Below are 114,317 nucleotides of genomic sequence, written 5' to 3' on the forward strand. Positions count from 1 at the left end.
CCAACGTATGGAGTGCGCTGTTTCCTGTCTATCGCGAAACCGGCCAGATGCCCAAGGCCGTGGCGGCGCTGGAACGTTTGATGGAGATTGAAGGGCGTATCCCTCCGTTGCTCGCACAGTTAGCACAAATTCGCTTCTTTATGGCCGAGCGTGAACTTACCGATGAGGTGCAGGCGCTGGTTGATGAAACCTTGGAGCAGGATCCTCGCCAGCCCACGGTACTGGGTTTGTTAGGCATTCACGCCTTTGATGACGGCGATTACGAGCAGGCGATTGACCACTGGCGTCGGGCAATCGCCAACATTGAAGATCCCAACACCGTGTCTTCGCTGCGTGATGGTATTCAAGTGGCTCAACAGCGCATGGGTATTGAACCTGAAGAGACCGTCGCCGAAGGCAACGGTGTTCGGGTGCGTGTCTCGTTGGATGAAGCGCTGGCCGATCGTGTAGACGATGATGCCAGCGTCTTTATCACCGCGCGTGATACTGAAGGCGAACTGCCGCCCCTGGCGGTCGTTCGGGCCCAGGTGTCCGAGCTGCCCATGACCGTGGTACTGGATGACAGCGCAGCGATGTCGCCCCAGGCACAAATTTCCCAGGTGCAGGAAGCGCGTTTAGTGGTTCGCGTTTCGCCCACCGGTGAAGCCATGCCTCAGCCGGGCGATCTATTTGGCGACCTGGAAAGCGTCAGCGTGGGGCCAATCTCAGACGATGAAGCCGCCGAGGTGGTGATTAACCGTGTCTTTGAGTAGCCGCGTTTTGAACCGCCCTGTTTTGATGCCGCGAAGCGTGACGCCGATATGCGTTTAACCTCGATACGCTTGGTCGGGTTCAAGTCATTTGTCGACCCTGTGACGGTGCCTTTCGATGGCAATATGACCGCCATCGTGGGCCCGAACGGGTGCGGTAAATCCAATATTATTGACGCCGTGCGTTGGGTGATGGGGGAGTCCTCCGCTAAAACCCTGCGCGGCGAATCCATGGCCGACGTTATTTTTAACGGTTCCACCGGCCGGAAACCTATCAGCCAAGCCTCCATCGAGCTCAAGTTCGATAACCGCGACGGTGGAATGGGCGGTGTTTACGCGCAATATGCCGAAATAGCCGTGAGGCGTTTAGTCACTCGCGACGGGCAATCCAACTACTTCTTCAACGGCCAGAAGTGCCGCCGGCGGGATATCGCCGACCTATTTATGGGTACCGGGCTAGGCCCGCGCTCCTACGCCATTATCGGCCAGGGCATGATTTCGCGGCTGATCGAAGCCCGCCCTGACGATCTGCGTTCGACCTTGGAAGAGGCGGCGGGTATCTCCAAATACAAAGAGCGCCGCCGGGAAACCGAAAATCGCATGCGGCGCACCCAGGAGAACCTGGAGCGCCTGGACGATATTCGCGAAGAGTTGGATAAACAGCTAGAGCGTCTCAAGCGTCAGGCCGAAGCCGCCAAGCGCTACCAAGAGCTGAAAGAGCAAGAGTACCGGCTCAAGGGCGAGCTGGCGCTGCTGCGGGGCCGGACCCTGCGCGCAGAGCAATCGCACCAGGAGAGCCGCGTTCGCGAGTTGGAAATAGCGGTAGAAAAAGATGTCTTCGGGGTGCGTCAGTGCGAAACCCGCTTGGAACAAGCCCGCGAGCAGCACGACGAACTTTCGGAAGTGTTGGATCGCCACCAGCAGCAGTTCTTTGAAACGACCACGCGCATTGCCCGCTTAGAGCAGGATCAAGCTCACCGCCGTAGCCGTGAAACGCAGTTGGCCAGCGACATTGCCACCACCCGGCGCGACCTGGACGAGCAGCGCCGGGTGAGCGAAGGCGATCAGGCGCGTTTAGCCGCCATTGATGAGCGCTTTGATGACCTGCTCCCTGAACACGAAGCGTTAGAGGAGCAGCTCGAAAGCCTGGAGCAGGCGCTTGCTGATGCCTCTCCCGCGCTGGAAGCCGCCGAACAGCAGTGGAACGATGCCGAAACCCGCTGGCGGGACGCCAGCCGCGATGCGGACCGCTCCCAGGATCAACTGCGTGACCTGGAACAGCGTATCCAGCGCCTGCAGGCTGAAAATCAGCGCCGTCGCCAGCAACGCAGTGAGGTCGCCGATCTCACTGGGCTACGCGAAGAGCATGGCGTGTGTGAAGAGCAGTTAGCCGCTGCCCAGCAGCAGGCGGAAAGCTTTCAAACCCAGCGCGACCAGTGGCAGCAGCGCTATAGCGACGCCAAAGCGGCCTACCAGCAGGCTACCCAGTCCCGCGATCAGCAGCGCGCTGAACTCAGCCAGCGTCAAGGGGAGTTGGCCTCGCTGCAAGCGCTAATCGACGCTGCGTTGGCAGACCACGACCCAGCGCTCGGCACGACACTTGAAGCGCATGGCCTGACAGAGGCACCGCAGCTAGGCGAAGTACTACAGGTTGAACCCGGTTGGGAAGCGCTTACTTCCTGGCTACTCGCCCCCTGGCTCAATGCGCGGCTTGTCACCTCCCAACAGTTGGCAGTCTTGCCTGAGGCCTTAGCCACCGACTGGCGCTTGATTGATAAAACGCCACCCGCCGCCTCGGCGTCTGGGCAGCGGCTGGCTAGTCTCGTCAAAGGCGCCGGTGCGCTAGGCGAGTGGTTAGCAAGCATTCACTACACACAAACGACAGCAGAGGCAGAGGCTCAGGTCGCCCACCTCGCCCCCGGCGAAAGTGTGGTGAGCCAGGAAGGCGTATGGCTGGGGCGCGGCTGGCTACAGCAGCAGGCCAACGGTGAGGGCATCGACGGGCTGCTGCTGACACGCCGCCGTTACGCCGAGCTGACTGCACAGCGCGAGCGTGAAGAAGAAGCCTTGGCGCTGGCCGAGGAGCAGTGCGACGTTGCTAGCGAAGCCATCGAAACCCTGGAGCAGGAGCGCGAACAGCAGGCCGAACAAGAGCGCGCACACGCTGCCAGCCTGCAGCAGTTAGCGGTTAAAGAGCGCAGCCTGGCGCAACGGTTGGAGCACTTGGAAAGCCGCGCCACGGAGTTGGATGAAGAACTCGCCCAGTTACAAGAAGATGAAGCAGAGTTAGCGCTTACTCTTGATGAGCAGCGTGCCCGCTGGCATTTGGCCATGGAGCAACTGGAGAGCGCGGCGCAAGCGCGGGAAACCAATGCCGAGCAGCGTAACCGACAGCGTGAGGCGCGTGACCAGTTGACGCAACAGCACGCCCCACTCAAAGCTCAGCAGCAGGCGTTGGCATTAGAACGCGAACGCTTAAGTGCCGAGCGCGATAGCCTCCGTTCCCAGCAGGCGCGCTCCAGTGACGTTGAGGAGCGCCTCTCGCTGCGCATTGCTGAACTGGAAGAAGCGCGGGAAATGCTGGTCGAGCCCGACGAGCTGGCGGGGGAAGAACTCGAAGAATTGCTTCATCAGCGTGAGCAGCAGGAAGGGCGCCTGAATGCGACGCGTCAGCAGGCCCAGGCACTGGCAGAGCAGTTGCGTAACGATGAACTGGCTCGCCAGCAACACGAGCGCAATCTTGAACAGAGTCGCGAGCAGCTCCAGCAGCGGCGCATGGAGGTGCAGGCGCTTGCCCTTAAAGCAGCCACCCAGGATGAGCAGTTAGCCGAGCTTGGCCATAACGTCGAGACCCTCGCCGAACAGTTGCCGCAGGAAGCGACGGAAACCCGTTGGCAGGAGCGCCTGGAAAGCACCACCGACAAGATTCGCCGCTTGGGGGCGATCAACCTCGCTGCCATTGAGGAGTACGACCAACAGGCCGAGCGGCGCAATTACCTGGAAGCACAGCACGCTGAACTCACTGAGGCGCTGGAAACCCTTGAACGGGCGATTAAGCGTATCGACCAGGAAACTCGGGTGCGCTTCCGTGAGACCTTTGATCAGGTCAATGCCGGGCTGCAAGCACTGTTTCCCCGTGTGTTCGGCGGCGGCGCGGCATGGCTAACGTTGACCGGGGATGACCTGCTGGAAACCGGCGTGGCGATTATGGCCCGCCCGCCGGGCAAGAAGAACAGCACCATTCATCTGCTTTCGGGCGGTGAGAAAGCGCTTACCGCGCTGTCGCTGGTATTCGCTATTTTTCAGCTCAACCCCGCACCGTTCTGTATGTTGGACGAAGTAGACGCCCCGCTAGATGACGCCAACGTAGGCCGTTACGCCAAGCTGGTGAAAGAGATGTCCGAGAACGTTCAGTTCATCTATATCACCCACAACAAGATCGCCATGGAAGCCGCCGAGCGCCTGATGGGGGTCACCATGCAAGAGCCCGGCGTTTCGCGGTTAGTCTCGGTGGGTATTGAAGAAGCGGCGGCGCTGGTCGATTAAGCGCCTTCGCTCTTTATCTATACCCTTAACACTTAATCTTCACCCTTAACTTTCACCAAGCGCGCGCATGACGGCATAAAGTTTAGACTTGGCTTCAAAACCCACGCCGGGAATATCTGGCAAGCCTACGTAGCCATTCTCTACCTGAATGCCATCCGCAAAGCCGCCAAACGGCTGGAAAACGTCCGGGTAGGATTCGTTGCCGCCTAGCTGTAAGCCTGCGGCAATATTCAGCGACATCTGGTGGCCGCCATGGGGAACCACACGGCGCGAAGACCAGCCAAGCTCATCCATGACCTGCAGGGTACGCATATACTCCACCAAGCCATAGGAGAGTGCGCAGTCAAACTGCACATAGTCGCGGTCGGGCCGCATACCGCCATGGCGAAGCAAGTTGCGTGCATCCTGATGCGAGAACAGGTTTTCGCCGGTCGCCATGGGTAGCTCATAGTGGTTGGCAAGCTCCGCCTGCAGGGCATAGTCGAGCGGGTCGCCAGCCTCTTCGTACCAGAACAGGTTATAAGGCTTGAGCGCTTCGGCGTAGGCGATAGCGGTGGCTTGGTCAAACCGGCCATTGGCATCCACGGCTAACCGGCTGCCATCACCGACTATCTTGATAACGGCTTCGATGCGGCGTAAGTCCTCTTCTAGCGGCGCGGCGCCAATCTTCATTTTGACCACGTTATAGCCGCGATCCAGATAGCTGCGCATTTCATCCTGCAGTTTGCTGTGATCCTTGCCTGGGTAGTAATAGCCACCCGCTGCGTAGACCCAAACCTTATCGTCTGCCTGCCCGTTACGGTAACGATCAGCCAGCAGCCGATAAAGCGGCTTGCCCTCAATTTTGGCCACTGCATCCCACACGGCCATGTCGATTGTGCCTACCGCCACGGAGCGCTCACCGTGGCCGCCGGGCTTTTCGTTGGCCATTAAGGTTTTCCAGATAGCAAAGGGGTCCAGGTTGTCATTGGCCTGATCAATCAGGCTTTCCGGGTCGGCCTCGCTGATACGGTCAAGAAAACGGTCGCGCATCAAAGCGCCCTGACCATAGCGGCCATTGGAGTTAAACCCGTAACCAATCACAGGTTTACCGTCGCGTATAACGTCGGTGATGACTGCCACCACCGAACAGGTCATCTTGGAAAAGTCGATATAAGCGTTGGCAATGGGTGAGGCGATGGAAACGGTTTTTTCGCGGATTTCAACGATGCGCATGCTGTGCTCCTTAAAGGGTGATAGCACCACATTAAGCGTGACAATTCAGCGCTACCAATGCTATTACTGCGCCACCCCATGCTGAAACGGCATTGCCCATGGAACTGGTTTGGCTCGAAGATTTTATCGCCTTGGCAGAACACGGCAGCTTTGTGCGCGCCGCCGAAGCACGCCATATTACCCAGCCTGCGTTTAGTCGGCGCATTCGCTCGCTTGAGCAGTGGATGGGCGTCAGCCTGTTTGTGCGCACGCCCCAAGGCACCACGCTCACCGAAGCCGGCGCCCATATCCACACGCGTGCATTCGAAGCGACCAGCCGTCTTTATCGGCTGCGCGCCGAAGCCCAGGAAGTGGCAGGTAAAGCAGCGAAAACCCTGCAGTTCGCCGCCACCCACTCGCTCTCCTTTACTTTTTTTCCACGCTGGATCCGTCAGGTAGAGAGCGGAGCGCCAATTGAAGCCATTCAACTCCACTCAGACAGCATGCTTGGCTGCGAGCAGCTGCTGGTGCACGGAGAGGTTCCCTTTTTGCTCTGCCATCGCCATCCCGACGTACCATCGCCACTGGCCAAGGAGCATTTTGACAGTCAGCAAGTCGGTAATGACACCCTCATCGCATTGATGGGAAGCTCGGTAGAGGGTAATAACGCAACTAGTCAACTACCCTATTTAGCCTATACCGAAGCGTCGGGGTTGGGGCGGATAGTCGCTCATCGTTTATACGGTAATAGCGAGGTGTTAGCGCTTAAACCGCAGTTTAGTAGCCACTTGGCCGCCGTGCTGATGTCGATGGCCCTGGAAGGGAAAGGCGTTGCCTGGCTGCCGAAAAGCCTTGCAGAGCAGGAGCTTAGCGATGGGCGGCTGGTGCGGGCATTGGATGAGCAATGGGATATTGCAGTGCAAATCCATCTTGTACGGCCAATAGCCCCGTTAAGCGTTGCCGCCGAAAGCTTTTGGATGCGAGTGTCGGATCAACGTCCAAGTGGTTAATAAAGAGAGATTAACAGTAGGCTGAAAGCGTAAAAAATACCCTAAAGTTTACAACTTAACTATATTACCCCTTATTGTGCGCATGAGATGGCTAAGCATTTTATAAGCAGGTTATGGTTTGGAGGTGGAGTCATTTGTCAAAACAACTTCTCTTTCGACTAGGATTCCTTTATAAATTTGTTTATAAATGTTAAACAAAATGCTTGCGGCACTTTTTATTGAATTAAGGTCGATTTTTTTTGCCTTAAGCGGTGGCAACACTTTGCGGCGACGTGAAAATTGCGTTAAATACAGCAAAAATTGGCCATTTTCATAGCAATCGCGCTATGCTTGGTAATAAGTACTTTTAAATAGCAGTTACCCAAATTCAGGCATGGTGCCTTAGCAACCGGCAAGATGACCATGGAATGTTCGACATGGAATTAAGAGAGTGGCTAATCATTTTAGGGTTGGCGTTGGTATCGCTTATCGTTATTGACGGTGCGCGTAGGCTTCAACGTCAGCGTCGTGTACCCCGTCTAGACCAAGTGGATAAAGATCTTTCAGGCAAGCCGCTGGAAAGCTCTGAAGATCCCGAAGAGGCGGCTAAAGCTGCAGAGATTAATTGGGAACTTCCCAACGGTGGAGCTCGCGTTATTAAGCCCGCTGACTATAGTGGCTTAGGCAATAAGCCGAAGTTAGAACGTCAAGAGCATCCTGGCCCCTCCAGGGTGCTCTCTGAGTTTAGGCGTTCGGCATCAGCCAAAGCAGCTAAACGTAAAGCGGATAAAGCGGATAGAGTAGAAAAAGCAGCATCAGTTGCAAAACCTCAGCCGTCTAATGCGATAAAAACGCCGCAGTCGGTTGCTACTGCTACGACTACCTCAACTCCTACTACCTCTATGCCGACTGAGCATGAGCGCCGGGAACCCAGTATTTCTATGTCCAACACGCCGCCCAACGCAAGCGCTGATATAGCGCAGCCCCGGGCAGCTACTGCTCAGCAAAATGTCGAGCCGTCAGATTATCCTGCCGCAGCGCCTAACCCCTCGGTTACTGAATCAGGCGTACAAGCAAATGAGCCGGCGACGCCTGATGCGCTTTCCTTCGCTGCCAGTGATAAAGAGCTTGGTAAAGCGGAGTTGTCTCAACAGGAGCAAGGACCAGAGCCTGTGCTGCGTGCCGAGCCTGAAGATGCCGTCTTTGCCAAACATGCCAATGAGCATTCACCTAAACGGCGCCAATTGCGTTCCGATACGGTAGGTGAATACGATGAATTGGATGATGATGAAATCGATGAATATCGCTTAGTTGATTTTGAAGGAATGGGGCGCTCACTTAAGCGCCGTTTGATTGAGCGCCGCAAAGAAAAACAGCGTAAAAAGGCTGAGAAAGCGGTGCGAGATAAGGAATTGGCTAAACAGAAAGCTGAGCGTAAAGCGCTAGAAGCTGAACAGCGCCGCGAAGCAAAAGAAGCTGCTGAGGCAGAGCGTGTCCGCCTTGCTCAAGAACAGGCACAAGCCCGTGAAGAAGCCGCGGCCAGTGCAGCTGCCGCCGATAGGTTGGCGGCTCAGCAGCGCGCCGCTGAGGAAGAAGCGCGTCGCTACGAAAGTAATGCGTATGCAGCCCATGAAGATGGTTTTGAAGATAGCGTTGCAGAACGCTTTGAAGCTGACGATTATAACAGCGAAGTTGCCGATGAGCGTGAGGTTGATGAGCGAGCCCGCGTACATCCGACCATAGAAAAAGCCTTGCGCCACGATGTGAACGGTGAACACGCCAAAGAAACATTGAGCAATGCCGAAGAAGTCGTCGTGATTAGCGTTCTCTCCCGAGACCCCGAAGGTTTCGATGGCACCAAGTTACTTGATCTAATGATGGTGTGCGGGTTGCGTTATAGTAGCGCGATGGGTGTTTTCCACCGTTTTGAAACTGAGAGCGATGATAGCGAGCTGCAGTTCTCGATGTTGAACGTGGTTAAGCCTGGTACTTTCCCCATTGAAAAGATGGGTGAGTTTATGACGCCAGGCATCACCCTGTTAATGCCGCTGCCTGGGGCAATTGATAGCTCCGTTGCTTTTGAAGCCATGGTAGAAACCGCCATGGTGGTAGTACGTCATATGGGCGGCGAGCTGAAAGATGAAAACCGCAGTGTCATGACCGCGCAAACGATTGAATTTGCCCGCCAACGTGTCCGTGAGTTTGAACGTCGTCATCGTTTACAGCGACACATGCAAGCGCGCTAATTATCGAACGCTAAGGAATACCTGCCGTTAAACACCCGCCTTCTTGCCAGAAGGCGGGTGTTTCTGTTCAATATGCCAACGTTTTGTAATTCGCTCCTTTTCATATTTCCCAGGTTTTGCGTTTTCGCTGCCGTGTACTGGAACCTAGTCTAATGAGTCAGCCTGATTCTCAACCTCTGGAAGAGATTACCCAACTGCGGGCCGCCCTGGATGAAGCAAACTACCGTTACTATGTACTGGATGACCCCACGCTGACGGATGCCGACTACGATCGTAAGCTGCAGCGCTTACAGCAGTTGGAAACGCAACACCCTGAGTTGGTCACGAGTGATTCGCCGACGCAACGTGTGGGCGCCGCCCCAGCGGATGGCTTTCCACCCGCGGTACATGCTATCCCTATGTTGTCGTTGGATAATGCCTTTAGCCGTGAAGACATTCATGCCTTTGCCGAGCGAGTGGCCGAGCGCTTGGAAGGCAGCGCGGACGAGATTGAATTTACCTGCGAGCCTAAGTTAGACGGTGCCGCCGTATCGTTGGTGTACGAACAGGGAATTCTCGTGAGCGGGGCGACGCGCGGAGATGGGCGCACCGGTGAAGGCATTACTTCAAATCTGCGCACGCTGCGTTCAGTGCCGTTAAAACTAATGGGCAAAAACGTACCTGAACTGTTGGAAGTACGTGGCGAGGTCATAATGCGCCATGCAGGCTTTGAAGCGCTGAACGAGCGCGCTCGGGAAGACGGTAGCAAGGTATTTGCCAACCCACGCAATGCGGCGGCTGGTAGTCTGCGCCAGCTCGACCCGCGCATCACCGCGAAGCGTCCATTGGAGTTCCACAGCTACCAAGTTGCACGTTTGCAACCTGAGCTTGGCGATACCACCCATAGCGAGCTAATGGCGCGATTATCGACGCTGGGGTTTCGTGCCAGCGCTGAGTTGAAGGTCGTCAAAGGCCCTGAGGCGGTTGCTGATTACTGCGAGCAGTTGGGCGCCAAGCGTGATGCGCTGGGCTTTGATATCGACGGCGTGGTGGTTAAGGTCAATGACCTACGTTACCAGCGTGAACTAGGCTTTGTTGCCCGTGCGCCGCGTTGGGCGGTGGCCTTTAAGTATCCTGCTCAGGAAGAGGTCACTACCCTTAACGATGTCGAGTTCCAGGTCGGCCGTACCGGCGCGATTACCCCTGTGGCGCGCCTTGAGCCGGTCACTGTGGCAGGTGTCACTGTGTCCAATGCTACGCTACACAATGCCGATGAAATCACCCGCTTAGACGTGATGATTGGTGATACGGTATCGATCCGTCGGGCCGGCGATGTTATCCCCCAGGTCGTTAGGGTGCACGTGGAGCAGCGGCCAGCGGATGCCAGGGCCATTGTTTTTCCCGAACACTGCCCGGTATGCGGTTCGGATATTGAGCGCATCGACGGCGAAGCGGTGGCGCGCTGCTCCGGCGGTCTTTACTGTGCGGCACAGCGTAAAGAGGCGCTAAAACACTTCGCTAGCCGCAAGGCGCTGGATATTGACGGGCTAGGGGTAAAACTGATTTTTCAGTTGGTCGATTTAGACTGGGTGAAAACCCCGGCTGATTTGTTTCACTTGAGCGTAGAGCAGCTACAAAGCCTGCCGCGCATGGGCGAGAAATCTGCCACGAATTTGGTCAATGCACTACAAAAAGCCAAATCAACAACCCTGGCGCGGTTTATTTATGCGCTGGGTATCCGTGAAGTGGGTGAAGCGACTGCCGCCAATCTGGCCAGTCACTTCGGCACCCTGGAAGCCATTCAAACCGCTGAGCTGATGGCGCTAGAAGCCGTCAACGATGTCGGGCCGATTGTCGCTGTCCATGTGCATACCTTCTTCCGTCAGCCGCACAACCAGGAAACCATAGCTGCCCTGCTAGAAGCGGGTATTACCTGGCAGGAGGCGGCAGTCACCCAAGGCCCCACGCCGCTGGAAGGCCAAACCTGGGTGCTCACCGGTTCGCTTGAGAGCATGACGCGGGATGAGGGTAAGGCACGCCTGCAGGCGTTAGGGGCCAAGGTGGCAGGCAGCGTATCGAAAAAAACCACGTGTCTAGTCGCTGGTGAAGCGGCCGGCAGCAAGCTGACCAAAGCCGAACAGATGGGCGTGGAAGTTGTCGGCGAGGCCACTTTTATTGAACGTTTGGCAGAGTGGGAGCAGCGTGGATGAGCCGTTTTATTGAAGTGCCTGCAAGAATGCTACCCCCGGAAACCCTCAATGCCTTGTTGGAAGCGTTTGTTACCCGTCAGGGCTACGACACCACTGATACCACGGGCGAAGGCATGCACGGCTGGGTAGCCGAGCTCAAAAAGCAGCTAGAGCGCAATGAACTAATCATCGCCCACGACCTCGAGCTAGAGATGACTGAGGTCATGACCATAGCGCAGTGGCGTTCTTTTGGCCGTGATATCGCCGATGACGAGGAAGAAGGCGATTTTTAGATTCATCTTGCGAAAAGCCTCCCGATATGTCATTGCGAGGAGCGCAGCGACGCGGCAATCTCAAGCTTGTCTATTAAGCATTCTCGCCCCGAATAATCGCGCTAATAATGCGCCGCCCTGGGTGAAGGTGATCGACCAGCGGTGCTTCCAGTGGCATTGGTTCATCACACATGCGTGATGCAATCACCTCGGCACACAGCGGTGTGCTCGCCAACCCCCGCGAGCCATGGGCCGTCGATATCCATAGGCCTGAGTGGTGCTCGCCACGCTTATTCGGGACGCGGGTGGCATCTTTACTCAGTAATAAATAGTCGGCTCGCCAGGCTTCAGCGACAGGCACTGGCCCCGCATAAGGAGTCTTGTCGGGGCTTGCTGCGCGCACCGCCGCGCGGCCTCCAAGGTTGTCAGGGCTAAGTGGGTTGCCCGCCAGTTCTAACGCTTCGACCAACGCGGGCAGCGTTAGGCGCAGCTCATCAATATTGCGCTGGTGGTCGTCGTCCGTCACATCGGTGCTCGCATTATTGGGCACAAAGCTAGCTCCAAAGGTCAATACGCCATCCAGTGCAGGGGCGACATAGCCACCGGCACATACGACGCGGTGAGGTCCCGTTACCTTATCGGGTAACGTTACCTCGCTAATCTGGCCGCGCACCGACTGCAGAGGCAGCTCCACCGTTTGTGCAAAACGATTGGCCTGATGGGCGCTGGCGATTACAACTTGATCCGCGTCGAGCGCACTGCCATCGGCCAACTGAAGCCGCCAACCGGCCCCTTTGCGGGTAAGGGAGGTAACATCGCCCTGGTGCAAAGTAATGCCTGGCTGATTAAGTAAATGCTCGCACAGTGCCTTAGGCCTCACCCACCCCGCATGCGGGTAAAACAACCCATGAGGGGCGTTAATCGAGATAGCTGCCGTATCGGTTAACGCAGATTTTTCCACTGCAGACACTACTTCGCGGGGCAGTGGGTGCTGTTCTATAAAGCGCTGCTGACGCCGCGCCTCTTTATCGCTACTTGCTAGCTGAACCACGCCGCAGGGCTGCCACAAGGGGATAGTGGATGAGGGCGCTGTGGAGGGGTGCTGCTGTGAAAGCCAGCGCTGGCTATACAGCAATCCGGCAAGATAAACACGGCTCTGGTGGTTGGTTTCAGCGGCGAGCTTTACATACAGCGCCCCTTGACGGTTACCCGAGCCACCCGCGCCAGGGGCTTCGCGCTCTACCACCGTTACTTGAATGCCGCGCCGCGCCAGCGCTGCCGCAACCGTACTGCCCGCAAGCCCTGCGCCGATAACTGCAACGTGCTTAGCAGGCGCGGCAGGCGGCGGTGTATACCAGGGAGTGGGCTGGCGGCGTTGGTCCGCTGGTGGCGTTTCGATGCTACCGGCGAGCATTTCACGCTTACGGCCGTATCCCGGTACCTTTTTCCAGCTAAAGCCCGCTGCTTTCAGGCCCCGTTTGACAACGCCTGCACAGGTAAACGTGGCGAAGGTGGCGCCGGGGCGAGAACGCGCGGCCATGGCGTTAAACAGTTCCGGTTGCCACATATCGGGGTTTTTGGAAGGCGCAAAACCGTCTAAAAACCAGGCGTCCACTTGGCCATCCAGTAGCATCAAACGTTCCGTGGTATCACCGAAATGAAGGTCCAGCGTCACGCGCTCGGTTAGGTGTAGGCGATGAATGCCGTTAACGGCAGCGGGCCACTGAGCACATAGCACCTGGGCATAATCCGCTAACGAAGGCCAGGCGCTCAACGCCTGTTCAAGTGCTTCACGCGCAAGGGGAAATTTCTCTGTGGATAACAGGTGCAGGCGTGCATTGGCAGGCGCATGTTGCTCAAAACAAACCCAGGCGCAGAGCATATTAAGACCCGTGCCAAAGCCGGTTTCACCAATCACAAAAGGCCGCGCGGCTTCCCAGGCGGCGAAGCGTTCGGGGAGATGATTGGCGTCCAGAAATACATGCTCGGTCTCTGCGCGCCCATCGCCACGGGTGAAATAGACGTCATCAAACGCTGTTGCGTGGGGGGCTCCCTCGTTCCAGGTCAAGGTTGGCGTAGTTAATGCTGCCAGCGGTGGCAAAGCATTTGGACGTTGGGTCACGCAGTTATCCATTAAAATAAAAAGTGGTTAAAAATTGATCAACTTGATGCCGCTGGCGCTAGCTCTGGCTTAGCGCAAAGCGTCCGCCGGGTTTGCACAGAGTTTTCCACAGGCTCTGTGAAAAAGCGGACGGACCCTCCACACTCGCCTATTGGGGTCAAGGCAAAACTTTTTTGAACGGCTTAACAATTACCTTGGCATAGACCCCTGCAATCATGTAAGGGTCGGCATCGGCCCACGCGTTGGCTTCTTCCAGACTGTCGAATTCCGCTACCACCAGACTGCCAGAGAAGCCAGCATCGCCGGGGTTGTCAGCGTCGATAGCAGGGTGAGGCCCCGCTAATACCACACGGCCTTCATCACGTAGCGCTTCCAAACGGGCTAAGTGATCGGGACGAGCCGCTAAGCGACGCTCTAAACTATTGGGCACATCTTCACTGATAATGGCATACAGCATTGACGTATAACTCCTTGATAAAACGAGGATGAAAACGGGCCGTTAATTGACCGCACGGGTAGATACGCGCACCATATCTTAACTGTCGTGAACGATTTATTCACAACAGAAAAGCAGCTTATTCTGACAAACGGGCCACACGGCGTCACCTATGCTTCGACTTCCCTATACTTTTGATGCCGATCAGCGCTACCCCGTTGATTTGCACATGCACTCCACCGCTTCCGATGGCGCGCTAACGCCCACGGAACTGGTAACGCTGTGCGCCGAGCGCGGGCTGACACATATGTCGCTCACCGACCACGATACCATGGACGGCATTGAAGAAGCGGGCCGTGCCGCTGAGCAAGCAGGGCTATGTCTTATCCCTGGTTGTGAGTTATCCACACGCTGGCAGGGTGTGAATATTCATGTGGTTGCGTTGATGCCAGGCGGCTTGCAAGGACCGATGGTGGAAGGCCTGATTCAGCAGCGTGAGGCGCGTATTCAGCGCGCTGCGGTCATTGCCGAGCGGCTGGAAAAAGTAGGTTTATCCAACGCGCTGGAAAAAGCGCGCTTTCATGCAGGCAGCGACCGCCCGTTGGGACGCCCGGATTTTGCCCGTGCGCTAGTGGCTGAAGGCGTGGTACCCGACTGGGCAAGCGCCTTTAAGCGCTATCTGGGCAGCGGAAAGAAAGGCGATGTCAAAGCCCACTGGCCTGAAATCAGCGAAGTTGTGGGCTGGATAGTGGAATCGGGCGGTGTTGCCGTGATTGCCCACCCATTGCGCTACGGCTTAACCCGGCGCAAGCGTGGCCTGTTGATGGATACTTTTCAAACGGCGGGTGGGCAAGCGGTTGAGCTGGTCAGCGGCCAGCAGAACCCGGATAGCACGCGTGATTTGGCGCGACAGCTAGTAGAGCGCGATTTGTATGCGTCCATGGGCAGTGACTTTCACTTCCCTGGCAGTCATGCGGCGCCTGGCAGCATGAGCTTGATACCCCGTACGGCGGCGCCACCCATATGGCAGCATCCGCGGCTAGTGCATCTGCGCGAAGCAGCGCCCGGCCTGTTAGCGGTCGGCTAAGTTAATACCCGCTTAAGTTATCACCCGCTTAAGTTATCCCCAGCTGAGGTCAGCTATGCTGTAGGGACAGCTAAGACAGCGTGCTATGAAAGGAGCAGTTTTATGAGCCAGTATTTCCAGATTCACCCGGAAAACCCGCAAAAGCGTCTGATCGATCAGGCCATTATGATTATCCGTAAAGGCGGTGTAGTGGCATATCCCACCGACTCAGGGTATGCCCTGGGGTGTCATTTAGGCGAGAAGAAAGCCATTGAGAAGATTAAATGGCTACGCTCATTGGACGACAAGCATAATTTTACCCTGGTATGTTCCGACCTCTCGGAAATCGGCACCTACGCCAAGGTGGATAACGATGTTTTCCGGTTGTTGAAAGCGCACACCCCAGGGCCCTATACCTATATTCTGGACGCCACGTCTGAGGTGCCGCGGCTATTGTTGCACCCCAAGCGTCGCTCCATTGGCGTGCGCGTGCCCGATCACCGTATTACGCATGCGCTATTGGCGGCGTTAGGCGAGCCCCTGATGAGCGTGACGCTAATCCCCGTGGGTGATGATCTGCCCATGAACGACCCGGAAGAGATCCGTGAACGTTTTGGCGCCCACCTAGATGCCATTATTGACGGTGGCGCTTGTCATTTAGACCCGACCAGTGTCATCGACTTGCGGGAACTGCCGCCTAAAATTATCCGCGAAGGGCGTGGGGATATTACTCCCTTCCAAGTTTAATCTATTCAGAAGCCGGCTCGTTGTTGGCTTTGCGCGGATCTTCGCTATCTTCGTCTAGCCAGGTGCCGCAGCGCAGACAGTAACGGGCACGCTTTTCATGACGGTCGTACCCGCAACCGGGACAGGCTTCTTCTGAATAACGCTCCTCACGAATCGAGCGGATCACCTGCGCTGAGAATACCCCGGTAGGCACGGCAATAATCGAGTAGCCGAGCAGCATCAATACCACGGTAATCGATTTGCCCAGCGATGTGGCGGGCACGATGTCACCGTAGCCAACGGTGGTCATGCTCACGATGGCCCAGTACATCGACATGGGGATGCTGGTGAAGCCCGCCTCGGGGGATTCAATGGTATACATCAACGCTGCGAACAACGTTATTACCATTAAAATGGCGCTAAAAAACAGCAGAATCTGGCGCAAACTGCGTTTGAGCGCGTCCATCAACAATCGAGCTTCGCCAACAAACTCCATCAAGCGCAGAATACGAAAAATGCGTAGTACCCGCAGCAAGCGAACAATCACTAACCCATGAGCGCCCGGCACGAGTAATACCAGCCAGATGGGCAAAATGGCAATTAAGTCGACAATGCCGTAAAAGCTCTTTAAATAGAGCGTAGGTCGTTCCAAGCAGTAGATTCGCAAGGCTAGTTCGATGGTAAACAGCAGCGTAAAAGCCCACTCGAGATAGAAAAATATATGCCCGTAGCGTTCAGCGTATATTTCGATACTGCTCAGCATGATGACGGCGACGCTCATCAAAATCGCCACAATCAAGGCGATATCAAACGCTTTTGCGCCCGGCGTGTCTGATTCAAAAATAATATGAAACAGTCGGACGCGTAGGTCTTCTTTGCCAGGGGTTAAGTGTAAATTCATTGCATCATCCCGAAGTGAGCCTTAATACGGTCCTGAAAGAATAGTCTTGAAAAGAACACTAAACTTAAACTGTTAGCGTAGCGTGGTTTGGTACGCCAAGCGATGGGCGAGTGCCAACGCAGCTTTTCCATATACTGTGCTGGGCTGGCCAGCCCCATTTAGGCCACTGGTCAGCGCTTGGGCATGAGCGCGCGCCGTTATATCTAGCGCTGGATGCTCGGCTAGCCGCGCTAGTGCCTCTTGGGCATGGGTAAGAAAGGCCGCTTGTTGGCTGTCGTGATAGGCATCCAGGGCCAGCGTGGCACGGTGCAGCCATTCCGCTGGGGAGTGTGCTTCCGGCAGCGGCCAGTGTTGATTGCTGAGCGCATTGCCTCGGGATGCTTTGCTGCTATCAGAAGGGCGTAGCGGCACCTGCTCCGCTAGCTTCAGGGCCAGCGTCCATAGCGCTTCCGGCTCGCCGCTCTTTAATTCGAGTTCCATCTCGCGAATTGACGTGCGGTAGTCACCGCTGATAATAGCGCCCTCATCCAGCACCAGTTCAATATGATTACCCTGGCCTGCGGAACCTGGGGTTACTAAACAATCGGTTAGCTGCCAACTGCGTCGTGAGAAATCGGTACGCAGTTGAGGGGCTAGCGAGTCCAGTACACCGCCAAGGGCGCCTTGAAAGGGGGGCAGTGCGGCCAGCCCGGCCAGATCCAGCTGTGAGCCAGAAACTTGCCACTCCCACTCTTCTCGTTGAGAGAGCCCGCCGCCGCCCTGACCAGCGGTTTTCACCGTTTGCAGTACTTGACCATCTACCTGACGCAGGCGTAACGCAATTCGCGCGTTGGTCAAATCGCCTTCAGGCGTATCAAAGTAGGTATTGACCAAGGTTTGTTGAAGTGCGGGTTCTGACGCGAGGAACGGGTGCTTGACCAGCGCAGCTGGGCCTTCCGGGGCGAGGGCGAGTTTAAGTTCTACTTCCATTGGGCTAGAGTTTTTCATGATGCTCGCTACCTCGTTATCGTGACATTTAAATGAATATTTGGTTACTTTTGTGAACTTTTCATGACGCCGGCGGATGCACTCTTTATACTGGCGCCGCCATTTCCAGGCTCCCCGAAAATAGGCTAAAAGGCATTATGGTTACCTCCAATCCTTTTTCTTCGATGTTTGGCCGCTCGCCATTCCAGCCGCTGTTGGCCCATATCGTCAAGGCTAATGAATGTGCCGATCAACTGTTGCCGTTTTTTGAAGCAACGCTGGTTGATGATTGGGACAAAGCAGCTGAATTGCGCGAAAACGTCACCCGCTTAGAGCACGACGCCGATACGCTGAAAACAGAGCTGCGGTTGAACCTGCCCAACACCATGTTTTTACCGGTGTCGCGCTCTGATTTGCTCGATTTGATCAGCGTGCAAGACAAAATCGCCAACAAGGTGCGCGACATTACCGGCATTATGCTGGGGCGTAAAATGCGCGTGCCGGATGAATTGGCCGACCCGATGCGTGACTACATTCGTACCAGTATTGCTTGTGTCGCCCAAGCCCGTCAGGCATTGGAAGAGCTCAAGGACCTGCTTGAATCCGGCTTTGGCAAAAACGTCTCCGATGTGATGCAGAAAATGATCCGCGAGCTGCACACCCTCGAACATCAAGCCGACGATCAACAGGTGACGATCCGTCGCCAACTGTTCTCGCTTGAGAGCCAGCTACCGCCAGTGGATGTGATCTTTCTCTACAAGATCATTGAATGGGTTGGCGAACTATCTGATCGCGCTGAGCGTGTGGGTAGCCGTCTGCAGATACTGACTGCCCGCTAAGGGGACCTTTCATGCTGATTATTGCCCAGCACGGTGAAATCTTCATTATTTTGGCCTGTTTGTTTGGCTTCTTTATGGCCTGGGGCGTTGGTGCAAATGATGTCGCCAATGCAATGGGAACCTCGGTGGGGTCGAAAGCGATCACCATCAAACAAGCGATCTTAATTGCTGTTGTTTTTGAATTCCTGGGTGCTTGGTTAGCCGGCGGTGAGGTAACCAATACGATCCGCAAAGGCATTATCGACCCTGAGCTATTGCAGGATGACCCGCAGCTGTTGGTATATGGCATGCTGGCAGCGTTGCTAGCCGCGGGTACATGGCTGCTGGTAGCGTCTATGAGGGGGTGGCCAGTTTCTACCACCCATTCGATCGTCGGCGCGATTGTTGGCTTTGCGGTCGCAGGGCTTGGCCCCGCCATGGTGGATTGGGGGGCAGTGGGCACGATTGCCGCGAGCTGGGTAGTGTCCCCTTTGCTGGCGGGTACGATCGGCTTTGTGTTGTTTAAATCGGTGCACTATCTAATCTTTGAAGATGACAACCCGTTTGCTGCTGCGAAACGCTATGTACCTGGCTATGTGTTTCTCGTCGGCTTTATCGTTTCGATGGTGACGCTGACCAAGGGGTTATCCCATGTTGGTCTTGAGTTGACCTTTAATCAAAGCCTGCTGCTATCGATTCTACTGGGCGGCGTGATTATGGGAATTGGCTGGCTGATGCAGCGTCGTATCAAGTTCGAGCACAATGCGAAGGACCACTTTGGCTACGCCAACGTTGAACGTGTATTTGGCGTGCTGATGATCTTCACTGCCTGTGCCATGGCCTTTGCCCATGGTTCTAACGATGTGGCGAATGCGGTTGGCCCGCTGGCCGCAGTGATTAGCGTGGTGCAAACCGGCGGTGAAATCGGTGGCTCCGCGCTGGTGCCATGGTGGGTATTGGTACTCGGCGGCGGTGGCATTGTGGTGGGCTTGGTCACCTACGGCCATAAAGTGATTGCGACCGTGGGTACCGGCATTACCGAACTTACCCCCAGTCGCGGCTTTGCCGCCACGCTGGCGGCGGCCACGACGGTGGTACTGGCGTCAGGCACTGGCCTGCCGATTTCAACGACCCATACGCTGGTAGGTGCAATTTTAGGTGTCGGTCTGGCACGCGGTATGGCGGCCCTCAACTTGCGCGTTATTGGCACGATTGCGATGTCATGGCTGATCACATTGCCAGCCGGCGCAGGTCTCGCCATTCTGTTCTTCTTTATGTTCAAAGGCATGTTCGGCTAAACATGTTCGATTAAACGCAGGCTCGAACGCGTTTAGAAGCAACTGAGCGGTAACATCACAGCGGCATCTTCATGTTTATCTGCATTAGATCGAGCAGATTTGCATTAGAAGGTGCCGCTGTTTTTTGTGCTCTGGTAAAGTAACCCATTGGACGTAATAAACGTCGCATGTTTCTTTCACCTGCTGCCGGAGAGCGGCCCTTGGATACGCGCTTCCCTTTTGTTGATTGGTTTCGTAACGCTTCCCCTTACATCAATGCTCACCGGGGACGAACCTTTGTCATCTTAATTGAAGGCGAAGCCATGGCGTCTGGCCGAGGGGAGCAACTGATTCAAGATTTAGCCCTGCTGCATACCCTGGGCGTGCGCTTGGTGGTGGTATTTGGTATTCGCCCCCAGGTACACGAAGCGTTAAGCGCCGCCGGCGTAGAGCCAACGCGCGTTGATGGCCGCTGGGTGGCAGACCGCGCTGTGATGGCGCACGTAGAGCAGGTCGCTGCCCATCAGCGGCTATGGCTGGAAGCGCGGCTGTCGCTGGGCCTGCCCAGCACGCCGCTACATGGCGTAGAGCTGAGTGTCATCTCTGGCAACCTGGTGACCGCCAAGCCGCTGGGCGTACGCGAAGGAGTCGATTTCGACCACAGCGGTGAAGTGCGCCGCGTGCGCGCCAGCGCCATTCAAGGTCTGCTGGAAAAAGGTTCGCTAGTGCTATTGCCGCCGCTGGGTTTCTCAAGCACCGGTGAGGTGTTTGATCTGGATGCTTCTGAAGTAGCCCATCACGCCGCTATAGCGTTAAAGGCCGATAAGCTGATTTTGCTGGGCGAGTCAGAAGGGCTAGAAGATGATCACGGCGCGCTGCTTCGCCAGCTCTCGCCAGCGGAGGCCGAGCCACGATTAACGAACGCCGTACCGGGTAGCGAGCTAGCCCGCCATTTACAGGCCGCCTGCACCGCCGCACGGGAAGGTGTAGCTCGCACGCATTTGCTCTCCTGGCGCAACCACGATGCCTTGTTGGGTGAGCTATTCACCCGTGACGGCGTGGGCACCATGATTACCCAGCACCGTTACGAACAGCTGCGTCCGGCTACGCTCAACGATGTGGCGGGTTTATTAGAACTCCTCGAGCCCCTAGAGCGGCGGGGCATGCTGGTCGCCCGTTCTCGTGAGCGGTTGGAGCACGAGATTGACGACTACATGGTGATCGAGCGCGACGGCATGGTGATCGGATGCGCCGCGCTGCATGTATTCCCGGATACCAGCATTGCTGAACTCGCCTGCGTAGCGGTACACGACAGCTACCGCGGCGGCGAGCGGGGCGAGCGCCTAGTGGAAGCCATGGAGCGTCGTGCCCGGCAGCGCGGTTTAAATGTCATGTTCGTGCTCACCACTCACACGGCGCATTGGTTTGTGGAGCATGGCTTTCATACGGCCAGCTTAGAAGACTTACCGCCACTTAAGCGCGAGACTTACAATCACGCCCGCAAATCGAAGGTATTAGTAAAAATCCTGGCGGGGTAGAACGGGGATAGTATTGAAACGTGGGAATTAAAGCGTGGGAATTAAAGCGTGAGCGTTCAAGCGTGCATATAAGGGGGTAAGTAGAAAGTGAGAAGTCGATTAATATAAAGAAATGATAGTGGGCGGTAAAGAGTGAAGTAAGACACCCATAAAAGGGGCGGCGAAACCGCCCTTTTTGTTTTGCTAGTCACGTGTTTAGCTAGTCACGTTAGATGCTTATTAAGTGTTTAAAATAACACCGCCATTTAAGTGCATGGTTTGACCGGACATATAGGACGACTCTTCGCTGGCTAAATAAACATAGGCGGGGCCCATTTCACTGGGCTGGCCAGCACGGTTCATAGGTACCTGACCGCCGAATGACGCCACCTTCTCGTCATCAAAACTGGCCGGAATTAACGGGGTCCAGACTGGCCCTGGCGCCACTGCGTTAACGCGAATGCCACGGTCCATCAGTGACATTGCTAGCGAGCGCACCAATCCCTGAATAGCGCCCTTGGTAGCGGTGTAATCGATCAGCGAATTATTGCCCTTAAAGGCGTTGATGGATGACGTAGAAATGATGGTGTCACCCTCGCTAAGATGCGGTAGGGCAGATTTCGTCAGATAGAAATGGCTAAAGATATTGGTCTGGAAGGTACGTAGCAGTTGATCATCGGGGATCTCGGTAATGTCGTCCCAATCGTACTGCTCAGCGGCGTTGTTGATCACAATATTAATTTTACCGAAGTGATCAAGGGTACGCTTAACGATATCGCGGCAAAATTCTGGTTCCGCTACATCGCCTTTTAACACCAAGCAATGGCGGCCTTCCGCTTCCACTAATCGCTTAGTCTCTTCAGCATCTTTATCTTCGTCTAAATAGGCAATCGCACAGTCGGCGCCTTCCCGGGCGTAGTGAACGGCCACTGCGCGGCCAATGCCGCTGTCGCCACCGGTAATAATGGCCACTTTATCCAGCAGCTTATCGGTGCCGCGGTAGCTCTCACGGATATACTCGGGTTCGGGGCGCATCGCGTATTCATCGCCCGGCTGCTTATCTTGATGCTGGGGAGGTTGCTTTTGATCACTCATGTGCGGTCACTCCATTGTTGGCACAGGTACGTGTCGTTCAATATTTACCTTTCAAAATCACTGGGTAATAACTAGCACAAACAGCGACAATCCGATCCTCGGATTCACTGCGATGCTCTACACCGTTCTAAGGTGGCACATTTCTAAGGGACTCGGTTCTAAGAGACGTTCTAAGAGACAGAGCTCTAAGAGACAGAGCTCTAAGAGACCCCGCTTTATGGGCGTAAATCTAAGCTCAATACAGACCTAAACTCAGTCCTAAGCTTACTCCTGCGCTCAGTCCTAAGCTCAGTCCCAAATGCAGCCCTAAACACAGTTCTTACCATAGACCATCGACGTAAAAGGAGGCAAATGAGCAGAAATGGCACACTTCTCTTATTTCCGCTTTTTTATATTATCTCTACCAACAATAGTTAATTTAATTTAAATAAATCACGCGTTTTATTAACTTAGGTTAATGAGGTGGCTGGATGATGAAATGGATTGGCACATAAATTGACAATAATAAAATCAGCACTATGTTTTGAAAGTGGGCTATCTATTAAGGAAGTTAAGTTGACTACGTATAAGTGCTGGTCTTCTTTTAGTGCATAAATGCATTAGTTAATTGAACTAAATAGATTTGCAGTGTCGCTGATTGTGTTTCACCACGGATGCTGACAAGTGAAACGACAAGGAGGAAGTATCAGATGAATGATCAAGGAAAGCAGCCTAATCCAGGCGCAACAGCCCAGACGAACCAATCAAAGGAATCGCTCAAGCAGCGAGGTCGAGATACCGCGCATGATGTAAGCGAGGCGGCCCAACACCAAGCAGAAAGCTACTTTACCAAGCAGCGCGATAATGCGGCGGAACAGTCCCAAAAATTCACAAGCGTGCTGCAGAAAATGGCTGACGAGTTTGATCAACAGCAACAGCCGTATTTCTCTAAGCAAGCGAGAAGATTCGCTGATACCACTGAGCGTATGTCGCAAAAATTACGCGATAAAGATTTACGCAGCGTATGCGATGAAGCGAAAAGCTTTAGCCGCCGTGAACCCGCTCTGTTTGTAGGGGGTGTTATTGCGGCTGGCTTTTTAGCATCGCGCTTTCTGCGAAGCTCCAATAAGCACACGCATGGCAACGACGGATACTCCAATCCGACAGATGAGCGTTCAATGGGCCGCCCAATGGAAGAAAGTGTGCCTCCTAAGCCTTCGGCAACCTCGCCGGGTTCGGCTCCCCAGACTTCCGCGTATAGCCAATCATCCAGTCTTTCAGGCAGCCCCTCTCAAAACGATGGGGTTTGAAAACAAGGGGTTTAAAAACAAGGGGTTTAGTTGGGTCGAGGAAATGAATCGCCCTAATCAAAGGGCCAGGGAGGCTAAGAATGGATTCGGAGAATAAAACCACGTCACAAGGCTCATCAATTGGGTCGTTGTTATCGACGTTAACGAAAGAAATGACGTCGCTGGTGCGCAACGAAGCAGAGCTTGCCAAAACGGAGATGTCTGAAAAGACCCATCAGGCGATGGGTGGTATCGCAGAGATTGCTATTGCCGGTGCAGTTCTGCTCGGCGGCTTTTTAACGCTGTTAGCAGCGATAGTGTTCCTGCTAAATGAGGTGCTTCCGCCCGACACCACACCTTGGCTATCTGCATTGATTGTCGGCGGCGTTGTGACGGTTATCGGTATAGTGATGCTCAAAGCGGGCCAGAAAAAGCTACAGGCTCGCAACCTGATGCCGAATCGTACGATGCATAGTTTGCAAAGTGACAAAGCGACTGCGAAAGAGCATCAGCACAACGTCAAGGAGGAGTTGAAATGACGGATAAGGATAACCAGCGCAAACCTGAAGATATTGAAAAGGATATCCATCAGTCGCGCGAGCGCCTCGATTCTACGCTGCATGAAATCGAAGAGCGCTTCTCTCCTCAGCAACTGTTGAATACGTCTTACGAATATATTCGTCAGGGTGGCGCTAACGAATTTGTTACCAACCTGGGCACGACGATTAAGCAAAACCCACTGCCGTTTCTGCTCACCAGCGCGGGTATTGGCTGGTTAATGCTGGCCCAACGTAACCCGAATCAAGGGCAACACCAGCATGATGGGTACGCCTCTGAGACTGACGAGCACTTTTACATGGGTGATGAGTATTCATCGACTACTCGCGGTCCTCAAAGCCCGCAGGGTATCCCCGTTCATGAAGGCACGCACCCTAACGGTGGAGCGCCTGCCTATAGTAATGCGCCTTCTGGTGTAGCCGGTGCTTCAGATAATCACAGTGGTTCAGAAGCGCACGTTAGCTCAGAAAGCCATGGCGATGGTAAAGGCCGCATGAGCCGCGTGAAAGAAAGTGCCAGCAGCATGAAAGGCGGTGCCAAAGGCAAAGCCCAAACCTTAGGCCAAAAAGCAAAGCAAACGGCGCAGCAGTGGGGAGATAAAGCCCACCATATGGGAGATAACATGAGAGATTCCACATCCCGTCTTCATCACAATACTCATGACCACATGCATAATATGGGTCAACGTGCTCGCCATTCTGAGGGGCAAGCCTCTGACTTTATTCAAGAACATCCGCTGGTGGTAGGCGCGCTAGGGTTTGCACTAGGTGCCGCCTTGGGTGCTGTTTTCCCTGCCACCAAAAAAGAGGATGAATACATGGGCGAGTATCGTGATCGCGCTCTTCATAAGGCCGCTGAAAGCGGGCAAGAGCAAATGAATAAAGCCCAGCATACTATTCATGAAAAAGCGGATAAAGCTCAGCAAACTGTTCACGAAAAAGCCGAGGAAGCTAAAGAAAAATCACACCAGGACCAAGGTTCTAATGTGAACGCGAACCAGGATAAGCGGCTTGAAGACAGCGACTCATCGACTGAGAGACATAGCTCAGGCTTAGCGGGGTCGAGTACGCCTTCTGGCAACACGCAAGGCTCGGGTACTAACCATACGCCTTGATACTGTTAGTTCCGCCAGGAAATAATCAGTGGCCGCTTAGTGCGGCCACTTTTTTTGGTACCCATGACGCTATTCAACGAGCCCAGCTGGTCGGACAGCCAGAGCAATGAATAAACTCAGTACTTCAACAAAAGGAAGAAGCGATGACTCAAGCCTCAGAGCACGACAAAAAAGCGCCTAAAGACCGCGAAGATCACCACGATGATGCTAACCCGATGCCGGATACGCATCATGTGAACCCCGGTTCTGGTCACAACCCATCTGACGAACATGCACCTGAAAAAAATAGCAGCCAGGATAAGCAGTAAGTACGTTAGGTTTAAGTAAAGCTATGTTTGAGCTTAAAGACGCGGCGCTATTTCGGTAGCGCCGTTTGCATTTCTTACTCCCGCCGAGGCAGCGTATTCGAGTAGGTTTTAAGCTGTAAGTGGTGGTCATCGGCGTTTTGCAGGGCGTCTAGTGCGGTAGGGCGATTGCGTTCGGCCAGTAGCGTGCAGAGCACTTCCGAAATGGCTAAGGCGGGGGTCAGTGTATGGAAGAAGCTCTTGCTCTCGGTAGGGCAATAAATTGCCTGCTCGGAAATACCTGCCAGCGGAGAGACTTCGCTATCGGTGATCGAAAGAACCGCCAAGCCCTTACTTTTTGCCAATTGCGCCATTGCTAATGAATCCACGGTATATGGCTTGATGGAGACGATTAGCATTACCTCATCAGGTTTCGCGCGCATTAGTGCGTCACCCCCCGTTCCGGCAGGACCATCAAGGTGGACAGTACGCTCGCCTAGCAACGACATAACGTAATGAAAATGCCAGGCCACCACGTGGCTGGAGCGTAAGCCCAGCACATAGATTTTTTTGGCCGCCGCTAACCTATCCGCCATGGCGGATAAGCGTGCCAGTGTTTCAGGCGCACACAGCGATACTATCTGAGCGCTTAACCCCTGCAGCATTTGTTGGGCGGCATCACTTTCCGTGGCGCCAGTGGCTGCAGGGGACTGTTGGCGAACCTTGTCAGCGAAACCGTCGCCTCTTCTGCGCAGCGTTTGCGCATAATGCGTGCGGATATCGTTGTAGCCTTGAAAGCCCAGCACCTTGGCCAGCCGCGTCATGGTCGCCGGCTGCACCGCCGCATGCCTCGCCACTTCACGCATGGATACCAATGCCACCTCTTCAGGGTGCTCAAGTAGATAACGCGCTGCCTGTTGGAGCTGTGCTGACAGGGTATCGAACTGCGCAATGATCTGTTCTTTTAGCTGATCGCTCGGTGGCATAGGACTTTTTGACTTAGGGCTTTGTGACATAGAGCGTTGCCTCTCAGCGCTGTGGGCCTGGGTAAGCTGAATCATAACAATGATCCATTTGTTTTAATATAAATATATATGATTTGTTTGTTGCATTGCCTTGTCAGGTCGTGCCACTCTTATCCCAAGATCAACGTATGTCGAGATGATTGGGTTCTAGGCATTTTAAAAGGAAGGCTCCATGACGCGACTTCTTCATCGCAGTATTGGTCAGGCGTTGCCGCACGCAGCCTCTGCGCAGGGCGTTTATATCACTGATACCGAAGGGCGCCAGTACCTGGATGGCTCGGGTGGGGCGGCGGTGACGAGCGTGGGGCACGCTCACCCGGAAGTGTTAGCGGCCATGCGTGCCCAAATCGACAATCTCTGCTACGCGCACACCGGTTTTTTCACTACGGATGCCGCAGAAGAACTCGCCGAGAAGCTCGTGAATTTAGCGCCTGAGCCGTTAAACCACGTTTACCTGGTATCGGGGGGCTCAGAAGCCGTTGAGGCCGCTTTAAAAATGGCGCGCCAGTATTTCGTGGAAGTGGGGCAGCCTCAGCGCCGCCACATTATTGCCAGACGCCAGAGCTATCACGGCAACACAATTGGCGCGTTAGCCACGGGCGGTAATGCCATGCGGCGCCAGCAGTTTCAGCCGCTGCTGCCCGAGACCCATCACGTCTCGCCCTGCTACGCCTACCGCGATAAGGGCAACGACGAAACTCCCGAGGCGTATGCCGCTCGATTGGCAGACGAGCTTGAGGCTAAAATTCTCGAACTGGGTGCTGACAATGTGATGGCGTTTGTCGCCGAGCCAGTGGTCGGCGCTACCTTGGGCGCAGTGGCCGCTGAAGCGGATTACTTCAAACGTATTCGCAAGCTTTGCGACCACTATGGCGTACTGCTGATTCTCGACGAAGTGATGTGTGGCATGGGGCGGACAGGCACGATGTTTGCCTGCGAGCAGGAGGGCATAACGCCCGATATTCTCACCATCGCCAAAGGCCTGGGCGGCGGCTATCAGCCAATTGGCGCCGTAATGTTGTCGTCGGCTATTTATGAGAGCTTCGCAAAGGGTTCCGGCCTTTTTCAACATGGGCATACGTATTTGGGTCACCCGGTCGCGGCGGCCGCTGCCAATAAAGTGGTGGAGATTATTGCCCGGCCAGAAACGCTGACCAATGTGAACGCCATGGGCAAACGACTACAAAGCGGCCTTGAAGCAGCGCTGGGTGCGTCTCCCTATGTGGGCGACATTCGAGGCCGAGGGCTGTTCCGCGGCATTGAACTGGTCGCCGATCGAGAGCACAAGACGCCGTTTGATCCCGCCCGGAAAATCCACGCCAAGGTCAAGCGCCAAGCAATGGCAAGGGGGCTGATCAGCTACCCAATGGGAGGCACCATTGACGGCATATATGGTGACCATATATTGCTGGCTCCGCCGTATACCATTGAACCTGCAGAAATTGACCTGTTGATCGAGCGCATTACCCAGGCCATTGACGCCGCGATAGCTGAATAAGCTGATAAGGAAACTCTCCGATGAAACCATCCCCCTGCCCGCCGATTGCTGACGCCGACTGGCCCGATAACATCGCGGAGCTGCGTGAGGGATTTGCCGGTGCCCTTAACGTTTATCGCACCATGGCGCATCACCCCGCGCTGCTGACCGCGTGGGCGCCGTTGCGCCAGCACGTGGTGAAGGAGAACGCGCTAGGCCCGGCGCTTACCGAAGTGGTGATACTGCGCGCCGGGTTTCGTCTGGGCTCCGCCTACGAGTGGGCACACCACGTTAGCCGCGCGCTGGCGCTGGGGTTTTCTGACGCGCGGATTAACGCTATTCGCGGCGTGCCGCAAAGAAGCATGGGGTTGGACGGTTTGATCATAGAGGCGGTGGATGCGCTATTAGACGAGCATAGGTTGAGCAAGGCGCAGGAGGCGGCGCTGGCGGAAGCGATTGGACGCACCGCCGTGATCGATCTGATCGCGATGGTGGGGTTCTATTCCGTGTTGGGCTACTTGCTGAAAACCTACGACACGCCGATTGATGACGCTATTCAGCAAGAGGCGCAGGAAAACCCAGCGCTATTTTCAATAACGCTGACAGCGAAGTAACTCGAACGCCTTGAGCCGCACTACTTAAAGCGCCGTTTCACCTCTACGCTGAGCCTACCTTCACCCAGCCGCAGTTTGAGCTTCTGTCCGGGCTGGGTATCTTCCGCCCGCCTGATGACCTGACCCTGCTCATCCTGGGCAATGGCATAACCCCGCCCCAACACCGCCAGCGGGCTAACCGCATTCAGTTCCCGCGCGGCGGCTTTCAACCGCGCTTGCTGGCTCTCTAGCTGGCGCTGCATGGCGCTACTTAGGCGGCGATTCAACTGGTTTACCCGTTCACTTTCCGCACGATGCAAGCGCGCCATGTCCTGGCTGGCCAGCCGCCTGCTTAACTGCGTCATCTGCGCTTTTTGCTGGCTGAGCGTTTGCTGCATGGCGCGCTCAAGGCGTTGACTGAGGGTGGTAACGTGCTGGCGCTGACGATTGAGCTGTTCGCCGGGGTGGCGCAGTTTGGCGCGCAGGGTATCCAGGCGCTGGCTGTCGCGCTCTAATCGTGCCTGCATGGCCCGCTGCAAACGGCTGTGTTGATGCTCAAGCTGGCGCTTAAGGGCAGTTTGATCCGGCACTAATCGTTCGGCAGCCGCCGATGGGGTAGGGGCACGCATATCCGCGGCAAAATCAGCAAGCGTTACGTCCACCTCGTGGCCCACCGCCGACATCACCGGCAGGCGCGAATGAAAAATTGCCCGCGCCAAATGCTCGTTATTAAACGCCCACAAGTCTTCCAGGCTGCCGCCGCCGCGGGTAATCAGGATGACATCGCGCTCGGGGTCCAGGCGTGCCTGGCGGTTGAGTAATGCCAGCGCCGATATCATGGCAGGTGCTGCTTCCGCGCCCTGTACCAGCACCGGAATCAGCGTTACATCCGCCAGTGGCCAGCGGGCTTCCAGTACCGCCAGCACATCACGAATCGCCGCCCCGGTGGCGGAGCTTAAAATCAGCAGCTTGCGAGGTGGAAAGGGCAGTGGCCGTGCGTTGGCAAACACGCCTTCGGCGTCCAGCTGGGCTTTTAAGCGCTCAAAGGCCGCCAGCAGCTCGCCCAGGCCCGCGGCTTGAACGGCCTCGGCAATAAGCTGGTAGTCGCCGCGGGGCTCGAACAACGACACTCGTCCGCGCAGCTTGACCTGATCACCATCGCGCATCGGCGCCGACACAAACCGCGCCCGCTGACGAAACAGCGCACAGCGGATCTGCGCACGGTCATCTTTGAGCGTGAAATAGACATGCCCGGACGCCGGGCGGGAAACGTTGGAAAGCTCGCCTTCCACCCACACCTCGCCCACATCTCGTTCTAGCACCTTGCGCGCCTTGAGATTGAGTTCGCTGACTGAGAGGATAGTACTGTTTGAGGCGGTCATGGAGGCAGTTTACATCCAACGCTTGCGGTGCGGTAATCATTGTTAAGGTGCGGTTATTAGACAATGCGCTAACCTGTATCAGCAATGATATTTGTCAAGAGGTTAGTTTTGCGGCCGCGGCGCGAATGTTAATTTTTTTGTGTTCGTCATGGAATTGTCACATAAGCTTGTTACGTTGCTCGCCGACACAAAACTGTCATTAAATCGTCATACATAGATTGTCCACCAACACGGCAGACCACTTATGTCGAATCTCGGCCCTTCAACCGATCGTCCTGCTTTTGCCCGCGATGTGCCTCGTGAGGTGCCCGCTTGGTTGCGCGGTATTTACGCCGGCTTGTGCCTGTACCTGTTCCTGGCAGCGCTTAATGTGCTGGGCGCTGGCCTGGGTGCCTTTGGCAGCGACAGCGACTTGCTAACCCGCGCCTTCGCTCTTGGCGCAAACCCCTTTATCGCTTTGATGGCCGGGCTACTGGTCACCATGGTGGTGCAGAGTTCGTCATTTACTTCGGCGCTAATCGTTACGCTGGTGGCAAGCGGTGAGATGACCCTGGGCACCGCCGTTTTCGCTATCATGGGTGCCAATATTGGCACCGCCGTGACCGGTGTAATCGTCGCCCTGGCCAACGTGCGCATAAAGCGCAACTTCCGACGCTCGTTTACCGCCGCGTTGATGCACGACTTATTCAATATTCTCACGGTCTTGTTGGTGTTCCCTGTGGAGTGGTTGACGGGAATGTTCCATGCGGAAGGCTACGGCATCTTTACTCGCCTGGCCGGTTGGGTGGCTGATTTGATCGGCCTGGAGGAAGTCTCCAAACCTAGTAGCCCCATCAAGGTAATTACTGCCCCCATTGTCGATGTTGCCAGCTGGCTGGGGTCTACCCTAATGCCCAGTGTAGCCGCTGCCGGACTCTTCGTGGCGGGGCTAGGTATGCTGCTGATGTTCACGGCGCTGGTCTTTATGGTGAAGAACTTGCGAGGTGCTCTGCTGCGCCATATGGATGGTCTCTTCCGTACCTATTTCTTCCGTACCGATGCTCGGGCCTACGGCATAGGGTTGGTCTCCACCGTGCTGGTGCAATCGAGCTCAATCACCAGCAGCCTGATGGTGCCATTGGCGGGGGCTGGCGTAGTGCGCCTGCGCCGAGTGCTACCCTTTATGATGGGGGCTAACCTGGGTACCACGATCACCAGTGTTCTGGCGGCCACTGCCAACCCTATCGCCGCAGCGATGACGGTGGCGCTGTTTCACGTTATCTTCAACGTGACCGGTACCCTTATTTGGTGGCCGCTACGGGTGATTCCGCTGCGCATTGCCACTTGGTATGGCCGTTTGGCTGGGCAGAAAATCAGCTATGCCTTCTTGTTCCTGATCGGCGTATTCCTGGTAGTGCCGGTGGTCGGCATTACACTGACCGAATTATTCATGCGCCTGCGCTAAGCGCGGCCAATCGAGGGGTTTCCCATGTTCAAACAGCTTTATAGTGCGCTTACCTCGGAAACCAGCATCGATCAGGCCTACGCGGACCTGACCGAGATGCTAGAGCATGGTGCCTGGATGTTCGCACGTGCCAACGAGGTGCTTTACAGCACAGTGCCCGCCGAAGAAGTACGGCAGCCGCTTTACCAGCGTGATGTTGCGGTCAACGAGCTTGAGCGCTCCATCCGTCGCAAGGTATTACGCCATTTGACCGTCAATCCCGGCCACGATGTGGCCATCTGCCTGGCGCTAATGAGTGTAGCGAAAGACGCCGAACGTATTGGCGATTACTGTAAAAACGTCTTTGAAGTCGGCGCTTTCTATAGTGAAGGCTTTCGTGTGGATCGCTATCAGAAACCTTTGGATAAGATCTCCGAGCGTCTATCGGGACTTTTTAAAGAGTTAATCGAGGCGACGCGTGATTCAAACGAAGCTCAGGCCCATCGTATTATCACTGCCGCCCGAGAAATAGGCGGAACCTGCGATGGCCTCATCGAAGCGCTGTTAGGTGAAGAAGAGGCGGTTGAGTTTCACGAAGCAGTGGCGTACTCGCTGCTGGCTCGCCACTACAAGCGTGTCTCCTCGCATTTGGCCAACATTGCCACTGCGGTAACCGGACGTTTGGAAGATCTGGACTTTCCCAGTGAGGTCGACGACCGCGCGCTAGACTAAGTTTGATAGCCTCAAACAAAAGAGCAGCGTGGCGAATAGGCCGCGGTAAGTTACCTAACCGCTGCCGCGCTACGTTTAACGGACAAGCAGCAACCCCCAGTGGTGCTGCTTGTCTTGTGATATGCAGTCATCACATTGCTGGGATGCCCCTCAAAACGCTATAATAGGAGATTAACCTTTCACGCCCCACTTCCTCTCAATCAGGGTGTTGCCGCTATGCTACGTATGGCCCAAGAAGCACTTACGTTCGATGACGTACTCCTCGTTCCCGGCTTCTCCGACATTCTCCCCAAGGATGTCAGCCTCAAAACCCGCCTGACCCGCAATCTCTCGCTCAATATTCCATTGCTTTCTGCCGCGATGGATACCGTCACCGAAGCGCGACTGGCGATTGCGATGGCCCAGGAAGGGGGCATTGGCATCATTCACAAGAACATGACCATGACCCAGCAGGCCGCTGAGGTGCGTAAGGTCAAAAAGCACGAAAGTGTGATTGTGAAAGACCCGGTGACGGTTAGCCCTAAAGCCAAGCTCGAAGACCTGCTTGCCATGGCGCGTGAAAATGGCTTCTCCGGCTTCCCGGTGGTTGAAGGCGAAACTCTGGTCGGCATTGTGACCGAGCGTGATATGCGCTTCCAGCCCAACCACGGCGACAGCGTTGCGGACATCATGACCCCCCGCGAGCGGTTGATTACTGTCAAAGAAGGTACCGATCTCGAAACCAGCAAAGCCAAGATGCGCGAACACCGCATCGAGAAAATGCTGATCGTCGATGACGAATTCCACCTGCGCGGCCTGGTGACCTTCCAGGATATCGAAAAAGCCCGCACTTACCCGATGGCCGCCAAAGACAGCGACGGTCGTTTGCTGGTGGGCGCAGCGGTCGGCACCGGCCCGGAAACGCCTGACCGCGTAGCGGCACTGGCCGAAGCCGGCGTCGATGTGATTATCGTCGATACCGCCCACGGTCACTCTCAAGGCGTTATCGACCGCGTCCGCTGGATCAAACAGAACTTCCCGGCCATTCAGGTGATTGGCGGCAATATTGCCACCGGTGCCGCTGCCAAAGCGTTGGCCGAAGCGGGTGCGGATGCCGTGAAAGTCGGCATTGGCCCTGGCTCCATCTGCACCACGCGTATTGTGGCGGGTGTGGGCGTACCGCAAATTACCGCGGTTTCCAACGTAGCCGAAGCACTCAAAGAATTCGACATTCCGCTAATTGCCGATGGCGGCATTCGCTTCTCCGGCGATTTGGCCAAAGCGATTGCCGCTGGCGCGAGCGCCGTGATGGTCGGTGGCCTGCTGGCCGGTACCGAAGAAGCGCCGGGTGAAGTCGAGCTTTACCAGGGCCGTACCTACAAAGCCTACCGTGGTATGGGCTCCATGGGCGCCATGTCCCAGAACCAGGGCAGCGCCGACCGCTACTTCCAGGATAAGAGCGAAGGCGCCGAGAAGCTGGTGCCGGAAGGCATTGAAGGCCGCGTACCCTATAAAGGCATGATGGGCGCTATCGTTCACCAACTGATGGGTGGGCTACGTGCCTCCATGGGCTACACCGGCTGCCGCGATGTTCAGGAAATGCGCACCAAGCCGGAGTTTGTACAAATTACCGGCGCTGGCTTTAACGAATCCCACGTTCACGACGTGCAGATCACCAAGGAAGCTCCCAACTACCGGGTGAGCTAACCAGCGTTTTTAGTTAAAACGGCGGCGGGCACAACAGCTCGCCGCTTGCTTTTTGGCCTTACCAGCGGCACCTACACCGCTTAACCGAGACCCCGCCATGAGTGACATTCACGCCCATAAGATTTTGATTCTCGACTTCGGCTCGCAGTACACCCAACTGATCGCCCGCCGCGTTCGTGAGATCGGCGTTTATTCCGAAGTCCGCGCGTTTGATATCACCGAAGAAGAGATCCGCGAGTACAACCCCAACGGCATTATCATGGCCGGTGGGCCGGAATCCGTGACGGAGCTGGACTCCCCGCGTGCGCCGCAGTGCGTGTTTGAAATGGGCCTGCCGGTGTTTGGTATCTGCTACGGCATGCAAACCATGGCCGAGCAGCTGGGCGGTAAGGTAGAAGGCTCCAACCAGCGTGAATTCGGCTACGCGCAGATTCAGATCGACGAAGATAACGCGCTGTTCAAAGACATCAAGGACCACGTAGACGCTAAAAGCGGCAAAACCCTGCTGGACGTATGGATGAGCCACGGCGACAAGGTCGCCGAAGCGCCCGCCGAGTTCACCGTGACCGCTTCCACGCCGAGCTGCCCGATTGCCGCCATGGCCTGGGAAGAGAAGCAGTTTTACGGTGTTCAGTTCCACCCGGAAGTGACCCATACCCTGCAGGGCCAGCGCATTCTTGAGCACTTCGTGCTGGATATCTGTAAAGCCGAAAAGCTGTGGACGCCCGCACAAATCATCGAAGACCAGGTTCAGCGCGTGCGTGAGCAAGTGGGCGACCGCCATGTACTGCTTGGCCTTTCCGGCGGTGTGGATTCTTCTGTGGTTGCCGCGCTGCTGCACAAAGCGATTGGCACCCAACTGACCTGCGTATTCGTGGATAACGGCCTGCTGCGTAAAGCGGAAGGCGATCAGGTAATGGAAACCTTTGCCAAGCACATGGGCGTGAAGGTGATCCGTGTAGACGCCGAAGACCTGTTCCTCGGCAAGCTGAAGGGCGAGAAAGACCCCGAAGCCAAGCGCAAGATCATCGGCAACACCTTCATCGACGTGTTCGATGAAGAGGCCAGCAAAATTGAAGGTGTGGAGTTCCTGGCCCAGGGCACCATCTACCCGGACGTGATCGAATCCGCCGCCTCTAAAACTGGCAAAGCGCACGTGATCAAATCCCACCACAACGTCGGTGGCCTGCCGGAAACCATGAAGCTCAAGCTGGTCGAGCCGCTGCGCGAACTGTTCAAAGACGAAGTGCGCAAACTCGGCCTGGAACTCGGCCTGCCCTACGATATGGTCTACCGCCACCCATTCCCCGGCCCCGGCCTGGGCGTGCGTATTCTGGGCGAAGTGAAGAAGGACTACGCCGACATCCTCCGTGATGCCGACGCCATCTTCATCGAAGAGCTGCGCGCCTCTGGATGGTACGAAAAAACCAGCCAAGCCTTCGCCGTGTTCCTGCCGGTGAAATCAGTAGGCGTCGTCGGCGACGGCCGCCGCTACGAATGGGTCATCGCGCTACGCGCGGTCGAAACCATCGACTTCATGACCGCTCGCTGGGCGCACCTGCCTTATGAGCTGCTAGAGAAGGTTTCCAACCGGATTATCAATGAGCTGGAAGGGGTTTCACGGGTGACTTATGACGTGAGTAGTAAGCCGCCTGCTACGATTGAGTGGGAGTGATTTCTCACTAGAGCTTTGTTCGTTAAAAACCCGCCAATTGGCGGGTTTATTGTAGCTGCATTGACTCGTGTAATCTGAAATTGTGAGAGAGTTTGGAAGAGCCTATTTGGTGCTTTTTTATTTTCCACTTCACCCGCCTCAGCATCTATTGATTAGAATTATAAGGCTGCAATTTCGTGATCTAAAGAGCTGGTTAGGAGTTCTAGGTATGTCAATAATCGAGTTGCAAAAAGAAGATCTAGCAAGACTAACCGACACGCAACTCGAAGAACTTATTGCTCGACTTTGTGAAGCAGAACTCGCTGCTTATGGCGGAAAGCTAAGGGATGTCTTCTGGTCTGGCTCGATAACTGCGCCAGACGGTGGTGTAGATATCAGAGTTACCGCTTCAAACGGCAATTTTGATGGAGATTTTATTCTCCGTTCAGATACAGTTTTTCAAGCTAAAGCTAAGCCCATGCGGCGTGCAGAAGTTCTAAATGAAATGCGAAATGGCGAAGAATTGTCGGCTATTGTGAAGGAGTTGGCTGAAGTGGATGGGGCATACATAATAGCCTCAACCGAGGACTGCTCACCACCGACTTATAAAAAGCGCATAAAAGCTATGCGTGAGGCTATAACATCGGATCCACATACAACGTCGCTAGCTATTAATTACTATGACCGATCATGTCTTCACCGTTGGCTGCGTCAGTATCCATCTGTTCAGTTATGGCTTAGAGATGTTCTTGGACGCCCCTTATCCGGATGGCGTCCCTTCGGCAGATGGAGTTCAACACCTATAGATATCGGCGATAGTCTAATTCTAGAAGAAGGTATCACGGTTAATATTCCTTCGTCAGGCCATAAAGAACTCTCGCTTGAAGAAGCTATCCTAGCAGTCCGCAGGCTTATTTTGTCTTCTAAAAAGACAATTAGGATTACGGGGCTGTCAGGAGTAGGAAAGTCTCGCTTCGTTCAAGCATTGTTTGAAGAAGACGTTGGTGAAGAGGTGTTGGATCGGACAGCAGTTATTTATGCGGACATTGGAAACCAGCCTGATCCATCTGCACATACAATGATAGAGACTTTGCTTGCTCAACAAGCGTCTATAATAGTTGTTTTAGATAATTGCCAATCTGAGTTGCACAGTACGCTTTCAGAACGTCTTCGATCTCACAACAATTCGCTTAAGCTAATCACCGTCGAGTACGATATTCGAGAGGACAAGCCTCAAACAACTGAGGTTGTGCAAATCGAAGCAAATGGCCCCAAAGTTGCAGAAAAATTACTCATTAGGCGTCATCCTGAGTTAGGGCAACTGAATGCGGCAAAAATTGCCGAGTTTTCTGAAGGTAATGCCAGGCTTGCTTTAGCAATCGCCGAGTCAGCCCCAATCGACGGTACATTGTCTAGGCTTACCGATGAACAACTGTTCAATCGCCTGTTTTATCAGCGTCATAAACACGACTCAGGCCTTAAGGAGCAGGCCGAGGTGTTATCTCTGGTGTACTCGTTTTCGATTGGGAGGGAAGAGGGTGGAGTAGACGAGCTTAGTCTTCTTGGCGAGCTCTGCGAATACAGCAAGCGGAGCATGCACAGAGCGATTCAAACTTTAGTTGAGCGTCAAGTCGCACAACAACGAGCCCGGTGGCGGGCGATCTTACCGCATGTGATTGCAAATCGACTTGCCACCGATGCGCTCAATAAGATTCCAGCTGACATGCTTGCTGAAATTTTCGAGCGACGTGCCAGTCCACGGCTTCTGAAATCTTTTGGGCGACGTTTGGGGTTTCTTCATAAACACCCAGTTGCAATCAAAATCGTGAGCCTTTGGATGTCTGATGGAGGTTTTTTATCAGATCCTACTCAATTCAATGAGCATGAACGACAGCTCTTCCGGTACATCGCGCCAGTTGCACCAGAAAGAACACTTGATTTGATTGAGAGAACTCTGACAACAAAGGATCTTCTTGTTAACCTTAGGCCTAGTGACCCATTTCGATTAGTTTCTCTTAATCTACTTGTAGGTCTGGCTTATTATCCAGAATACTTCGAACGTGCTGTAGAAGTACTCCTTCAGGTTGCTGAGCACGAAGATACTGAAAACAATTACGATAGCGTACGTGGGAAATTGAAGGGATTGTTTCAATTATATTTATCTGGCACGCATGCTAATCTGGAGCAGCGTGCCAGCGTTGTTCGAGTTTGCTTATGTTCAAACGTACCGACCAGGCAAGAAATAGGTCTTAAATTACTTAGTTCTGCGTTAGAGTCTGATCGATGGTCTGGTCATAGCATGATGGAGTTTGGGGCTAGACCTAGAGATTACGGACATAACCCAAATTTCGATGAACGTCTTCAATGGTTGAGACGCTTTATTAAAATTTCCGTCGAAGTGTCGAACTTTGGGGAATCAACTTTAGCGAGTTCAGCAAGGCAATTAGTTGCTAGTCGCTTTCGTTTCCTTTGGCGCTATCCAGACTTACGTCCTGACCTGTATTCTATAGCTTTAGATTTAAACGATAAAGCCCCTTGGCTTGAGGGGTGGCGTGCCGTTTGCTCGGCTCTTTACTACGACTATAGAAAGTCTTTAAGTAGTTCAGAATTGGAGTCGGTTAAATCTCAGTTACTCATGTTAAAAGATGAGCTCTCTCCTAAAGACCTAGTTTCAAAAATTGAGGCTCTCGTGATCAATCCTGGTCAACAAAGCTGGCTACTTGATGACGAGTTTGACGAACAAAATCCAAAAAAATATGAAGATGCGAGAGTACGCCTCGAAAATAGAGCATTTGGATATGGCGAGCAGGTGGGTAAGATGCCTGCAATGTTGCAATTACTTGCTATGAAATTGTTTGATAGTAATCATGCGCCAAACAGGATGGCCTTTGGCCGAGGACTTATGAGCAGTTCAGCAAAACCTCGCTGGACGTGGGATATCCTTATTGAAGCTTTGCATTCACTTGAAAGTAAGTTATTTAACTACAGCGTTCTATCGGGTGCTTTAGAAGAGCTATCAAATTTGGATAAACAGCTCACATTCGAATTGCTCAACGAAGCTGCGGACGACGAACTTCTTAAGCCAATAATTGTTGGCCTACATCCGTATAGTAGTTTTTCTGAAGTCGATTTTGATCGATGCGTAAACGTATTTGAATCTATTGAAGGTCATGTTCAAGGAATTGAGAGGCTTTTTTGGCAAGATGAGTATCTGAACGTTGCTTACTCAAAGTTGGTCGATTTAGCTAAAAAATTACTTTTTAAAGCTAATGGTGACTGTGTGTTGCTAGAAGCTTTGACTATGCGCTTGCATGGCAAAGTGAAAAGTGAAGATATTTTGGGAGAGGAACTTCGTAAAATTGCCTTGCGCGCGGCGGCGAGTCATCTAACCAAAAATGACCCTGAGCCCGGAGGTTTGGGTGATTATAGACTCACGGAGGTTTTAAGCCATTGTTTGCCATTCAAAGGGTGTGTTGAGGAGAAAACCTTGGTTTTAGACGCCTTGTTCAATGACAGCAATGGGGCATTAGAACATATGTATTGGTATGGAGAAGCTGTCACTGTGGTCGTCAAGCATCTTACGTCGCCATTTTTGACCCGTGCTCTTCTTGAAGGTGATGTTCAGGATTATCTTCGCTTCCATATTTCTGAGGGTGAACCGAACTTCAAAAACCCACTTGAGAACGTAAGTTCGAAGGATTTAATTGATTGGTGCATAAATTCTGGAGACGAAAAAGCGTGGAAACTAATAGCTGGCATTATAGCTCCGTTTGATTCAACTCAGGATGACAAGGCCTGTAAGTTGTCGGAGCAAGCATTAGCAATACTTAATGCCGCGCCAAATTCAGTTGAAGTACTAGACATATACGTTGATGCTGTTTCTCCCATGAGCTGCTCGGGTAATAGTGCTAATATAATGGCTAGACGTATCTTAGCATTAAAAGAACTAGAATCATCTGAATTGGAGGGTTTGGCGGAACATTTAAGAAATGTTCTGACGCGGCTAAAAAGGGATGAGGCTGAAGAACGAGCTCGTGAAGCCAATAGAGATCGCGAAAGGGAGCAGAGGTTTGAATAGGGAAACATGTTCACCTTAAATATTTAATTTTGAGTGTCACAAGCACCTAATATCCCACATTCCAAAGAACGTTCTTGCAGCAACCCCGCCAGATAAATGTGGGATTACTCGTCCAGGCTGAATGTTCAATTTCTGCTGCATCCTCTTTCCCATCTGAAACATTTCCCTGCCTAGCCCTTGAGCCGAATATAAACCATAATCGGCTCATAATATGATCTGAATAGGCGGGGCAATCGGCTCATGTATATCTGGGAACAGCGCCATTGGCCGTGTTTTGAGTGGGACGAATCGGTGCTTCGGCCTACGTTGGATGACGTGCGGCTACTGCAGGGCCGCGTGCTGGGTAAAACCGAGGCTGTCCACGGCCAGGCCGATCTGGATGTAGAGATGGATGCACTGATCCAGAATGCACTTCGTACCAGCGAAATTGAAGGTGAGCGCCTGGATGTTGGCTCCGTGAGGTCTTCCGTTGTTCTCCAGTTGGGTTTAGAGCAGGCAGGTGTCTCCACCAGAACAACACCAGCATCTGAGGCGCTGGTTGAGCTATTGCTGCAATCTACGCGTCAGTTGGACGAGCCGCTTTCCCGGGAACAGTTGTGCCTTTGGCAATCCATGCTTTTTGTTCAAGGCCCCGGCGTGCTAGGCAAAGTACGTGTAGGCGAGCTGCGCGGCAATCACATCATGCAAGTGGTGTCGGGGCGGCTTGATCAGCCTAACGTGCATTTTGAAGCATCGCCCCGTGGGCAGTTGGAGGCTGAGCTGGATGCCTTTATTACTTGGTTCAACCAGCCGCCTCAGGGGCTTGATGGGCTGGTTCGCGCTGGCATCACCCACCTATGGTTGATTACCTTGCACCCCTTTGATGATGGTAATGGGCGCGTTACCCGCGCGGTGACAGATCGCGCGCTTGCGCAAGCAGAGCGGCAATCCGTCCGCTTCTATTCCTTGAGCGCGGCTATTATGGCGCGCCGCCACGCTTACTACGATCACCTTGAAAGCGCTCAGAAAGGCAGCCTCGATATTACACCGTGGTTGTTGTGGTTTCTGGACACGCTGAAAGAGGCGCTTGAGCAGGCGCTGTTAAGAATCGACCGTGTGTTAATGAAAGCCACCTTCTGGCAGCGCCATGCCACCACCGTGCTGAATGAACGGCAAATCAAGGTGCTGAACCGCTTATTGGATACGGCAGGGGAGGAGTTTGAGCAGGGCATCAATGCTCGTAAGTACCAATCGTTAGCCAAAGTGAGTAAAGCCACCGCCACGCGGGATTTGGCAGAGCTGCTGGAAAAAGGCTGCCTCTCCAAGCTACCCGGCGGTGGGCGCAGCACGCGCTATACGGTGTTACTTGGACGAACAGTGGATGGCACCTTGTAGTGGAGAATACGCAAGCCGCTATGCCATGGCATGTGAACAAGGTACCTGCTGGTAAGGTTTATAAAAATTCTTATAAAGTCACTTTGAGTGACTTTTTTTGGTATTTATTAAACTCTGGTCATTGTGCTGGTTTATAGAAAGTGTATTTTAGTCACTATGAGTGATCAAAATGATGGAAAATTAAACCTCCTGCTGGCTGGGCTGAGCGATACCGGCGTTGTTTCCAGCCGGTGGTTAAGAGCGCATGGCTATTACAGTAGCTTGTTGGCCCGCTATGTCGCGAGTGGTTGGCTGGTCTCCCCGGCGCGTGGCGTGTACATGCGCAAAGGCGGCTCCCTTGAGTGGGAAGGGGTGGTGCGCACGCTGCAACAGACTGAGGGTTTGTCGCTGCATATAGGGGGACGCTTTGCTTTGGCTTGGCTGGGGCATGAGCACTACCTACGGCTTGGCGAAGCCGCAGTAATCACACTCTATGGATTGGATCGCTTGCCGGGGTGGGTGTGTAAGTTGCCGTTGGTGGAGCGTGTCGACTACTGCGGCAAGGGGCCTTTTGACCTGCCAGTTATTCCGCTTACAGATGAGACAACGGATCAGGCGTTGCTGGAACAAGGGCTGGAACGGCGTGAAGCGGTGCCGAGCGGGGGGCTTGTATGCTCTACACCGGAGCGGGCCATGCTGGAGTTATGTAATGAGGCGTCTGATGCTGGTGGGGTCTACGAGGTTGATGCATTGTTGCAGGGCATGGCCACCCTACGTCCAAAGCGGCTTGAAATGCTGCTGAGCCATTGCCACAGCATCAAGGCTAAGCGTCTGTTTCTCGCGCTGGCCGAGCGTCATGGGCACGCTTGGTTTTCGCACCTATCGGTTAATAGTTTGAATCTCGGTCGTGGTAAGCGATCGCTGGTTCCTGGTGGCCGTTTGCATTCGAAGTACCAAATTGTTCTGCCGGGAGATCTTGATGAGCAGTTGGGATAAACGCTACAGCGACCGGGTGCAATTGCTGGTAGATATCCTGCCGGTGCTGGCAAAGGAAACCCGGTTTGCACTAAAGGGTGGCACCGCCATCAACTTGTTTGAGCATGATCTCCCCAGGCTGTCAGTGGATATCGACCTGACCTGGCTGCCAGTGCAGGACTTTGAGACAGGCGTGGCGGCGATTTCAGCGGCGTTGGAGCAGTTAGCGGAGACATTGCGTGCCCGCCCTTTGCAATTACAGGTACAGACGTCGGGCGGCACGAACACCGGGGGCATCACGCGGTTGATTTGCAGCCGCGGCCGTGCACGTGTGCAGATCGAAACAACCCCGGTGATGCGAGGTACAGTGCACCCGGTTCGAACGATGGTGGTCCAACCGGAAGTCGAACAGGCCTTCGGCTTTGCTTCAACTCAGGTACTCGATTTTGCCGATCTTTACGCTGGAAAATTGGCAGCGGCCTTGTCTCGTCAGCATCCCAGGGATCTTTTCGACATTGGCTTGATGCTGGAAGACGAACGGGCCGATGTGACATTGTGGCGAACCTTTCTGGTGTACCTGACATGTAGCCCCAAACCGGCTTGGGAAGTTCTGGCTCCCCGGGAGCCGGTGGATTTTGAGGCGATCTTCAATGCTCACTTTAAGGGCATGACCGCCAAACCGGTGACAGCGGCGCAACTGCTGGAGAATAGAGCACGGTTACTGCTATGGATATCCAAAATGCTGGATAAGCCGTCATGTGATTTTCTATGGTCCGTCGAAGACGAGCAGCCTGATTTTGAGTTGATCAATCTAGAGGGTGCAGCAGCATTGCCAGGGGTAGGGCGAAAGCTGCACAACCTTACCTGTCGCTCGCACACCAAGCGTCAGGCGGATCGCCATGAACTTGAGCAGATCCTGGCACGGATAGCATCTGATGCGTGAAGAGAGGCGCTCCGTCCCAGCCACTCTGTGCTTTACTAACTGCCACTGTTATTCACAAAGGAAGCATCCATGGCCATAGGCGGCTTGATAGGATTATTGGATGACATTGCCGCATTGGCGAAGTTGTCCGCAGCATCACTGGACGATGTGAGCGCCGCCGCTGGGCGTGCGACGGCGAAAGCGGCCGGGGTGGTGGTGGATGATACGGCGGTGACCCCGCAATATTTGCAGGGGGTAGCAGCGGAGCGTGAGCTGTCGCTTGTGAAGCAGATCGCGCTGGGCTCCATCCGCAACAAGCTGATTTATATCCTGCCAGTGGCGCTGCTGCTGAATCACTTTTTGCCCACGCTTTTGCCGATCATCCTGATGGTGGGCGGCACCTACCTGGCCTTTGAGGGCGCGGAGAAGGTTTGGCATAAGCTTTTAGGCAAGCATGACGACGACAAACCAGCGGTAGAGAAGGGGCCGGAAGCCGAGAAAAAGATTGTGAGTGGTGCCATTCGCACCGACCTGATTCTGTCTGCTGAAATCATGGTGATCGCGCTGGCCACTGTCTCCCAACAGGGGTTCTGGTCACAGCTGGCGAGTCTGGTGGTGGTCGCATTTTTCATCACACTTCTGGTGTATGGCGTGGTCGCGCTGTTGATCAGGATGGATGATATCGGCCTGAAGCTCGCCCAGCGGGATAGTTCGGGAATGCAGACCCTGGGCCGTGGTCTGGTGACTGCCATGCCCAAGGTGCTAGCGACCATCTCGGTCGTGGGCACCGTCGCCATGCTCTGGGTGGGTGGGCATATTCTGATGGTCAATCTGGGTGCCGATGGCACGGGTTGGTTCAGCGCGCCCTATGAGTGGGTACACCATATTGAGCTAGGCATTAGCGAGGCAACCGGTGCCTTGGGCGGCACGCTGGGCTGGAGCTTCAATACGCTGTGCTCAGCGGTGATTGGCTTTGTGGTGGGCTCGTTAGTGGTGGGTTTACTGCATCTCATTCCCTCTAAGAAGGCGCATGCCGAATAGGTGCGTTATATGCGAGATCTCCTGTAGAAGGCCCTCCTGTGTGAGCCGAATACACACCCTAATCGGCTCACAATGTGATCCGAATAGAGTTCGACGCTTTGCAGAAAGCCGAAGTCCTCTATTCAATTGGTGAACAGCAAACGCAGGTAAACTGTGCGAGCGTGACCCTTACTCCCCGCTCAGGTGCGCCCAGGTTGAGCCTATAGCCAGTAGCGTGTGAACACTCCGCCTTTAAACAACCGGTGGAAGTGGGTAAAAAGGATGGTTATCCTTTTTACAAGTGCAAAAAGGCGCAGTCGATGTTGAATGTGATAAAGAGACTATGGTCGCTCGGCGTTGCGGGGAACCCGGTCAGGTTGCGTCGGCAAATAGCGCTTTGCAATCAGGTCGTTCTATTTGGAATTGCGGCGACCATTCCCTACCAGTTGTTCTATTTTTTCTACGATTTTGCCCTTTATCTTGGCGTATTTGTTGCCAACCTGGTTTTCATAGCCGTTTATGTAGTGGTACTGCTGTTGAACCATAGGGGGCGGTACAGCGTTGCTCGAAATGTGTTGCTGGGTAATGCCTGCAGCCAAGTGTTTGTCGTATCTTTTTTTATTAGCGCCGGTGCTGGGGTACATCTTTTCTATTTCACCCTTGCTTCGATATTGGTGTTCCTATTTCAGTCCCTTCATGTGCTGAAGTATATCGCCATCATGGCGACGTTAGGCACGCTTTATATTATCGTCCATTTCCTGTTTTCTCAGAGCTTCGTGGCCGAGCCGGTTCCCTCACCGTGGGTTGACATCATGTATGCCGGCAGTGTGTTGGGGGCGTTAACGCTATTGGGTGTTTTCCTCTATCTCTTTCGGAAACAGATTGATCAGGCGGAAGACGAACTCACGCTAAACAATCAGTATTTAGAGACGCTGAGCAACACCGACCCATTAACGGGATTGGCGAACAGACGAGTGCTGGATGACACCTTGGCGCAGGAGTGGGCTCGTTTAGTGCGTCAGCCTGGGGCGATGTCCGTCATTATGTGCGATGTAGACCATTTCAAACTGTTTAATGACCGCTATGGTCATGACAGTGGCGATCACTGCCTTCAGCAAATTGCAACGGCGCTGAAAGGCGTGCTTTCACGGCCTTCTGACTTGCTGGCGCGCTATGGAGGGGAAGAGTTTGCGTTAGTGTTACCCGGCACCGATGAAGCGGGGGGCCGTTACCTGGGCGAGAAGCTGCGCGAGGCGGTGGAGCGCTTGAATATTCCTCACGCAAAGTCCCACACCGCTGCATGCGTTACCGTCAGCGTTGGGGTGTCAGGGCTGGATCATGTCAGCCCTGACGTTAGCCAGCACGGTGTTGATCGCCTGTTGAAGTGCGCTGATCAAGCGCTTTACCAGGCAAAGGCAAATGGCCGAAATCAGGTGGTTTTTTTGCCGTACCCAAGCGCGTATACCCGCGCTGGGCAGTGAGTATTTACGGATTAACCTATTGGATCAGCGCTATAACCAGCTCTATGGGTCTGCCTCTGTTAATCGCTAACATCATGTTCACTAGCATCTTCAGTACCTTCCTCGACTAGTTCCTGAGCCGTTTGGTGTTCCTCCTCAGAAGCCTCAGGTTTCGCTTGATCCTTTCTCGCGGCGGTCAGCGTCGTCGTAATAGCGAAGTGGTCTGAACCCTTAACCCTTACTCGGTCCAGGTCGATGAGATGAAAACCGTCAGAGACGAATAGATGATCGATCGGATAGCGCCACAATGGACGCTCAGCGTGGTAAGTGCTCAGCAGTCGCCTTCCTTTTCGTGGATCTTTAAGATCGCTCAGGTCGGCGAATAGCTTGGTAGTATCGGACCAGGCGACGTCATTGAAATCACCAGTCACTATCCAACGGTTGTCTGCATCTTGCTGAACATGGCGGGCAACGAGCATCAGTTCAGCGTCGCGAACCCGGCTGTCTCGGCGTTCAGTGGTTTCATCATTATGAGTGATACGATCTTGCAACCCCGGTGGGACTGGGTGAGTACCTACATAGCGTACGGGGCCTATGCCGGGAATATCCAGAGTCACAAAGACAGAGGGGCGGCGTTCGGAAACGAGGTGCCTCACTTCCTGCTCAAGGAATGGGAACCGTGACCAAAGCACGATTCCCAATCCTTCCCCACGAACCTTACCTACTCGATACTCGTAGTGTTCATTCAGCGGCGCTAAGCCGTCTTCCCATTCACTATCAATTTCGATTAACAGTAGTAAGTCAGGGTCCTCACGCTGGATTAACTCGACTACTTCGGCGTAGCTGTCATTCGTATAGGAAACATTAGCGGTCAGGACTTTAAACGTTGACTGATCCTCCAATGCTTGAGCATCGGCGGTTGGCACTTCGTTTGGCCAGATCGGCGCAAACGGCACGATATGGAACAGTTGCCATCCGCCTAACGCGAGGATCAACACTAACAACACCGCATGTTCTTTTTGTGCCCGCTTCAGCCACGCATGGAAGCCCAGTAGCAGCAAAAGCACAGCCAAAATGAAGGCCAACTGCAGTCGAGGGAATTCCCAGAGCCTGACCCACCACTGACCGCTGGGCAGTTCAGGAAGTATGCTCACCACTATTAATAGGAATATCAGTACACGAATAGTCCATAGCACTAATTTTAAGAACATGGAGCCTCTTAGACGCGGTAACGGCGGAAGAAAACAATACTGCCAGAATGACTGAGTAGGGTTATTTGAAGTCGGCAGAAAGGGGGAGTCAAGATCGCCGTTACTGAAATTTGCACCGGGCGTTCCGAGTTTATGGAAACCACTGCCCTCAGTTTTCGTGCGAGCTGGCTTACCGCGGACACAAAAAAAAGCGCCCCACCATGGGAGCGCTTTAGACTTGTACCTTCCTGGTCGCGGCCGCTCATCCTGAGCGGGAATTCCATTTCAAAAGCAGCTTCCTGCCGCCGACATATTCACAGTAATAGATGACAGTTTAATGATCAACCCTCTACTAGAACGAACTGTTATAACCATAAAAGCCTACCCGCCAGAAAAACGCTCAAGGCGGTGGGTGTACCGCCAAGCCTGCGTGCGTTAATTGAGCTTGCGTGATTAGGGCGTAAAGAACGCTTTTTATGCTCCTTCCATCCCATCCACGATAAACACGCGGTAGTCGGCGCCCTGGGAGCGGTACTTGCGGGCTCCTTGGTAGGCGGGGTTTTTTATGTGTATATATAAACAGTGTTATGTTAAGGTTTAATTAGCTTAAAAGCAGGCTGGTTTAGGTGTTTGCTGCGGCAGTAGGGTATATGCTGCATTGAAGTGAGCTTGCTTTAGAAATGCATAACGTTTGTAAACCTAAAGGAAGCGATCATGAATGATCAGCAAATACAGATATTCACCAGCGAAGATGGACAAGCACACCTTGAGGTGACACTAGAGCAAGAAAGTGTTTGGTTGAGCCAAGCGCAGATGTGTGAATTGTTTGGACGCGAGCGTTCGGTTATTACAAAGCACATTCGCAACGTTTTTAAAGAGGGAGAGTTGGAGCGAAATTCAGTATGTGCAAAATTTGCACATACTGCCGAAGATGGCAAATCTTATCAGGTTGATCACTTCAATCTTGATGTCATTATCTCAGTTGGCTACCGCGTGAAATCTCAACGTGGTGTACAGTTCCGCAAGTGGGCCACAGCTGTACTCAAACAATATCTAGTTCGAGGCTACACCCTTAACCAACGACGTCTAACCGAGCGTGGTATAGAGTTTGAGCAGGCGGTGAGTCTGCTCAGTCGTACTTTGACCAATCAAGGCTTGGTTTCTACAGAAGGCGAAGCGGTTGCTCGCGTGATTAGCGATTACGCTCGCTCCTGGAGTTTGTTGCAGGGCTACGACGAGCAGCAATTAACCGAGCTAAACGTTAAGCAGCCCGGTATGCACTCACTGGAGTTGGAAGAAGCCTTGAAAGCCATTGGTGAGTTAAAGCAAACCTTAATCGCCAAAGGTGAGGCAACCGAACTATTTGGGCAGGTGCGGGGCGACGGTTTGACATCGGCTTTGGCCACCATTGAGCAAGGCTTTGGTGATGAGCTGTTTTACCCCAATGTAGCCACTCGCGCTGCGCATTTGCTCTATTTTGTAATTAAAAACCACCCATTGGCCGATGGAAATAAGCGTTGTGGTTCGTTTCTGTTTCTATGGTACTTACGCCGCAACGCAGCCTTGCTGGCCCGGCCAGTCGAGCAATTGATCAACGATAACACGCTGGTGGCGTTAGCCCTGTTAGTAGCTGAGAGCCTACCCGATCAAAAAACGCTGATGATTCGGCTGATTGAGCACTTCATACTGCTGAAAGAAAAGTGAAGCTATCGATACTGAGGCAGCGCTGAGATATAACGCCGTGCCACGCGTTTGTATTAATCTGTCGACCATCGCGCCGGCAGCTTTCGACAGTTACTTAAAAGCCGTTGCTGCAACCTCTCTAGCAGCGTCTGTTCGGTACCTTGATTCGCCATGGGGCTCAGCGTGGCTAGGGTACTGTCAATGGCTGCGGGCATGCGTTCAGCGAGTTCTAGTCCTTGGCGTAGAAAGTAACGTGGTTGGAACCGCAGCAAGCGGGCCAGCGTCTCAAGATGTGAGCGCTCGATACTACCGGGGTGATCCTCGCCAGCGATGTGCAGTGCAAAGCGGCGCGATAGACCACTATAAAGCGCCGTGCTCATCAGGTCGTAAAACGGCGCCAAGCGGGGGCCTTCATCGGTATAAAGGATGGCGAGGTTTTTGGCGTGGCTGTCGTTGTTGCCAATCAACAGATTGAAAAAGAGCCAGCCGATCAGGCGCTGCAAGTCTTTAGCCGGTGCGCCTGTTTGCTGCAGTAGTTCACGACAGCGAACCAGGCTTGGGCCGCCGTCGCTTTCGTATTTGATCAGCGATGGGGTGCCGGCCAACTGGCAGAAATCGAGTTGGTGTAGGCGCCGCAATTTACCTTGTGCGTCGGAGATGCGATCGTATCGACGCAATAGACAGGCTCGGGTTTCGGGTTGGTAGCTAGCCTCGGCGACGCCGAGCCCGAGTTCAGCGGCCAGCTGCATGCAAAAGGTTTCGTTGAGGGCGGTGGTCCAGACACCTTTCAGGCCTTGAATATCCGGCTTGAGAATATGGCTGGAAGGCGCAGAACCCTCTGGTATGGCGGGGCTTCCATCTGGCTGTACCATCAACAGTAATTTGTTTTGTGCCCCAGCCAGTGAGATCCGCGCTTCTTCGCCATGTGGCGAGAACGGTTGCGAGAACGGTTGCGAAAACAGCGGGCCTCGTTCTCGATGTTGCAAGTGTTCAGCCACAGTTTCCCAATGAATAGGCCGGTAGTGCGGTGGAGCTGGTGACTCGCCCGGTGAAAGCAGGGTGAAGCCGCTGGCCGTATCGCCACCAATGGCTTTCAGCAGCCCAAAAACAGTCGTGGTGTGATGGCGAAGTTCCAAGTGATGCCGAAGGTCGCCCTCCGGCAGCAGGTTCTCAAAATAGGCCAACACGCCATCGCCTGAGTGAACCTGCTGCGTGAGGGGGAGTGAGGGTGAGAGACCCACAGCTTTAGAGTGCTCCAGCCATTCAGACGCGTATTCGAAGCGGAGTGGTTGAGTATCATACAACCACCCAACATGCCTTTCGTCGTGATAAATCGTTAAGGTACCGTCACTCACCATGGCGGTTGCCCCCTTTGCGCCTCACGACCACCTCAAGCCCTATCAAGTCCAAAACGTCTAACACTTTTTGCAGCTGTAGGGTCGGCTTGCCCCGTTCCAGATCGACGATAAAGCGATTGCCGGTGCCAGCAAGGCCTGCCAGATCAATCTGTAATAGGCCCTGCTCGGCACGCAGTTGGCGCACCAGTTTGCCGAGGTCTTCGCTTTGGCGAATGGTAGTAGTTACGGAGGAGGGGGAGTTAGTGATTGGCATAGGAACCTGCTTTTGATTACCGTTCGGTAATTATAGGGGTGATACTTGCGTCTCACAATACAATAATTACCGATCGGTAACTATTATAATAAAAAGCCTCAAACCTTATTGTAAATTACCGAGCGGTAACTAAAAGGGCAAGTGATGAATAAAGATTCCTTATTAGTTCGCCAAGAGGGTAAATGACAGGTTCGACGACGGATCAAGCAAAGCTTGATTTCTACCCAAGGCGAAGCCGTTAGCGCGGACATATGAATTAGCAAAATAGAAAAGGGGCCGTTCGTAAATCACCGAACGGCCCCTTTGTATTACTAAGCGCTGCATAGAGAGCGCTGATTACGCTTCTTCCATCCCATCCACGATAAACACGCGGTAGTCGGCGCCCTGGAAGCGGTGCTTGCGGGCTTCCTGGTAGGCGTCGCTTTGGTACCAGGCGCGGGCGGCGGCCATGTCGGGGAAGCGCAGGATGACCGCGCCTTCCATGTCGCTGCCTTCCAGCACTTCAAAATCACCGTAGAAGGCGAGCGGTTGCGGGTCGTGGCCTTCGCGGGCGGCTTTCGCCTTGGTGGCGTATTGCTCCATTTCCTTTGTGTCGTGAGTGCGTTCACGCGTCAGTACAACATAAGCCGGCATTCCATTCTCCTTGGGTAATTATCAGGAAAGCTTGTTTAAAAGCGCTTGGGCGGTCGCTTCAGATGAGCCGGGGTTCTGGCCGGTAATTAGCAGGCCGTCGACAAGTACGTAAGAACTCCAATCATCGCCTTTGCTGTATTGGCCGCCCTGGTCTTTGAGCATGTCTTCGACCAGAAACGGCACCACGTTGGTCAGGCCAACGGCCTCTTCTTCACTGTTGCTGAAGCCGGTCACTTTGCGGCCAGCCACCAATGGCTTGCCGTCGCTGCCTTTCACATGGCGGAGCACGCCGGGGGCATGGCATACCGTTGCCACTGGCTTGTTGGCTGCCAGGGCAGCCTCGATCAGGCGCACGGAGGTGGCGCTTTCGGCCAGGTCCCACAGCGGGCCGTGGCCGCCGGGGTAGAAGACCGCGTCGAATTCGGCGATATCGATATCATCAAGCTTTCGGGTGTTGGCCAGCGCTGCCTGAGCGTCGAGGTCCGCTTGAAAGCGGTTGGTGGCCTCGGTTTGGGCGTCCGGCGCATTGCTGCTGGGGTCTAGCGGTGGCTGGCCGCCTTCGGGGGAGGCCAGGGTCAGCTCGGCGCCTGCATCCATAAAGGTGTAGTAGGGCGCGGCCAGCTCTTCGAGCCAGAAGCCGGTTTTGTTGCCTGTATCGCCAAGCTTGTCGTGTGAGGTAACGACGACGAGAATTTTCATGATTGCGTCCTTTCCTGGGTGTGATATGACGTGTGATAGAGAGTTGGAGAGAGATTTAACAGGGCGTAGGTGGCTTTTAAGGCGGCATCCAGCGGTACCCGGTCGCGGGTAATTTTGGCGCGCAGACTGGCGCCCAGCCACAGTTGGTAAAGCGTGGTGGCCAGCTCGGTCGCATTGCCTTGTGTACCGGTCAAGCCGGGCAGCGATCCATCATCTACGGCTGCCTCAATCGCCAGGGCTAGGCGGGCGATGATGCACTCGGTGCCGCGCTGCAGTACTTGGCGCATACGCTCGGAAAGATCGCTGACTTCCGCCGCGAGTTTGACCGCCAGGCACTTGCCTCTCGGGTCGCCGTGGTGCTGGGTGTTCCGCCAGTTTGTCCAGTAGCTCGTCAGACGTTCGGCGTTGGAAACCCCTGGCTGGCTCAAGCACTCTTCCAGCTGGGTGAGGTAACCGGTGAAGTAGTCTTCCAGCAGCGCTTCGCCAAAAGCTTCCTTGGAGCCGAAGTAGTGATAAAAGGAGCCTTTGGGCACCCCGGCGGCCTTAAGGATCTCGTTAAGACCCACCGCCGAGAAGCCTCTGCCAGCGATAATAAGCTGGCCGGTGTGGAGGATATGCTGCCGAACATCGCCGGTCGCTGGTGTCGTGTTCATAAAAGACAGCTTACGCCTTATTAGACCAGTCGTCTAGATGGCTAGGACGTCTACTCCCACAGCGATTTGAGTGGCCCGCCTACCGGGGTGTTCTCGGGTAAGGTGACGGAAGCTACTCGCGCTTGGGCTGCCTCAAGCTGTGCTGGGTCGCCGCGCTCTATCTCCGGGTCTTGCCCCGGTGGGTAGGCGCCTACCATACAGAAATCATCGTCTGATTCTATGCTGGCATGCCCAACCCCGGCTGGAAGCACCAGCACATCGCCCGCGCTTAGCACCGTCTCGCGGCCGTTAGGGCCACCCAGCCGTGCCCGGGCTTGTCCGCGGAAGATGCCCAATGCCTCGTGGGCGGTGGAGTGAAAGTGGTCAAAGTCATAGAGGTGATAGCGCCACGCTGGCGGCCAGCCGTGGCGCTTAAACATGCTTTCAAACGCGTCAGCCAGTTCATCTGCATCGCTGGTGTCGAGAACTTGGCGGTAAACCAGCACCGGCAGTGGGGAGTTGGGATAGCCGGTCGTGTCATCGCTATCAAAATGGAGTAATTCGGGCTGCGGAATAGACATCTTGGCCTCCTCATTGGGTGTTCTTTCAGCATCGTCTTTAAAGCTCGGTCTTTAAAACCAGGTCTTTAAAACATAGCCTTTAAAACATGGTCTTCAACATAGTCTTTAACATGGTCTTTAACATAGCCGAGCTATCCGATAAGAGACTGACCGATTATTCGGTGGATCACCGCCAAGCAGCGTATCCCTCATTTTCTGTCCGATTGCCTTGAGGGCGTCAATCGGTATCATAGAGTTGAGGTTGTCCATCATTACGCCACTTTACCGCGAGCTGCTATGAGCCAATCAAAAACGCCCTTCATTGTGGTGCTGAGCCTGGCTCTGACCATGATGCTGGGCCCGTTTTCCATGGATACGTACCTGCCGGCCTTTCCGGTTATTGGCGAATCGCTGGGGGTATCACAGCAGGCGGTATCGCTGAGCGTATCGGTGTATATATTCGCGATGGCGTTGGGTCAGTTAATCGGCGGTGCGCTTTCGGACCGCTTCGGACGACAGCGTGTTCTGATGAGTGGACTGGTGATTTTTGCGCTCTCAAGCATTGTCATCGGTATGGCGGATTCCTTGAACACCCTGCTTGGCGGGCGGGCAGTTCAGGCCATTGGCGCTGGTTTGACCCTGGTATCGGTACCGGCGCTGGTACGCGACCGGGTAGCGGGCCGCGACGCTGCAAAACTGTTCTCGATGATGGGCTTTATCATGGTGCTGGCGCCGGGTATTGCGCCTAGCGTAGGCAGCGCGATTCTGACGCTGGGCTCCTGGCACTATATTTTCTTCGCCTTGGCGGCGTACGCGCTGCTGCTGGTGCCGTTACTGGTGCGGGTGCTTTTTACCGGCAAGGGTAAGGTGTCGCGAGCGAAAAGCCCTAAAATGAGCTTGTTGGCGCGTTACAAACTGGTGCTAACGACAAAGCCTGCGCTGCCGTTCATCGTTTGGCAGGCGGGCTCTTTTTCCACCCTGATTATGTTCATCACCTACGCCTCCTTTATCTATCAGGGGCACTTCGGCCAGTCGCCTTCGAGCTTTTCGATGCTGTTTGCAGCTAACATCATCGCGATGCTTATCTTCAATATCTTCAATCGTGTGCTGCTTTCCAGGCTGCCGTCGTTGCGTATCCTACAATTGGCGACGGGCTGTCAGGCGGTCGGCATGCTGTTGCTGGTGATGGCCGCCTTCATGGAGTGGCCGCTGTACGCTTTCCTGCCCGCTATGATGCTGACCATCGGCGCGGTGGGGGCGATCTCGCCGAATATTCAGGCCTGCTTTTTGGAGTTCTTTCCCACCAGCGGTGGCACGGCCGCAGCGCTTCTGGGTGCTGCCCAGTTCGGTATCGCCGGGATCTTAAGCGCGCTATCCGCCATGCTGCCGCATACGCTTGAATCGATCATCCTGGCCATGGCCGCCTGTGGTTTGGTGGCGTATCTAATGCTGGCCCGCTCGATCATCAAAGGGCGTGCCGCCGTCGAGGCGTAAGGCGTCAGGCCTTGCTGACTTCTTTGCCATGTCGCCCCAGCGGTATCATCATCGGTTTGCCGGTCACCGGGTCTTCTATCACTCGGCTTTCCAGGCCAAATACCTCCCGCACCATCTGCTCGGTCAGGATCTCCTCCGGCGGGCCTACTGCATAAACATCGCCGTTGGCCATGGCGACCAGCTGGTCGGCATAACGGGCAGCCAGGTTCAGCTCGTGGAGCACCATCACAATAGTCGTGCCGCGCTCGCGGTTGAGATCGGTGAGCAGATCAAGCACTTCGATCTGGTGATTGATATCTAGAAAGGTAGTGGGTTCATCAAGCAGCAGCACGTCGGTTTGTTGGGCCAGCGCCATGGCGATCCATACCCGTTGCCGCTGCCCGCCGGAAAGCTCGTCCACGTGGCGTTCGGCCAGCTCGCTCATCTGTGTGGCGGCCAACGCCTCGGCCACGGCAGATTCGTCCGCCGCGCTCCAACGCTTGAAAAGCCCCTGGTGCGGGTGGCGGCCACGGCTGACCAGTTCAAGCACGCTGATGCCTTCCGGGGCGATGGGTGATTGCGGTAGGAACCCCAGCTGCTGCGCCAGGCGGCGGGTGGGCATTTGATGAATGGCATCATTATCTAGCAGCACGCTGCCCTGGGCGGGCGTCAGTAGCCTCGAAAGCACACGCAAAAGGGTCGATTTTCCGCAGGCGTTGGCGCCCACAATGGCGGTTGTCTGACCGGCAGGCACCGTCAAGCTAACGCCATCGAGAATGGTGCGTTCCCCATAGCCTGCCACCAGGCCCTGGGCGAGTAGTGAACAAGCGCTCATAGGGTGCCTTGAGTTTTGTTGTCGCGAACGATGAGATACAAGAGATAAGGCGCGCCCAGCACACCGGTCACGATGCCGACCGGATAGCGGGCGGGGAGCAGAAACTGGCCCGCGTAATCGCCCAGCAGCACCAGTAGGGCACCCACTAACGCGGAAGGCACCAGCAACGAGCCGTTGCGGCCCATCAGCCGTGCCGCAATGGGCCCCGAAAGAAACGCCACGAAGGCCACCGGCCCCGATACCGCGGTGGCAAACGCCACCAGCGCAACGGCGGTAATGACCACGACAGCGCGCGTGACGGCTAGGCGAACGCCCAGCCCGGCGGCCAGGTCATCGCCCATGCGCAGGGTTTCCAGGTCGCGTCGGCGGCTTAGTAGCAGCCCGCCGAACAGCAGCAGGGCGATGAACAGCGGCAGCGCCTGGTCCAACTGCGCGCCGTTGACACTGCCGGTGATCCAGCGCAGAGCTTCTTGCAGTGTCCAGCTTGGGGCGCGCATCAGCAGGTAAGCGGTGATACTTTGCAGCATGGCGGCCAGACCAATACCGATCAGGATTAGCCGCCCGCCGGCCACGCCCTGGCGCCAGGAGAGCGTGTAGATCAGAAGCGCCACGCCCAGTCCCGCGGCAATCGCCACCAGCGAAACCGCCGGGCCGCTTAGCGAGAGCACCACAATGGCAAACACGGCGCCGGTGCTCGCGCCGGTACTGATGCCGATGATGTCGGGGCTGGCCAGCGGGTTACGCAGCATGGTCTGAAAGGCGATGCCGCCCAGGCCAAAACAAGCGCCCACCAGCACGGATACTACGGCTCTTGGCAAGCGCAGCTCGCGCACGGTAAAGCTTGCCCCCGGCACGTCGGCGCCGCCCAGCACGCGCAACACCGTGGAAAGTGGCGTAAAGGATTGCCCGAGCATCAGGGTTAACAGCACGCCTGCTAGAAGACAGGCGGAAAGCACCGCCAAAATGCGAACGCGGTGCTTAGCGTTTGCCCGGCGAATATGTCGGAAGTGGCTGATCGCATTGAGGGGCGTCTGGTTCATAACGCGCCTACTTTGCGATTGCGAACAATCCAGATAAACACCGGCGCGCCGATAAAGGCGGTGACGATGCCTACATCCAGCTCTGATGGGTGAGCCACTAGCCTCCCGGCGACATCTGAAAATATCAACAGTACCGCGCCGCCCAGGGCAGAGAAGGGCAGCAGCCAGCGATAGTCGCCACCCACTAGCAGGCGGCAGGCGTGGGGTACGACTAAACCGACAAAGCCAATCGGCCCGCATACGGCGGTAATCGGCCCGCACAGCAGTACCGCGCCGATAGCCGACATGGCCCGGGCCACGGCCACCTTTTCGCCCAGCCCGGCGGCGGTGTCATCACCCAGCGCCAGCATATTGAGTTTACGCGCAGCGAGCAGGGTGATGACAAACCCGGTGAGTAGAAAAGGGAGTACCGGCAGCAGTTGGTCATAGGTCGCGCCGCCCACGCCACCCACCAGCCAGGATTGCACCAACCCGCCGATATCGCCGCGCGGCAGCACCACGGCGGTGGCCAGCGAGCTGAGTGCCGCGGTAATAGCCGCCCCCGCCAGCGCCAATCTGAGCGGCGTGGCGCCGCCTCGGCCAAGACTGGCAATCGCGTAAACCGCGCAGGCGGCGATCGCGGCGCCGGTAATGGCGGTCCAAATGTAACTGGTCGTCTCGTCGATTCCGAACCAGACGATACCGATTACTACCGCCAGCGCCGCTCCGGCGTTAACACCCAGAAGGCCGGGGTCCGCTAGCGGGTTGCGGGTCAAACCCTGCATGACCCCGCCGGAAACCCCCAACGCAGCCCCGGCAAGCATGGCAAGCAATGTGCGTGGAAGTCGGCTCGCCACGGCGGCATCGCCAATGGTTTCCACTTGGCCGCTCAGCGCGGCGGCAATTTCCTGCCAACCCACTTCCCGGGCACCAAAAGCGACGGAAAGCATTAATCCCAGCATAAGCAAAGCCAGCAGCAATAGGCCGCCAGCAATACGTGAGTTCAGTTTGCTGCGCTGCTGGGCGACGCCAGGGTCAGTTACCTTAGCGCGGCTAGTCTGACTTGCGTGCGGCTTCTGAGAGAAGGTCTGCATAATCATCCAGCAACCATGAAATTGACATTGGGGTGGGGTTGGCCGCCGTGCCCAGCGGGGTATTGCCGAGCAGGACAACAGCGCCGTTTTCCACCACTGGCAGCCGGGAGGTGAGCGGGTGGGCGTTGAGCTGATCGATCAGCGGCTGGCCGCCGTAGGTGACGAGAATATCCACGTCATTAAGCTCGTCGATCAATTCAGAACTGATTTCGCCAGCGAATTTGCCAGGCGTGGAGTTCTGCTTGACCACCTCGGGGGATTCCAGTCCTAGGTCGTGGAAAAACCGCACCCGTGCGTCGTTATCGGTGTAGAACGAAATGCGGCCCAGGTTGGTGGGGTCGAGGTGGGTCACGAACATGGCCGTCTTGCCTGCCAGTTCGGGGTGGTTGTCGGCGGTGTCGGCAATCTGCGCTTCGAGTTCTTCAACGAGCGCTTGGCCTTCCTCCGCCATGCCCATGCCTGTGCTATTCAGGCGGATCATGTCGCGCCAGTCGGTCGCCCAGGGGCCTTCTGGGTAGGCCACTACCGGGGCAATCTGGCTCAAGGTGGTGTAATCCGCCTGACTAAGCCCCGAGTAGGCGGCCAGAATCACATCGGGTTGGCTTTCGGCCACGGCTTCAAAATCAATGCCGTCACCTTCATCGAACAGGGCGGGGGGCGTTGCGCCCAGCTCTTCAAGCCGGGCGTCCACCCAGGGCAGCAGACCGTTGCCGTTTTCATCGCCAAAGTTGGCGGCGGCAAAGCCGACCGGCACCACGCCAAGTGCCAGCGGCACTTCGTGGTTGGCCCAAGCCACGGTCGCTACCCGCTCGGGCTTCTCGGAAAGCATCGTGGTGCCCAGGGTGTGCTCGATTTCCAAGGGGTAGGATTGGGCACTTGCTGTACCAACACTGACCGATGCTAGTAGCGCGACGCAAAGAGTCTTGCTGTCATGAAGCCATGTCATTGTCCAATCTCCTGCAAGCGATACGACCTCCATCCGGTATGCCGGGTGGAGGTCGTTGCTCGATATAAGCGTGAAGGGCGGCTGGGTTAGAACGCGTAGCGCAGCGTCGAAGAGATGCTGGCCGGTTCACCGTAAACGCCGTAGCCTGCGACATTGCTGTAGTATTTCTCGTCGAACAGGTTCTTGACGTTGACCTGAAGCGACAAGTCCGGTGTGAACTGATAGCGGCCGAAAAGATTGACCAGGGCGTAGCTATCCTGCTCGAATTCGCTGGGTATACCGGCCGGAGTGCTAAGGTCGCCAGCAAAGAGGCTGCTCTGCCAGCTAACCCCGCCGCCCACGGTTAGCTCTCGTTTCTGCGGCACGTTGTAGCTGGCAAACAGGTTAAACAGCGAACGCGGCTGGTTAATGTTGAACGAGTCATCGTCAGCCTTTGCGGTGAAATGGGAGTAGCCAACAGTCATGTCCAAGTCATCGGTCATCGCGCCGCTCAGCTCCACCTCAAATCCTTCGCTCACCACGCCGTCGGCGGCTGAATAGAACGTCTCGGTTTGGCCTGGGCTCATCGGGAGGGCCGCGGCGACGTTGTCCTGCTCGATGCGGAATACCGAGAAGGAGCCGTTCAGCAGTCCGTCAAACCAGGCGGCTTTAAGTCCGGTCTCGTAGTTTTTGCCGATCACTGGGTCCAGATAGCTGCCGCTGGCATCGCGGTAATTTTGCGGCTCGAAAATCTCGGTGTAGCTGGCAAAGGCCGAATAGGTATCATTGAAATCAAACACTACACCGCCATAAGGCGTGACTTCGTACTTGCTCTGGCTATCCAGGCTGCGGAATAGCGTCATTCCGTCCCATTCGGTGTAGCGCGCCCCTATAATCAGCGCCAGTGGGTCCGCTAGAGAGAAGCGTGATGCGGTATAAACAGCTTTCTGACGTGTACTGGATGCCTCGGATGGTACAAATGCGGGCCAACCCTCGTTGGGCGCGCTGCCATCCCAGTTATTGAAGTCATCAACACTGAAACCGCTAATGAAGGTGTTTTCGTAGTCGTTGGTTTGGTCACTGTAGCTGCCGCCGATGACCAACTCATGTTCGCGGCCTAACAGCGTAAATGGCCCGCTGGCCTGGGCATCAACAGAGTCGACTTCCCGGTGCCCACGGTTCCATCCTGTGAAAAAGCTGACGCCGCTGCCATCGGCTCGATCCGGCAGTGTTCCTTCCACATAGGGATAGGCCAGCTTGCCGTCCATATCGGTTTCTTCATGAGTACCCACTACCCGAACTTGCCAGTCATTGTCGAACCGGTGGCTGATTTCAGCGAATACTTTCTCGGACTCGAAATCGTAGTAAGACCAGTCTGGCGCCACGCTGAACGAACGCGAGTAGTCCGTCTCGCTGCCATCGCTATACCAAAGCGGTAAGCCGCCCCAGGTGGGAGAGGAAGTATGGCTGTCTTGATAGTCGAAGCCTATCGAGAGTGTGGTGGACTCCGTTACATCAGCATCGATAACGCCGTAGCCGAACGTGCGGCGTTTGTCCTGACGGTCAAGATGCGCGCCACCTTCTTCATAACCGCCGATAAATCGTGCGCGTACATCGCCAGAGGCCGTCAGAGGTGTGGTCACATCGAGGGTACTGCCACGTTTATCCCAACTGCCCAGCGTACCGGAGATGGAGCCGGTAAGTTCGCGGCTGTCGGCGTGCTTGCGCACGAAGTTAACTGACGCCCCCGGATTACCCGAGCCGCTGACCAGCCCGTTGGCACCACGTATTACCTCGACTCGATCATAGATCGCTGTATTGAGGCGGCCTTCGCCGAAGTACCAGCGGTTGTCGGTGTTAAGGGTCGGAATACCATCGTACTGAAAGCTGTTGATGCGGAAGCCGCGCGATGAAAAGCTGACGCGCTCACTGTCTACGTTGCGCGTTGAAATGCCAGTGGTGTTGCTCAGCACTTCTTCGATGGAGTTTAGGTTCTGATCTCGTATGCGCTGTTCAGTGACGATACTGATCGCCTGAGGCAGCTCTTTCTGGCTAAGTGTCAAACCGGTGCCAGCGTTAGTGCTACGTCGCGTGTAGCCGACATTCTCATAGAGATTGGTGCCGGTGACGGTCAGGGTGCCTAATGCTTCGGCATCGTTGGATTGGGCCAGCGCGCCGTTCGACATGAACAGGGCGGTAGCGATAAATGCGGTAAGCGAGATACCCCGAAGTGAGGAGGAAACTGCCAACGAGTCTTTGGGTGCTCGAAGCCGCTTCATAGTCGAAACATGAAGTGAAGACGTTTTCATAGGATCCCTTGCGCCACTTGCTTATTAATTTTAGGTAATTAAATAACGAAGTGATCATATAAAAACGGTTCCCAAATGTAAATGCGCGTGAGAATGTTTAGTATTTGTGAATGATGCTTGATTGTCGCAGCAGGGATTCCTAAAAGGGAAAAAACATGAAGAGCAACTAACGTCACTACTCCCTACTGAAGGCAGCAAAGCAAGGCGGGGAAGGGGCGTTAGCGCCATTAGCAACTACCGAGATTTTCTCGGTAGTGCACCAGATGGGGGAAATGCCGCGCGTTAAACGGCGTTACGTTAGCCAGTACTACCAGTCCTAATATAGGTGCGAGCTATCTTGATTAGGCTCTCGGTATTCTGATTCTAACGCTGATTCAATCACGACGGCTGTTTCAAATCTCTCATTTTCCAGAGCCGCTAATGCAATTTCAAAGCAGTCATCGATATGACTGTTACCCATGTACTTCATGGCGGTAAAGCTAATGCTGCCGGCTACGGCGCTGCCAACGAAGGGCACGAACTTAGAAACATTCTTTGCGGCTACCTTGCCTGCCATCTTATTAAGTAACAGCACGATCAGTTTTCTGGTGATGTATTTGCCAGCCATTTTGCTGCCAGTATTGGAAATGGCGGTCATCACAAAGAGTTTGGACTCAACGTCCAGGCTGTCGATTTGCTCAGGCGACAGCCCAAATTTTTCGTTAATTTTAGGGATTAGCCGCATCAATATAGCCACGTCAGAACCTATATCGAGCCCCGGTATGGGAATGATGGCGGTGCCTGCGGAAAGGCTTGAACTCCTCGTGACCATCGATTGACATGACTTTCGGATGGCTTCGAGCTCTTCGATTGACTGGATCATATACAACCTTGTTTAGATCAAATAGGAAAGGCGGCAGCCTTTGCGACTGCCGCCTTCATCACGCTGTTAGTGAGGCATCTTACTCATCGCCTTCATACGTCACGCGCCAAACGGCGTTCGTCAGGTCGTCAGCGATGATGAGGGCACCGTCCGGGTCAATAGTGACCCCCACTGGCCGACCGCGCGTTTGATCGTCGCCGTTGAGAAACCCGGTAACGAAGTCAATCGGGTCGCCATCGGGTTCGCCGTTATTGAAGGGCACAAAAACGACTTTATAGCCGACGGGGTCATTGCGATTCCAGCTACCATGCTCACCGATAAAGGCACCTTCGGCGAAGTCATCGCCCATTTCAGGCGTGGAGAAGGCGAGGCCAAGCGGCGCTACATGCGAACCCAGGCTGTAATCGGGCACAATGGCCGATTCCACTTTATCGGGTTTCTGTGGGCGTACACGTGAATCAACATGCTGCCCCCAATAACTGTAGGGCCAGCCATAAAACCCCCCTTGTTGCACGGTGGTGAGGTAGTCGGGAACCAGGTTGGGCCCGAGTTCGTCCCGCTCGTTAACCACCGCCCACAGTTGATCCGTCTCAGGCTGGATCGCCAACGCCGTAGGGTTGCGTAAGCCGGTGGCATAGGGCCTATGCGCACCAGATCCTGGATCAATCTGCCACACTTCGGCGCGGTTGACTTCTGCTGCCATGCCGCGCTCGGTAATGTTGCTGTTGGAGCCGATGCCTACAAAAAGAAAACGGCCATCCGCGCTCGCGGTCATTGCTTTGGTCCAGTGGTGATTGATCTCGGAGGGTAGCTGCGTGACCTCTTCCGGCGGCCCGCTGGCCTCGGTTTGACCTTCCTCGTAATCAAAGCGTACGACTGCATCTTGGTTGGCGACATAGAGGTTATTATCAATCAACGCCAACCCGTAAGGCGCATTGAGATCATCAGCAAATACCGACTGCTCGTAATTGCCGTCGCCATTTTCGTCGCGTAGCAGGGTTAGTCGGTTGCCGCTCTCAACGGAGGTGGTGCCTTGGCTTTTTATATAGCCAGCAATGAAGTCTTTCGGCTTTAACTTAGGGGCATTGCCGCCGCTCCCTTCGGCCACCAGAATATCGCCGTTGGGCAGCACCAACGTTTGGCGCGGTATCTGTAGATCAGTCGCAATGGCCGTAATGGTGTATCCGTCGGGAACAGTGGGGAGCTGGTCGCCCCATTCAGCGGGCTCAGGCACTGTCATATCCGGCAGGAGTCCGCGCTGCGGTTCAGGAAGGTCAGGATTGGGGCCATAATCCTGTTCGCTTTGAGCGCTAGCGCCACCTGCAACGAGAAGAACCGAGAGAGGCGCGGCGAAGAGGCTAGTAAGCTTAAGCTTCATGGCTTACCTCCGTTACCAAGGCGGGAAAAACCGACCCAAGTCGCCGTGCCCGCGAGCAAAACAACCACGATCGAAAGAGCAAAGCCGGCAGGCATCATGGCCCAGGCGTCCCGAGCATGCGCCAGCGCATTAATAAAGCCCAGTATCAAGGTAAGTAGTAGCAGTGCTGGGTAAACCAGCCGAACCATGTTGCGATGAGAGGAGCGAAAGAAGCCAATAATCGCACATAAAAATGCAAACCCTGTAAAGATAAGCCCACCTACGTTTAGCCAGGAAGCAAAGGTCGCCCACTGAATGTGGTAGGTCGTTGAGTAGGCATAATCGCAAAGCATGGCGCCAAGAAAGAGAGGGAAGGTTCCCCCAAGTAGTACGGCATGGAGCGGATGCAATCCGCTGCGATAAGTGTGTGTACTAGAGGCTGTCACGGCAAACTCCTTATGCTGATCAAGCTGATTGATTTACCTAGGCTGGCGTGTGCAAGCGCGAAGCCATCCCAGACGACGACGTCATTTTCGTTAGGAAAGTGTAGTTGACGATCAGCAGCCTGCCCAAAGCGAAGCAAGCGAGACAAGCAAACATAGTGCCTGTTGCCAATGCTCCTAAGAAAAGCCTATGTATTAGGTCAGCCCCGCATCCCGTGACTAAAGCGCCTAAACCTGCGCCAACGCCCTGGGCGCCGTGGACTGCGCTTCTCTCGTGAATGCTAGACGCATTTGTTAAAAAACCGGTGCATCGCGGAAAAATCTGACACAGCAACTATAAGTGAAGGGACGCAACCTTTTCTTTGCGAGCGACGCTTATTCATCAATGCGACAGAGCGAGATAATCATGCAGGTACCTTTGGAAATTACCTACAACCATATCAGCCAGAGTGACTGGATCGATGAGTACATCAAGGAGCGCGCCGAGCACCTGGACAGTATGTGCGACAATCTAATTTCCTGCCGCGTGACTATTGAGCGCGTACAGCACTCCCAACATACCGGTAACATCTACCGAGCCCAAGTCGAGGCCTCCCTACCGCCGAAGAAACATTTGGTAGGCGATAAAAAGGGCGTGGTCGAAGACATGCACGTGCAACTACGCTCGATCATTCGCAAGGCATTCGAGGCTGTAGAGAAACAACTCAAGAAGGAAACCGCACGCAGGAGGGGTGATATGAAACAGCATGAAAACAGCTATGAGTCACATGCGTTCGTGGTTCGGTTATTTAGCGACGAAGGCTATGGCTTCATAAAGTCGCCCATTGATGGCCAGGAATATTACTTCCATCGCAACGCCGTGCTACATGATGACTTCGAGCGCTTGCATCCAGGTACTCAAGTGCGCTTCGAGGCCGAGATGGGCGAAAAAGGCCCTCAGGCAAGCACTGTTCAAGTTATCGACAAACCCGGCGTACGTGTTCCTGAAGAAGGAGAAGAGGCGATCGAACAGCCTGATGACTGGAAAAAGCAGTGAATCGAGGGTTCTATGTTCGGGGGACTGCTTTCCTCAGGTTCTGAGGCCGAGTCGTTATTAATGGTTAGCTCGTCATTCAATATTCAGCACAGCAATTAAGGAATGGATCAGGCCAATAAAAATATAACGAAAAGGGCCCCTGCGCCTGCCATTCCTATCGTATTGGTGGAATCTATTATCTCATCCTCAATATAACTCAGCAGCCAAGCTGTAGTACCTTTGGTTTTAGTTTTTGAAAACAACAAGGCCGTAGAACTAGCTTGAACGCTGAAGACGGCAATAATAATTTCAATTGATTCTGCATTAAGCAGAATCATGGGTAACGCCAGAAAAGCAATTAAAGAAATCGTTATGCGTAAAGCAAGGTACTGTAAATAGCTTAAATTTCCAGAAGCTTCCGGCAGCCAAATATCTGAGAATAATGTTTTCCCTTCCACGCAAGACGTTAGTAAAAAGCACTTTGGCCGTGAAGGCTTAGTTACAAGCATGTCGTTACCCTCTTTATTCTCAATCAGTCAGTTGTTTTCGCTGATTAGCCGTCTGTCACCGCGCGGATATGGGCGAGGAGTTCGAGAAAATAGGGGTTCCAAGTCAGACGGGCGTGGTATTTTTCTGCTTCGCTCTGGCCCCATGCGCCGAACCACAGAGTGTCTCGGTCATCGGGAGGGGAGAGACCGTTCTGGCCGTTTTCCAGCATGATGTAGCTACCTTCTGCACCGTAATAAGTATTCTCGGGCGCAAACAGCACATTCATATGGGAAAAGTTGCTAATGCGCTGATCGGGTAGGTAGCTGGTAAATGTGGTGACGCGGGGATCGTCTAGGTGTTGTGGGGTATCGCCGTACCACACAAAGCGCGACTGCAGGTTGGGAAAGCGGTTCTGAAAGGCATTGAGCGTCGCGTTGGGGTCAAGGACGCTATCATGCTGGCTCATCGTTATTAGGACGGGTTTATCAAAGCGTGTGGTGTTGAGATTTTTTTGCACGGCACTGACCGAACGATAATAGAGAGAGGCCCCGCGCGCAGAAAGTGACCGATAAGTGGCAATATTGTCTTCATCATCGATGTCGAGCCAGTCCCATAAATAGGCAATGGCCGGGGCGAGAAATAGATAGCGGGTATCGGGGTAAAATCCAGGAGAAAACAGCAGCAGGCCATCGACATTGTCATCGCTGAACGCATGGGAGGTGACCAGATTACCGCCCGTTGAGAAACCACCCAGCCAAAGTTCATCAACCTCGGCTGCCAGCAGTTTGGCATGATGGGCAATGATTTTTTCCCAATCATCATTATCAGGCAGCATCAGATCGGCGGGGCGCGTGCCGTGACCCGGCAGCAGGATGGAGCGAACCAGCCAGCCGTCATTCGCCATCGCGGTGGCGATATCGATAAAATACCACGGGCTTGCCCCCAGTCCATGCACTAACAGGATACCGCGTTTCGCCGGTTGATCTGGGCGAATTTCAAACGGCATATTGAGTTCTATTTCAAGGTCGCGGTTTTCACTGATGAAAGCGCGGTTATCGGCAATCCATGTACGTGTTTCGCTCACATAGTGATCGAAACTCTCCTGGTCAAAGCGAGGCAGGTTTTCTGAGGGTTGAAAACTTGGCGAATCCGGTGGCACGGCGCAGGAAGTCAGCAAGAAAAGTGTCAAAAGTAAAGCGCTAAGGCGGCAAATCATGGAAGCCTCTCTGTAGGTGCTTGCCTCTGACAGAGCGTCACAAATGTGCTCCCTCTTACTTAGCATGGTCGGGCAGGCGGGCTATGTAGTGTTTAACGAGCAGCGTTATTATTTCGACTGTTGCGGTCATTTAGCTGTTTAAGGCAAACCCCGGCAGCACTGCCTCGGCCTCGATAGCGATTAACCATTCCGGTTCGGCAAGGCCGTACACAATCAACCAGGTGGCCGCTGGCGGCGCGATAGGAAAACGATGCTTCAACGCCTCCATCACCACTTGCTGGTCGTAACGTGCGGATTCCGCTAAGTAGATTCTCAACATCACCACTCGCAAGAGATCTGCACCAAGGCTTGATAGCAACCGTTCGATATTGTCTAGTGCCGCCTCTGTCTGCTCGGGAAGTTCGGGGCCCGCCAGCTCTCCTGTGTTATCCACCCCAACCTGGCTAGACATCAATACACGGGAGCCCCCCTGAACTAATACGGCTTGGCTATGACCTTCGATCAAGGTATTGGGCAGGTTGGGCGGATTTAGGGGCTTGCGTCTTAGAATACTTAGAATATGCATTACAAACTCCTTCCTAAGTTCATAGGGTCGCTTGCAAGAATGATTGATCGGGCAATCATGGGTGATGCTCTGTTGGGTCAGTCATTACCGCTAGCTGACAATATCGGCCTACTTTACTTTCTCGTTTCTTACTGAAAGCTTTTCTTACTAAAAGTACGTTGGCATCAAATCGGTCTCTAACGAAGAGTGTGCAAGGCATTCCACTTAAAACAGATCTGTCGTGAGCGCCTTGAGTGGGCGTTCATCTTGATGGTGAGGCAGCCGTTCGCCAATATGTTTTTCTTGGGAATCGTTTTCTCGGGAATCGTTTTCATCGACGTTATCTGCTCTACAGAGCTTCACGATCAACCCGGGATGGGCGTTGTGGGCTGACAGCGTCCAGCCGTGCGCCATGGCAATCTCCTGGCAGATAGCCAATCCTAAACCGGCACCATGGTCGCGACGGTGTGCACCTCGCCAGAAACGAGAGAACAGTAGAGATAGCTGTTCCGGCTCGACGCCAGGCCCGCGGTCACGCACGGTAATCGTATTGCCCTGGATCTCCAGGCTGACGAGAGTCTGCTCGGGGGCATGCTGGATAGCGTTCTCCAGCAAATTCTTGAGCAGGGTGAAGCATGCCCCGCGATCAGCCTTCCATGTCACCCCTTGATCCGCGGCAAGCACCGTTAAATGCACGTCTGCGGACTCCGCCATACGCTGCAAGTAGGCGGAAGTTTCGTGGGCGATGTCCTGCATCCGAACCACGGTAAACTGGTAATTATGCGCCTCGCTCGCTTCGGCCAGGAGTAGCAGCTGCTGCACTTGGCGCGTCATATACTCGACATCGCTCAATAACGCCTCGCGTTCATTCTGACCATCTGCAATCAATTCAATCTGTGCACGAATTAATGCCAGTGGTGTTTTTAACTCGTGTGCTGCATGGCCGAGAAACTCCTGCTGTAGGCGATAACCCCGCTCAAGGCGTTCCAGGGCGTGATTGAAGCTATCCACCAGTGGCGCAATCTCCGCGGGCACCGCGTCCGTATTCAGTCGGGCGTTGATGGAGCGCGGTGAGATGGCCGCCGCGGACTCCGATACGTCTCGCAACGGCTTGAGGGTGTAGCGCAGGGTAATATAGGCGCACAACCCGAAGGCGACAAACATCACGAGTCCGAACACTGCCACGGCAGCGACCACCTGCGGAAAAGCCACGGTATAGACGACATCAAAGAGCCTCGCACTGACCGTGAATTGCAGATACCACCTTCGCCCCTCATGCTCGAGGGGCTGCGTGGCGCCGTAGAAGGTCTTTCCCTCATGCTCGAAGGTGAAGCTGCCGCGCGCCAATCGCTGAGGATCGCCGTCGGCCGGCCAGAACTCCTCTCCTGAACTCGAAAAGGCGGCCACGTTTCCGGCTTCATCCAGAATCCGGTACGCCGCTTCGCGCTGCGGGCCTTCATAGAGCCAAGCGCGCTTCTCCAGACTCGAGTCGAAGCCTACGGGTCTGCCATTGGCGTCGAACTCAATATTATCGACTAGCCCCTCCGTGGCATCGGTCAGGTCCATCCGCGCCAGCATGTTGCTCTGCAGCAACGCAGTCGCCGCGATCACGAGCAGCGTGATACTCAGCACCATTCCCGCCACATAGGCCAGCAGTATCTTCAGTCTCAGGCTATTTAGCGTCATCCGCTTGACGAAGCGCATACCCCATTCCTCTGACGTTGGCGATCCGCTGGCGCGAACCGATGGCAAGCAGCTTACGGCGTAAACGGTGCAGGGCAACATCCAGTGCGTTCGGTGTCACTGCCTCACTTAACCCCCAGGCCGCCGCCTCCAGCGCGCTGCGGCGGACTACTTCATCGTGCTTGTATAACAGCAACTGCATAATGTGCAGCTCCGCCGGGGCAAGGGTAATACTCTCGTTCCCGCTAAACAGAACGCCGCTTTCCGTATGCAGTCTCAGGTCGTCGTGAATGGGGTCGATTGAATGGAATTCCGCAGGGCGGCGTAGCAAGGCACGTACACGTGCCACCATCTCATCCATGGCAAACGGCTTGGGCAGGTAGTCGTCGGCACCGGCTTCGAGGCCTTCTAGCCTGTCATGCAGCGCATCGCGAGCCGTTAACACCAGACAGGGCACGCTAAGGCCCGCGTTGCGCAACTTCTTGAGCAATAGCAGCCCATCGCCATCTGGCAAGCCGCGATCGAGTACCAGTGCCTGGTAGGGCATCTGCTGAACAGCAGCCCAAGCCGAATCAATGCGGTCGACCACATCAACGCCGATACCTGCGGCCACCAACCCTTTGCACATTAAATGGGCTAGCCGGTCGTGGTCCTCGATCAGCAGTATGCGGCTCATCAGAAGGTATAAAGATAGCCAACTAACACGGCGTTTTCGGTCGAACGGTCCACCAGCGGGCTATCTTTGATTTCGTCCGCCAAGCTCGTGACCTCAACCCCTAACAGCACAGAGTGATGCTGGTCAAACTGGTACACGCCGCGCACCCCCCGCCTCGATATTGGTAGCCGATTCCCCTGAATAGGCAGGACGATCGAAGCGAACCTCACTATCGCGAACGCCAAAGTAGTAATCGATGTTCTTGTCGTCCTGCCAGGACGCCCCTAAGTATGGGGTTAGCATTATATGTTCGCCGAAATCCCACGTTCTCTCCAGGCCAAGATCGAAGCGCTGCCCGTCGCTGTTGCCGGAGACGTCGGTGAGCCATTCGGCGCTGACCTCAAACAGCTCGTTTTCCCACGCCACGTTGGCCCCCGCCCAAAAGCCGCCCTCGCGCTCACTCATGCCGTTGAGAATTTTGGCGTCGCCTTGCTCATAGCCGCTCTCATCGTACTGGGCGACGATGCCGAAATTGAGCTGTTGAGAATCGCTGATGACCAGACTCGGCAGTTTAAATTCGATTTCCGGTCCGAAGACACTAATGTACCGGTTCTCGACCAGGAGCAAGGGAAATGGGGTGTTTTCCCTGTCCATACCGGCATAGGGATCCTGTTCGCTTATGGCGCCTACGCCCAATCCCCAAGTGGTTCCGTCTGAACTCTCTTCGTCGGCGAACGCCAACGGAGAAGCAATAACAAGACCACCGATAAATACGGCTGTCGCCAATCTTATAGTGGTGAGGCGGCCGTTCAGCAATAGCGACTGATGAGAACCCATGGTTGCACTCCTAGCATGGTGTGAAAGTTAGAGTGATATGACAGTGCCATCATCAGGAGGGCTATCTTACGCGTTTCTTACTGGTGCCGGATTTATTTAAAACGTTACCTCAGTAAGAAATGAGAAAGGAAGGCAGGCCGATAGTGGTTCAACAGAAATGCTTGATGTCGTTTTTCATCAACGAACTGAACAATTTGAAACAGGCCTGAATCATGTCACCTCCAACCGGAAAAATGTATCTCGGCATTACGATTGCCGTGATCGCTAGCGCTGCCGCGCTGGCGTGTGTGCAGGCGGTGTCGTCGGAAAGCGATGCCGTCGCCGAATCGACAGCGCAGCCCTCACTATCAGTCAACGTGACGACATTAGAACCTCAGACGCTTCCGACGACGATTGCGGCTAATGGGGATATCGCTGCGTGGCAGGAGATTATTGTCGGAGCCGAAATCAGTGGTCTGCGGTTGGTAGACGTCAAAGTAGATGTAGGTGATGAGGTCACGGAAGGGCAGGTGCTGGCCGTTTATAACGACACGACGGTGCGCGCAGAGCTGGCGAGGAGCCGCGCCGCCGTGGCGGAAGCCGAAGCAACGCTTGCCGAAGCGAATGCCAACGCTCAGCGCGCCCGCAGTTTGAAAACCACCGGCTCGCTTTCCGAACAGCAGATTCAGCAATACGAAACCGCCGAACTCACCGCCAGGGCGCGGCTAGGCGTTGCGCAAGCACAGAATGAAGCCCAAGCGCTACGCTTGGCTCAAACGCAAATTGTCGCCCCAGACGACGGTTTGATTACCTCCCGTACGGCCACTGTAGGCGCTATTACCGGCGCCGATCAGGAGCTGTTTCGGTTGATGCGCCACGGCAGGCTGGAGTGGCGGGCCGAGGTCGCCGCCTCTGAGTTGAATAAGCTGCAACCCGGCCAAAGTGCCAGGATCACCCTGTCAGGCGGCTATGAGCTCGACGGGCGTTTGCGCACCATCGCGCCGCTGGTGGACACCGCTACCCGCAATGGCCTGGTCTATGTCGATCTTCCGGTAAGCGACGTCGCTCGGGCGGGCATGTTCGCACGCGGTGAGTTCGAACTCGGCACACGCCGGGCCATGACCCTGCCGCAAAGCGCGGTGCTGCTGCGTGACGGTTTCAGCTACGTGATGCGTCTCGGTCCGGACTCACGGGTCGTACAGACCAAGGTGACAACGGGCCAGCGTGTGGGAGAGCGCATCGAGATCGCCGGCGGCATCGAGGCGTCGGCTCCGGTAGTCGCCTCCGGCGGCGCCTTCCTTGGCGATGGCGATCTGGTTCGCGTGGTCGAGGATCCATCATCGTGGGATGCCATGAACCGAGCAGAGGAAAAACCATGAACCTCAACGTTTCCGCCTGGTCGATCCGCAACCCCACCCCGGTCGTGCTGCTGTTCATCGTGCTCACTTTCGCGGGCCTGATGGCCTTCAAGACGATGACGATCCAGGAATTCCCTGACGTCGAGATACCCGCAGTCAACGTAACGGTTTCGCTACCCGGCGCCTCGCCCGCACAGCTCGAAACCGATGTGGTGCGCAGGATCGAGGATTCGGTCGCGACGATGCAGGGGGTCGATCACATCACGAGCACCCTTACCGATGGCAACGCGATCGTCACGGTCGAGTTTCGCCTCGAGAAGCCGCTGCAGGAGGCTCTCGACGACGTACGCGATGCCGTCGCTCGCGTACGCGCCGACCTTCCGGCCGACCTGCGCGACCCGGTCATCGAGAAGGTGGAATTCTCCGGCAGGCCGATCCTGACCTATACGGTCGCCTCGTCGCGCATGGATGACGAGGCACTATCATGGTTCGTCGACGACGAGGTCAGCCGGACCCTGCTCGCGGTTCCCGGTGTCGGCGCCGTCTCCCGCATCGGTGGCGTCACCCGCGAGGTGCATGTCGATCTCGATCCGGCGCAGCTGTTCGCGCTGGATGCGACGGCGGCGGATATATCGCAACAGCTGAGCCAGGTGCAGCAGGAAGCGTCGGACGGGCGTGTCGATCTCGGCGGTGCCGAACACTCCGTGCGCACGATCGCCACCGTGCAGACCGCCGAGCAGTTGGCCGACCTCGACATCACTCTGGGTGATGGCCGAAGCATCAAACTCGGCCGGGTGGCCGACGTCTCCGATACGGTCGCCGAACCAAGTTCGGCCGCACTCTTGAATGGCGACCCGGTGGTCGGCTTCGAGATCGCGCGCGCGCGGGGATTCGGTGAGATCGAGGTCGCCGAAGGGGTGCGCGACGCGCTCGATGAATTGAAGGCAGCGCATCCCGACGTCACCGTTACCGAGGCGCTCAATCTCGTCGACCCCGTCGTCGAGAACTACCAAGGCTCGATGTGGCTGCTCTACGAGGGGGCGGCGCTAGCGGTGCTGGTGGTGTTCCTGTTCCTGCGCGATTGGCGGGCGACCTTCGTGGCGGCGGTCGCGCTGCCGCTGTCGGCGATCCCCACCTTCGCGGCGATGTACCTGATGGGCTTCACGATCAATATTGTGACGCTGCTGTCGTTGTCACTGGTGATCGGCATCCTGGTCGACGACGCCATCGTCGAGGTCGAGAACATCGAGCGCCACCTGCTGATGGGCAAGAAGCCCTACCAGGCGGCGATGGAGGCCGCCGCCGAGATAGGCCTGGCGGTCGTCGCGACCACCTTCGCGTTGATCGCGGTGTTCCTGCCGACGGCGTTCATGAGCGGCATCGTCGGCAAGTTCTTCGTGCAGTTCGGCTGGACGGCGGCGACAGCGGTGTTCTTCTCGCTGGTCGTGGCCCGCCTGCTGACGCCGATGATGGCGGCCTACCTGCTGCGTGCGCCGAAATCGCATGCCAAGCGCGAGCCGCGCTGGATGAGTGTCTACCTGGCGGGGGCGCGCTGGTGCCTGCGTCATCGCCTGCTAGTGATCGTCGGCTCCTCGGCTTTCTTCGTCGGCGGGCTGGCGCTCGCCGCGACGCTTCCCGGTGCCTTCATTCCCCCCGAAGACAATGCGCAAACCCAGGTGACCCTCACGCTGCCGCCCGGCAGCAAGCTGCGCGACACGCTCTCGCTCGCCGAACGGGCGCGGAGCATTCTCCAGCAGCATGAACACGTGGAGATGGTTTACACGGCGATCGGTGCGGGCAACTCGGGCGACGATCCGACCGAGTCGGCGGGCGCTTCCGGCGCTGACGTCCGCACCGCCGTGCTGACGATAAACCTGACCCACCGCGACGACCGCCCGGGCTTGAAAAGACAGGCGATCGAGGCGCAGTTGCGCGATGAGGTTACAGCGCTGCCCGGCGTTCGCGTGGCCGTCGGCGAGGGCGACTCGGGCGAGAATTATGTGCTGGTACTCGCCGGCGAAGACAGCCGGGTACTCGAGCAGCATGCGCAGCGGGTGGAGCGCGAATTGCGCACGATTCCCGGCATCGGCGCGGTCATCTCGAGCGCGGGCCTGGCACGCCCCGAACTGGTCGTGCGGCCCGATTTCGCGCGCGCGGCCGACCTGGGCGTCACCTCGGCAGCGATCGCCGAAACGCTGCGCGTCGCCACACTGGGCGACTACGACCAGGATCTCGCCAAGCTCAACCTGAGCGAGCGCCAGGTGCCCATCGTCGTCAGGCTCGCCGATGCCGCCCGCGAGGACCTGCAGACGCTCAAGCAGCTCCCGGTACCCGGTGCGCGTGGAGCGGTACCGCTGGAGAACGTCGCCACCCTCGAGATCGGCAGCGGCCCCTCTCAGATCACGCGATACGACCGCATGCGCAACATCAACTTTGAGGTCGAATTGAACGGCCGGGAGCTGGGTGAGGTGGAACAGGCGGCACTCGCGCTGCCCAGCCTGCAGATACTACCGCCGGGGGTGACGCGGGCATCGGGCGGTGAGGCCGAAGAGATGGACGAGCTCACGTCCGGCTTCGGCCTGGCGATGCTGACCGGCGTGCTGTGCATCTACATGGTGCTTGTGCTGCTGCTGAAGGACTTCGTGCAGCCGGCGACCATTCTGGCCGCACTGGTGTTCTCGGTCCCGGGCGCCTTCCTGGCACTGTTCGTCACAGGCTCGGCGCTGTCGATGCCCTCGATGATAGGGCTAATCATGCTGATGGGCATTGCGACCAAGAACTCGATCCTGCTGATCGACTACATCATCATCGCCCGCCGCGATCATGGCCTGGAGCGCCGGGACGCGATCATCGATGCCTGCCGCAAGCGCGCCCGCCCGATCGTGATGACGACCATCGCCATGGGCGCTGGCATGCTGCCGATCGCGCTCGGCTGGGGCGCCGATCCCAGCTTCCGCGCGCCGATGGCGATCGTCGTGATCGGCGGGCTAATCACCTCGACGTTCCTGAGCCTGCTCGTCATTCCGGTGGTGTACAGCTACGTGGACGACACGGTGCGATGGACCACCAGGCGCTTTGGACGATTGACCCACACGCCTACGTCTACTGACGTAGCGGGTTAGGATAGCCGGGCAATCCAGAGTGGCCGCCTTGGGCCAGAGGGGATCACATACTCCGTACGTCTTGGGTGGGCAGCAACAACAGTATCCCCAGGCACAATACGGCGGTCACCTGGAACACACCCGTCATTTTCCAGAGTTCTGCGCCCACCCCAGCGAGGGTGGGCGATATCAGTTGGCCAGCGGAAATGAGAAAGAAGGTCACACCAAAACCTGCAGAGGGCGCTTCAGGAAAACAACTGACACTCCAGATACCGTATAACGCTGTAATGAGTATAAACGTGGCGCCAAACATCACTGCCGACAGGGTCTGTATAAGTATGGATTCACTCGCAGTGGTGAGTGATGCTATCGAGGCAGCGATGGCCAGCGTTGCCCATTTCAGTACCTTAGCCAGCCCAAAGCGAGTGACCAGCTCGCCGGCCAATCCACCCGCCACACCGGCAATGCCGACAACCATCCAGAATATGATACTGCCTGTCTCAGACAGGTTATTTTTCGCCGCGATCAATTCAACAGAAAAAGTCCAGTAAACGGACGTTACCAGCCCGAACAACAACGCGCCCAACAGTAAACGACGCACTGCTCCGTCCTTCAACTTGCGCTTCAACAGCACCAACATGGGCTCTTGGCAATCACGCGAACTACCTGAGTGTTCTTTATCAGCGCTTTTCTTATTACCCTCAGCACGCGTATAGCCTGGCATTATCAGCAGATTCCATAATGTGGCAATCAGCGCGATAAACGCAAAACACAACCAAGCCAATTGCCAGCGAGGGCCCGCTATCAATGCTAAGGGGCCAGACACCATGACCCCGAAGCTGGTGCCCGAATTGATGATGGCGTAGTAGCGACTCTGTTTTTCAGCGCGGCAAAGTTGCTTGATGGCATCAGAAAGCGGCGGATAAGCCAGTCCCGGGCTACAACCGGCGAGCGTCACACCCAGTGCCAACCACATCGGGTTACACGCCAGGGCGATCATTAACATACCCAGCGTCGCCGTCATTCCCCCCACTATAATCGGCAGGCGTGGACTGAAACGGCGCACCAGTAGCGGACTGACAAGCGTTGCCAGTAGATACCCCAGATAGGAGGCGCTACCAATGGCGCCTACTGTCGCCTGGTCCAAATCAAAATCATGTCTGATCGCGGGTACGAACAGGCCATAGGTATAACGCGACAACCCGTAAGTAGAAGCGACTATCAAGAGGCCGGCGCCGACCACGTTGAAGGGTGAGTTTCGCTTCAGCAGGAGGGGCAGAGACCTATTCATGGGGCGATGCCATCTCGCCACGATCATGGGGCAGCAGGTGAATGGAAGCCTTCAATGCAGCCTTAATAGGCCAGTCCTGCATAAAGTTCTGTGCTTGAACAATAGCGCCATCGAAAAGCGAGTAGATAGTGTTAACTAACTCATCGAAGTCACCAGGCTTCATCACGGCCCGATATTCATCCAGCACATGTTCGGCGATTATTTCTCTTACCCGGTTTTTATGGTCACGCACAAATGCCCTGACCGGACTCTCTTCATTGCTGAATTCCCCGGCCATATTGATAAAACCGCAACCACGATAGCCTTCTTCGCGGATCTGTTCGTACCAAATGCTATATATCGCGGCGATACGCTTATCGGTCGACTGGTGCTGGTCAACTCGTTCCTTTAACTCATGGATCCAGCGTTCTTCACGTTGTTTTAGCCAAGCAATAACGAGGTCTTCTTTGCTCGGGAAATGGGTATAAAAACTGGCCTTGGCTACACCGGACTCGCTGATAATCTGATTGATGCCCGTCGAGCAATAGCCTTGGCGGAAGAACAGACGGCTGGCAGTTTCAATAATACGTTCACGAGGCCGGGAGACCGACGATGAATCGCGCGTCATCATAAACACACCCTGAACAGACAAGTCTGTCTATAAAATGGTCGCCAGTGCCCGATGTGTCAAGCTAACGTTGGTGCTCTACTCGGCGTTCTCAAGGAATCAGTCGCAGGGCCAGACACACTACCCAAAATCGAGCCCTCTTGATGAACGGTCAGTCGTCTGTATCCTCCTGAAAAAGCTGCTCAAGGCGCCTCGGGTAATTGTTGAGGAAGTCCCTGGTGACGGCAAAGTGCTCGGTGTCCTCGAATGCCACCTCACTCACCCCAGCCTTATCGAAAAGAATGATCCTCGAGTTTGGGTAGGAGAGAAGGATCGGCGAATGCGTAGCAATGACGAACTGAGAGCGATCTTCTACAAGATGATGAATGGCGCTGAGCGCGGCGAGCTGGCGAATGGGCGACAACGCCGCTTCAGGCTCATCAAACAGGTAGATCCCGTTACCCTGGAGCTTGTTCAGAAGGACAGCCATGAAAGACTCGCCGTGCGACTGCGTGTGCAGCGACTGTCCTCCGTAGCCCTTGAGGTAGGCGGTCTCATCCATGTAGCTTGCGACATTGAAGAAGCTTTCCGCCCTGAGAAAGTACGCGTCGCGAGGCTTGGACACGCCCCTGGCGAGGCGCAGATAGTCATGAAGAGGCGATATTGAGCCTGCCGACTGAAAGCGAACGTTTTTGGTTCCCCCTTCTGGGCTGAAGCCAAGTGCAACGGCGATGCCCTCCATGACGGTTGACTTGCCCGAGCCGTTCTCACCGACAAAGAAAGTCACATTGGGATGGAACTCGATGCTCTCTATCTCCCGAACAGCAGGGATGCTAAAGGGGTAAGCTACGTAGTCGACTTCCCTATCAGGACGAATGGACGCGTAACGTAGGTAGGGTTCTGTGCGTTTCGGCATGTGCCTTTGCTCCTAACGTTGCAACCGCGCACTTGCTGCGACATTGTTCCGTGCTCGTTTTGACAGCCAGGCATGAATCAACCCCGCTTGAAAAAACTGAACAGGAAGCTCAAAGCCTCCCGACTCGATTATCGACGCAACCTTGGCTGGCGGAAGCACACCGACATCGATGGCATAGGCGTTACGCATGCGCTCGATCGCTTCTAGTGAAATATCGGCTGCAGACATCATGCTCATCCAGGCATGGAGCAGCACGTCATATTCAGGCGACTCAATGTCTGATGCCAGATCGGCGCTTGCGAGAACCCCGCTCGGCTTCAGTTTCTTCGCGATTTCACTGAAGAACTTCGCGCGTTCGCTTTCTTCCAGAATGAACTGAGATACCAAGAAGCAAGTTGCCGCGTCATATGGCTCGATATCCGGTAGCGAATTGAGGTACCCCTCATGAAAAACACAGCGAGATGCCACACCTTCCTTTTCTGCCCTTTGCCGACAGACATCAAGCATAGGACCAGATGGCTCTACCGCGGTAAAGCGCCATTCGGGATTCCGGGATGCAAGGTAAAACAACTCATCGCCCGTCCCTACTCCAACACAGAGAATTCTTGCCCTGTCAGGGAGCTCAGCAAACAGCGACCCGAGAAGCAAATGTAGACAGTGTCGGATCGATGCCGTTTTCGCCCACTGGGTATCGTAGTTTGCAGCCTGTTTATCAAACAGCGCTTTGACTTCGTCCTGATGCATTTGATGCTCCGTTATTGGCGTCTAGTGCTCACTGTCATCAGTAATAGAACCAGCGCGAATTCAGCGACAGCTTCAAGCCGCAGCATCTCTAGCTGTGCTCCGGGCTGCGATAGGCGCTTGGGGTGGTGCCGACTTTGGCGCGGAATACCTGCGAGAAGTGACTAGGACTTGAATAGCCAACCTCCATCCCGATGTCGATGATGCTGCGGTCGGTGTCCAGCAGCAGCTGACGGGCTCGGTCCATGCGCAGATGAATGAAATATTGCGACGGCGACAGCCCCGTTGCCCGCTTGAACAGCCGGCTGAAGTGGTATTCGCTCAGCTGCGCAGCTTCAGCCAGGTCCACCAGGCAGAAGGCTTCGGCCAGGCGCTGATTCATGAGATCGATAACACGGCGTAGTTTGTAGGCCTGCAGCGCGTTGCTGCGCCTGCCCATGACCTCTGGGTCGCGGTAAGTCCGGACAAGATGGACGGTCAATGCCTGGGCCAGGCTGCGGACGAAAAGCGAACTGGGCTCGCGCCGTTCGATCAGTTCCAGCCGCATCTGTTCGAGTAGCATCCACACCAGATCGTCTCGTCCACCGGAGATGTCGAGAAAGCCGATCGGGCCGGCCTGGCTGCCCAGCAGGTGACGGGAGGCGTGGTCGATCAGCGAATGGGCGAGATATAGATGCAGCACCTCGAAGGTGTCGCCCCCTCTGGCCTGCCAGCGCATCTCATACGGCAACGCAGTGCTGGTCAGGTAGAAGTTCCCCGCCTGCACCTGCGTCACTTCCCATTCACCGCCCAGGACGCGTTCCTCGACGATGGCCGACCCGGACAGCACCATCACAAGCAGCGGTTCGGCCACGGCCGGCACTAGCAGGGGGTCAGTAACACTGTGATGCGTGAATAGGTGCAGCACCACGTCCTTTAGCGCAACGCGCTGTGACAGAGCAAGTTGCTCGCTCGGCATGTACTGCAACATGGCCTCGGCGGGGATTCGCAAGGAGTCCTCAGAAGAAACGTCAGGCTCGGGCTTATTCACGGAGATCTATCCATCAGAGGTGTTCTTGGGTGAGGGCGGCCATCGACAGCTTAGCGCAAAACTGCGATAGCCGGAGCAAACCTTCAAAAGCCGCTCCCGCCTGCCTGCGAGATAGTAAAAGCGTCATCAACGACAGCACCCGATGGGTGCTGGCCGGCGAATGTCTCGCTTGGCCCCGACTCTGGAGAGAACCCATGACTGACATCAAAAACGCTGCCCTACAGGAAGTCGAAGGCAAGGTCGCACTGGTAACGGGCGCTGCCAGCGGCATCGGTAAAGCCATCGCGTTGCTGTTGAATGAACGGGGCGCGAAGGTCGTCGCAGAAGATATCAACCCCTCCGTCGAAGAACTGGCCCGGTCGGGTCTGGTGCCGCTAGTGGCCGATATCACCCATGACGGCGCCGCTGAGTCTGCAGTTGCCCTAGCGGTAGAGCAGTTCGGTCGGCTCGACATCCTGGTTAACAACGCAGGAATCATCATCAACAAGCTGGTGGTGGACATGACGCGGGAGGACTGGGAGCGCATTCAGGCCGTGAACGCGACTGCGGCGTTTTTGCATTGCCGCGAAGCCGTGAAAGCGATGATGCCGAACCAGTCTGGTGCGATCGTCAATATCGCCTCGTATGCTTCCTACTTTGCCTTCCCGACCATTGCGGCCTACACCGCATCGAAGGGCGCACTGGCCCAGTTGACCCGCACGCTGGCGCTTGAAGCCATCGAGCATGGCATCCGTGTAAACGCCATCGGAGTAGGCGATGTCGTCACCAATATCCTGAATGATGTCGTGGATGATGGCCCCGGCTTTCTGGCCCAACACGGTGAGGGTGCACCCATCGGGCGCGCGGCACAACCGAACGAGATCGCCGAAATGGTCGCCTTCCTGGCGTCGGAGCGCGCGAGTTTCATGGTCGGCTCTGTCGTCATGGCCGACGGCGGCATGACCGTCACTGCAGGCTGAGCGTGGGCATTGCCGTGATCGGCGGGCTGACGACTTCGACACATCTGAGACTGCTCGCCATCTAGGCATTGAGGTAATGGCTGATTCACTCCGTATGATGAAGCTGGCAATGCTCCATCCTTGGTGTCTTAACGATAGAACCGCGACAGCGCCCTGAGTACCTCGTTCGACACCCGGGGCTGGAGCTCGATATCGTCGAGTTCGTTCATGCGGTAGTCATACACTTCGAAGGCCCCTGTAGGGTGCACCGCCACCTGATAGTCGGGCATCAGGATGCCATAACCCATGTAGCTGCCTGAAAGCATCCAGTCGCGATGGGGTTCGACGTCCAACAGGCTTTGCCCCAGGGTGTAATGTTGAGGAGCCGATTCACAGTCGAGCAGTTCCTCGAGCAGCGTCGGTGCGATATCGGCATGGTGCGTTCGCCGCTCCAGCGCACCACCGGAGCGTCCCGGCAAATGCATCACCAGCGGGACCTGGATCTGCTCCGGCGTATAGTTGCTGCCATGTCCCCAGTAGTTCTTGCCATGTTCGTTGAAAGACTCACCGTGGTCGGAAGTAATCACTATCGCAGTATCCGCAAGCTGCCCACGGCGCTCCAGGTCGTCGAGTACGCGCCCTAATTGCTGGTCCACATAGCGCGCCGCCGTGCGATAGCGGTTCCAGTAAGGTTCGGGATCAAAGTCAGGCCCTAGGCTCATGTGGTTGATATGCTCCCAATAGGGCGTGAACCGCGGGAAGTCTGGCGGATGGCTGTAGCCGTGCACGGCGTCATAGAACAGAAAACCAAAAAACGGCCGCTCATCTGACCTTGCATCTTCTTTGTCCATCCAGGCTAGCCAGTCATCGGTGATCTGCTGGTCGCGCTCCCAAGGCTCGCCTTTTGCCGTCTCCAGCGAGACATCCTTGAGGCCGGCAAAAACGTTACGGTCAAAGGCAGGGCTCACCAGCGTCGCCGAAGAGAGAACCTGAAAGCGGTAATCGGCAGCCTCGAATCGCTCCATCAGCACCGGGGGCGTCTGGCTGGCAGTAAATGCATCCCAGTAGGTGACTGGCAGGCCATAAAAAAGGCTGAAGACGCCGGCCTTGGTGGAGTTACCTCCACTGATATGCTCACGCGCCCTGAACCAACCGGGTTGATTGGCGTACCGGTAAAGATTCGGCATCACTTCAGGAGTGAGCATGTCGTGACGCAGGGTATCCAGCAGCACCAACAGCAGGTTGTCGGAAGACACCGGCGGCGAGCAGCTCAGCGGCGCGGAGGGGTAGACCAGGCCCTGCGCCTCTCCCTCCGTCGCCTCTCCCTCCGTCGCCTCGAGATCCACCCGATCGCGCACCGCCTGGGGGTCGACCCACCCCTTTTCGACGAAGAAGCGCTTGGCTGTGGCCGGATAGAAAACCGGCACATGACGCGTCATACCGGTGATGTCGCGGTCGTAGTGGGCATCCGCCCAGGCATGCCAACCGTGCACCCCCAGCAGGGCCAAAAAGCTCACTACCAGCATGGCGGCCACAGGCCGTGAAGGTGGACGTCGCTTGAACAGCCGCCCGAGACCACCCTGCACCGCCAACATGCCCAGCACGCCACCGACGGCCAGTGCCCAGGCGACCCATGAGAAGCTGAACACGTCGCCCCCGGCGTTGAGCAGCAGGTCGAGGATGAAGCCGCTCAGGTGGAAGCGATACTGAGCGTAGACGAAGGTATCAAGCAGCAGCAGTAGCTGCAGGCCACTCGCCCACAGGGTGGTTAACAGCCATAGCCCGATGCCGCGCAAAAGCGTGGCCAGTAGGAACATCGGCAGAGCTCCCAGCCATACCAGCAGCGAGAGGTGGCCGAGGAAAACCAGCAGCAGGTAGCTCCATTGCTCGGCCCCCTCGGGCTGGATATAGCCGACATAGCGCAGCGAGATCATCCAGGCAAGCAGCAGGTTGGCCAGGGTCCAGGCGCCAAGCCAGCGCCACCGGTGCAGGAGTTGATAGAGCATGCGCGAAATCTCCACAGGCGAGAGGCCATTCAGTCAACGTTGGGTGGAAAGAGTGTTGACTGTCGCTGTCGCTCACTTACTGAAAACTTACGCAATACTTATCGATCGCTCCTATCCTCCGGCAAGGCGTGCAGCATTGCCTAGGCGACCCTCGAACGGCAGGTAGTAGGTGTCCGGTTGGGTGAGCTGGTGGGTCGGAGCGCCATACATGCCGGTCCGTTTGAAATAGCGCAGGGTGATAACAATGGCTGGGAGTGATTAATATTGGGCACAATCGAGGAGGGTGACTAATGCGATCAGAAAAAGACAAAATGTTAGCGGGAGAACTCTATAACCCTGCTGATCCGGTGTTGCTAAAAGAGCGCGAAGAAACAAGGCGAAAAGTGAGGCTCTACAATCACGTATTGGAAACTGACGCCCAGCGCTTGAAAGCCTTGAAAGGGTTGTTCGGATCGACGGGAGAACATCTCTATATCGAACCCAATCTACGTTTGGATTACGGGTATAACATCCATGTCGGCGAAAGCTTTTTCGCCAACTTCGACTGCATTCTGCTCGATGTTTGTGAAATCCGCTTTGGCGATAACTGTATGCTTGGGCCGAATGTGCAGATTTACACGGCCACGCACCCCCTTGGCCCGTATGAGCGGAATGCTGGCAAAGAGTATGGAAAGCCAATTACGTTTGGAAATAACGTCTGGATTGGTGGTGGGGCAATCATTAATCCAGGCGTGACCGTCGGTCATAATGTTGTCATTGCCTCGGGAGCCGTTGTTACTAAAGATGTGCCAGAGAATGTGGTGGTAGGCGGTAATCCTGCCAACATTATTAAAACCATCGACGCTTAAGGGTCGCGGTTATGGCGGATATAGTCGAGGAAGGCCCGCATGGCCGCGCTGGTATGCCGTCTGTTCGGATAATACAGATACCAACTCGGCAGTCGCTTCTTCCAGTCGCTGAGTAATTCAATCACGCTGCCCTGTTCGAGGTCGGCGCGCACATAATCCTCAAACAGATGCGCGATGCCTGATCCTGCCATCGCCGCCTGGCGTTCTTGGTGCGCTGAGCTCAGCGTCAACCGGCCTTGCGGCGTGATCGCCACTTCCTCGCCGTCCTTCTCGAATGTCCACGTTACCATGGTGCCGCCGGGGAAACGGCGGCGAATGCAGTCATGCTGCAAGAGATCGTGCGGTGAGTCGGGACGACCATGCTCCCGAAGGTAATCGGGCGAGGCCACGATGGCATATCGCAAGGAGGGGCCCAGGGACATGGCGATCATGTCCTGGGCGAGTTGGTTCCCAAAGCGCACGCCCGCGTCGAAGCCCTGCTTCACAATATCGACGATCGCCGCATCACTGACGATCTCAACATTGACCTCGGGATACATTTTCATGAATTCAAAGGCCAGCGGGCACAGCACGTGGTCGGCCGCTGGTCCTGGGGCATTGATCCGCACGCTGCCAGAGGGGCGCTCGCGAAGCTGATTGAGGTCGTCGATCGCTGTTCGGATGTCATGAAGCGCGGGCCCAAGTCGCTCAAGCAGCTGTTGGCCTGCTTCAGTGGGCGCGACGCTGCGTGTCGTTCGGTTCAGCAGCCGGATGTTCATCGCTTCCTCAAGTGCGCTGATTGACTGGCTAATGGCGGACGATGACACGCCCCTGCCTAGTGCGGCGGCTCTAAAACCACCGCAACGCACCACATCTTCGAATATCTCTAAGCTGTCAAGGCGTAGTTGACGCATTGCAAAGCCCTGCTTAATAAGCTGATCCGTTTTCGTTAGCTTATCCGCATGCCCGTTCTGGGTCATCCTTTAAAAGCGCGTCGCAATGACTCGGTTTTGGCTACTTCTAGTCTTGGTCGACGCTGACAACAAGTACTGCAAAGCAATCAGTGACTCGAACAGGGTGGACAATATGAGCGGAATAACAGTGAATCGTCGGCAGGTGATGCTGACAGCGGCGTCGGTAGCGGCGGGTGTGATCTTGCCGACCGGGAGCATGGCCTTTGCACAGGCGGCTTCCGCCGCGTCATCTACGGCTCAGGGTATCAATGCAGGTGGAAATATCGGCTATTATCGTTTTCGCGTCGGCGATATCTCTGCCACCGTGTTGAGCGACGGGCTGATAGGCGGCCCACCCCAGGTTTACGCCAGCGATGCGTCGGAGGCGGAACTAGAGGAGGTGCTGAGGCAAGCCTTCCTGCCGACCGACCACCTGACGCTGAATCTCAACACCCTGCTTATTGAAACCAATGGCCGGCGAATTCTTCTCGAAGCCGGCGCCGGGCAGACCATGGGGCCGCTAGGCGGTCGCATCTTCGATAATCTGGCCGCTATCGGTTTACGACCCGATGATATCGACGTCGTGGTTATCTCGCACACGCACCCGGATCATGTTGGCAATCTGCGAAAGGCCGATGGGCGCAAGGCATTTCCACGGGCAACCGTCTTTGCCCCCCGTGCCGATTGGGACTTCTTCATCGCGAACGATCCTGATCTTTCCTACATGCCGGTACCTGAGGATTTTCGTCGTCATTTCGCCGCCGCCATCCGGCAGAGCCTCGCGCCGGTCACCAACGATATCGAATTGTACGAAGCCGGCACAGAAATCGTTCCCGGCTTGACTACACTTCCGGCATTGGGCCACACCCCGGGCATGGCGAACTTCCTTGTCCACTCCGGAAATGATCAGCTACTGCTGACAGCCGATCTTGCCTATCATCCCATCGTCAATATTGATCACTCATGGGTGCCCGGGCCGGATCGTGACAAGGAAACGGCGCTGGCCTCCCGCCGCCGGATCTTCGATATGGCCGCGGCAGACCGGCTACCCGTTCTCGGCTTTCATTTTCCCTTCCCGGGGCTTGGCCGAATGCTCAAGACCGACACCGGCTATGCCTGGGTCCCGGCCAATTGGCAGTTTTGATCCGGGCAGCCCGTCAGTCGGTCCGAAGCCGTGCCGTTCACATTTTACTGAGCATCTCCACCGCCTGATCGAAGTGGCCGTCACGCTCCGCCCAGCGCAGGAAGTTGACGTTTTCCACCAGGATTTCCTTGGGCGTGGGCTTTGCCTGGAACAGTGTCATGACTTCGTCGATAAACTCATCGAGCGGCATATAGCCTTCGCGGGTCGACTGGCCGGGTGTCAGCTCGGTCTGCACCGCGGGGGGCGCCAGCTCGATAAGCTCGACCTTGCCCTTGAACTGTTCGCGAAGCGAAATCGTATAGGAGTGGATAGCCGCCTTGGTGGCGTTGTAGGTAGGCGTGCCGCTCAACGGCACAAACGCCAACCCGGAGGATACGTTGACGATCGCCGCGTCGGGCTGGCTCACCAGATGGTCGGTCAGTGCGTTGGTTAGCCGGATTGGCCCGAGCAGGTTGGTGATGACCGTCTGTTCGGCATCAATGTGGTCATGGGTACGGGTCAAGTCCTCGCGGCGCATAATGCCCGCATTGTTGATCAGCACGTTGAGGCGGGGATGCTCGGCGATGACGCGTTCAGCAAAGGCCGCAATCGCTTGCAGATCCTCTACACCGACAACCATCGCGTGCATATTTTGCCGACCGCCAATGGTTTCCACTAGCGTCTACCTGCGTCGACCGGCGACGATCACGGTGTTACCCAGCGCGTTGAAGCGTTGGGCAAGCTCACGGCCAATGCCTGAACCACCGCCGGTGATGAGCATGGTATTGCCTGATGTTTTCACTTTTAAACCCTCCATCTAACGGAATAACACTTTAGGACTCAGTACCATTGCGGCGTCTTTGCTAATGGCTGAGTCATCTTAGTGTTAATCATTCGGTGATAGCGGGGCTTGCCAAGCCTTGCGCAAAACTTGCCTGATCCTGCAGGCGTGGAGAAACCTTTTCTCAGCCATGCTAACGTTGCGATGAGAGGCTGGAGGAATGCATATGAACGCACTCAAACAGGCGGTTCAAACCTACGCTAGGTACCACGCCAATCACGATGGCTTGGTGGCAACCCCAGTGCCGGGGCTTAGCATGATGCGCGTCGAAACCCCCGCCGGTGACTTGCAATCGATATACAAGCCGTTGGTTTGCCTGGTGTTACAGGGCGGAAAACGGATGACAGTAGGACACCAGAGCAGAGTAGTAGCGGCCGGGGAATCGGCTATCGTGAGCGCGGATATGCCTGTCGTCGGGCGGATTGTCCAAGCCAGCCAGGATGAACCCTATTTGGCCGTTGCGATTGACCTGGATAGAGGGATCTTGCGCCAGCTAACCGCACACATGGGCAGCGCCCGTGCCCAGCGCCCATCCGAGATGCAAACGCTATTCGCCGAAGACACCGAAGCGGAGTTGATTGACTGCGCATCACGGCTGATGAAACTCCTGGATCGCCCCGATTCCGCAACGCTTTTGCGCCCCGGTATCCTGCAGGAGCTGCATTATTGGCTGCTGTCGGGCCCTCATGGCGCCGCCTTGCGGGATATTGCCGATCCGGATAGCTACGCAAGCCGTCTCGCCGCTGCTATTGCAATCTTAAGAGCCCAGTACACGTCACGCGTGCCGGTAAAGCAACTGGCGACTGAGGCAGGCATGAGCCTTAGCTCGTTTCACAAGCACTTCAAGCACATGACGTCGCTAACACCGGGCCAATACCAGCAGCGGCTGCGCTTGATCGAAGCACGCCGCCTGATGCTTGACGAAGGTGTTACCGCGAGCAATGCCGCCTTCGAAGTGGGCTATGAAAGTGTCTCTCAGTTCACTCGCGAATACGGCCGCCTTTTCAAGGCGCCGCCGAAGCGCGACGCGCTGCGCTTGCAGAAGACTATTAAGGTTGCCAGTAGAAGCGCCGCATCGTCGCAACGAATGGGCGCTTGAGATATATGGCGGCTTACTTGGGGAGTTTGGCAATGACCTTGATTTCAAAATCGAAGCCCGCCAGCCATGTCACGCCGACCGCCGTCCAGTTCGGGTAGGGTTTTTCTGGAAACGCGCGCGCTTTGGCTTCCAACCAGGTAGGGAACTGGACTTCAGGGTCGGTATGGAAGCTCGTCACATCGACTATATCGTCGAAGCTTGCCCCCGCTGCTTCCAGTACTCTCTGTAGGTTGTCGAAAGCAAGCTGCACCTGATCGGCAAAATCTGGCTCGGGTGAGCCGTCCTCACGACTGCCAACCTGGCCCGATACAAACAGAAAGTCGCCTGAGCGAACAGCGGCAGAATAGGTGTTCTGTTCATAAAGCGCTTGGCGGCCCGAGGGGAAAATAACGTCACGCTTAGCCATGTGAATCTCCATCAGTAGGTCAAAAGCGACCCTTTGTTTACGATGAAGTCACTTTAAGCCTGCCTTCGTGGTGGATAAACGGCGAATTCTGTTCAACATTGTTTGCATATCGCGAACAATCACAAGGTATCCGGCATAACCATGGACCGTTTCAATGCAATGCAAGCCTTTGCTCGGGTCGTGGAGACGGGCAGCTTTACCAAGGCCGCTGAAACACTTCACCTGAGCAAGACCAGCGTGACGCAACTGGTGCAACAGCTTGAGGCAAGACTGCGTGTCAAACTGCTCAACCGGACCACACGCCAGGTGAACGTCACGGCGGACGGTGCGGCCTATTACGAGCGTGTCATTAAGCTTCTGGCGGATATGGATGATGCCGAAACCAGCCTCTCCAACGCCTCGGTGTTGCCTCGCGGCCGATTAAGAGTGGACGTGCCCAGCCCTTTTGCACGGATGATCCTGATCCCCGCCTTGCCCGCGTTTCACGCTCGCTATCCCGATATTCAACTCGATATGGGGGTGAGTGATCGCATGGTGGATCTGATCGGTGAAAGCGTAGACTGTGTGGTGCGCGGCGGGGAGCTTACCGATCTATCGCTGGTGGCACGACGCGTGGGGGATCTGACACTCGGTGTTTACGCCGCACCAAGCTATCTGGAAAGGAGTGGTCATCCTACGCACCCGCAAGCGCTGTCGCTCCCGCCTCACTACATTGTCGGGTTCAGCTGGGCACGCGCTGGCTTGGCTTTTCCCTATGCTCTGTGCCGCGATGGAAAGCGTGTTTCCGTGCAAGGGCGCTACGTGATTTCGGTCGACGACGGGAATGCCGGCCTTGCGGCCGGGCTGGCGGGACTAGGCGTCATTTGGTTGCCTGATTACATGGCCAGGGAGCACGTTTCCCGCGGTGAACTAGTTCGCCTGTTTGATGATTGGCACCTGGAACCGATGCCGATGTACATCGCTTTCCCACCGAATCGGCACGTCAGCGCCAAGCTGCGCGTGTTCATCGATTGGGTCGTCGAGTTGATGGCGCAGCATGCGCCTATCGTTGATCGACGGGTAGGCTGAGCTATGTTTTGCAGCACATCACATTTATTGGCCGCTTCTCATCCCTGTAAATATTTACCTGGTAGCCGTTCCGCCAGGAACTCCATAAATAGCCGGGTACGTTGGGAAAGCGTGGTTTGACGGTAGTACACCGCATTCACTGCTTGGGTTTGCAGTTCGATGTGGTCGGGTAGTACATCGACCAGCGCGCCATTCTGTCGGGGAGAGATGGTCATAAAATCAGCCAGGCAAACAATACCTTCTCCCGCAATGGCGAGCTCTATTAGCGTGCTACCGCTAGAAGCCGCTAGTGCTGGCGTAATGTGAAAGCGCTTGCCATCGGCAAGGGTGAGCGGCCACTGGTTGAGATGGTCGAGCTGGCTGAAGCCTAGCAAGCTATGTTTCTGAAGGTCTTCGATATTTTGTGGTAAGCCATTGCGTTCCAGATAAAGGGGGCTGGCAAGAAGACGCAGCGGGCTGTGGCCGAGTAAGCGTGCGTGTAGCGATGAGTCTTCTAGCTGGCCAATGCGAATGGCCAGATCAACGCGCTGTTCCAGCAGGTCGATAAAGCGGTCGTGGGTATCCAGTTCCAGCGTAATGCCTGGGTAGCGGGCACGGAACTCGCCAATCACCGGCACAATCACGAACTGCATAAAGCTGGGGGCGGCATTGATTCTTAATCTACCTTGAGGCTGGTTGTGGCGATCCAGCATGGCCTCTTCGGCTTCATCTACGGCGGCAAGAATACGGCGGCAGTGGTTTAGAAACGTTTCACCCTCTTCGGTAAGTTCCAGGCGGCGTGTGGTTCGGCGTAGTAGCGTGGTGCCGAGCTTTTGCTCCAGGCGGTTGAGCGCACGGCTAACGCCGGAAACGGTAATGCCCAGCCGTTCGGCAGCGTTGGTGATTGAGCCGCTGTCGACCACGGTCACAAACGCCTGCTGTTCTTCAAGGGTGCTTTTCATGACCGGCTTCTCATAAAGTGCTTTTTATAACGTTCTCAAATGACGTAATGGCCAACGGTTAGAATTGTTGATATTAAATCAAAAGTATCTTGTCGGTACGTTGCTTCTTTTACGTTGCGATTCATCCCACAATACGCGCCATTAAGGCTACGCCTAAACTCTATAGGCTTGGCGAAGCTCATTAATTGGGATTGGGTAAATGAAGATTTTATTGATTAACGGTGGCAAGGCGTTTGCGCACTCTGGCGGCGAGCTCAATAATGCGCTGCATAGCGTAGCCCTGGATACCTTGAGCGAGATGGGGTACGAAGTACGCGAGACAGTGATTGATCAGGGGTATGACCTTGAAACTGAGGTCCAAAACTTCCTATGGGCAGACACCATTGTGTATCAGATGCCTGGCTGGTGGATGGGCGCACCTTGGATCGTCAAGCGCTATATTGATGAGGTGTTTACAGAAGGCCATGGTTCGCTTTACGCCAGTGATGGCCGCAGCCGCCAAGATCCGACCAAGCAGTACGGCAGCGGTGGCTTGCTTCAGGGCCGCCGCTACATGCTCTCGTTGACCTGGAACGCCCCTTTGGAAGCGTTCGAGGAGCCGGATAACTTCTTTGAAGGGCGCGGTGTGGATGGCGTTTACTTCCCGTTCCATAAGTCTCAGGAATTTATCGGCCTAGAGGCACTACCCACCTTTATCGCCAACGATGTGATGAAAGTGCCGCAAGTAGATCGCAACAAAGTCGATTACCGTGATCACCTGCGCCGCGTCCTAGGCTAAGCTTCGCACGCCATATACACCTAAGCACGACTAAACCGATAGCGTAGTTTAGGCAGCGCGCGGGCTACTGGGGGTAGGCGGGTCGCCATGATGAGCGCAGCAATCGCCGCGTACATCGCCCACTCTTGCATGTCGGCGCGCACTACCCAAAAAAAGTGCAGTAGAACCAGGCCCAAAATGGCGTATGAAAATTTATGCAGCGGCTTCCAGCGTTTGCCGAGGCGCTTCATCGCCCAGCGGTTGGAGGTAGCTCCTAGCGCGGCAAGGCCGATCAACGCGATCATGCCGACTACAATATAGGGCCGTTTTACCAGTTCACTACCCAGCAGCGCCCAGTTGAGTCCGAGGATAAACAGCGCGTAGCTGAGCATATGCAGGGTCGCGTAGGCGAGCGTCCATAGACCCAACTGTCGACGGATTAACGCAAAGCCTTTCCAGCGGGTGAGCTTGGTAAGCGGCGTAAGGCTAAGGGTAAACAGCAGCAACCAAAGCGCGCCAATGCCGATGTTCAGCAGTAGGTAACGCCCCGGTTCGGGGCCTGCAGCGTTATTCGCCACCTGCCAGCCCCAGAATACCAGCGGCGCTAGCGCCGCTAAAAAAACACTCACGCGCCAGAGTAGCCATGTGCGCTGTGTTGCCATTAGTAGTTAGCTCTCAAATCTAACCCCGCATACATGTCGGCGACTTCATCGGCATAGCCGTTAAACATCAGGGTATCAATGGTATTCGGACTGAACAGGCTGTTGGGCAACCGGCGTTCGGTGGCTTGGCTCCAGCGGGGGTGATCCACCTCTGGGTTCACGTTAGCGTAGAAGCCGTACTCATCAGGGGCGATTTGCTGCCAGGAATTGACCGGCTGCTCTTCCACCAGCGATATACGCACAATCGACTTAATGCTCTTGAAGCCGTATTTCCAAGGCACTACTAACCGCAAGGGCGCACCGTTTTGGTTGGGCAACTCGCGGCCATACATTCCCATGGCCAGTAGCGTTAGCGGGTTCATGGCTTCGTCCAGGCGCAGGCCTTCCACGTAGGGCCAGTCGATCAGTGCAAACGATGAGCGCTGCCCTGGCATCTGCTCTGGGTCGACCAAGGTTTCAAAACGAACGTATTTAGCTTTGCTGGTGGGGTCGGCGCGCTTGATGACCTCTGCAAGGGGAATGCCTAGCCAGGGAATCACCATCGACCAGGCCTCAACACAGCGTAGGCGGTAAATGCGCTCTTCAAACTGTGCTGGTTTGGCGAAGTCCTCTAGCGCAAAGCGCCCACCGTTATTGACTTCACCATCAACTACCACGCTCCAGGGCTGGGTTTCCAGGCTTCCTGCATGGCGGGCGGGGTCGGTTTTGCCAGAGCCAAACTCGTAGAAGTTGTTATAACCGCTGGCGTCCTCAAAGGGGGCGATTTTGTCTTTTTCGGGGTTGCTAGGGGTGACGGCTTCCCACTGGGTCTTGCTGATTTTCTCCTTTAGCCACGCTGGCGCATTGCCATCAGGGACGTCCGAGTAGTCAGCATTCGCTTGGGCGTGGCCGGAAAGAGCCAGCCCGGCGCCTAAGCCTGCCATACCCCCCATGAAACGACGACGGGAGAGGTAGATAGATTCCGGCGTGACATCTGACTCATGTAAGTCACTCGGTTTGGCAATCTTTATGAGCATGAGGTGCCTCCTGCTGGGTTAGGCCGGGCGGGCTATAACACCGTTTTTAATGAGAGTTATTTCGATGCTGGAATAAATAAAAAGTTCTACACAACTTGTAAGAAATGGTATCAAAAAAGAAGAAGCGATAAATCTATTTTGCTTGCCGCTGAGGCCTGCCTTACGAATGATAGGAGTGGCTGGCTTAATCCCTCTACTATAGACACGTTTTTAGGCCGAATGTCTCTCCTCTATCGACAAGGAACCCCATGGCTTCTACACGCCGTGAACTGATGGCATTGATTGAACGCAACGTCATACCGCCTGAACAGGTGTCGCGAGCCGTCAAGGTTGCCGGACTGCAACCTTCACCACGTGAATGGGCCGTATTTGTCGATCGGCTTTTACTATGGCTGGGAGGTTTGGCGCTAGCTTTCGCGGTACTGTTTTTTGTGGCCTATAACTGGGCTGAGATGGGCCGCTGGTTACGCTTTGGCGTGGTTCAGGGCGCGCTAGTATTAGTGGTAGGGGTTGCCGTGTGGGCTAACACCAGCCGAGTGGATGCCAAGGTCGCACTAACGGCCGCATCGCTGTTGGTGGGCGTTTTGCTGGCGTTGTTTGGCCAAACGTACCAAACCGGAGCCGATCCGTGGCAGCTGTTTTTCATCTGGGCCCTGTTGATCCTGCCCTGGGTGTATATCGTTCGTTTTGAGCTGCTTTGGTTATTGTGGCTTGGACTACTTAACGCGGCGTTAGGGCTTTATTTTCACACTTGGGGCGGGGTGATGAATGTTTGGTTTGCGAGCAGCGAGGCTGTTTTCGGGTGGTTATTTATGCTCAATACCATCGCTCTTGCCGTGTGGGAATGGGGAGGGAAGCGTCGAAATTGGCACGTAAGCCCTTGGTCCCTCCGCATCGTGGCGTTGGGAAGCGGCGTTTCTATCACGCTATTAATGATGACCTATGTCGTCGATACCACGCCGTCTATTGCATCAGTGCTGGTGGTATATCCCCTATGGTTGATAGCACTGTATGGCGTTTATCGACGCTGGCGTTCTGATGTACTACTGATAGCGGGCGGCTGTGTGTCGGCGATCAGCGTTGTGACGCTACTGCTGGCCAGGCTCTTGCTATGGGAAGGCGCTTGGCAGGAGGGGAGTTTAATGATGATCGCTATTGCGGTATTGGCGATGGGCGCCGGGGCCGTCGTGTGGCTGAAGCGACTACACCAAGAGGCTTCCCAATGACGCGCGATGCCGATGATTTAAAAGCTCGACTGAGCCAAGCGGGCATTATTATAAACGAGCCGACCACCCCTGTACCGTTGGGAACGCCTTGGTTTGTGCGCTTGCTGCAGGCGTTTTCCGGCTGGCTGGCAGCGCTGTTTCTGCTTGGTTTTATCGCAATGGGCATGGTGTTTTTAGTGGAAAGCCCAGTGGCGTCTCTGACCATAGGGCTTGTTATGATCAGCGCCGCTTTTGGGCTATTTCGCAAGGCACAAAGTGATCTACTCGAACATTTGGGTTTGGCGATTAGCTTCGCCGGGCAACTACTGATCGCCTGGGCATTGGCTGCGTTTTGGGAGGCTTTCGCTTACCCATTTTGGTCGTTGCTGGGATGGTCGCTGTTTGGTTTACAGTGCGCACTGGCACTGGTAATGCCGAGTCAGGCACATCGTAGCTTTTCTGCCTTTGCTGCATGCGTGGCGCTATATATGGCGTTGGTAGCGAACGCTATGGGGCCGGTCGCCAGTGGCATGGCGCTGCTGGCACTTACCGCACTTTGGTCCAATGAGTTTCGCTGGCCAACGCGCATAAACCACGTGCAGGCGTGGGGTTACGGCTTTTTGGTGGGCATGCTGGCCATTCAGGGATTAGCCCATACCGGCCAATCGCTGTTATTTGTTGATGGCATGGCAGGCAGCGCTTGGAGGGAATTACTGCCGTGGTTAAGCGTTGCGTTAATAGCGCTCGCTCTGCTGCTGGTTTTTCATAGGGTTTTCCAGAACCCTATTTCATTCAAGGGGCGCTGGGCGGCATACGCTTGCGCGATCGTATTGCTTATTGTGTCATTTCATCTACCGAGTGTCGGGCAGGGCGTGGTGGTGATGTTATTAGGCTTTACCATTGGTCATCGTGTATTGGTTAGCGCCGGTGTATTGTCGCTGCTGCTGGGTATTGGCAGCTGTTACTACTGGCTGGATGCCACGCTGCTGATGAAGTCACTCACGCTACTGGTAATAGGAGGACTGCTCTTGTTACTGCGTTGGGCGTTACGCCAGTGGCTAAATACAAAGATGGCCACGCAAGGCGACAGGAGCTTAGACCGTGATGCTTAGTGCCATGATGCGTAGTGCTAAGTGGAGCCGGGTCGTTATCGTTGCGACCATGTTGTTGATCTTAGCGGTGGTGAACGGAGCGATTTGGCAGAAAGAGCGTCAACTATCGGAGGGAGAGGTCGTCTACCTAGAGCTGGCGCCGGTCGACCCGCGCTCGTTAATGCAGGGCGACTACATGGCGCTCAATTTTGCACTGAGTAACGATATTCAGCGTGCGCTTCAAAGCCGCCATGACGGCGACACCCTCAAGACACGTGATGGCCACGCCGTTGTGCGCTTGGACGAACAAGGCATTGGCCATTTTCAGCGCTTGGCAGATGGCCAGAGCACACTGGAGAATGACGAACGACGGCTGCAATATCGGCTGCGCGACGGCCAGGTGCGTTTTGCCACCAATGCGTTCTTCTTCCAGGAAGGCCACGCTGAGCGCTATGAGGCTGCCCGCTACGGCCAGTTTCGTATCAACGATAATGGTGAACCTTTGCTGGTTTCTCTTCACGATGAAACCCTTGAAAACCTAAGCCCTTAAGGCCTTTTAACCCCATCAAAGATGGGCGGGCGCTCCCGCTTACGTCGTTGGGGAGTGCCCGTCTTTGTGTTTTAGGCGTCTGTTGCTACGGCGGGGCCCTTTATATTGGGCCCATGCTTCTCGCGTATGACCGAGGCCTGGGCGGTAGAGAGCGAGGCGCCACTAGTTGTACACCTTTACAGACAATCTGACGCTCGACTTTGATCGGAGCAGTGGCCCGGCGCAGAAAGCCCTGGTTGATAGGGCTGTGCGGCTTGAGCGCCAGGCGTTCGTTGGCCATCCCTTCAGCAAGCTCGTGATTCCCGCCACGCAAGGCGGCTTCGGTCAGCGTCCAGTCGATAATGTCGCGCTGGGCGTGACTACCGCCGAAAGCATTGGCGATAAAGCGCAACGGGTACAGACGTTCGGTCGCGGTGGCGTAGTTGCCTCGCCAGAAGGCGACAAACCCCTCAGCTAACGGCAGGCCGATGTGGCGAGCCCAGTTCGCTGCCTCGGAGCTTCGGTCGGTATTGCGGAGCGTTGCCAGTAGTGATTCCACGCGGTCGTCGCGCCCGGCGCCCAGATAGGCCATGACAGCATGCCAGTCGTTGAAGGGGTAAAGCGTGCCGTTTGCGTGCTGGTCCCAGGCGACCGCCAGTTCCTGCCATCGCTCTCCTACGTCCTGACCGGTAAGGGTCAGCCGCCATAGCAACGCCGAGGCATCAATCATATCCAACACGACATTGCTGCGCGCCTGACGAATGGGGCCGTCATAGAGAGCTAACACTTCTTTTGAGTGGCCGAGATCAAGGTGGCAAAGGGCGAGATGCCACCAGTTGTGTACTTTGAATAGGTTGTCATCACCAGACCAGTAAGGCTCGCGGGTGCTCATCCAGCTAATGCCGTCCTGGGCACGGCCCTGCATTTCCATGACATGGGCCACGGCGTGATGCGCCCAGCAGTCGAGCGGCTGGGTGTCTAACGCTTGTCGGCCAACCTGCTCGGCACGGGCGTAGTCGCCGGTTTCCTCCAGCCCAAAGGCATACATGCCCATTGCAATCGAATGCCCTGGAATGTCCGGCGACCATCGCGGTAGCACACGCGAGAAACGGTCGCGTAGATTGCGAGCATTCGCACGATAAAAGTCGATTAGGTGACCCGCCTGCAGAGCCAGCAGGTCGTGTGGGAAGCGTAGGTTATGATGATCCAGAGTGAGCCCTGCAGCGGTCCACTCGCTGGCAAGCAGCTGCGTGAGGGCGACCGCATGAGAGGTTTCGCGGTCATTCAAGCGTGATTGTTTAATGACGACTAAATCGGTTTTGGCGGCGTCTGCAGCAGCGGGCTCTGCGGCTAGAGCAAATAGATAGGCCCGGGCAATGCGTGCCATGGTGAAATCGGGGGCTATTTCGATGGCTTGATTGAGCGGGGTAACAGGGTCGCCGCGATAGATATTGAAGGCATCGATGGCGCGGTGGTAAAGCTCCCTTGTTTCGGTGGTGGCGCCGGGTAGGGTGTTTCCTTGGCGGTCAGTTAGCATCAGCATGGCTCCATTTTTGATTGTCGTTATTGGCGGCGGCCTCTCCGCTCACCAGTCTGCTAGACTACGTTGAGGCACTGAAAACCATAATAGCCGAGGCGCCGGTGTTGTTGTCCGATCCGCCGTGATAGAGACACAAACCCATGGATGCTGCACTTGATGTGCTGCGCATGATCCGCTTTACCGGTGGCATCTTTCTCGATGCCGAGTTCTCTGCGCCCTGGTGTGTGGTGGCGCAGGTCACTCCAGAGGATTGTCGCCCGTTCACCCCCGTGCCTGAAGGCATCCTGGCCTATCACTACGTGAGTGCCGGGCGGCTGTTGCTGCAGGTAGGCCAAGGGCTACCTGTCGCCGTACCCGCTGGGCATATCGTACTGCTGCCGCGTAACGACTCCCACCTTCTTGGTAGTGAGTTGACCGACCATCCCGTCAGCGTCGACCAACTACTTCAGCCCATGAGCGAAGGCGGATTGGCCCGGATTGTCCATGGTGGCGGCGGTGAAACGACGCGCTTGCTGTGTGGTTTTTTGTACAGTGAGACGCCCTGCGTTGCATTGATTGGTGTGCTGCCCAGCGTCATGACCTTCGATGTGGCCGAGGGGGCGGCCAGAGCGTGGATCGAAAGCTCTTTCCGTTTTGCCGCCGCGGAACTGGCTGCTGGCACAGTTCGTTCGCCAGCGCTTCTCGCCAGGCTTGCCGAGCTGCTTTTTATCGAGGCGGCGCAGCTTTACCTCTCTCGTTTGCCGCCTGAGCAGCGTGCCTGGGTGGGTGGATTGCGCGATCCCTTTGTCAGCCGAGGGCTGGCCCAGTTGCATGACTGCCCCGAACGTCATTGGACAACGCAATTGTTGGCTCGCCAAGTTGGGTTATCGCGCTCTGCCTTTGCCGAGCGCTTCACTGAGCTGGTGGGCATGCCACCGATGCGCTATCTAGCCAAGCTGCGTATGCAAGCCGCTGCCCGTCGCCTGCGTGAGTCGCTTATCCCCATCGCGCGTATCGCGTTGGAAGCGGGCTACGAGTCGGAAGCTTCCTTTAGCAAAGCGTTCAAGCGCGCATTTGGAACACCGCCCGCAGCTTGGCGACGGGAACAGCGGGTTCTGCACGAAGCCGATAGCTGAACTGTATGCTCCGACCTTAGTACAACGTTAGCAACCAAACCTAATGAGCTACGTGATGAGCTAATTGCCTGTTAGGAACATGGCTGTCGCTACACTTCGCCTTGCACCGTTAAGAAAGGTAGGCTGTAATTTGTCCTCTTAACTGACAAGGATGGCCTGTTTTAACCGGCAGGCTGGCTAAGTTAACGGCTTTTCGTTGGTAGGAAAGTGGCCCATCTCAACTAATAAGGTATGTATGAAAGCAATCAGCTCGTGGCTCGCATGGGGTTTGTTAGTACTGGCGCTGACAGTTTCCAGCCTATGCGTGGCGCAAACTCAAGGAGGAGAGAGCGAGAACCATCGATGGTTTACCGTCGATGCGTTAAACGAGGGGCTGGGTGAGCCGCCTGAAGAAGCGAATCGGGTGACACCGCGTGAGTCAATCAGAAGTTTCCTGGAACTGACGGATCAGGAAGAGTATGAAGCCGCTGCCCATATGCTCAATCTCTCTGACCTTTCAGAAGGGGAACAGCGAGAACAGGGGCGTGAGCTGGCCCGGAAGTTAGCCGAGATTTTTCAGCGCGGTGAATGGCTGAGTATTTCTGACCTGCCAGGTAGGGAGGACGCTGTTATTGAAGACTCGGCGGGCCAAAATCCCCGCGTCGGCGAGCCCCGCCGCAATATCGAGGTGTCTTCCTTAAAAGCGGACGGGGAAACCTACGATATTCGACTGGGCCGATACCGGGTGGGTGATCAGGAGCCGGTCTGGCTGATCATGCCCGTCAGCGTGTCGTATATCCCGGTGCTGTATGAGCAGTACGGTCCATCAATGTTGGAAAGTTATATCCCTGAACGCTTCCAATCATCGTTTGGCCTCCTGAGAATTTGGGAGTGGATAGCCATTCCGGTCTTTTTGCTGTTCGTAGGTATGGTCGGTTGGGGCGTTCATCGCCTAATCGGGTTGATGTCGAAATGGCTGCCTGCGGGAGTATCGACCATTTTTGCCAGTCAAATCGGCTTGCCTGCGGCGCTAATTACGATGTCGTTGATCACCCAGATGCTGCTGGATTATGTAGTGTCGTTTTCAGCAGTCGCTACAACAACATTTCGGGTTTTATTAATCAGTATCTTGGCCTGGGGGGCCGGTACGATCGCACTGCGCCTGGTGGATATCATCATGCTGCGGATGACGCGCCGATTAGTGGGCGAAATCGATGATACGAAACCACGCGACGAGCGTCGGCTACTAACCTCACTCTATGCGCTGCGCCGGGTCATTATTCTGATTACAGTGACCGGCGTCTCTATTTACATACTGGGTCAGATTCAGCTCTTTGAATCCCTTGGCCTTTCTATTCTGGCATCTGCCAGCGTGTTGGCGGTGCTGGTAGGTGTCGCAGGTCAAGCGGTGCTAGGGAATATCCTGGCGTCGTTCCAACTGTCGTTTGCCAAGCCTATTCGTATTGGCGATCTGGTGATTTTTGAAGGCCAGTGGTGCTACGTAGAAGGCATTTTTTATACCTTCATTCGTTTACGGTCTTGGGACGAGCGCCGTGTGATTGTGCCCGTTACCTACTTTACGTCGAAGCCTTTCGAGAACCTATCCGTCAAGAGCACCAAGATGTATCGGTTTTTGGAGCTCACCCTCCATTTAAGCGCTGATATTGGTCTCGTTAGGGATAAATTTATCGAATTTGCTAAAGAAGAAAGTAACGTTATCGAGCACCACAAGCTGCTGTGCTACGTGACCGGCCAAACCGGTACGGCGCAGACCGTCTCTTGTTACCTGATGACCTCAGACCCATTGTCCGGCTGGGCAGCAGAAATGAACGTCCGCGAGAAGCTAATGACTTTTATTCGTGATAACTACCCAGAATGGTGGCCCAGGGAGATCGTGGTGATTAGCCATCACGATATCGCCCGCGGCGAGCAGGCTAAGCGCCCGGAGGAAGGGGATAGTATTGAGGTGAAACCATCAGAGTAGCTGGCCGTCAAGCAGCACTGCTTTCTCGTGTATAGCAATTTGCTATTTATCGCATTTTGCTATAATATGGTTATGTAAATGAGGGTTTGGCTAGTGCATGTCATCACACAGAAGCGTATTTGGGAAGCTATAGAAGCAAACCCGAATACTGCCACTGCCCTAGAAGCATGGTATCGGCTGATGAAGTCTAATGACCCAAAAGATTTCAATGCCATGAAAGCGCTATTCCCAGCCACTGATAAAGTGGGAAACTTTCACGTTTTTGACATAGGTGGCAACAAGCTGAGGTTAATCGCTGTTGTTCATTATCAGAGTAAAAAAGTATTTATCCGCCATATCCTTGATCACAAAGAGTATGACAAGGGTAAGTGGAAAAAGGAGTGACTATGCACGCTCTCGTTGAGCAAGCGACGGAACACTGGGTTTATCTTGCCCCTCTTCTTAGCGATCCACATACCGAAGCTGAATACGATGCCCGGGTCGAGGCGCTTGATGAAATTCTTGATCTTGTCGGTGACGATGAGACACACCCACTTGCCGGCCTGACGAATCGCTTGGGTGATATCATTGAGTCCTATGATGAAGCACATCGCCCGATGCCTGAGGTGTCTGGAGGTGAGGTACTTCGCTACCTTATGCAAGAGCATGGGATAGCGCAGAGCGAGCTACCTGAAGTTGGCGCTCAATCGGTGGTGTCTGAAGTTCTCAGTGGGCGCCGCAAGCTGAACTGGCGCCAAATCTGCGAGCTTTCGGAACGGTTTGGCATCGCTACCGACTCGTTTAAAGAACCCAGGGAAAAGCTACGCGTTTTGACCTGATAAAGCCTTATGGCGCTTAGACTACCTCTAGCGGTATATCGACGCCGAACTGCTGCAGCATACGTCGGAATGTCTCAATATCATAGGTCTCGCTTTCTGTCACCAGACCTTGAATTTGGCCTGTGCCCGGCGTGCCATCGCCTAATCCAGCGACAATCGATTCGGCGGGGTCGAGGAATTGGCAACTGGGTCTCGCCGCTTCAAAGAAGGAGCGAAGCCATGGTAAATGCGTGCTGGAAAGTGTCAGCGTGTCGATATCGGGGTGCTGCCGGAAGACGCCATCGATAAAAGTAGTGACCGCTTTCTGCGTCGCTTTTGGGTCGAATAGAAAGGCACCATTCTCGACAAGCTCCACCATGGACGAAGCATTGATCAGGCTGACATTCTCCGGGTGGGGTGCATGGCGAGCGATGAACTGCTTGAGCGGCGCGCTTTCGATGAGTGAATGCACCCCCATGATGCCGACCTTGCCGCTCGCCGACATAGCGAGTGCTTCTTCGATGGGCGGGTAGACGCCGAACAATGGCACCAAGGTGCTTTGGCGAACGTCATCCAGCACCATGATAGACGGTGCGTTCGATGCGATGACGATGGCAGAGGGTGCATAGCCCTCAAGAAAACGCAGTGTGCGATGCATGACAGCGAGTAGCTCTTCACGCCCTTTGCTCCCATAAGGAAAGCTAGCCCGATCAGCGAAATAAACAATATCCTGTTTGGGAAGACGCTTATGTATCTCGGCAACAATGGCATAGCTGCCAATGCCAGCGTCGAAAACAGCGATTGGCTGGTGCATAGTAATATCCTGGGTGTCGACTAAAGTCTAGTGATCCATAATATTCTAATGCGATGGAAGCGTCATTTTTAGCTACTATGCTAGTTAAACTTTATACGATGCTGGGGCACGGCATCGCATAAATTCGAAATGAATGAATAGCATGGTGATGGCAGAGAAATTTATGGTGAATGAGTGGTTGTCTAAATGTCGTTAAATATTGTGCAGCGTTTGCTGCCCGGCTGGGGCGTTACTTATGGCCCACCGGGCGATGACTCTTTTCCAGCCGTCATGTTGTTGCATGGTTCTGAAGGCGCATGGGCGGGGTGGAGCCATCGTGATGCGATGCTATTCGCCCCCCATGGCTTCCTGGCGTTCCCTTATGGCTACTCAAGCGGCGGTAATGCATGGAATGCGGGGCATATTATCGATTACCCACTGGATCGCAGCGTGGAGGCATTTAAAGCCCTACGGGAATTCCAGTTCGCTGATAAGCGAGTAGGGCTTTATGGTATTTCACGCGGCGCCGAGCATGCGTTATTGCTCGGCTCACTGATGGCAGGAGATAAGATCGAAGGTATGCCTGATGCCATTGCCGCGCATAGCCCGCCCGATGCTGTGTGCGGTGCCTTTGATGCACGTAGCTTTCGCGATGAGGGTGACCTGGGCTGGCAAGCCTGGGACGTCAGCAAGCGCGCCTGGACATGGCGTGATAGTCACGAAGGCTTGCTGCCGACCACAACAATAGAGATCGAACGCTACCTAGGGCCGCTACTACTTTCCCATGGCACCAAAGACCGAATGTGGTCGGTGGAAATGACCAAACGCCTGGAACAACGCCTGCGCGAGCATGGCCGCGCCCCGGAAGTTCACTACTACGAAGGTGAAGATCATATACCTAGTAGCTCAGGGCAGAATAAGCACTATGGGCTGCTGCTAGATTTCTTTTCAAAACACCTGTAAGTCACTGTTCCTCATTTTTCCATCCAAAAAGCCCATCTCGGTAGCTAAGAGGTATGGCGAAAAGAATATCTGCTCTAGGCTTTAGTCAGGGTTAAAAAGCCATCTTCATCAATAAAACCTTTATCCCCCGTTATGTACCAGCGGTGACCACCGATCTCGTGGAGCGCCTTGGCCGTGCAGTTGGGGTCATTGAGATACCCCTGCATAATTTGCGGGCCGCTAATCAATATCATGCCGGCCTCGCCGGTCGGCAGCTCTTCAAAGCTGTCGGGGTCGACGGTTTTGAAGCTGGTGCCGGGCAGCGGCATGCCTACGGAGCCTGGCTTGCTGCCGTGCTGGATCTGCTGGTAATGAGCGCCCATTGCATCGGGAAGATTCACCGAAGCCACGGGGGCAATTTCGGTAGCGCCGTAGCCTTCATATATTGATTTGTGGAATTTAAGGGCAAAGCTGGTACGCACGTTTTCATCGAGCTTCTCGGCCCCAGCAACTACTATCCTCAAGCTTTGCAGCATCAGTGGATGCACCTTTTGACTGCGTACAAAAAGGCGCAAAAAGCTTGATGTGCCGAACATGATGGTAGCCTTGTGCTTGGCAATTGCGCCCGCGATGCCGGGAGCATCGGAGGGGGCGGCATGGCACACCAGCGGCAGCCCTTCAATCAGCGGTAGCAGTTGGGTGATCGTGAAGCCAAAGGCATGGAATAGCGGCAGTGAGCCCATTACAACGTCGTTGCTCTGGGTATTGAGCACGTCGGAGGTCTGCTTGATATTGGCCATCAAGTTACGGTGGCTCAGCATTACGCCCTTGGGTTCGCCTTCGCTTCCGCTTGAGAACAGGATGGCGGCGGTGGCGCCGGCATCGCGAGCGTGGCAGAAGCAGCGCTGTAGTAGCCACGTCGGCAATACTCTCACCGCAAGCCAGGTACTCAAGCGCTCAGCGCGGCCAATTGTGGTTTGCAGGTCTTCTAAAAAGACCATCTGCTTACCGTGAAGTAATTGGCTAACGTCGAGCCCGCGCTGCTCGAGCTTCTTCACAAAGCGTGGTGAGGTGAAGACGGTAGCAATTTCCGCCTGGGAAAGGGCAGAGGAGAGCGCTTCTTGGTCGGCGGTATAATTAAGATTCACCACCGTTTTTCCCGCCAGCAGCGTAGCCATATTGGCGACAACCCCGGCGCTGCTGGTAGGTAGCAGTAGGCCAACGTTCTGACCGGGGTTGAGCTTGCGAACACGCTTTGCCATCAACAGGCTGGCAGTGAGCGCTTGGCTTGCGTTGAATGTGCGGCCCAGGGTATCGGCCAGGGCAAGGTCGCTAGGGCGGCGCTTAACGCTCTGAATCCAGGCGTTGGGTAGCGAGGGTAGATCGTTCATGGCTTTCTGCCAAGATCGGGTAGCCTGCTCAAAAATACGCCGTTTAAGCACGTCGGCGGGGGTATCCTTGGGTAGCGGCTTGCCAAAGGCGACCACTACCGAGCGGTGCAGTGGTGCATTGCGCAGCTCTTTAAGCTTGCTGGATGAGCGGGAAAATTGGCTGCCCCAGAGGCCGCGCAGGTAGAACGGTACGATTTTGACGTCTGGGTTAGCCATTTCACAGGCGCGCTGATAGCCGCGGCGGAATTCGCCTAGCTGGCCAGTGCGGCTAATCGCCCCTTCAGGAAACAGGCATACCACTTCGCCTGCGTTGAGCTGTTCCGCCACATCGGCCAGGGCTTTTTCGGCCCCGCTGCCGCGCTCGATAGGAATACACCCCAAGGCTTTGAAGAACCAGCGTAGGTACCAACGCTGGTAAACCGATCTGAGCATTACAAAGCGCACCGGGCGGGGGCTGGCGATCTGGACCATGGCCCAATCCACCCAGCTGATATGGTTGCCCAATAGCAGCACTCCGCCCTGGGCAGGCAGGTTCTGCAAGCCATGGACGTCTACCCGGTAGCGTCGGGTCAGCAAGAAACTCAATAGAAAGCGCACCAAGCTTTGGGGCAGCTTAACAATGGTGTAACCACCGCCCACCATGGCTACGGTAGCAATGAGTAGCAGTAGGTAGTGGCTATTCACTCCCGCCAACGCGAACAGCGCCGTGAGCACCAAAAAGCCCAGCATGGCGATGTTTTGAATCCAGTTGTTGGCGGCCAGCACGGTGCCTAGCTCGTTGTCGGCGGCGTGAAACTGAATCAGCGCATTAAGCGGCACGATGAAAAGCCCACCCATGATGCCGATAAAAACAAAGTTCAGCGCTTGGCTTACGGGTGTGGTTAACAGCGGCAGACACCATAAACCCACGGCTACCCCAATTGCGCCAACGGGGATCAAGCCGGTTTCAATGCGGTTGTGGGAAAGTTTGCTGGCGAATAGGGAACCAAGCGCAATCCCGATGCCGCTAGCGGCGAGAATGCCCTGGGGCACCAAGGTATTATTGATACTGAGGGCGTCTTTGGCGTAAGCGGGAAAAGCCGCCAACAGCACTTGGCCCACTGACCAAAAGGTGGCAAGGCCGATAATGGAGAGCCTGATGACAGGCTGGTGAGCGATAATCCGCAGGTTGTCTTTTAGGGCAGTGCCCTTGATGTAACGCTGCCAGGTCAGCGGTAACTCTGACCGAATGGTGTTATCAAGCGGAAGGCGGTAAAGCGCCACCACCTGGAGAGCGCTATTGAGCACCAGCAGCCAGCCCAGCGGGGCTATTTGGCGCAACAGCTGCGCTGGGGTTTGATCTTGCGGTGAGACCCAGGTTTCAAATAGCGCGGTAAACGCCACGGTGCCCGCTAGAATGGCGCCAATCGTAACCGCCTGGATCAGCCCGTTGGCTTCCGCCAAATGCGGCTTGCCGAAGAGTCCTTTTACCAAGCCGTATTTGGCCGGTGAGTAAAAGGCCGATTGAATCGCCAGCAGCAGCGTCATGGAAAAGGCCAGCCAGAACCAGCCTTGGTAGTAGGCGGCGGTGATGCCCAGTGAGACCACGACGGCGGCCCAGGCCGATGTGCGCAGAATGCGTACTTTGGGATAGCTGTCAGCCACATGGCCCGCCGGGCTAAACAGTAAAATAAACGGCAGCAGGATAAGTCCGTTGACCAGTGCGGTGAGCACGACCTGTGCTTCGCCATCGTAGCTTTTGAAGATCGTGTTCTGAATGACGATCTTGTGGCCTAGATCCACAAAGACATTGAGAAAAATAGCGATCAAGTAAGGCCAAGCGCTCGGAATGCGCAGCAGTCGATGCATGATGTGTTAGCCTTTAGGATGTTTTAGCGTCATAGCACTCTCTAAACCGAATTTTCTTAGCAACATCCTATCTACTATCTCTTAATCAACGATGAAGCGTCTATGAGCATTACCCCTTTTCAAGCACTGGCGTGCCCGCTAGATGGCGAGCCGTTACATGTAGCGGGCAACACATGGCGCTGTGCTGCAGGGCATAGTTTTGATATTGCCAAGCAGGGCTACGTTAATTTACTGCCTGTGCAGCAGAAGCGCTCCCACGACCCTGGTGATAGCAAGGCGATGGTCGCTGCGCGGCAGCGCTTTTTAGACGCAGGTCATTATCAGCCTATTGCGGAGGCGGTTAGTAACGCCGTGTTGAGCCATGCCGAGGTACAAGCGGTGGGCAACCCGCCATTTAGCTGCCTGGATGCCGGCTGCGGTGAAGGTTACTACCTTCGCCAATTAGTTGATGCGGCGACTGACACGCAGCCACTTTCTTTGATGGGACTGGATATCTCTAAATGGGCGGTATTGGCCGCAGCAAAGCAGGATGCTAAACAGATGCCGCTAAGTAGTTGGGTCGTGGGCAGCAATGCGCACTTGCCGGTGCAAACGGGAACGTTGGATAGCGTGCTGTGTATGTTTGGCTTTCCAGTGGTAAGCGAGTTTGCTCGTGTGCTGAAAACCGAAGGCGTACTACTGCAGGTTGAAGCGGGGACTAATCACTTGAGGGAGCTGCGGGAGGTTATCTATCCCACGTTAAAACCTGAACGCTCGACTGAGACAGAGGTGCCGGAAGGCTTTACTCACCATAGCAGGGAGAGAGTCAGCTACTCGCTTGCACTAAACGGAAGTGAGGAAATTGCCGATCTGTTGGCGATGACGCCGCATCTTTATCGAGCCAGCGCTGAGGGTCGTGCTCGCGCAGCGGCTCTTGATGTGCTGAACGTGACAGTGGATGTGCATGTGGCGCAGTGGCGACGCCTTTAGTCGCTTTTAAACGCAACAAGGCCCGCATAAGCGGGCCTTGTTATCCGAACCTCGGAAGGTTCGAGCAAATTCTTAAGCGCTATGTCTTAGAGACTTAGACTTAGGAAATTTGCTTGATGTTTGAAGCCTGAAGGCCTTTCTTACCCTGGGTAACGTCAAAAGAAACGTTAGCGCCTTCTTGCAGGGTTTTGAAGCCGTCTGCTTGAATTTCAGAGAAATGGGCAAACAGGTCATCGCCGCCGTCAGAAGGAGCAATAAAACCGAAGCCTTTAGTATCGTTGAACCACTTAACTGTGCCAGTAGACATAGTAAAAATCCTTTCGCGCAAAGCGCTTTGTAAAGTTCCTGGTATCACCCAGATTAATAGCGGATAAAACAAGGAATACAATTACAGGCTTGCCGAAAGATCTCGTACACGTCTATCTCGTACATTTCTAAATCTTTTTCGTACACTTCTGAAACCATGCTGCTTGCTAACCAACTGCACCTACAATGTCACGAATTGTATCGCTCGTCAATGCTTTTGTTGTTTGTTTTCTAAAGCCGCGGTTATAGACCCTTCTAATACCCATTTCTTTCCAAGGCGAATTTTATGCAGGGGCTTTAACGAAGCCTTACCGGCAGGGAAAAATAGCGAGACCCACTAGCCTAGACAACTTATGTTCTATTTATCAGCGCAATACGGCATCGCTTACGGGTTGATCTACACTTCTTAGTCACGACGCATTTCCTACTTAACCAGAACGGACACTACGCACTCAAGGATTAGAGGGCAAACAATGACTTATGATGTGGCCATAGTGGGCGGAAGCTACGCAGGCATGGCAGCTGGACTACAGTTAGCGCAGACACGCCGGAAGGTGGTAGTGGTTGATGCCGGGCAGCCTCGTAATCGCTTTGCGTCACATTCGCGGGGGTTTTTAACCCAGGATGGCAAGCCGCCTAGAGAAATAGCAGCTGCAGGCTATGCAGAGTTAGCGCAGTACTCAACGGTTGAATGGCGCAAAGGCCATGTCGAAACGATTACCGGTCAAAAGGATGATTTTACACTGTTGCTGGCCAGCCAGCAGGGGGTGAATGAGCGTATCTACGCAAGGCGTATTATTCTCGCAGCGGGTGTCGGCGATCGGCTTCCCAACATGCCGGGAATAGCCGAATTATGGGGGACTCGTGTTTTCCATTGTCCTTACTGCCATGGTTTTGACCTGAACGGCGGGCGAATTGGCGTACTGGCCTCCTCTGATTTCGCAATGCACTTGGCAATACTGCTACCCGACTGGGGGGAAACAACACTTTTTCTGAACGATGCTTTTGAACCCAATATGACTCAGTTGGAAAAGCTCAATGAACGTAGCACCCATATTGAGCGGGGCGCCGTTGAACGGTTAACTGATGAAGGTGAGAGCGTGGGCTTGGTAATGGCAGATGGCCGCATGTTTTCGTTAGCGGGCCTGTTTATCGTGACTGAAACCGATCCCAGCCAATTGGCGATTCGGTTAGGGTGTGAGCTTGAAGTGACGCCATTGGGACGGGTGGTAAAAATCAATGCTTCCAAGGCCACATCGGTACCTGGTGTGTTCGCGTGTGGCGATATAGCCCGGCCCGTGGGCAATGTGTCGTTGGCGGTCAGTGATGGTGCGTTAGCCGGACAGGCAGCCCACCACTCACTGGTCTTCGGTCATTAAGCGAAGTGTGAGAGCCTTCGCCCATCCGCCCGTGGGATCAGCGGCGATTGCGCTGCTTTACATCATCGTCGTGGTTTTAGCGGGGCGAAATGAGAGATGGCTCCTGGCGATATAGCACCATGCCACCGTGATAGAGCACGTCATCTATAAATTCACCATCAGCGGTAAAGCCGGTGTCATCCCAGTATTCAATATAGTTATCGGTTAACCGATAGCGCCCTTGGTAAGCGCTTTCGCGTTCGCCGCGCGCCTCGTCGTATCGGTTATTGGGCAACAGCTCATGGCGAATTCGGCCATCTTTGGTTACCCATATGCCCACGTAGGGATGCTCAGCCATCGCATCATCTCCTGTATCAGGAAGTGTTTGCGCAGCAGTGATCGCTGGCGACAGAGTGATAATGCCAGCGATGACCAGCTCACGTTTCCAGTAGATGGGAAGGTTAGTCTCTTGCATGTTTAATGCCTCGTGCTAAACGTCACGCTCGGCAAGTCACTCGAGCGTGATGCATGCGGAGTTGCAGTCGCCATGTAATCATCCTTCTGTTTATGACTAGTGAGGGAGATTAACCAGTGGCAGCAAAAGCCAATAGACGCAATCCTGCTACATGTTTGCCTAATCCTGTCGTGTTTAGAACAGGGCGGGTGATCTAGGGTTAAACAACAGGATTTACGTCCATCGGCGACGGAAGTGCGCAGCATGCGGCAAGCTGGTACACACTGCCCAGATGGCAAAGTACGTTTTTACATCGAACCGTAGGGACTTAGATGACACGGATATGGAAGGTCTATTCTCAGGCGTCATTGATTTTACGCATCACTATCGCTCTGGTGCTGGGCGTTGTGGTTGGGCTGGCTGGTGGTGAGCCGGTAGCGGTTTGGTTGGCGCCGTTGGGGGATTTACTCCTTCGGCTGCTCACATTTCTAATTGTTCCTATTGTGCTGTTTACGCTGATGGTGGGGGTTAACCAATCACGGGAGGGTAGCGCAGGGCGCATTGGTGGCAAGGTATTTGGCTACTATTTGGCCTCATCGGCATTGGCGATCATGGTGGGTTTGACCATCGCAACACTGTTTAACCCCGGTAGCGGAATGAGGCTGGAGGAGGAGGCCAGCTTCTCGGTGCCGGATAACCCCGGCGTTGTCGATGCGCTGCTTAATATCGTGCCCGACAATATTATCGGTGCGTTTGTCGAACTCAATATGCTGGGTATTATTTTTACGGCGTTAGTGTTCGGCATTGCGCTGCTGAAAATGCGCCAGTCGCAACACCAGCAAGCCATGGGGGAACGGCTGTTTGGCGTGATTGAAGCGCTCAATGCGGTCACCTTAAAAGTGATGTCGGGGGTGCTGCACTATGTACCTATTGGGGTATTTGCGATTGTCGCTGAAACGGTAAGTCAGCAGGGGCTGGAAACGCTGCTGTCGTTGGGCGACATGGTGGTCGTACTGTATTTCGCACTAGCCACGCATTTGCTGATTTATTGCGGCATTATGCGCCTGTTTGGCGTCAAGCTTCGCACCTTCTTCCGTGAGGCAAGAACCCCCATGGCAACGGCGTTTGCCACCCAAAGTAGTTCAGGCACGCTGCCCCTCACTATTAATGCCGCTCACCGCCTGGGAATTTCCAAAAGCATTTATGGCTTTAGCCTGCCACTTGGAGCTACCTTGAATATGGATGGGGCGGCGATTCGCATCGCGATTTCGGCGGTCTTTGCAGCCAACGTGATAGGGGCGCCGTTGGATTTCATCAGCATGGTGCAGATAGTGCTGATTGGGACGCTGGTGTCAGTGGGCACGGCCGGGGTGCCAGGGGCTGGGATCATTATGATCGCGACCGTATTTGCCCAAGTCGGCCTGCCAATCGAGACCGTTGCGCTGTTGACTGCCATCGATGCGCTGGTAGGAATGGGGGCTACCGCGTTAAACGTGACAGGCGATCTAGTCGGTACCTCGGTCATTGCTCGAAGCGAGGGCGAAGAGTTGAGAGAGACCACTTCGGAAGACGCCACCGCCACGGTAAACACCTCCATAATAAAAGAGTAGCGAACAAGCATCATCGATTTACAAGGGAGCTCTCATAGTGAATGGTCAAGAACTCACCTATTTGAACCGTGCCATCGAACTGGCCGAAGAGGCCCTTGAAGCGGGCGATGAGCCCTTTGGTAGTGTGCTAGTCAGTGCTGAAGGGGACGTGTTGGCAGAGGATCGTAACCGCATTGCTGGCGGTGACGCTACTCAGCATCCTGAGAAGGTAGATGGCCCGGTAGCAGGGTTAGATGCAAGGGTTCACGCGCTGCATCAGCGTCGACACACCGGACGGGGCTAGTGGCACAAAAAAGCCGCCTAGTTATTTACCTAGACGGCTTTTCATATCACTAATTCTCAAACCATTAATTCAGCAGCTTCAATTTCATTAACCGCTAGTGCTTCAAAATCACATAAAACGCATGAATGATGCCCGGTATGAAGCCAAACAGTGTGAGGAGAATATTCAGCCAAAAATGTCCTTTAAAACCAACCTCGAAAAATACGCCGAGTGGGGGAAGGATAACGGCAAAAATCATCTTGATTGGATCAGTCGCTGTGAACGCCATGAAGCCTCCTTTGCTTTCAGGGGTTTAACTTGTACAAGTGTAGGCACTGCCAAAATAATTTTCCATGCCTTGGCGAATTAACTGAGACTCGCCAACTATAAAATCGTTCAATTCCACTATTATTTCCGGTGTAACCCGTCTGGGAGGGAGCCCATGTTGAAAGTATCCAATACATCTCTTTGTTTAATATGCTGCTTTGTGTCAGGTCAAAGTTGGGCTCAGGAGAGTCCGGTGAATGACAACACTTTAGCTACGTTAGAAGTGACCGCGCCGCGTTTGTCACGAGAGCTTTACGCCACCCCTGCAGCCGTTTCCACACTCGACCGTGAAGCGATTGCGCAAGGCCAGCAGCGCGTGCGATTGGATGAGTCGCTGGTGCGGGTGCCAGGCGTGTTCCTTCAAAACCGTGACAACTTTGCCCAAGGCCAGCGAATCTCTATCCGCGGCTTTGGCGCTCGCGCGCCGTTTGGCGTGCGCGGTATTACTGTGATGGTCGATGGTATTCCTTACACGCTGCCCGATGGCCAGGCGCAGTTAGATGCTATCGACTTGGACAGTGCAGAGCGTATTGAAGTCATCCGCGGGCCCTCTTCGGTGCTCTATGGCAATGCGGCGGGTGGGGTAATTGATATCACCACCGCCGATGGGCGTGATAACCCTGGTACTAGCGTTCGTGCCGGGGTGGGAAGCGATGGCTATCGCAAGGCGGTCGTACAAACCGGGGGCGCCCAAGGCGATTGGTCGCACCATGTAAGCCTCTCGGCGCTCAATGTGGATGGCTACCGGGAGCAGAGCTCCACAGAGAAGTATCTATTGAATGCCAAGCTGCGACGCGAATTAGGTAGCGACAGAGCCTTAACCGCGATTATCAATCTGCTTGAGAATCCTCGTTCTGAAGATCCCGGTGCGCTGAATGCGAGTGAAGTGTCGAGTGGTCGTGATCAGGCGGCCCCGAACTCTTTGGCGCTTGATGCAGGGCAGAATGTAGATCAACAGCTTCTTGGTTTGCAGTACGAAGATTTATCCGTTGGTACTGGCGAATTTTACCTAAAAGGCTTTGTTGCCCAGCGTGATTTTGAACAACAGTTGCCCTATGTGGGCGATAGCCGCATCGGCTATCAGCGTGACTATCTGGGCGCGAGTGCTGAGTACCATCATGAAGTCAGCCTAGGTAGCATGCCGCTGAGTTATATCACGGGTGTTGATTTGGCCCACCAAGACGATGAGCGCTTTCGTAACGATGTAAGCGGTCAAGGCGTTGTCGGCGAGCAGGTGGCTGAAGAGACCCAAACGGCAACCTCGGCTGGGGTCTTTGCCCAGGGTGACTTGGCCTTGACCGATCAAGTAACGCTTTCGCTTGGCGCACGCTTTGACCGAGTGGAATTAGAAGTGGAGGATCGTTATCTGGACGATGGCGATCAAAGCGGTGAGCAAACCTTTGACGAGTGGAGTGGCTCAGCAGGCCTGAGTTACCGTTATCGCCCGCAGCATCAGGCTTATATCAATACTGGCACGGCATTTGAAACCCCCACGTTCTCAGAGTTTGCAAACCCAGCGGGCGGTGGTTTTAACCCGATGGTTGAGCCACAAAAGGCATGGAACCGAGAAGTAGGGCTACGTGGCTATGTTGAGCCGTTGGCTATGGATTACGACTTGGCGTTGTTTTCAGTGCGCGTGCGCGATGAGCTTGTGCCTTACGAAGAGGAAGGTGGTGGGCGCACATTCTACCAAAATGCGGGGGATACCGACCGAGACGGCATTGAGCTGGCGCTAGGTTGGCAGTTGGCCGATCAGTGGCGGTTGGATAGCGCCCTAACGCTGGCGCGCTACGAATTTGATGAATTTGCCACACCGACGGAGAGCTTTGGTGGTAATCGTATCCCCGGCCTGCCCGAGCAAACCTGGGTTAATTTGTTAACCTGGGAGGGGATTGATGAGCGCTTTGCGACGCTGGAAACCCAGTACGTGGGCGATATGGTCGCAGACAACGCCAACGAGACAGAGGTCGATAGCTATTGGCTGGTGAATCTGCGCGTGGGAGATGGTTGGCAGTTGGGCAGCGATACGCGGCTAAATGCGTATGTTGGCGTCCGCAACCTGTTTGATGAAGAACACTACGCCAACGTGCGCTTGAACGGTACCTATGGTCGCTTTTATGAATCCGCGCCAGGGCGCAGTGTGTATGGCGGGTTAGAGGTGAGTTTCTAAGCGGTAGGTTAATAAAACAGATGAAAAAACGGGCGGCCCATCATGTGGGCCGCCCGTTCTCGTTGGTGACGCTACTAGGTCGCTCGGTTACTCAGGCAGCGCGTAGCCAATCACATAGTCCCCCATCTTGGTGCCAAAGGTGCCGTGGCCGCCCGCGGTGACCACCACGTACTGTCGACCGTCTTCGCCAGTGTAAGTCATTGGCGTGGCTTGGCCGCCTGCAGGCAGGCGAGCTTTATACAGCTCCTCGCCGGTAGTGATGTCGTAACCGCGTAAGTACTGATCCAGCGTGCCGCTCAAGAACGACACACCACCAGCGGTAGTCACCGGGCCGCCCAATGCAGGAACACCTACCTTCAAACCAATCGGCAGATCGAACGGCATGCTGTCACGGGTCGTGCCATTGCGGTGTTTCCACACTACCTCGGCACTTTGTAAGTCGATACCGGCCACATCGCCCCAGGAAGGCGCTTGGCAGGGCAGGCCGAGCACGGAAAGAAGTGGTCCCAGCTCTACTGCATAGGGAGCGCCTGCGTTAGGCTGCAACCCTTGTTCGCTGGCCGAGCCTTGTCCTTCTTCTACCTCTTCACGAGGCACCAGCGTGGAAATAAACGCCAAGTACTTAGCACCGGTGAACAACGCTTGACGCTCGGGGTCAACCGCGACCCCACCCCAATTCATGACACCGACATTGCCCGGGTAGACAATACTGCCTTCCAGCGAAGGCGGTGTGTATTGGCCCTCGTAGCGCAACGAGTTGAACTGAATGCGGCACATCATCTGGTCAAACGGTGAGGCGCCCCACATATCGCGTTCGGTGAGTGGCGGTGGCAGCAGGTTAAGCGCTGAACGTGGCTGTGTTTCAGCCGTCCAGTCGCCTTCCACAGCGCCTTGTGGAGCAGGCACCTCTTCGATGGGTACAATGGGCTCACCGGTTTCACGATTCAATACATACAGGCTGCCCTGCTTGGTCGGTTGAATAACGGCGGGCTGGGTACCGTTATTGGTGGCAAGGTCAATTAGCACCGGTTGGGCGGGTGAATCCATATCCCACAGGTCGTGATGGACAAACTGATAAACCCACTCTACCTGACCATCTTCCAGGTTAAGTGCCACCAGACCTGCGCTATAGGTTTCATCGTTTTCGCTACGGTTAGCGCCAAACTGATCAGGTGTCGCGTTGCCCATGGGCAGGTAAACCATACCGAGCTCTTCATCCACACTGATGGGCGCCCAGACGTTAGGTGAGTTACGCGTATAGGTTTCGCCTTCGGCTAGCGGCTCGGTGTCGTCAGGGTTGCCGCTATCCCAGTTCCACACCAGCTCACCAGTATGTACGTCAAAGGCGCGGATAACGCCGGAAGGCTCATCGACAGAGCTGTTGTCGGTAACGTGGCCGCCTAAAATGACCAGATTTTCAGTCACGGTAGCGGGGGAGGTGGAGTAATAGCCGCCAGGATCGAAGTCGCCAATATTATTGGTCAAGTCGACTTCGCCATTCTCTCCAAAACTCGTACACCGCTCACCTGTGTCGGCATTTAGAGCAATTAAACGTGCATCCGCCGTGGGCAGGTAAAGCCTGCGTGGGCACATGACGTCGGTTTCACTGAGCATGGGCTGCGTATCGCTTTCTTCTTCAACACCAAACAGCAGTGACAGGAAGGAAAGGTCGAGGCTGAAAATATCACTATCATTGAAGATATCGAAAGAGAGCGCTGTGTCACTCGTCGACGCACTGCCATCCGCTGATTCGTTAGCGTCTGGGGCTGCGGAGTCTGTGGCTTTGGAATCTGGGGCTGTGGAAGCTGGGTCTGTGGAATAGTTAGCCGCATCGTAGTAGGCGAGGCCGCGGCAGGTCATATGTGCCCAAAGGGAGAAGTCCTCTGCACCCATGGTGCTAACTTCCGGGTCGAACGACCATTGGGTCTCACCGGTTTCCGGTGATAGCGCCATGGCGCGGCTATGCGAGGTGCAGATATAAAGGCTGCCGTTTACTTTTAGCGGCGTATTTTGGTTGGTAATTTCAGGGGGCGCATTAGGACCAGCCGCGTCGCCGGTTTGAATACGCCATATCTCTTCCAATTCGCCGATGTTGTCAGGCGTAATCTGATTAAGTGAAGAGTAATGGGTGCCAGCGTTGGTACCGCCATAGGCAGGCCAGTCATCACCCGATACTTGAGCAGGGTTAACGTCGCTAGCCTCTTCACTGGCGTTGGAAATGGTGCCTTCAATCGTCCCTGGATCGCTAAACTGACTAGCGATGGCAACAATAATGGCTGCCACAATACTGCCTGACAGTGCCAAGCTGCCACCACGTGAATGAAGCGGCTTACGCCACCAGGGGAGCAGCATGATGATCCCGATTAAACAGGGAATCGCAACGCGCGGTACCAACTGCCACCAGTCCAGGCCGACCTCCCAGAGTGCCCAAACCAACGTAGCAAATAAAATGAGCGCATATAGCCAGAGAGCTGCGCCGCGACGCATGGCGAGTAAAACACCGCTGGCGATAACGCCTATGCCGGCAATTAAGTAGTAAGCACTGCCACCTAAGCTAACCAGCTTGCCGCCACCTATGACCAAGGCAAGGCCCGCCGCTACTAGCAAAAGGCCGAGCAGCAACGGTGGCCATTTGCAGCGCGTACGAGAGTGTTCGTCCATGAGATAATCCCTATTTAACAACGAATTAATGCCACTTTACGTTGGCCGATAAGCAGCGCTTTTAAAAACGTGCCCTAACCAATCGACAAAGCCGATGGGTTAAATCACGCTTAGTTCGCTAATGATTTTAATAATCAATTCACTTTTGGTCTAATGATTTTCTGGATTAGCACAAAAGAGAGTCAAACAAAAAGCCGCACTATCAACGTAGCGCGGCTTTCTAAGTAGGATTGGGAAGTGTGGTTAACGTTAATCTAGGGCAATGCTCAGCTATCTAATTTAACCAGCATCTTACCGGTATTGCCGCCCTCAAATAGCGCCAGGAAAGCCTCGGGGGTGTTCTCTAAACCCTCTTTCACGGTTTCTTTATAATCAATTTTCCCAGCACTGACCTGAGGCGCTACCTCTTTTAAGAATTCGGGGTAATGTTCCCAATAATCTGCAACGATAAAGCCCTGCATTTTGGCTTTTCGCATGATCAGCTGTGCAAG

The 114,317-nt window shown here is 55.2% G+C and carries 100 protein-coding genes and 1 pseudogene (2 of these 101 cut by a window edge); 51 read left to right on the forward strand and 50 right to left on the reverse strand.

The window, feature by feature from the left end; all coding sequences use genetic code 11:
* Both ccmI and smc read left to right on the forward strand, forming a co-directional pair.
* On the forward strand, positions 1-752 hold the 3' portion of the coding sequence (gene ccmI, locus ACW44H_RS03250; RefSeq protein WP_457506840.1) for a c-type cytochrome biogenesis protein CcmI. 487 nt of this gene lie to the left of the window's left edge; 752 of the gene's 1,239 nt are visible here — the last part of the coding sequence; its start codon lies off the left edge, out of view; its stop codon occupies positions 750-752.
* Between the two features lie 48 nt (positions 753-800).
* Positions 801-4,295 (forward strand): chromosome segregation protein SMC, encoded by a 3,495-nt coding sequence (smc, locus tag ACW44H_RS03255; protein ID WP_457506841.1) that lies wholly within the window; start codon positions 801-803, stop codon positions 4,293-4,295.
* A gap of 45 nt (positions 4,296-4,340) precedes the next feature.
* On the opposite strand, the gene ACW44H_RS03260 is transcribed toward smc, so the two are convergent.
* Complete coding sequence (locus tag ACW44H_RS03260; RefSeq protein ID WP_457506843.1) at positions 4,341-5,510, reverse strand: mandelate racemase/muconate lactonizing enzyme family protein; 1,170 nt, start codon at positions 5,508-5,510, stop codon at positions 4,341-4,343.
* A gap of 98 nt (positions 5,511-5,608) precedes the next feature.
* Between ACW44H_RS03260 and ACW44H_RS03265 the strand changes: the two genes are divergently transcribed.
* The 4 genes from ACW44H_RS03265 (at position 5,609) to ACW44H_RS03280 (ending at position 11,185) form a co-directional block, all read left to right on the forward strand.
* The gene (locus ACW44H_RS03265) at positions 5,609-6,499 is read left to right on the forward strand and encodes a LysR family transcriptional regulator (protein WP_113268698.1); all 891 of its coding nucleotides are present in this window, start codon (positions 5,609-5,611) and stop codon (positions 6,497-6,499) included.
* A 416-nt stretch (positions 6,500-6,915) separates the two neighbouring features.
* Entirely contained in the window at positions 6,916-8,724 is a 1,809-nt protein-coding gene (zipA, locus tag ACW44H_RS03270; RefSeq protein WP_457506845.1) for a cell division protein ZipA, read from the forward strand.
* 152 nt (positions 8,725-8,876) lie between these two features.
* Entirely contained in the window at positions 8,877-10,913 is a 2,037-nt protein-coding gene (gene ligA / locus ACW44H_RS03275; RefSeq protein ID WP_457506847.1) for an NAD-dependent DNA ligase LigA, read from the forward strand.
* A complete protein-coding gene (locus tag ACW44H_RS03280; RefSeq protein WP_457506849.1) occupies positions 10,910-11,185 on the forward strand; it encodes a YheU family protein in 276 nt (91 codons plus the stop codon). The genes ligA and ACW44H_RS03280 overlap by 4 nt, the downstream gene beginning before the upstream one ends.
* Positions 11,186-11,258: 73 nt before the next feature.
* Here the strand turns inward: ACW44H_RS03280 and mnmC are convergent, their stop codons facing one another.
* Positions 11,259-13,286 (reverse strand): bifunctional tRNA (5-methylaminomethyl-2-thiouridine)(34)-methyltransferase MnmD/FAD-dependent 5-carboxymethylaminomethyl-2-thiouridine(34) oxidoreductase MnmC, encoded by a 2,028-nt coding sequence (gene mnmC / locus ACW44H_RS03285; protein ID WP_457506851.1) that lies wholly within the window; start codon positions 13,284-13,286, stop codon positions 11,259-11,261.
* Positions 13,287-13,443: 157 nt separating this feature from the next.
* Positions 13,444-13,743, reverse strand: coding sequence for a YciI family protein (locus ACW44H_RS03290; RefSeq protein ID WP_113268703.1), 300 nt, complete (start codon positions 13,741-13,743; stop codon positions 13,444-13,446).
* 151 nt (positions 13,744-13,894) lie between these two features.
* Here ACW44H_RS03290 and ACW44H_RS03295 point away from each other — a divergent pair, with 151 nt between their 5' ends.
* Together ACW44H_RS03295 and ACW44H_RS03300 are read left to right on the forward strand one after the other, a co-directional pair.
* Positions 13,895-14,809: a PHP domain-containing protein gene (locus ACW44H_RS03295; protein WP_457506853.1), complete on the forward strand. Its 915-nt coding sequence runs from the start codon at positions 13,895-13,897 to the stop codon at positions 14,807-14,809.
* Between the two features lie 102 nt (positions 14,810-14,911).
* Positions 14,912-15,535 (forward strand): L-threonylcarbamoyladenylate synthase, encoded by a 624-nt coding sequence (locus tag ACW44H_RS03300; RefSeq protein ID WP_457506855.1) that lies wholly within the window; start codon positions 14,912-14,914, stop codon positions 15,533-15,535.
* A 1-nt stretch (position 15,536) separates the two neighbouring features.
* Here the strand turns inward: ACW44H_RS03300 and ACW44H_RS03305 are convergent, their stop codons facing one another.
* Both ACW44H_RS03305 and ACW44H_RS03310 read right to left on the reverse strand, forming a co-directional pair.
* Positions 15,537-16,415: an ion transporter gene (locus ACW44H_RS03305; protein WP_457506857.1), complete on the reverse strand. Its 879-nt coding sequence runs from the start codon at positions 16,413-16,415 to the stop codon at positions 15,537-15,539.
* Positions 16,416-16,487: 72 nt separating this feature from the next.
* Entirely contained in the window at positions 16,488-17,402 is a 915-nt protein-coding gene (locus ACW44H_RS03310) for a CYTH domain-containing protein (RefSeq protein ID WP_457506859.1), read from the reverse strand.
* Positions 17,403-17,539: 137 nt separating this feature from the next.
* Here ACW44H_RS03310 and ACW44H_RS03315 point away from each other — a divergent pair, with 137 nt between their 5' ends.
* The 3 genes from ACW44H_RS03315 (at position 17,540) to argA (ending at position 21,014) form a co-directional block, all read left to right on the forward strand.
* Complete coding sequence (locus ACW44H_RS03315; RefSeq protein WP_113268708.1) at positions 17,540-18,220, forward strand: TIGR00153 family protein; 681 nt, start codon at positions 17,540-17,542, stop codon at positions 18,218-18,220.
* 11 nt (positions 18,221-18,231) lie between these two features.
* Positions 18,232-19,497: an inorganic phosphate transporter gene (locus ACW44H_RS03320; protein WP_457506861.1), complete on the forward strand. Its 1,266-nt coding sequence runs from the start codon at positions 18,232-18,234 to the stop codon at positions 19,495-19,497.
* A 200-nt stretch (positions 19,498-19,697) separates the two neighbouring features.
* On the forward strand, positions 19,698-21,014 hold the full coding sequence (argA, locus tag ACW44H_RS03325) for an amino-acid N-acetyltransferase (RefSeq protein WP_457508914.1): 1,317 nt from the start codon (positions 19,698-19,700) through the stop codon (positions 21,012-21,014).
* A gap of 219 nt (positions 21,015-21,233) precedes the next feature.
* Here argA and ACW44H_RS03330 read toward each other — a convergent pair whose 3' ends face one another.
* Positions 21,234-22,088 carry an SDR family oxidoreductase gene (locus ACW44H_RS03330; RefSeq protein WP_457506863.1) on the reverse strand — a complete coding sequence of 285 codons (855 nt, stop codon included), beginning with the start codon at positions 22,086-22,088 and terminating at the stop codon, positions 21,234-21,236.
* 689 nt (positions 22,089-22,777) lie between these two features.
* On the opposite strand from ACW44H_RS03330, the gene ACW44H_RS03335 reads away from it, so the two are divergent.
* The 4 genes from ACW44H_RS03335 (at position 22,778) to ACW44H_RS03350 (ending at position 25,336) form a co-directional block, all read left to right on the forward strand.
* Positions 22,778-23,377 carry a hypothetical protein gene (locus ACW44H_RS03335; RefSeq protein ID WP_457506865.1) on the forward strand — a complete coding sequence of 200 codons (600 nt, stop codon included), beginning with the start codon at positions 22,778-22,780 and terminating at the stop codon, positions 23,375-23,377.
* An 80-nt stretch (positions 23,378-23,457) separates the two neighbouring features.
* The gene (locus ACW44H_RS03340) at positions 23,458-23,895 is read left to right on the forward strand and encodes a phage holin family protein (RefSeq protein ID WP_113268712.1); all 438 of its coding nucleotides are present in this window, start codon (positions 23,458-23,460) and stop codon (positions 23,893-23,895) included.
* Entirely contained in the window at positions 23,892-25,028 is a 1,137-nt protein-coding gene (locus ACW44H_RS03345; protein WP_457506867.1) for a DUF3618 domain-containing protein, read from the forward strand. The genes ACW44H_RS03340 and ACW44H_RS03345 overlap by 4 nt, the downstream gene beginning before the upstream one ends.
* Positions 25,029-25,171: 143 nt before the next feature.
* The gene (locus tag ACW44H_RS03350) at positions 25,172-25,336 is read left to right on the forward strand and encodes a hypothetical protein (protein WP_457506869.1); all 165 of its coding nucleotides are present in this window, start codon (positions 25,172-25,174) and stop codon (positions 25,334-25,336) included.
* Positions 25,337-25,410: 74 nt separating this feature from the next.
* Here the strand turns inward: ACW44H_RS03350 and ACW44H_RS03355 are convergent, their stop codons facing one another.
* Positions 25,411-26,373 carry a MurR/RpiR family transcriptional regulator gene (locus ACW44H_RS03355; RefSeq protein WP_457506871.1) on the reverse strand — a complete coding sequence of 321 codons (963 nt, stop codon included), beginning with the start codon at positions 26,371-26,373 and terminating at the stop codon, positions 25,411-25,413.
* Positions 26,374-26,509: 136 nt separating this feature from the next.
* Between ACW44H_RS03355 and ACW44H_RS03360 the strand changes: the two genes are divergently transcribed.
* Entirely contained in the window at positions 26,510-27,835 is a 1,326-nt protein-coding gene (locus ACW44H_RS03360) for an aspartate aminotransferase family protein (RefSeq protein ID WP_457506873.1), read from the forward strand.
* Positions 27,836-27,855: 20 nt separating this feature from the next.
* A complete protein-coding gene (locus ACW44H_RS03365) occupies positions 27,856-28,428 on the forward strand; it encodes a carboxymuconolactone decarboxylase family protein (RefSeq protein WP_457506875.1) in 573 nt (190 codons plus the stop codon).
* 20 nt (positions 28,429-28,448) lie between these two features.
* Here ACW44H_RS03365 and xseA read toward each other — a convergent pair whose 3' ends face one another.
* The gene (xseA, locus tag ACW44H_RS03370) at positions 28,449-29,789 is read right to left on the reverse strand and encodes an exodeoxyribonuclease VII large subunit (protein WP_457506876.1); all 1,341 of its coding nucleotides are present in this window, start codon (positions 29,787-29,789) and stop codon (positions 28,449-28,451) included.
* Positions 29,790-30,033: 244 nt separating this feature from the next.
* On the opposite strand from xseA, the gene ACW44H_RS03375 reads away from it, so the two are divergent.
* The 10 genes from ACW44H_RS03375 to ACW44H_RS03420 all read left to right on the forward strand — a co-directional run bounded on the left by ACW44H_RS03375 (position 30,034) and on the right by ACW44H_RS03420 (position 45,113).
* The gene (locus ACW44H_RS03375) at positions 30,034-31,233 is read left to right on the forward strand and encodes a Na/Pi symporter (RefSeq protein ID WP_457506878.1); all 1,200 of its coding nucleotides are present in this window, start codon (positions 30,034-30,036) and stop codon (positions 31,231-31,233) included.
* A 24-nt stretch (positions 31,234-31,257) separates the two neighbouring features.
* On the forward strand, positions 31,258-31,944 hold the full coding sequence (locus tag ACW44H_RS03380; RefSeq protein ID WP_457506880.1) for a PhoU domain-containing protein: 687 nt from the start codon (positions 31,258-31,260) through the stop codon (positions 31,942-31,944).
* 216 nt (positions 31,945-32,160) lie between these two features.
* Positions 32,161-33,630 (forward strand): IMP dehydrogenase, encoded by a 1,470-nt coding sequence (gene guaB, locus ACW44H_RS03385; protein ID WP_113268719.1) that lies wholly within the window; start codon positions 32,161-32,163, stop codon positions 33,628-33,630.
* 97 nt (positions 33,631-33,727) lie between these two features.
* A complete protein-coding gene (guaA, locus tag ACW44H_RS03390; protein ID WP_457508916.1) occupies positions 33,728-35,305 on the forward strand; it encodes a glutamine-hydrolyzing GMP synthase in 1,578 nt (525 codons plus the stop codon).
* Between the two features lie 208 nt (positions 35,306-35,513).
* Positions 35,514-39,362: a hypothetical protein gene (locus ACW44H_RS03395; RefSeq protein WP_457506882.1), complete on the forward strand. Its 3,849-nt coding sequence runs from the start codon at positions 35,514-35,516 to the stop codon at positions 39,360-39,362.
* Between the two features lie 240 nt (positions 39,363-39,602).
* Positions 39,603-40,736, forward strand: coding sequence for a Fic family protein (locus ACW44H_RS03400; protein WP_457506884.1), 1,134 nt, complete (start codon positions 39,603-39,605; stop codon positions 40,734-40,736).
* Positions 40,737-40,892: 156 nt separating this feature from the next.
* Positions 40,893-41,711, forward strand: a complete 819-nt coding sequence (locus ACW44H_RS03405; protein WP_457506886.1) for a type IV toxin-antitoxin system AbiEi family antitoxin domain-containing protein — start codon at positions 40,893-40,895, stop codon at positions 41,709-41,711.
* Complete coding sequence (locus tag ACW44H_RS03410; protein ID WP_457506888.1) at positions 41,695-42,633, forward strand: nucleotidyl transferase AbiEii/AbiGii toxin family protein; 939 nt, start codon at positions 41,695-41,697, stop codon at positions 42,631-42,633. Before ACW44H_RS03405 ends, ACW44H_RS03410 begins: the two co-directional genes overlap by 17 nt.
* A gap of 69 nt (positions 42,634-42,702) precedes the next feature.
* On the forward strand, positions 42,703-43,653 hold the full coding sequence (locus tag ACW44H_RS03415) for a DUF808 domain-containing protein (protein ID WP_457506890.1): 951 nt from the start codon (positions 42,703-42,705) through the stop codon (positions 43,651-43,653).
* 299 nt (positions 43,654-43,952) lie between these two features.
* The gene (locus tag ACW44H_RS03420; protein ID WP_457506892.1) at positions 43,953-45,113 is read left to right on the forward strand and encodes a GGDEF domain-containing protein; all 1,161 of its coding nucleotides are present in this window, start codon (positions 43,953-43,955) and stop codon (positions 45,111-45,113) included.
* 59 nt (positions 45,114-45,172) lie between these two features.
* Here the strand turns inward: ACW44H_RS03420 and ACW44H_RS03425 are convergent, their stop codons facing one another.
* Complete coding sequence (locus ACW44H_RS03425; RefSeq protein ID WP_457506894.1) at positions 45,173-46,303, reverse strand: endonuclease/exonuclease/phosphatase family protein; 1,131 nt, start codon at positions 46,301-46,303, stop codon at positions 45,173-45,175.
* Between the two features lie 693 nt (positions 46,304-46,996).
* Here ACW44H_RS03425 and rhuM point away from each other — a divergent pair.
* A complete protein-coding gene (gene rhuM / locus ACW44H_RS03430) occupies positions 46,997-47,986 on the forward strand; it encodes a RhuM family protein (protein WP_457506896.1) in 990 nt (329 codons plus the stop codon).
* A gap of 53 nt (positions 47,987-48,039) precedes the next feature.
* Here rhuM and ACW44H_RS03435 read toward each other — a convergent pair whose 3' ends face one another.
* The 6 genes from ACW44H_RS03435 to ACW44H_RS03460 all read right to left on the reverse strand — a co-directional run bounded on the left by ACW44H_RS03435 (position 48,040) and on the right by ACW44H_RS03460 (position 52,121).
* Positions 48,040-49,323, reverse strand: a complete 1,284-nt coding sequence (locus ACW44H_RS03435; protein WP_457506898.1) for a HipA domain-containing protein — start codon at positions 49,321-49,323, stop codon at positions 48,040-48,042.
* Complete coding sequence (locus ACW44H_RS03440; protein ID WP_457506900.1) at positions 49,313-49,576, reverse strand: helix-turn-helix transcriptional regulator; 264 nt, start codon at positions 49,574-49,576, stop codon at positions 49,313-49,315. The genes ACW44H_RS03435 and ACW44H_RS03440 overlap by 11 nt, the downstream gene beginning before the upstream one ends.
* A 336-nt stretch (positions 49,577-49,912) precedes the next feature.
* Positions 49,913-50,209 carry a DUF1330 domain-containing protein gene (locus tag ACW44H_RS03445; protein WP_457506902.1) on the reverse strand — a complete coding sequence of 99 codons (297 nt, stop codon included), beginning with the start codon at positions 50,207-50,209 and terminating at the stop codon, positions 49,913-49,915.
* A 21-nt stretch (positions 50,210-50,230) separates the two neighbouring features.
* Positions 50,231-50,908: a type 1 glutamine amidotransferase domain-containing protein gene (locus ACW44H_RS03450; RefSeq protein ID WP_457506904.1), complete on the reverse strand. Its 678-nt coding sequence runs from the start codon at positions 50,906-50,908 to the stop codon at positions 50,231-50,233.
* Positions 50,905-51,561, reverse strand: a complete 657-nt coding sequence (locus ACW44H_RS03455; RefSeq protein ID WP_457506906.1) for a TetR/AcrR family transcriptional regulator — start codon at positions 51,559-51,561, stop codon at positions 50,905-50,907. Before ACW44H_RS03455 ends, ACW44H_RS03450 begins: the two co-directional genes overlap by 4 nt.
* Positions 51,562-51,611: 50 nt before the next feature.
* Positions 51,612-52,121 (reverse strand): cupin domain-containing protein, encoded by a 510-nt coding sequence (locus ACW44H_RS03460; protein ID WP_447042886.1) that lies wholly within the window; start codon positions 52,119-52,121, stop codon positions 51,612-51,614.
* 276 nt (positions 52,122-52,397) lie between these two features.
* Between ACW44H_RS03460 and ACW44H_RS03465 the strand changes: the two genes are divergently transcribed.
* Positions 52,398-53,594, forward strand: coding sequence for a Bcr/CflA family efflux MFS transporter (locus ACW44H_RS03465; RefSeq protein WP_457506909.1), 1,197 nt, complete (start codon positions 52,398-52,400; stop codon positions 53,592-53,594).
* Between the two features lie 4 nt (positions 53,595-53,598).
* Here the strand turns inward: ACW44H_RS03465 and ACW44H_RS03470 are convergent, their stop codons facing one another.
* From ACW44H_RS03470 to ACW44H_RS03505, 8 genes are all read right to left on the reverse strand, one after another.
* Entirely contained in the window at positions 53,599-54,408 is an 810-nt protein-coding gene (locus ACW44H_RS03470; protein WP_457506911.1) for an ABC transporter ATP-binding protein, read from the reverse strand.
* The gene (locus tag ACW44H_RS03475) at positions 54,405-55,448 is read right to left on the reverse strand and encodes a FecCD family ABC transporter permease (RefSeq protein ID WP_457506913.1); all 1,044 of its coding nucleotides are present in this window, start codon (positions 55,446-55,448) and stop codon (positions 54,405-54,407) included. The genes ACW44H_RS03470 and ACW44H_RS03475 overlap by 4 nt, the downstream gene beginning before the upstream one ends.
* The gene (locus ACW44H_RS03480; protein WP_457506915.1) at positions 55,445-56,521 is read right to left on the reverse strand and encodes a FecCD family ABC transporter permease; all 1,077 of its coding nucleotides are present in this window, start codon (positions 56,519-56,521) and stop codon (positions 55,445-55,447) included. The genes ACW44H_RS03475 and ACW44H_RS03480 overlap by 4 nt, the downstream gene beginning before the upstream one ends.
* A complete protein-coding gene (locus tag ACW44H_RS03485; RefSeq protein WP_457506917.1) occupies positions 56,481-57,467 on the reverse strand; it encodes an iron-siderophore ABC transporter substrate-binding protein in 987 nt (328 codons plus the stop codon). The genes ACW44H_RS03480 and ACW44H_RS03485 overlap by 41 nt, the downstream gene beginning before the upstream one ends.
* Before the next feature lie 86 nt (positions 57,468-57,553).
* Complete coding sequence (gene fhuE / locus ACW44H_RS03490; RefSeq protein WP_457506918.1) at positions 57,554-59,725, reverse strand: ferric-rhodotorulic acid/ferric-coprogen receptor FhuE; 2,172 nt, start codon at positions 59,723-59,725, stop codon at positions 57,554-57,556.
* 346 nt (positions 59,726-60,071) lie between these two features.
* On the reverse strand, positions 60,072-60,617 hold the full coding sequence (locus ACW44H_RS03495) for a hypothetical protein (protein WP_457506920.1): 546 nt from the start codon (positions 60,615-60,617) through the stop codon (positions 60,072-60,074).
* Positions 60,618-60,696: 79 nt separating this feature from the next.
* Positions 60,697-61,995: a PQQ-dependent sugar dehydrogenase gene (locus tag ACW44H_RS03500; protein ID WP_457506922.1), complete on the reverse strand. Its 1,299-nt coding sequence runs from the start codon at positions 61,993-61,995 to the stop codon at positions 60,697-60,699.
* A complete protein-coding gene (locus ACW44H_RS03505) occupies positions 61,992-62,420 on the reverse strand; it encodes a DUF2231 domain-containing protein (RefSeq protein WP_113268741.1) in 429 nt (142 codons plus the stop codon). The genes ACW44H_RS03500 and ACW44H_RS03505 overlap by 4 nt, the downstream gene beginning before the upstream one ends.
* A gap of 403 nt (positions 62,421-62,823) precedes the next feature.
* Here ACW44H_RS03505 and ACW44H_RS03510 point away from each other — a divergent pair, with 403 nt between their 5' ends.
* Positions 62,824-63,453 (forward strand): cold shock domain-containing protein, encoded by a 630-nt coding sequence (locus tag ACW44H_RS03510; protein ID WP_457506925.1) that lies wholly within the window; start codon positions 62,824-62,826, stop codon positions 63,451-63,453.
* Between the two features lie 107 nt (positions 63,454-63,560).
* Here the strand turns inward: ACW44H_RS03510 and ACW44H_RS03515 are convergent, their stop codons facing one another.
* The 7 genes from ACW44H_RS03515 to ACW44H_RS03545 all read right to left on the reverse strand — a co-directional run bounded on the left by ACW44H_RS03515 (position 63,561) and on the right by ACW44H_RS03545 (position 68,856).
* Positions 63,561-63,941 carry a hypothetical protein gene (locus ACW44H_RS03515; protein WP_457506927.1) on the reverse strand — a complete coding sequence of 127 codons (381 nt, stop codon included), beginning with the start codon at positions 63,939-63,941 and terminating at the stop codon, positions 63,561-63,563.
* 44 nt (positions 63,942-63,985) lie between these two features.
* A complete protein-coding gene (locus ACW44H_RS03520) occupies positions 63,986-65,137 on the reverse strand; it encodes an alpha/beta hydrolase (protein ID WP_457506929.1) in 1,152 nt (383 codons plus the stop codon).
* 130 nt (positions 65,138-65,267) lie between these two features.
* Positions 65,268-65,702, reverse strand: coding sequence for a Rid family hydrolase (locus ACW44H_RS03525; protein WP_457506931.1), 435 nt, complete (start codon positions 65,700-65,702; stop codon positions 65,268-65,270).
* Between the two features lie 204 nt (positions 65,703-65,906).
* The gene (locus tag ACW44H_RS03530; RefSeq protein ID WP_457506933.1) at positions 65,907-67,385 is read right to left on the reverse strand and encodes a sensor histidine kinase; all 1,479 of its coding nucleotides are present in this window, start codon (positions 67,383-67,385) and stop codon (positions 65,907-65,909) included.
* Entirely contained in the window at positions 67,354-68,040 is a 687-nt protein-coding gene (locus tag ACW44H_RS03535) for a response regulator transcription factor (protein ID WP_113268749.1), read from the reverse strand. Before ACW44H_RS03535 ends, ACW44H_RS03530 begins: the two co-directional genes overlap by 32 nt.
* On the reverse strand, positions 68,040-68,177 hold the full coding sequence (locus ACW44H_RS03540; RefSeq protein ID WP_457506935.1) for a MipA/OmpV family protein: 138 nt from the start codon (positions 68,175-68,177) through the stop codon (positions 68,040-68,042). The genes ACW44H_RS03535 and ACW44H_RS03540 overlap by 1 nt, the downstream gene beginning before the upstream one ends.
* The gene (locus tag ACW44H_RS03545; RefSeq protein ID WP_457506937.1) at positions 68,164-68,856 is read right to left on the reverse strand and encodes a MipA/OmpV family protein; all 693 of its coding nucleotides are present in this window, start codon (positions 68,854-68,856) and stop codon (positions 68,164-68,166) included. Before ACW44H_RS03545 ends, ACW44H_RS03540 begins: the two co-directional genes overlap by 14 nt.
* Positions 68,857-69,068: 212 nt before the next feature.
* Between ACW44H_RS03545 and ACW44H_RS03550 the strand changes: the two genes are divergently transcribed.
* On the forward strand, positions 69,069-70,214 hold the full coding sequence (locus tag ACW44H_RS03550; protein ID WP_457506939.1) for an efflux RND transporter periplasmic adaptor subunit: 1,146 nt from the start codon (positions 69,069-69,071) through the stop codon (positions 70,212-70,214).
* The gene (locus tag ACW44H_RS03555; protein WP_457506941.1) at positions 70,211-73,315 is read left to right on the forward strand and encodes an efflux RND transporter permease subunit; all 3,105 of its coding nucleotides are present in this window, start codon (positions 70,211-70,213) and stop codon (positions 73,313-73,315) included. The genes ACW44H_RS03550 and ACW44H_RS03555 overlap by 4 nt, the downstream gene beginning before the upstream one ends.
* 43 nt (positions 73,316-73,358) lie before the next feature.
* On the opposite strand, the gene ACW44H_RS03560 is transcribed toward ACW44H_RS03555, so the two are convergent.
* The 5 genes from ACW44H_RS03560 to ACW44H_RS03580 form a co-directional block, all read right to left on the reverse strand.
* The gene (locus tag ACW44H_RS03560) at positions 73,359-74,585 is read right to left on the reverse strand and encodes an MFS transporter (protein WP_457506942.1); all 1,227 of its coding nucleotides are present in this window, start codon (positions 74,583-74,585) and stop codon (positions 73,359-73,361) included.
* Positions 74,578-75,195 (reverse strand): TetR/AcrR family transcriptional regulator, encoded by a 618-nt coding sequence (locus ACW44H_RS03565; protein ID WP_457506944.1) that lies wholly within the window; start codon positions 75,193-75,195, stop codon positions 74,578-74,580. The genes ACW44H_RS03560 and ACW44H_RS03565 overlap by 8 nt, the downstream gene beginning before the upstream one ends.
* A gap of 148 nt (positions 75,196-75,343) precedes the next feature.
* A complete protein-coding gene (locus ACW44H_RS03570) occupies positions 75,344-76,087 on the reverse strand; it encodes an AAA family ATPase (RefSeq protein WP_457506946.1) in 744 nt (247 codons plus the stop codon).
* Positions 76,088-76,099: 12 nt separating this feature from the next.
* Complete coding sequence (locus ACW44H_RS03575; RefSeq protein WP_457506947.1) at positions 76,100-76,831, reverse strand: class I SAM-dependent methyltransferase; 732 nt, start codon at positions 76,829-76,831, stop codon at positions 76,100-76,102.
* Between the two features lie 88 nt (positions 76,832-76,919).
* Positions 76,920-77,858 carry a helix-turn-helix domain-containing protein gene (locus ACW44H_RS03580; protein ID WP_457506949.1) on the reverse strand — a complete coding sequence of 313 codons (939 nt, stop codon included), beginning with the start codon at positions 77,856-77,858 and terminating at the stop codon, positions 76,920-76,922.
* Positions 77,859-78,052: 194 nt separating this feature from the next.
* On the opposite strand from ACW44H_RS03580, the gene ACW44H_RS03585 reads away from it, so the two are divergent.
* Entirely contained in the window at positions 78,053-78,817 is a 765-nt protein-coding gene (locus ACW44H_RS03585; protein ID WP_457506951.1) for an SDR family NAD(P)-dependent oxidoreductase, read from the forward strand.
* Positions 78,818-78,945: 128 nt separating this feature from the next.
* Here the strand turns inward: ACW44H_RS03585 and ACW44H_RS03590 are convergent, their stop codons facing one another.
* On the reverse strand, positions 78,946-80,802 hold the full coding sequence (locus ACW44H_RS03590) for a DUF3413 domain-containing protein (protein ID WP_457506953.1): 1,857 nt from the start codon (positions 80,800-80,802) through the stop codon (positions 78,946-78,948).
* Between the two features lie 290 nt (positions 80,803-81,092).
* Here ACW44H_RS03590 and ACW44H_RS03595 point away from each other — a divergent pair, with 290 nt between their 5' ends.
* Positions 81,093-81,650: a sugar O-acetyltransferase gene (locus tag ACW44H_RS03595; protein WP_457506954.1), complete on the forward strand. Its 558-nt coding sequence runs from the start codon at positions 81,093-81,095 to the stop codon at positions 81,648-81,650.
* Here the strand turns inward: ACW44H_RS03595 and ACW44H_RS03600 are convergent.
* Entirely contained in the window at positions 81,647-82,609 is a 963-nt protein-coding gene (locus tag ACW44H_RS03600; protein WP_457506956.1) for a LysR family transcriptional regulator, read from the reverse strand. The genes ACW44H_RS03595 and ACW44H_RS03600 overlap by 4 nt on opposite strands.
* A 106-nt stretch (positions 82,610-82,715) precedes the next feature.
* Here ACW44H_RS03600 and ACW44H_RS03605 point away from each other — a divergent pair, with 106 nt between their 5' ends.
* On the forward strand, positions 82,716-83,726 hold the full coding sequence (locus ACW44H_RS03605) for an MBL fold metallo-hydrolase (RefSeq protein WP_457506958.1): 1,011 nt from the start codon (positions 82,716-82,718) through the stop codon (positions 83,724-83,726).
* A gap of 37 nt (positions 83,727-83,763) precedes the next feature.
* Here the strand turns inward: ACW44H_RS03605 and ACW44H_RS03610 are convergent.
* Positions 83,764-84,522: pseudogene (locus ACW44H_RS03610) on the reverse strand (SDR family oxidoreductase).
* A 190-nt stretch (positions 84,523-84,712) separates the two neighbouring features.
* On the opposite strand from ACW44H_RS03610, the gene ACW44H_RS03615 reads away from it, so the two are divergent.
* Positions 84,713-85,645 carry an AraC family transcriptional regulator gene (locus tag ACW44H_RS03615; RefSeq protein WP_457506960.1) on the forward strand — a complete coding sequence of 311 codons (933 nt, stop codon included), beginning with the start codon at positions 84,713-84,715 and terminating at the stop codon, positions 85,643-85,645.
* Between the two features lie 13 nt (positions 85,646-85,658).
* On the opposite strand, the gene ACW44H_RS03620 is transcribed toward ACW44H_RS03615, so the two are convergent.
* A complete protein-coding gene (locus ACW44H_RS03620; RefSeq protein ID WP_457506962.1) occupies positions 85,659-86,051 on the reverse strand; it encodes a RidA family protein in 393 nt (130 codons plus the stop codon).
* 141 nt (positions 86,052-86,192) lie between these two features.
* Here ACW44H_RS03620 and ACW44H_RS03625 point away from each other — a divergent pair, with 141 nt between their 5' ends.
* The gene (locus ACW44H_RS03625; RefSeq protein ID WP_457506964.1) at positions 86,193-87,119 is read left to right on the forward strand and encodes a LysR substrate-binding domain-containing protein; all 927 of its coding nucleotides are present in this window, start codon (positions 86,193-86,195) and stop codon (positions 87,117-87,119) included.
* A 38-nt stretch (positions 87,120-87,157) separates the two neighbouring features.
* Here ACW44H_RS03625 and ACW44H_RS03630 read toward each other — a convergent pair whose 3' ends face one another.
* Positions 87,158-88,060, reverse strand: a complete 903-nt coding sequence (locus ACW44H_RS03630; RefSeq protein WP_457506966.1) for a LysR substrate-binding domain-containing protein — start codon at positions 88,058-88,060, stop codon at positions 87,158-87,160.
* Positions 88,061-88,259: 199 nt separating this feature from the next.
* Between ACW44H_RS03630 and ACW44H_RS03635 the strand changes: the two genes are divergently transcribed.
* A complete protein-coding gene (locus tag ACW44H_RS03635; protein ID WP_457506968.1) occupies positions 88,260-88,838 on the forward strand; it encodes an NAD(P)H-dependent oxidoreductase in 579 nt (192 codons plus the stop codon).
* 20 nt (positions 88,839-88,858) lie between these two features.
* Here ACW44H_RS03635 and msrQ read toward each other — a convergent pair whose 3' ends face one another.
* Positions 88,859-89,479 carry a protein-methionine-sulfoxide reductase heme-binding subunit MsrQ gene (msrQ, locus tag ACW44H_RS03640; protein WP_457506970.1) on the reverse strand — a complete coding sequence of 207 codons (621 nt, stop codon included), beginning with the start codon at positions 89,477-89,479 and terminating at the stop codon, positions 88,859-88,861.
* Entirely contained in the window at positions 89,479-90,495 is a 1,017-nt protein-coding gene (msrP, locus tag ACW44H_RS03645) for a protein-methionine-sulfoxide reductase catalytic subunit MsrP (RefSeq protein ID WP_457506972.1), read from the reverse strand. Before msrP ends, msrQ begins: the two co-directional genes overlap by 1 nt.
* Before the next feature lie 248 nt (positions 90,496-90,743).
* On the opposite strand from msrP, the gene ACW44H_RS03650 reads away from it, so the two are divergent.
* From ACW44H_RS03650 to ACW44H_RS03660, 3 genes are read left to right on the forward strand one after another with little or no spacing between them, the layout of a single operon-like run.
* A complete protein-coding gene (locus ACW44H_RS03650) occupies positions 90,744-91,721 on the forward strand; it encodes a DUF2157 domain-containing protein (protein ID WP_457506974.1) in 978 nt (325 codons plus the stop codon).
* Positions 91,718-92,812 carry a DUF4401 domain-containing protein gene (locus tag ACW44H_RS03655; RefSeq protein ID WP_457506976.1) on the forward strand — a complete coding sequence of 365 codons (1,095 nt, stop codon included), beginning with the start codon at positions 91,718-91,720 and terminating at the stop codon, positions 92,810-92,812. Before ACW44H_RS03650 ends, ACW44H_RS03655 begins: the two co-directional genes overlap by 4 nt.
* Positions 92,805-93,341 carry a GDYXXLXY domain-containing protein gene (locus tag ACW44H_RS03660; RefSeq protein WP_457508918.1) on the forward strand — a complete coding sequence of 179 codons (537 nt, stop codon included), beginning with the start codon at positions 92,805-92,807 and terminating at the stop codon, positions 93,339-93,341. The genes ACW44H_RS03655 and ACW44H_RS03660 overlap by 8 nt, the downstream gene beginning before the upstream one ends.
* Before the next feature lie 100 nt (positions 93,342-93,441).
* Here ACW44H_RS03660 and ACW44H_RS03665 read toward each other — a convergent pair whose 3' ends face one another.
* The gene (locus ACW44H_RS03665; protein WP_457506977.1) at positions 93,442-94,857 is read right to left on the reverse strand and encodes a tetratricopeptide repeat protein; all 1,416 of its coding nucleotides are present in this window, start codon (positions 94,855-94,857) and stop codon (positions 93,442-93,444) included.
* 143 nt (positions 94,858-95,000) lie between these two features.
* Between ACW44H_RS03665 and ACW44H_RS03670 the strand changes: the two genes are divergently transcribed.
* From ACW44H_RS03670 to ACW44H_RS03685, 4 genes are all read left to right on the forward strand, one after another.
* Positions 95,001-95,975, forward strand: coding sequence for an AraC family transcriptional regulator (locus ACW44H_RS03670; RefSeq protein ID WP_457506978.1), 975 nt, complete (start codon positions 95,001-95,003; stop codon positions 95,973-95,975).
* A gap of 235 nt (positions 95,976-96,210) precedes the next feature.
* Positions 96,211-97,938, forward strand: coding sequence for a mechanosensitive ion channel family protein (locus ACW44H_RS03675; RefSeq protein WP_457506980.1), 1,728 nt, complete (start codon positions 96,211-96,213; stop codon positions 97,936-97,938).
* Between the two features lie 93 nt (positions 97,939-98,031).
* Entirely contained in the window at positions 98,032-98,322 is a 291-nt protein-coding gene (locus ACW44H_RS03680) for a type II toxin-antitoxin system HigB family toxin (protein ID WP_457506982.1), read from the forward strand.
* 2 nt (positions 98,323-98,324) lie between these two features.
* Positions 98,325-98,756, forward strand: a complete 432-nt coding sequence (locus ACW44H_RS03685; RefSeq protein WP_457506984.1) for a helix-turn-helix domain-containing protein — start codon at positions 98,325-98,327, stop codon at positions 98,754-98,756.
* A gap of 16 nt (positions 98,757-98,772) precedes the next feature.
* Here ACW44H_RS03685 and ACW44H_RS03690 read toward each other — a convergent pair whose 3' ends face one another.
* Positions 98,773-99,549, reverse strand: a complete 777-nt coding sequence (locus ACW44H_RS03690; protein WP_457506986.1) for a glutamate racemase — start codon at positions 99,547-99,549, stop codon at positions 98,773-98,775.
* Between the two features lie 186 nt (positions 99,550-99,735).
* On the opposite strand from ACW44H_RS03690, the gene ACW44H_RS03695 reads away from it, so the two are divergent.
* Positions 99,736-100,491 carry an alpha/beta hydrolase family protein gene (locus ACW44H_RS03695; RefSeq protein ID WP_457506988.1) on the forward strand — a complete coding sequence of 252 codons (756 nt, stop codon included), beginning with the start codon at positions 99,736-99,738 and terminating at the stop codon, positions 100,489-100,491.
* Positions 100,492-100,565: 74 nt separating this feature from the next.
* Here the strand turns inward: ACW44H_RS03695 and ACW44H_RS03700 are convergent, their stop codons facing one another.
* Positions 100,566-103,709: an acyl-[ACP]--phospholipid O-acyltransferase gene (locus ACW44H_RS03700; RefSeq protein WP_457506990.1), complete on the reverse strand. Its 3,144-nt coding sequence runs from the start codon at positions 103,707-103,709 to the stop codon at positions 100,566-100,568.
* Positions 103,710-103,811: 102 nt separating this feature from the next.
* Between ACW44H_RS03700 and ACW44H_RS03705 the strand changes: the two genes are divergently transcribed.
* Positions 103,812-104,678, forward strand: a complete 867-nt coding sequence (locus tag ACW44H_RS03705; RefSeq protein ID WP_457506992.1) for a putative RNA methyltransferase — start codon at positions 103,812-103,814, stop codon at positions 104,676-104,678.
* 100 nt (positions 104,679-104,778) lie between these two features.
* Here ACW44H_RS03705 and ACW44H_RS03710 read toward each other — a convergent pair whose 3' ends face one another.
* The gene (locus tag ACW44H_RS03710; RefSeq protein ID WP_007111402.1) at positions 104,779-104,985 is read right to left on the reverse strand and encodes a cold-shock protein; all 207 of its coding nucleotides are present in this window, start codon (positions 104,983-104,985) and stop codon (positions 104,779-104,781) included.
* Between the two features lie 472 nt (positions 104,986-105,457).
* Between ACW44H_RS03710 and ACW44H_RS03715 the strand changes: the two genes are divergently transcribed.
* Entirely contained in the window at positions 105,458-106,363 is a 906-nt protein-coding gene (locus tag ACW44H_RS03715; RefSeq protein ID WP_457506994.1) for an NAD(P)/FAD-dependent oxidoreductase, read from the forward strand.
* 76 nt (positions 106,364-106,439) lie between these two features.
* Here the strand turns inward: ACW44H_RS03715 and ACW44H_RS03720 are convergent, their stop codons facing one another.
* Positions 106,440-106,817 (reverse strand): Atu4866 domain-containing protein, encoded by a 378-nt coding sequence (locus ACW44H_RS03720; protein WP_457506996.1) that lies wholly within the window; start codon positions 106,815-106,817, stop codon positions 106,440-106,442.
* 311 nt (positions 106,818-107,128) lie between these two features.
* On the opposite strand from ACW44H_RS03720, the gene ACW44H_RS03725 reads away from it, so the two are divergent.
* On the forward strand, positions 107,129-108,406 hold the full coding sequence (locus tag ACW44H_RS03725; RefSeq protein WP_457506998.1) for a dicarboxylate/amino acid:cation symporter: 1,278 nt from the start codon (positions 107,129-107,131) through the stop codon (positions 108,404-108,406).
* A gap of 37 nt (positions 108,407-108,443) precedes the next feature.
* Positions 108,444-108,689, forward strand: a complete 246-nt coding sequence (locus ACW44H_RS03730; RefSeq protein WP_457507000.1) for a hypothetical protein — start codon at positions 108,444-108,446, stop codon at positions 108,687-108,689.
* Positions 108,690-108,783: 94 nt separating this feature from the next.
* Here the strand turns inward: ACW44H_RS03730 and ACW44H_RS03735 are convergent, their stop codons facing one another.
* On the reverse strand, positions 108,784-108,957 hold the full coding sequence (locus ACW44H_RS03735; RefSeq protein ID WP_113268771.1) for a YqaE/Pmp3 family membrane protein: 174 nt from the start codon (positions 108,955-108,957) through the stop codon (positions 108,784-108,786).
* Between the two features lie 153 nt (positions 108,958-109,110).
* On the opposite strand from ACW44H_RS03735, the gene ACW44H_RS03740 reads away from it, so the two are divergent.
* Entirely contained in the window at positions 109,111-111,165 is a 2,055-nt protein-coding gene (locus ACW44H_RS03740) for a TonB-dependent receptor family protein (protein ID WP_457507002.1), read from the forward strand.
* Between the two features lie 87 nt (positions 111,166-111,252).
* Here ACW44H_RS03740 and ACW44H_RS03745 read toward each other — a convergent pair whose 3' ends face one another.
* Positions 111,253-113,826: a glucose/quinate/shikimate family membrane-bound PQQ-dependent dehydrogenase gene (locus ACW44H_RS03745; RefSeq protein WP_457507004.1), complete on the reverse strand. Its 2,574-nt coding sequence runs from the start codon at positions 113,824-113,826 to the stop codon at positions 111,253-111,255.
* Positions 113,827-114,092: 266 nt separating this feature from the next.
* A protein-coding gene (locus ACW44H_RS03750; RefSeq protein WP_457507005.1) for an NADP-dependent oxidoreductase crosses the window boundary here: on the reverse strand, positions 114,093-114,317 show its 3' portion. Its footprint extends 780 nt past the window's final position; the window shows 225 of its 1,005 coding nt (coding positions 781-1,005); its start codon lies beyond the right edge, outside the window; the stop codon is at positions 114,093-114,095.

This window comes from Vreelandella sulfidaeris Esulfide1 (assembly GCF_054072535.1).

Excerpts from the sequence above, each read along its gene's own strand:
- ACW44H_RS03625 (WP_457506964.1), top strand. The coding sequence starts at position 86,193 with ATGGACCGTTTCAATGCAATGCAAGCCTTTGCTCGGGTCGTGGAGACG.
- ACW44H_RS03685 (WP_457506984.1), top strand. The coding sequence starts at position 98,325 with ATGCACGCTCTCGTTGAGCAAGCGACGGAACACTGGGTTTATCTTGCC.
- ligA (WP_457506847.1), top strand. The coding sequence starts at position 8,877 with ATGAGTCAGCCTGATTCTCAACCTCTGGAAGAGATTACCCAACTGCGG.
- fhuE (WP_457506918.1), bottom strand. The coding sequence starts at position 59,725 with ATGAAGCGGCTTCGAGCACCCAAAGACTCGTTGGCAGTTTCCTCCTCA.
- ACW44H_RS03315 (WP_113268708.1), top strand. The coding sequence starts at position 17,540 with ATGGTTACCTCCAATCCTTTTTCTTCGATGTTTGGCCGCTCGCCATTC.
- ACW44H_RS03345 (WP_457506867.1), top strand. The coding sequence starts at position 23,892 with ATGACGGATAAGGATAACCAGCGCAAACCTGAAGATATTGAAAAGGAT.
- ACW44H_RS03495 (WP_457506920.1), bottom strand. The coding sequence starts at position 60,617 with ATGATCCAGTCAATCGAAGAGCTCGAAGCCATCCGAAAGTCATGTCAA.
- ACW44H_RS03675 (WP_457506980.1), top strand. The coding sequence starts at position 96,211 with ATGAAAGCAATCAGCTCGTGGCTCGCATGGGGTTTGTTAGTACTGGCG.
- ACW44H_RS03725 (WP_457506998.1), top strand. The coding sequence starts at position 107,129 with ATGACACGGATATGGAAGGTCTATTCTCAGGCGTCATTGATTTTACGC.
- ACW44H_RS03510 (WP_457506925.1), top strand. The coding sequence starts at position 62,824 with ATGCAGGTACCTTTGGAAATTACCTACAACCATATCAGCCAGAGTGAC.
- ACW44H_RS03700 (WP_457506990.1), bottom strand. The coding sequence starts at position 103,709 with ATGCATCGACTGCTGCGCATTCCGAGCGCTTGGCCTTACTTGATCGCT.
- ACW44H_RS03350 (WP_457506869.1), top strand. The coding sequence starts at position 25,172 with ATGACTCAAGCCTCAGAGCACGACAAAAAAGCGCCTAAAGACCGCGAA.
- ACW44H_RS03260 (WP_457506843.1), bottom strand. The coding sequence starts at position 5,510 with ATGCGCATCGTTGAAATCCGCGAAAAAACCGTTTCCATCGCCTCACCC.
- ACW44H_RS03435 (WP_457506898.1), bottom strand. The coding sequence starts at position 49,323 with ATGGTGAGTGACGGTACCTTAACGATTTATCACGACGAAAGGCATGTT.
- ACW44H_RS03470 (WP_457506911.1), bottom strand. The coding sequence starts at position 54,408 with ATGAGCGCTTGTTCACTACTCGCCCAGGGCCTGGTGGCAGGCTATGGG.
- ACW44H_RS03710 (WP_007111402.1), bottom strand. The coding sequence starts at position 104,985 with ATGTCTACTGGCACAGTTAAGTGGTTCAACGATACTAAAGGCTTCGGT.
- ACW44H_RS03340 (WP_113268712.1), top strand. The coding sequence starts at position 23,458 with ATGGATTCGGAGAATAAAACCACGTCACAAGGCTCATCAATTGGGTCG.
- ACW44H_RS03265 (WP_113268698.1), top strand. The coding sequence starts at position 5,609 with ATGGAACTGGTTTGGCTCGAAGATTTTATCGCCTTGGCAGAACACGGC.
- ACW44H_RS03475 (WP_457506913.1), bottom strand. The coding sequence starts at position 55,448 with ATGAACCAGACGCCCCTCAATGCGATCAGCCACTTCCGACATATTCGC.
- ACW44H_RS03745 (WP_457507004.1), bottom strand. The coding sequence starts at position 113,826 with ATGGACGAACACTCTCGTACGCGCTGCAAATGGCCACCGTTGCTGCTC.
- ACW44H_RS03690 (WP_457506986.1), bottom strand. The coding sequence starts at position 99,549 with ATGCACCAGCCAATCGCTGTTTTCGACGCTGGCATTGGCAGCTATGCC.
- ACW44H_RS03410 (WP_457506888.1), top strand. The coding sequence starts at position 41,695 with ATGAGCAGTTGGGATAAACGCTACAGCGACCGGGTGCAATTGCTGGTA.
- ACW44H_RS03300 (WP_457506855.1), top strand. The coding sequence starts at position 14,912 with ATGAGCCAGTATTTCCAGATTCACCCGGAAAACCCGCAAAAGCGTCTG.
- ACW44H_RS03355 (WP_457506871.1), bottom strand. The coding sequence starts at position 26,373 with ATGATTCAGCTTACCCAGGCCCACAGCGCTGAGAGGCAACGCTCTATG.
- ACW44H_RS03620 (WP_457506962.1), bottom strand. The coding sequence starts at position 86,051 with ATGGCTAAGCGTGACGTTATTTTCCCCTCGGGCCGCCAAGCGCTTTAT.
- ACW44H_RS03440 (WP_457506900.1), bottom strand. The coding sequence starts at position 49,576 with ATGCCAATCACTAACTCCCCCTCCTCCGTAACTACTACCATTCGCCAA.
- ACW44H_RS03450 (WP_457506904.1), bottom strand. The coding sequence starts at position 50,908 with ATGAAAATTCTCGTCGTCGTTACCTCACACGACAAGCTTGGCGATACA.
- ACW44H_RS03290 (WP_113268703.1), bottom strand. The coding sequence starts at position 13,743 with ATGCTGTATGCCATTATCAGTGAAGATGTGCCCAATAGTTTAGAGCGT.
- guaA (WP_457508916.1), top strand. The coding sequence starts at position 33,728 with ATGAGTGACATTCACGCCCATAAGATTTTGATTCTCGACTTCGGCTCG.
- ACW44H_RS03485 (WP_457506917.1), bottom strand. The coding sequence starts at position 57,467 with ATGACATGGCTTCATGACAGCAAGACTCTTTGCGTCGCGCTACTAGCA.
- ACW44H_RS03365 (WP_457506875.1), top strand. The coding sequence starts at position 27,856 with ATGAAACCATCCCCCTGCCCGCCGATTGCTGACGCCGACTGGCCCGAT.
- ACW44H_RS03650 (WP_457506974.1), top strand. The coding sequence starts at position 90,744 with ATGGCTTCTACACGCCGTGAACTGATGGCATTGATTGAACGCAACGTC.
- ACW44H_RS03550 (WP_457506939.1), top strand. The coding sequence starts at position 69,069 with ATGTCACCTCCAACCGGAAAAATGTATCTCGGCATTACGATTGCCGTG.
- ACW44H_RS03635 (WP_457506968.1), top strand. The coding sequence starts at position 88,260 with ATGAAGATTTTATTGATTAACGGTGGCAAGGCGTTTGCGCACTCTGGC.
- ACW44H_RS03570 (WP_457506946.1), bottom strand. The coding sequence starts at position 76,087 with ATGCCGAAACGCACAGAACCCTACCTACGTTACGCGTCCATTCGTCCT.
- ACW44H_RS03330 (WP_457506863.1), bottom strand. The coding sequence starts at position 22,088 with ATGAGTGATCAAAAGCAACCTCCCCAGCATCAAGATAAGCAGCCGGGC.
- ACW44H_RS03720 (WP_457506996.1), bottom strand. The coding sequence starts at position 106,817 with ATGCAAGAGACTAACCTTCCCATCTACTGGAAACGTGAGCTGGTCATC.
- ACW44H_RS03405 (WP_457506886.1), top strand. The coding sequence starts at position 40,893 with ATGAGTGATCAAAATGATGGAAAATTAAACCTCCTGCTGGCTGGGCTG.
- ACW44H_RS03395 (WP_457506882.1), top strand. The coding sequence starts at position 35,514 with ATGTCAATAATCGAGTTGCAAAAAGAAGATCTAGCAAGACTAACCGAC.
- ACW44H_RS03525 (WP_457506931.1), bottom strand. The coding sequence starts at position 65,702 with ATGCATATTCTAAGTATTCTAAGACGCAAGCCCCTAAATCCGCCCAAC.
- ACW44H_RS03600 (WP_457506956.1), bottom strand. The coding sequence starts at position 82,609 with ATGACCCAGAACGGGCATGCGGATAAGCTAACGAAAACGGATCAGCTT.
- guaB (WP_113268719.1), top strand. The coding sequence starts at position 32,161 with ATGCTACGTATGGCCCAAGAAGCACTTACGTTCGATGACGTACTCCTC.
- ACW44H_RS03575 (WP_457506947.1), bottom strand. The coding sequence starts at position 76,831 with ATGCATCAGGACGAAGTCAAAGCGCTGTTTGATAAACAGGCTGCAAAC.
- ACW44H_RS03560 (WP_457506942.1), bottom strand. The coding sequence starts at position 74,585 with ATGAATAGGTCTCTGCCCCTCCTGCTGAAGCGAAACTCACCCTTCAAC.
- ACW44H_RS03535 (WP_113268749.1), bottom strand. The coding sequence starts at position 68,040 with ATGAGCCGCATACTGCTGATCGAGGACCACGACCGGCTAGCCCATTTA.
- ACW44H_RS03455 (WP_457506906.1), bottom strand. The coding sequence starts at position 51,561 with ATGAACACGACACCAGCGACCGGCGATGTTCGGCAGCATATCCTCCAC.
- ACW44H_RS03740 (WP_457507002.1), top strand. The coding sequence starts at position 109,111 with ATGTTGAAAGTATCCAATACATCTCTTTGTTTAATATGCTGCTTTGTG.
- ACW44H_RS03665 (WP_457506977.1), bottom strand. The coding sequence starts at position 94,857 with ATGCTAACTGACCGCCAAGGAAACACCCTACCCGGCGCCACCACCGAA.
- ACW44H_RS03695 (WP_457506988.1), top strand. The coding sequence starts at position 99,736 with ATGTCGTTAAATATTGTGCAGCGTTTGCTGCCCGGCTGGGGCGTTACT.
- ACW44H_RS03335 (WP_457506865.1), top strand. The coding sequence starts at position 22,778 with ATGAATGATCAAGGAAAGCAGCCTAATCCAGGCGCAACAGCCCAGACG.
- ACW44H_RS03520 (WP_457506929.1), bottom strand. The coding sequence starts at position 65,137 with ATGATTTGCCGCCTTAGCGCTTTACTTTTGACACTTTTCTTGCTGACT.
- ACW44H_RS03425 (WP_457506894.1), bottom strand. The coding sequence starts at position 46,303 with ATGTTCTTAAAATTAGTGCTATGGACTATTCGTGTACTGATATTCCTA.
- ACW44H_RS03375 (WP_457506878.1), top strand. The coding sequence starts at position 30,034 with ATGTCGAATCTCGGCCCTTCAACCGATCGTCCTGCTTTTGCCCGCGAT.
- rhuM (WP_457506896.1), top strand. The coding sequence starts at position 46,997 with ATGAATGATCAGCAAATACAGATATTCACCAGCGAAGATGGACAAGCA.
- ACW44H_RS03715 (WP_457506994.1), top strand. The coding sequence starts at position 105,458 with ATGACTTATGATGTGGCCATAGTGGGCGGAAGCTACGCAGGCATGGCA.
- ACW44H_RS03500 (WP_457506922.1), bottom strand. The coding sequence starts at position 61,995 with ATGAAGCTTAAGCTTACTAGCCTCTTCGCCGCGCCTCTCTCGGTTCTT.
- xseA (WP_457506876.1), bottom strand. The coding sequence starts at position 29,789 with ATGACCGCCTCAAACAGTACTATCCTCTCAGTCAGCGAACTCAATCTC.
- ACW44H_RS03310 (WP_457506859.1), bottom strand. The coding sequence starts at position 17,402 with ATGAAAAACTCTAGCCCAATGGAAGTAGAACTTAAACTCGCCCTCGCC.
- ACW44H_RS03280 (WP_457506849.1), top strand. The coding sequence starts at position 10,910 with ATGAGCCGTTTTATTGAAGTGCCTGCAAGAATGCTACCCCCGGAAACC.
- ACW44H_RS03305 (WP_457506857.1), bottom strand. The coding sequence starts at position 16,415 with ATGAATTTACACTTAACCCCTGGCAAAGAAGACCTACGCGTCCGACTG.
- ACW44H_RS03415 (WP_457506890.1), top strand. The coding sequence starts at position 42,703 with ATGGCCATAGGCGGCTTGATAGGATTATTGGATGACATTGCCGCATTG.
- ACW44H_RS03360 (WP_457506873.1), top strand. The coding sequence starts at position 26,510 with ATGACGCGACTTCTTCATCGCAGTATTGGTCAGGCGTTGCCGCACGCA.
- ACW44H_RS03445 (WP_457506902.1), bottom strand. The coding sequence starts at position 50,209 with ATGCCGGCTTATGTTGTACTGACGCGTGAACGCACTCACGACACAAAG.
- ACW44H_RS03705 (WP_457506992.1), top strand. The coding sequence starts at position 103,812 with ATGAGCATTACCCCTTTTCAAGCACTGGCGTGCCCGCTAGATGGCGAG.
- smc (WP_457506841.1), top strand. The coding sequence starts at position 801 with ATGCGTTTAACCTCGATACGCTTGGTCGGGTTCAAGTCATTTGTCGAC.
- ACW44H_RS03590 (WP_457506953.1), bottom strand. The coding sequence starts at position 80,802 with ATGCTCTATCAACTCCTGCACCGGTGGCGCTGGCTTGGCGCCTGGACC.
- ACW44H_RS03545 (WP_457506937.1), bottom strand. The coding sequence starts at position 68,856 with ATGGGTTCTCATCAGTCGCTATTGCTGAACGGCCGCCTCACCACTATA.
- ACW44H_RS03565 (WP_457506944.1), bottom strand. The coding sequence starts at position 75,195 with ATGATGACGCGCGATTCATCGTCGGTCTCCCGGCCTCGTGAACGTATT.
- ACW44H_RS03295 (WP_457506853.1), top strand. The coding sequence starts at position 13,895 with ATGCTTCGACTTCCCTATACTTTTGATGCCGATCAGCGCTACCCCGTT.
- ACW44H_RS03460 (WP_447042886.1), bottom strand. The coding sequence starts at position 52,121 with ATGTCTATTCCGCAGCCCGAATTACTCCATTTTGATAGCGATGACACG.
- zipA (WP_457506845.1), top strand. The coding sequence starts at position 6,916 with ATGGAATTAAGAGAGTGGCTAATCATTTTAGGGTTGGCGTTGGTATCG.
- ACW44H_RS03655 (WP_457506976.1), top strand. The coding sequence starts at position 91,718 with ATGACGCGCGATGCCGATGATTTAAAAGCTCGACTGAGCCAAGCGGGC.
- ACW44H_RS03480 (WP_457506915.1), bottom strand. The coding sequence starts at position 56,521 with ATGCAGACCTTCTCTCAGAAGCCGCACGCAAGTCAGACTAGCCGCGCT.
- ACW44H_RS03465 (WP_457506909.1), top strand. The coding sequence starts at position 52,398 with ATGAGCCAATCAAAAACGCCCTTCATTGTGGTGCTGAGCCTGGCTCTG.
- ACW44H_RS03530 (WP_457506933.1), bottom strand. The coding sequence starts at position 67,385 with ATGCGCTTCGTCAAGCGGATGACGCTAAATAGCCTGAGACTGAAGATA.
- msrP (WP_457506972.1), bottom strand. The coding sequence starts at position 90,495 with ATGCTCATAAAGATTGCCAAACCGAGTGACTTACATGAGTCAGATGTC.
- ACW44H_RS03400 (WP_457506884.1), top strand. The coding sequence starts at position 39,603 with ATGTATATCTGGGAACAGCGCCATTGGCCGTGTTTTGAGTGGGACGAA.
- ACW44H_RS03670 (WP_457506978.1), top strand. The coding sequence starts at position 95,001 with ATGGATGCTGCACTTGATGTGCTGCGCATGATCCGCTTTACCGGTGGC.
- ACW44H_RS03380 (WP_457506880.1), top strand. The coding sequence starts at position 31,258 with ATGTTCAAACAGCTTTATAGTGCGCTTACCTCGGAAACCAGCATCGAT.
- ACW44H_RS03585 (WP_457506951.1), top strand. The coding sequence starts at position 78,053 with ATGACTGACATCAAAAACGCTGCCCTACAGGAAGTCGAAGGCAAGGTC.
- ACW44H_RS03420 (WP_457506892.1), top strand. The coding sequence starts at position 43,953 with ATGTTGAATGTGATAAAGAGACTATGGTCGCTCGGCGTTGCGGGGAAC.
- ACW44H_RS03320 (WP_457506861.1), top strand. The coding sequence starts at position 18,232 with ATGCTGATTATTGCCCAGCACGGTGAAATCTTCATTATTTTGGCCTGT.
- ACW44H_RS03595 (WP_457506954.1), top strand. The coding sequence starts at position 81,093 with ATGCGATCAGAAAAAGACAAAATGTTAGCGGGAGAACTCTATAACCCT.
- ACW44H_RS03735 (WP_113268771.1), bottom strand. The coding sequence starts at position 108,957 with ATGGCGTTCACAGCGACTGATCCAATCAAGATGATTTTTGCCGTTATC.
- ACW44H_RS03605 (WP_457506958.1), top strand. The coding sequence starts at position 82,716 with ATGAGCGGAATAACAGTGAATCGTCGGCAGGTGATGCTGACAGCGGCG.
- ACW44H_RS03660 (WP_457508918.1), top strand. The coding sequence starts at position 92,805 with ATGCTTAGTGCCATGATGCGTAGTGCTAAGTGGAGCCGGGTCGTTATC.
- ACW44H_RS03615 (WP_457506960.1), top strand. The coding sequence starts at position 84,713 with ATGAACGCACTCAAACAGGCGGTTCAAACCTACGCTAGGTACCACGCC.
- ACW44H_RS03555 (WP_457506941.1), top strand. The coding sequence starts at position 70,211 with ATGAACCTCAACGTTTCCGCCTGGTCGATCCGCAACCCCACCCCGGTC.
- ACW44H_RS03630 (WP_457506966.1), bottom strand. The coding sequence starts at position 88,060 with ATGAAAAGCACCCTTGAAGAACAGCAGGCGTTTGTGACCGTGGTCGAC.
- ACW44H_RS03515 (WP_457506927.1), bottom strand. The coding sequence starts at position 63,941 with ATGCTTGTAACTAAGCCTTCACGGCCAAAGTGCTTTTTACTAACGTCT.
- msrQ (WP_457506970.1), bottom strand. The coding sequence starts at position 89,479 with ATGGCAACACAGCGCACATGGCTACTCTGGCGCGTGAGTGTTTTTTTA.